This is a genomic window from Rhodococcus sp. NPDC078407 (assembly GCF_044542515.1).
Classification (GTDB): Bacteria; Actinomycetota; Actinomycetes; order Mycobacteriales; family Mycobacteriaceae; genus Rhodococcoides.
Genome location: NZ_JBITUQ010000003.1, coordinates 115,343 through 230,685 on the forward strand (window position 1 = coordinate 115,343; position 115,343 = coordinate 230,685).

At 65.1% G+C, this 115,343-nt stretch carries 98 protein-coding genes and 1 tRNA gene (2 of these 99 running past the window's edge); 56 read left to right on the forward strand and 43 right to left on the reverse strand.

Going from position 1 to position 115,343, the window contains the following annotated elements; translation table 11 throughout:
- On the forward strand, positions 1-222 hold the 3' portion of the coding sequence (sufU, locus tag ACIGGF_RS04855) for a Fe-S cluster assembly sulfur transfer protein SufU (RefSeq protein WP_397520248.1). It extends 276 nt beyond the left edge of the window; 222 of the gene's 498 nt are visible here — the last part of the coding sequence; the start codon falls outside the window, past its left edge; it ends in the stop codon at positions 220-222.
- Complete coding sequence (locus ACIGGF_RS04860; RefSeq protein WP_397520249.1) at positions 219-593, forward strand: metal-sulfur cluster assembly factor; 375 nt, start codon at positions 219-221, stop codon at positions 591-593. Before sufU ends, ACIGGF_RS04860 begins: the two co-directional genes overlap by 4 nt.
- A gap of 38 nt (positions 594-631) precedes the next feature.
- Here ACIGGF_RS04860 and ACIGGF_RS04865 read toward each other — a convergent pair whose 3' ends face one another.
- The 3 genes from ACIGGF_RS04865 to ACIGGF_RS04875 are packed head-to-tail and all read right to left on the reverse strand — an operon-like array spanning position 632 to position 3,579.
- Entirely contained in the window at positions 632-1,597 is a 966-nt protein-coding gene (locus ACIGGF_RS04865; protein ID WP_397520250.1) for a Ku protein, read from the reverse strand.
- Between the two features lie 51 nt (positions 1,598-1,648).
- Positions 1,649-2,794: a lycopene cyclase family protein gene (locus ACIGGF_RS04870; RefSeq protein WP_397520251.1), complete on the reverse strand. Its 1,146-nt coding sequence runs from the start codon at positions 2,792-2,794 to the stop codon at positions 1,649-1,651.
- Positions 2,791-3,579: an SDR family oxidoreductase gene (locus ACIGGF_RS04875; RefSeq protein WP_397520252.1), complete on the reverse strand. Its 789-nt coding sequence runs from the start codon at positions 3,577-3,579 to the stop codon at positions 2,791-2,793. The genes ACIGGF_RS04870 and ACIGGF_RS04875 overlap by 4 nt, the downstream gene beginning before the upstream one ends.
- 150 nt (positions 3,580-3,729) lie before the next feature.
- Between ACIGGF_RS04875 and ACIGGF_RS04880 the strand changes: the two genes are divergently transcribed.
- Entirely contained in the window at positions 3,730-5,361 is a 1,632-nt protein-coding gene (locus tag ACIGGF_RS04880; RefSeq protein WP_397520253.1) for an ABC-F family ATP-binding cassette domain-containing protein, read from the forward strand.
- Here ACIGGF_RS04880 and ACIGGF_RS04885 read toward each other — a convergent pair.
- Both ACIGGF_RS04885 and acnA read right to left on the reverse strand, forming a co-directional pair.
- Positions 5,349-5,930, reverse strand: coding sequence for a TetR/AcrR family transcriptional regulator (locus ACIGGF_RS04885; RefSeq protein ID WP_397520254.1), 582 nt, complete (start codon positions 5,928-5,930; stop codon positions 5,349-5,351). The two genes, ACIGGF_RS04880 and ACIGGF_RS04885, sit on opposite strands and share 13 nt — an antisense overlap.
- A 115-nt stretch (positions 5,931-6,045) precedes the next feature.
- The gene (gene acnA / locus ACIGGF_RS04890; protein ID WP_397520255.1) at positions 6,046-8,850 is read right to left on the reverse strand and encodes an aconitate hydratase AcnA; all 2,805 of its coding nucleotides are present in this window, start codon (positions 8,848-8,850) and stop codon (positions 6,046-6,048) included.
- Positions 8,851-9,197: 347 nt separating this feature from the next.
- Here acnA and ACIGGF_RS04895 point away from each other — a divergent pair, with 347 nt between their 5' ends.
- The 8 genes from ACIGGF_RS04895 (at position 9,198) to ACIGGF_RS04930 (ending at position 18,036) form a co-directional block, all read left to right on the forward strand.
- Positions 9,198-9,740 carry a DUF6676 family protein gene (locus ACIGGF_RS04895; protein ID WP_397520256.1) on the forward strand — a complete coding sequence of 181 codons (543 nt, stop codon included), beginning with the start codon at positions 9,198-9,200 and terminating at the stop codon, positions 9,738-9,740.
- A gap of 441 nt (positions 9,741-10,181) precedes the next feature.
- Positions 10,182-11,720, forward strand: coding sequence for an NlpC/P60 family protein (locus ACIGGF_RS04900; protein WP_397520257.1), 1,539 nt, complete (start codon positions 10,182-10,184; stop codon positions 11,718-11,720).
- 225 nt (positions 11,721-11,945) lie between these two features.
- On the forward strand, positions 11,946-13,193 hold the full coding sequence (locus tag ACIGGF_RS04905) for an AAA family ATPase (RefSeq protein WP_397520258.1): 1,248 nt from the start codon (positions 11,946-11,948) through the stop codon (positions 13,191-13,193).
- Entirely contained in the window at positions 13,190-14,188 is a 999-nt protein-coding gene (locus ACIGGF_RS04910) for a DUF58 domain-containing protein (RefSeq protein ID WP_397520259.1), read from the forward strand. The genes ACIGGF_RS04905 and ACIGGF_RS04910 overlap by 4 nt, the downstream gene beginning before the upstream one ends.
- The gene (locus ACIGGF_RS04915) at positions 14,185-15,177 is read left to right on the forward strand and encodes a VWA domain-containing protein (protein ID WP_397520260.1); all 993 of its coding nucleotides are present in this window, start codon (positions 14,185-14,187) and stop codon (positions 15,175-15,177) included. The genes ACIGGF_RS04910 and ACIGGF_RS04915 overlap by 4 nt, the downstream gene beginning before the upstream one ends.
- A gap of 66 nt (positions 15,178-15,243) precedes the next feature.
- A complete protein-coding gene (gene fabG1, locus ACIGGF_RS04920; protein WP_283313291.1) occupies positions 15,244-15,966 on the forward strand; it encodes a 3-oxoacyl-ACP reductase FabG1 in 723 nt (240 codons plus the stop codon).
- Between the two features lie 57 nt (positions 15,967-16,023).
- The gene (gene inhA, locus ACIGGF_RS04925; protein WP_057478707.1) at positions 16,024-16,848 is read left to right on the forward strand and encodes an NADH-dependent enoyl-ACP reductase InhA; all 825 of its coding nucleotides are present in this window, start codon (positions 16,024-16,026) and stop codon (positions 16,846-16,848) included.
- A 102-nt stretch (positions 16,849-16,950) separates the two neighbouring features.
- A complete protein-coding gene (locus ACIGGF_RS04930; protein ID WP_397520261.1) occupies positions 16,951-18,036 on the forward strand; it encodes a ferrochelatase in 1,086 nt (361 codons plus the stop codon).
- Between the two features lie 25 nt (positions 18,037-18,061).
- On the opposite strand, the gene ACIGGF_RS04935 is transcribed toward ACIGGF_RS04930, so the two are convergent.
- A complete protein-coding gene (locus ACIGGF_RS04935) occupies positions 18,062-18,892 on the reverse strand; it encodes a hypothetical protein (protein WP_397520262.1) in 831 nt (276 codons plus the stop codon).
- Positions 18,893-18,968: 76 nt separating this feature from the next.
- On the opposite strand from ACIGGF_RS04935, the gene ACIGGF_RS04940 reads away from it, so the two are divergent.
- The 3 genes from ACIGGF_RS04940 (at position 18,969) to ACIGGF_RS04950 (ending at position 21,487) form a co-directional block, all read left to right on the forward strand.
- Positions 18,969-19,778, forward strand: coding sequence for a DUF3097 domain-containing protein (locus ACIGGF_RS04940; RefSeq protein WP_397520444.1), 810 nt, complete (start codon positions 18,969-18,971; stop codon positions 19,776-19,778).
- 88 nt (positions 19,779-19,866) lie between these two features.
- Positions 19,867-20,298, forward strand: a complete 432-nt coding sequence (locus ACIGGF_RS04945; protein ID WP_397520263.1) for an NfeD family protein — start codon at positions 19,867-19,869, stop codon at positions 20,296-20,298.
- A gap of 4 nt (positions 20,299-20,302) precedes the next feature.
- Complete coding sequence (locus ACIGGF_RS04950; RefSeq protein ID WP_397520264.1) at positions 20,303-21,487, forward strand: SPFH domain-containing protein; 1,185 nt, start codon at positions 20,303-20,305, stop codon at positions 21,485-21,487.
- Positions 21,488-21,500: 13 nt separating this feature from the next.
- Here the strand turns inward: ACIGGF_RS04950 and ACIGGF_RS04955 are convergent, their stop codons facing one another.
- Genes ACIGGF_RS04955 through ACIGGF_RS04965 form a run of 3 tightly spaced genes read right to left on the reverse strand, consistent with a single transcriptional unit; the run spans position 21,501 to position 23,354 of the window.
- On the reverse strand, positions 21,501-22,010 hold the full coding sequence (locus tag ACIGGF_RS04955; protein ID WP_397520265.1) for a hypothetical protein: 510 nt from the start codon (positions 22,008-22,010) through the stop codon (positions 21,501-21,503).
- Positions 22,007-22,606, reverse strand: coding sequence for a hypothetical protein (locus ACIGGF_RS04960; RefSeq protein WP_397520266.1), 600 nt, complete (start codon positions 22,604-22,606; stop codon positions 22,007-22,009). Before ACIGGF_RS04960 ends, ACIGGF_RS04955 begins: the two co-directional genes overlap by 4 nt.
- A gap of 31 nt (positions 22,607-22,637) precedes the next feature.
- The gene (locus ACIGGF_RS04965; RefSeq protein WP_397520267.1) at positions 22,638-23,354 is read right to left on the reverse strand and encodes a TVP38/TMEM64 family protein; all 717 of its coding nucleotides are present in this window, start codon (positions 23,352-23,354) and stop codon (positions 22,638-22,640) included.
- Positions 23,355-23,518: 164 nt separating this feature from the next.
- Here ACIGGF_RS04965 and mutA point away from each other — a divergent pair, with 164 nt between their 5' ends.
- From mutA to meaB, 3 genes are read left to right on the forward strand one after another with little or no spacing between them, the layout of a single operon-like run.
- Positions 23,519-25,414 (forward strand): methylmalonyl-CoA mutase small subunit, encoded by a 1,896-nt coding sequence (gene mutA / locus ACIGGF_RS04970; RefSeq protein ID WP_397520268.1) that lies wholly within the window; start codon positions 23,519-23,521, stop codon positions 25,412-25,414.
- Entirely contained in the window at positions 25,411-27,681 is a 2,271-nt protein-coding gene (gene scpA, locus ACIGGF_RS04975; RefSeq protein ID WP_397520269.1) for a methylmalonyl-CoA mutase, read from the forward strand. The genes mutA and scpA overlap by 4 nt, the downstream gene beginning before the upstream one ends.
- Positions 27,682-27,683: 2 nt before the next feature.
- Entirely contained in the window at positions 27,684-28,724 is a 1,041-nt protein-coding gene (meaB, locus tag ACIGGF_RS04980) for a methylmalonyl Co-A mutase-associated GTPase MeaB (RefSeq protein WP_397520270.1), read from the forward strand.
- Here meaB and ACIGGF_RS04985 read toward each other — a convergent pair.
- From ACIGGF_RS04985 to ACIGGF_RS05015, 7 genes are all read right to left on the reverse strand, one after another.
- Complete coding sequence (locus tag ACIGGF_RS04985) at positions 28,701-29,768, reverse strand: nucleoside hydrolase (protein WP_397520271.1); 1,068 nt, start codon at positions 29,766-29,768, stop codon at positions 28,701-28,703. The genes meaB and ACIGGF_RS04985 overlap by 24 nt on opposite strands.
- Positions 29,765-30,235: an OsmC family protein gene (locus tag ACIGGF_RS04990; protein WP_397520272.1), complete on the reverse strand. Its 471-nt coding sequence runs from the start codon at positions 30,233-30,235 to the stop codon at positions 29,765-29,767. Before ACIGGF_RS04990 ends, ACIGGF_RS04985 begins: the two co-directional genes overlap by 4 nt.
- A gap of 37 nt (positions 30,236-30,272) precedes the next feature.
- Positions 30,273-31,481, reverse strand: a complete 1,209-nt coding sequence (locus ACIGGF_RS04995) for a CoA transferase (protein ID WP_397520273.1) — start codon at positions 31,479-31,481, stop codon at positions 30,273-30,275.
- A gap of 127 nt (positions 31,482-31,608) precedes the next feature.
- Positions 31,609-32,874 carry a saccharopine dehydrogenase family protein gene (locus tag ACIGGF_RS05000; RefSeq protein ID WP_397520274.1) on the reverse strand — a complete coding sequence of 422 codons (1,266 nt, stop codon included), beginning with the start codon at positions 32,872-32,874 and terminating at the stop codon, positions 31,609-31,611.
- Positions 32,875-32,917: 43 nt separating this feature from the next.
- A complete protein-coding gene (locus ACIGGF_RS05005; RefSeq protein ID WP_397520275.1) occupies positions 32,918-34,414 on the reverse strand; it encodes a glutamate-cysteine ligase family protein in 1,497 nt (498 codons plus the stop codon).
- A 104-nt stretch (positions 34,415-34,518) separates the two neighbouring features.
- Entirely contained in the window at positions 34,519-35,979 is a 1,461-nt protein-coding gene (locus tag ACIGGF_RS05010) for an SDR family NAD(P)-dependent oxidoreductase (protein WP_397520445.1), read from the reverse strand.
- A 142-nt stretch (positions 35,980-36,121) separates the two neighbouring features.
- Positions 36,122-36,207: transfer RNA gene (locus tag ACIGGF_RS05015), tRNA-Leu, on the reverse strand.
- 167 nt (positions 36,208-36,374) lie between these two features.
- Between ACIGGF_RS05015 and ACIGGF_RS05020 the strand changes: the two genes are divergently transcribed.
- Together ACIGGF_RS05020 and ACIGGF_RS05025 are read left to right on the forward strand one after the other, a co-directional pair.
- On the forward strand, positions 36,375-37,745 hold the full coding sequence (locus ACIGGF_RS05020) for a M20/M25/M40 family metallo-hydrolase (RefSeq protein WP_397520276.1): 1,371 nt from the start codon (positions 36,375-36,377) through the stop codon (positions 37,743-37,745).
- Positions 37,746-37,761: 16 nt separating this feature from the next.
- Entirely contained in the window at positions 37,762-38,289 is a 528-nt protein-coding gene (locus tag ACIGGF_RS05025) for a YbhB/YbcL family Raf kinase inhibitor-like protein (RefSeq protein ID WP_397520277.1), read from the forward strand.
- A 58-nt stretch (positions 38,290-38,347) separates the two neighbouring features.
- Here ACIGGF_RS05025 and ACIGGF_RS05030 read toward each other — a convergent pair whose 3' ends face one another.
- From ACIGGF_RS05030 to ACIGGF_RS05040, 3 genes are all read right to left on the reverse strand, one after another.
- The gene (locus ACIGGF_RS05030; RefSeq protein ID WP_397520446.1) at positions 38,348-39,418 is read right to left on the reverse strand and encodes a quinone-dependent dihydroorotate dehydrogenase; all 1,071 of its coding nucleotides are present in this window, start codon (positions 39,416-39,418) and stop codon (positions 38,348-38,350) included.
- Between the two features lie 82 nt (positions 39,419-39,500).
- On the reverse strand, positions 39,501-39,722 hold the full coding sequence (locus ACIGGF_RS05035; RefSeq protein WP_397520447.1) for a DUF5703 family protein: 222 nt from the start codon (positions 39,720-39,722) through the stop codon (positions 39,501-39,503).
- Between the two features lie 83 nt (positions 39,723-39,805).
- Positions 39,806-40,831 (reverse strand): YncE family protein, encoded by a 1,026-nt coding sequence (locus ACIGGF_RS05040; protein WP_397520278.1) that lies wholly within the window; start codon positions 40,829-40,831, stop codon positions 39,806-39,808.
- Positions 40,832-40,989: 158 nt separating this feature from the next.
- Between ACIGGF_RS05040 and ACIGGF_RS05045 the strand changes: the two genes are divergently transcribed.
- A complete protein-coding gene (locus tag ACIGGF_RS05045) occupies positions 40,990-41,355 on the forward strand; it encodes a hypothetical protein (RefSeq protein WP_397520279.1) in 366 nt (121 codons plus the stop codon).
- Here ACIGGF_RS05045 and ACIGGF_RS05050 read toward each other — a convergent pair.
- The 4 genes from ACIGGF_RS05050 to ACIGGF_RS05065 all read right to left on the reverse strand — a co-directional run bounded on the left by ACIGGF_RS05050 (position 41,330) and on the right by ACIGGF_RS05065 (position 45,256).
- Positions 41,330-42,196, reverse strand: coding sequence for a heme ABC transporter ATP-binding protein (locus tag ACIGGF_RS05050; protein WP_397520448.1), 867 nt, complete (start codon positions 42,194-42,196; stop codon positions 41,330-41,332). The two genes, ACIGGF_RS05045 and ACIGGF_RS05050, sit on opposite strands and share 26 nt — an antisense overlap.
- Entirely contained in the window at positions 42,187-43,254 is a 1,068-nt protein-coding gene (locus tag ACIGGF_RS05055) for a FecCD family ABC transporter permease (protein WP_397520280.1), read from the reverse strand. Before ACIGGF_RS05055 ends, ACIGGF_RS05050 begins: the two co-directional genes overlap by 10 nt.
- Positions 43,251-44,234 carry a hemin ABC transporter substrate-binding protein gene (locus ACIGGF_RS05060; protein WP_397520449.1) on the reverse strand — a complete coding sequence of 328 codons (984 nt, stop codon included), beginning with the start codon at positions 44,232-44,234 and terminating at the stop codon, positions 43,251-43,253. The genes ACIGGF_RS05055 and ACIGGF_RS05060 overlap by 4 nt, the downstream gene beginning before the upstream one ends.
- Before the next feature lie 89 nt (positions 44,235-44,323).
- Entirely contained in the window at positions 44,324-45,256 is a 933-nt protein-coding gene (locus tag ACIGGF_RS05065) for an aldo/keto reductase (protein ID WP_397520281.1), read from the reverse strand.
- 376 nt (positions 45,257-45,632) lie between these two features.
- Here ACIGGF_RS05065 and ACIGGF_RS05070 point away from each other — a divergent pair, with 376 nt between their 5' ends.
- From ACIGGF_RS05070 to mshC, 5 genes are all read left to right on the forward strand, one after another.
- Positions 45,633-46,463, forward strand: a complete 831-nt coding sequence (locus tag ACIGGF_RS05070) for an undecaprenyl-diphosphate phosphatase (RefSeq protein WP_397520450.1) — start codon at positions 45,633-45,635, stop codon at positions 46,461-46,463.
- Positions 46,464-46,488: 25 nt separating this feature from the next.
- Entirely contained in the window at positions 46,489-47,196 is a 708-nt protein-coding gene (locus ACIGGF_RS05075; protein ID WP_397520282.1) for a histidine phosphatase family protein, read from the forward strand.
- Positions 47,197-47,332: 136 nt separating this feature from the next.
- Positions 47,333-47,923 (forward strand): DUF3090 domain-containing protein, encoded by a 591-nt coding sequence (locus tag ACIGGF_RS05080; RefSeq protein ID WP_397520283.1) that lies wholly within the window; start codon positions 47,333-47,335, stop codon positions 47,921-47,923.
- A 35-nt stretch (positions 47,924-47,958) separates the two neighbouring features.
- Complete coding sequence (locus ACIGGF_RS05085; RefSeq protein ID WP_397520451.1) at positions 47,959-48,732, forward strand: SCO1664 family protein; 774 nt, start codon at positions 47,959-47,961, stop codon at positions 48,730-48,732.
- A 24-nt stretch (positions 48,733-48,756) separates the two neighbouring features.
- Complete coding sequence (gene mshC, locus ACIGGF_RS05090) at positions 48,757-49,998, forward strand: cysteine--1-D-myo-inosityl 2-amino-2-deoxy-alpha-D-glucopyranoside ligase (protein ID WP_397520284.1); 1,242 nt, start codon at positions 48,757-48,759, stop codon at positions 49,996-49,998.
- A gap of 19 nt (positions 49,999-50,017) precedes the next feature.
- On the opposite strand, the gene ACIGGF_RS05095 is transcribed toward mshC, so the two are convergent.
- The 8 genes from ACIGGF_RS05095 to ACIGGF_RS05130 form a co-directional block, all read right to left on the reverse strand.
- The gene (locus ACIGGF_RS05095; protein WP_397520285.1) at positions 50,018-51,256 is read right to left on the reverse strand and encodes a DUF2399 domain-containing protein; all 1,239 of its coding nucleotides are present in this window, start codon (positions 51,254-51,256) and stop codon (positions 50,018-50,020) included.
- The gene (locus ACIGGF_RS05100; RefSeq protein ID WP_397520286.1) at positions 51,246-55,427 is read right to left on the reverse strand and encodes a TIGR02680 family protein; all 4,182 of its coding nucleotides are present in this window, start codon (positions 55,425-55,427) and stop codon (positions 51,246-51,248) included. Before ACIGGF_RS05100 ends, ACIGGF_RS05095 begins: the two co-directional genes overlap by 11 nt.
- A 4-nt stretch (positions 55,428-55,431) precedes the next feature.
- Positions 55,432-56,868 carry a DUF2398 family protein gene (locus ACIGGF_RS05105; protein ID WP_397520287.1) on the reverse strand — a complete coding sequence of 479 codons (1,437 nt, stop codon included), beginning with the start codon at positions 56,866-56,868 and terminating at the stop codon, positions 55,432-55,434.
- The gene (locus tag ACIGGF_RS05110; protein WP_397520452.1) at positions 56,865-58,352 is read right to left on the reverse strand and encodes a TIGR02677 family protein; all 1,488 of its coding nucleotides are present in this window, start codon (positions 58,350-58,352) and stop codon (positions 56,865-56,867) included. The genes ACIGGF_RS05105 and ACIGGF_RS05110 overlap by 4 nt, the downstream gene beginning before the upstream one ends.
- 82 nt (positions 58,353-58,434) lie before the next feature.
- Positions 58,435-58,734, reverse strand: a complete 300-nt coding sequence (locus ACIGGF_RS05115; protein WP_397520288.1) for a Rieske (2Fe-2S) protein — start codon at positions 58,732-58,734, stop codon at positions 58,435-58,437.
- Positions 58,731-61,220 (reverse strand): nitrite reductase large subunit NirB, encoded by a 2,490-nt coding sequence (nirB, locus tag ACIGGF_RS05120; protein WP_397520289.1) that lies wholly within the window; start codon positions 61,218-61,220, stop codon positions 58,731-58,733. The genes ACIGGF_RS05115 and nirB overlap by 4 nt, the downstream gene beginning before the upstream one ends.
- The gene (locus tag ACIGGF_RS05125; protein ID WP_397520290.1) at positions 61,220-61,567 is read right to left on the reverse strand and encodes a molybdopterin oxidoreductase; all 348 of its coding nucleotides are present in this window, start codon (positions 61,565-61,567) and stop codon (positions 61,220-61,222) included. The genes nirB and ACIGGF_RS05125 overlap by 1 nt, the downstream gene beginning before the upstream one ends.
- A 101-nt stretch (positions 61,568-61,668) precedes the next feature.
- Positions 61,669-62,655 (reverse strand): PAC2 family protein, encoded by a 987-nt coding sequence (locus ACIGGF_RS05130; RefSeq protein WP_397520453.1) that lies wholly within the window; start codon positions 62,653-62,655, stop codon positions 61,669-61,671.
- Between the two features lie 95 nt (positions 62,656-62,750).
- Between ACIGGF_RS05130 and metH the strand changes: the two genes are divergently transcribed.
- From metH to hisG, 4 genes are all read left to right on the forward strand, one after another.
- Positions 62,751-66,320: a methionine synthase gene (gene metH, locus ACIGGF_RS05135; RefSeq protein ID WP_397520291.1), complete on the forward strand. Its 3,570-nt coding sequence runs from the start codon at positions 62,751-62,753 to the stop codon at positions 66,318-66,320.
- Positions 66,313-66,984 carry an HAD family hydrolase gene (locus ACIGGF_RS05140; RefSeq protein ID WP_397520292.1) on the forward strand — a complete coding sequence of 224 codons (672 nt, stop codon included), beginning with the start codon at positions 66,313-66,315 and terminating at the stop codon, positions 66,982-66,984. The genes metH and ACIGGF_RS05140 overlap by 8 nt, the downstream gene beginning before the upstream one ends.
- 61 nt (positions 66,985-67,045) lie before the next feature.
- Positions 67,046-67,309, forward strand: a complete 264-nt coding sequence (locus ACIGGF_RS05145) for a phosphoribosyl-ATP diphosphatase (protein ID WP_397520293.1) — start codon at positions 67,046-67,048, stop codon at positions 67,307-67,309.
- Positions 67,310-67,357: 48 nt separating this feature from the next.
- Positions 67,358-68,209 carry an ATP phosphoribosyltransferase gene (gene hisG / locus ACIGGF_RS05150; RefSeq protein ID WP_397520294.1) on the forward strand — a complete coding sequence of 284 codons (852 nt, stop codon included), beginning with the start codon at positions 67,358-67,360 and terminating at the stop codon, positions 68,207-68,209.
- A gap of 51 nt (positions 68,210-68,260) precedes the next feature.
- Here hisG and ACIGGF_RS05155 read toward each other — a convergent pair whose 3' ends face one another.
- Both ACIGGF_RS05155 and ACIGGF_RS05160 read right to left on the reverse strand, forming a co-directional pair.
- Entirely contained in the window at positions 68,261-69,073 is an 813-nt protein-coding gene (locus tag ACIGGF_RS05155) for a thioesterase family protein (protein ID WP_397520295.1), read from the reverse strand.
- A complete protein-coding gene (locus ACIGGF_RS05160) occupies positions 69,070-69,909 on the reverse strand; it encodes a RecB family exonuclease (protein ID WP_397520454.1) in 840 nt (279 codons plus the stop codon). The genes ACIGGF_RS05155 and ACIGGF_RS05160 overlap by 4 nt, the downstream gene beginning before the upstream one ends.
- 305 nt (positions 69,910-70,214) lie before the next feature.
- On the opposite strand from ACIGGF_RS05160, the gene ACIGGF_RS05165 reads away from it, so the two are divergent.
- Complete coding sequence (locus tag ACIGGF_RS05165) at positions 70,215-71,114, forward strand: tRNA (adenine-N1)-methyltransferase (protein ID WP_397520455.1); 900 nt, start codon at positions 70,215-70,217, stop codon at positions 71,112-71,114.
- A gap of 34 nt (positions 71,115-71,148) precedes the next feature.
- Here the strand turns inward: ACIGGF_RS05165 and ACIGGF_RS05170 are convergent, their stop codons facing one another.
- The gene (locus ACIGGF_RS05170; RefSeq protein WP_397520456.1) at positions 71,149-71,634 is read right to left on the reverse strand and encodes a hypothetical protein; all 486 of its coding nucleotides are present in this window, start codon (positions 71,632-71,634) and stop codon (positions 71,149-71,151) included.
- A 173-nt stretch (positions 71,635-71,807) separates the two neighbouring features.
- On the opposite strand from ACIGGF_RS05170, the gene arc reads away from it, so the two are divergent.
- The 5 genes from arc to prcA all read left to right on the forward strand — a co-directional run bounded on the left by arc (position 71,808) and on the right by prcA (position 77,241).
- Positions 71,808-73,571 (forward strand): proteasome ATPase, encoded by a 1,764-nt coding sequence (gene arc / locus ACIGGF_RS05175; protein ID WP_397520296.1) that lies wholly within the window; start codon positions 71,808-71,810, stop codon positions 73,569-73,571.
- A 95-nt stretch (positions 73,572-73,666) separates the two neighbouring features.
- Positions 73,667-75,166 carry a depupylase/deamidase Dop gene (gene dop / locus ACIGGF_RS05180; protein WP_397520297.1) on the forward strand — a complete coding sequence of 500 codons (1,500 nt, stop codon included), beginning with the start codon at positions 73,667-73,669 and terminating at the stop codon, positions 75,164-75,166.
- A 193-nt stretch (positions 75,167-75,359) separates the two neighbouring features.
- Positions 75,360-75,554, forward strand: coding sequence for a ubiquitin-like protein Pup (locus tag ACIGGF_RS05185; RefSeq protein ID WP_008716348.1), 195 nt, complete (start codon positions 75,360-75,362; stop codon positions 75,552-75,554).
- The gene (gene prcB, locus ACIGGF_RS05190) at positions 75,551-76,489 is read left to right on the forward strand and encodes a proteasome subunit beta (protein ID WP_397520298.1); all 939 of its coding nucleotides are present in this window, start codon (positions 75,551-75,553) and stop codon (positions 76,487-76,489) included. Before ACIGGF_RS05185 ends, prcB begins: the two co-directional genes overlap by 4 nt.
- On the forward strand, positions 76,486-77,241 hold the full coding sequence (prcA, locus tag ACIGGF_RS05195) for a proteasome subunit alpha (RefSeq protein WP_397520299.1): 756 nt from the start codon (positions 76,486-76,488) through the stop codon (positions 77,239-77,241). The genes prcB and prcA overlap by 4 nt, the downstream gene beginning before the upstream one ends.
- Positions 77,242-77,273: 32 nt before the next feature.
- On the opposite strand, the gene ACIGGF_RS05200 is transcribed toward prcA, so the two are convergent.
- Positions 77,274-78,743 carry a phosphatase PAP2 family protein gene (locus ACIGGF_RS05200; protein ID WP_397520300.1) on the reverse strand — a complete coding sequence of 490 codons (1,470 nt, stop codon included), beginning with the start codon at positions 78,741-78,743 and terminating at the stop codon, positions 77,274-77,276.
- A gap of 98 nt (positions 78,744-78,841) precedes the next feature.
- Here ACIGGF_RS05200 and pafA point away from each other — a divergent pair, with 98 nt between their 5' ends.
- The 7 genes from pafA to ACIGGF_RS05235 all read left to right on the forward strand — a co-directional run bounded on the left by pafA (position 78,842) and on the right by ACIGGF_RS05235 (position 87,569).
- The gene (pafA, locus tag ACIGGF_RS05205) at positions 78,842-80,200 is read left to right on the forward strand and encodes a Pup--protein ligase (RefSeq protein ID WP_170944814.1); all 1,359 of its coding nucleotides are present in this window, start codon (positions 78,842-78,844) and stop codon (positions 80,198-80,200) included.
- 94 nt (positions 80,201-80,294) lie between these two features.
- A complete protein-coding gene (locus ACIGGF_RS05210) occupies positions 80,295-81,287 on the forward strand; it encodes a helix-turn-helix transcriptional regulator (RefSeq protein ID WP_397520301.1) in 993 nt (330 codons plus the stop codon).
- Positions 81,284-82,279 (forward strand): helix-turn-helix transcriptional regulator, encoded by a 996-nt coding sequence (locus ACIGGF_RS05215; RefSeq protein WP_397520302.1) that lies wholly within the window; start codon positions 81,284-81,286, stop codon positions 82,277-82,279. Before ACIGGF_RS05210 ends, ACIGGF_RS05215 begins: the two co-directional genes overlap by 4 nt.
- 85 nt (positions 82,280-82,364) lie before the next feature.
- Positions 82,365-82,631, forward strand: a complete 267-nt coding sequence (tatA, locus tag ACIGGF_RS05220) for a Sec-independent protein translocase subunit TatA (protein ID WP_397520303.1) — start codon at positions 82,365-82,367, stop codon at positions 82,629-82,631.
- A gap of 107 nt (positions 82,632-82,738) precedes the next feature.
- On the forward strand, positions 82,739-83,710 hold the full coding sequence (tatC, locus tag ACIGGF_RS05225) for a twin-arginine translocase subunit TatC (RefSeq protein WP_397520304.1): 972 nt from the start codon (positions 82,739-82,741) through the stop codon (positions 83,708-83,710).
- Positions 83,711-83,737: 27 nt separating this feature from the next.
- A complete protein-coding gene (locus ACIGGF_RS05230) occupies positions 83,738-86,539 on the forward strand; it encodes a DEAD/DEAH box helicase (RefSeq protein WP_397520305.1) in 2,802 nt (933 codons plus the stop codon).
- A gap of 94 nt (positions 86,540-86,633) precedes the next feature.
- On the forward strand, positions 86,634-87,569 hold the full coding sequence (locus tag ACIGGF_RS05235) for a DUF4333 domain-containing protein (RefSeq protein ID WP_397520306.1): 936 nt from the start codon (positions 86,634-86,636) through the stop codon (positions 87,567-87,569).
- A gap of 17 nt (positions 87,570-87,586) precedes the next feature.
- Here the strand turns inward: ACIGGF_RS05235 and ACIGGF_RS05240 are convergent, their stop codons facing one another.
- On the reverse strand, positions 87,587-88,564 hold the full coding sequence (locus ACIGGF_RS05240; RefSeq protein WP_397520307.1) for a 5'-3' exonuclease H3TH domain-containing protein: 978 nt from the start codon (positions 88,562-88,564) through the stop codon (positions 87,587-87,589).
- Between the two features lie 27 nt (positions 88,565-88,591).
- On the opposite strand from ACIGGF_RS05240, the gene ACIGGF_RS05245 reads away from it, so the two are divergent.
- Together ACIGGF_RS05245 and ACIGGF_RS05250 are read left to right on the forward strand one after the other, a co-directional pair.
- Entirely contained in the window at positions 88,592-89,734 is a 1,143-nt protein-coding gene (locus tag ACIGGF_RS05245; RefSeq protein WP_397520308.1) for a M24 family metallopeptidase, read from the forward strand.
- Positions 89,731-90,339, forward strand: a complete 609-nt coding sequence (locus ACIGGF_RS05250) for a nucleotidyltransferase family protein (RefSeq protein WP_397520309.1) — start codon at positions 89,731-89,733, stop codon at positions 90,337-90,339. Before ACIGGF_RS05245 ends, ACIGGF_RS05250 begins: the two co-directional genes overlap by 4 nt.
- Here the strand turns inward: ACIGGF_RS05250 and ACIGGF_RS05255 are convergent.
- Positions 90,329-90,742, reverse strand: a complete 414-nt coding sequence (locus ACIGGF_RS05255) for a TIGR03618 family F420-dependent PPOX class oxidoreductase (RefSeq protein WP_397520310.1) — start codon at positions 90,740-90,742, stop codon at positions 90,329-90,331. The two genes, ACIGGF_RS05250 and ACIGGF_RS05255, sit on opposite strands and share 11 nt — an antisense overlap.
- Positions 90,743-90,806: 64 nt before the next feature.
- Here ACIGGF_RS05255 and ACIGGF_RS05260 point away from each other — a divergent pair, with 64 nt between their 5' ends.
- From ACIGGF_RS05260 to ACIGGF_RS05270, 3 genes are read left to right on the forward strand one after another with little or no spacing between them, the layout of a single operon-like run.
- Positions 90,807-91,565: an SDR family NAD(P)-dependent oxidoreductase gene (locus tag ACIGGF_RS05260; RefSeq protein WP_397520311.1), complete on the forward strand. Its 759-nt coding sequence runs from the start codon at positions 90,807-90,809 to the stop codon at positions 91,563-91,565.
- A complete protein-coding gene (cbiE, locus tag ACIGGF_RS05265) occupies positions 91,538-92,800 on the forward strand; it encodes a precorrin-6y C5,15-methyltransferase (decarboxylating) subunit CbiE (RefSeq protein WP_397520312.1) in 1,263 nt (420 codons plus the stop codon). Before ACIGGF_RS05260 ends, cbiE begins: the two co-directional genes overlap by 28 nt.
- A complete protein-coding gene (locus tag ACIGGF_RS05270) occupies positions 92,797-93,543 on the forward strand; it encodes a cobalt-precorrin-6A reductase (RefSeq protein WP_397520313.1) in 747 nt (248 codons plus the stop codon). Before cbiE ends, ACIGGF_RS05270 begins: the two co-directional genes overlap by 4 nt.
- Here the strand turns inward: ACIGGF_RS05270 and ACIGGF_RS05275 are convergent.
- Genes ACIGGF_RS05275 through cobG form a run of 3 tightly spaced genes read right to left on the reverse strand, consistent with a single transcriptional unit; the run spans position 93,526 to position 96,857 of the window.
- Positions 93,526-95,049, reverse strand: a complete 1,524-nt coding sequence (locus tag ACIGGF_RS05275) for a precorrin-2 C(20)-methyltransferase (protein ID WP_397520314.1) — start codon at positions 95,047-95,049, stop codon at positions 93,526-93,528. The genes ACIGGF_RS05270 and ACIGGF_RS05275 overlap by 18 nt on opposite strands.
- Positions 95,046-95,672 carry a precorrin-8X methylmutase gene (locus ACIGGF_RS05280; protein WP_397520315.1) on the reverse strand — a complete coding sequence of 209 codons (627 nt, stop codon included), beginning with the start codon at positions 95,670-95,672 and terminating at the stop codon, positions 95,046-95,048. The genes ACIGGF_RS05275 and ACIGGF_RS05280 overlap by 4 nt, the downstream gene beginning before the upstream one ends.
- A gap of 54 nt (positions 95,673-95,726) precedes the next feature.
- Positions 95,727-96,857, reverse strand: a complete 1,131-nt coding sequence (cobG, locus tag ACIGGF_RS05285) for a precorrin-3B synthase (RefSeq protein ID WP_397520316.1) — start codon at positions 96,855-96,857, stop codon at positions 95,727-95,729.
- Between the two features lie 232 nt (positions 96,858-97,089).
- On the opposite strand from cobG, the gene cobN reads away from it, so the two are divergent.
- The 3 genes from cobN to ACIGGF_RS05300 all read left to right on the forward strand — a co-directional run bounded on the left by cobN (position 97,090) and on the right by ACIGGF_RS05300 (position 101,603).
- The gene (cobN, locus tag ACIGGF_RS05290) at positions 97,090-100,695 is read left to right on the forward strand and encodes a cobaltochelatase subunit CobN (RefSeq protein ID WP_397520317.1); all 3,606 of its coding nucleotides are present in this window, start codon (positions 97,090-97,092) and stop codon (positions 100,693-100,695) included.
- 18 nt (positions 100,696-100,713) lie between these two features.
- A complete protein-coding gene (locus tag ACIGGF_RS05295; RefSeq protein ID WP_397520318.1) occupies positions 100,714-101,094 on the forward strand; it encodes a PPOX class F420-dependent oxidoreductase in 381 nt (126 codons plus the stop codon).
- 83 nt (positions 101,095-101,177) lie between these two features.
- A complete protein-coding gene (locus ACIGGF_RS05300) occupies positions 101,178-101,603 on the forward strand; it encodes a VOC family protein (RefSeq protein ID WP_397520319.1) in 426 nt (141 codons plus the stop codon).
- Positions 101,604-101,615: 12 nt separating this feature from the next.
- Here ACIGGF_RS05300 and ACIGGF_RS05305 read toward each other — a convergent pair whose 3' ends face one another.
- The 3 genes from ACIGGF_RS05305 to ACIGGF_RS05315 form a co-directional block, all read right to left on the reverse strand.
- On the reverse strand, positions 101,616-103,049 hold the full coding sequence (locus ACIGGF_RS05305; protein ID WP_397520320.1) for a metallopeptidase TldD-related protein: 1,434 nt from the start codon (positions 103,047-103,049) through the stop codon (positions 101,616-101,618).
- Entirely contained in the window at positions 103,046-104,572 is a 1,527-nt protein-coding gene (locus ACIGGF_RS05310; RefSeq protein ID WP_397520321.1) for a TldD/PmbA family protein, read from the reverse strand. Before ACIGGF_RS05310 ends, ACIGGF_RS05305 begins: the two co-directional genes overlap by 4 nt.
- 65 nt (positions 104,573-104,637) lie before the next feature.
- On the reverse strand, positions 104,638-105,405 hold the full coding sequence (locus ACIGGF_RS05315; RefSeq protein ID WP_397520322.1) for a TSUP family transporter: 768 nt from the start codon (positions 105,403-105,405) through the stop codon (positions 104,638-104,640).
- 17 nt (positions 105,406-105,422) lie between these two features.
- Between ACIGGF_RS05315 and ACIGGF_RS05320 the strand changes: the two genes are divergently transcribed.
- The 6 genes from ACIGGF_RS05320 to ACIGGF_RS05345 form a co-directional block, all read left to right on the forward strand.
- On the forward strand, positions 105,423-106,586 hold the full coding sequence (locus ACIGGF_RS05320; RefSeq protein ID WP_397520323.1) for a sensor histidine kinase: 1,164 nt from the start codon (positions 105,423-105,425) through the stop codon (positions 106,584-106,586).
- A gap of 33 nt (positions 106,587-106,619) precedes the next feature.
- The gene (locus ACIGGF_RS05325; RefSeq protein ID WP_397520324.1) at positions 106,620-107,276 is read left to right on the forward strand and encodes a response regulator; all 657 of its coding nucleotides are present in this window, start codon (positions 106,620-106,622) and stop codon (positions 107,274-107,276) included.
- 81 nt (positions 107,277-107,357) lie between these two features.
- Entirely contained in the window at positions 107,358-107,894 is a 537-nt protein-coding gene (locus ACIGGF_RS05330) for an FxsA family protein (protein ID WP_397520325.1), read from the forward strand.
- Between the two features lie 17 nt (positions 107,895-107,911).
- The gene (locus ACIGGF_RS05335; RefSeq protein WP_397520326.1) at positions 107,912-109,510 is read left to right on the forward strand and encodes an amidohydrolase; all 1,599 of its coding nucleotides are present in this window, start codon (positions 107,912-107,914) and stop codon (positions 109,508-109,510) included.
- Between the two features lie 34 nt (positions 109,511-109,544).
- Complete coding sequence (gene lnt / locus ACIGGF_RS05340) at positions 109,545-111,095, forward strand: apolipoprotein N-acyltransferase (protein ID WP_397520457.1); 1,551 nt, start codon at positions 109,545-109,547, stop codon at positions 111,093-111,095.
- Between the two features lie 674 nt (positions 111,096-111,769).
- Positions 111,770-115,343, forward strand: partial view of a non-ribosomal peptide synthase/polyketide synthase gene (locus ACIGGF_RS05345; protein WP_397520327.1) — the beginning only. It continues 23,192 nt past the right edge of the window; the window shows 3,574 of its 26,766 coding nt (coding positions 1-3,574); the start codon lies at positions 111,770-111,772; its stop codon lies beyond the right edge, outside the window.

Genomic DNA, 115,343 nt, shown 5'->3' on the forward strand with positions numbered 1-115,343 from the left:
AGCGAGATGGTCGGTAGCAGAGGTACCGTCGAAGGTGACGAGGATGTCATCGGCGACGGAATAGCGTTCGCCGGTGTTGCCAAGTACCCGGCTCGCGTGAAGTGCGCCTTGCTGGGATGGATGGCTTTCAAGGACGCGGTTGTTCAAGTAGTGGACGCAGAATCGACAGCCACGACGGGCGAGACCGCCCAGTCGGCACTCTCTGGAGGACAGCAATCATGACGGACACAACGGATACACAGGACGCCACGCCATCGGTGGCTCTGTCGGCCGAGGAGATCAAGGTACTCGAAGATCTCGAGGAGGCGATGCGCGATGTCGTCGACCCCGAGCTCGGCATCAACGTCGTCGACCTGGGACTGGTGTACGACATCAAGATGGGCGAAGACGACGTCGTCACGGTCGACATGACGCTCACCTCGGCGGCGTGCCCCTTGACCGATGTCATCGAGGATCAGGCCCGCGGCGCACTCGTGCGCAGCGGACTGGCGGCCGACTTGAAGATCAACTGGGTGTGGATGCCGCCGTGGGGTCCGGACAAGATCACCGACGACGGCCGCGAGCAGCTCAGGGCCCTTGGCTTCACCGTCTGACCGGATTCACCGTCTGACGTAGCGGCGGGTGCGTGCGCTCACGCACCCTTCGCTTCCGCGTCCTTGGAGCCGTCGGTTCGGGTAGAGGACGTCTTCTTTGCTGCCGTCTTCTTGGCGGCAGCTTTTTTTGCCGGTGCTTTCTTCGCTGTGGTCTTCTTGGCTGCAGCTTTTTTCGGCGGAGCCGAATCCTTGCTGTTCGAGGCGGCCGGCTTGGCGTTCTTGCCTGCCGCCTCGACGCTGCGCTGGAGCGCAGCCACCAGATCGACGACCTCGGCGTCCTCGCCCTCGTCGTCCTTCGTCGACTCGGTGTGGACTACCTTCTCGCCGCCGTTGGCAAGGGTCTCGTCGATCAGCTTGCGTAGTTCGATCTGATAGTCGTCGGTGTACTCCGTGGGATCGAATTCCGAGGACATGCTCTCCACCAGCGACGTAGCCATCTTCACTTCCTGCGGACGAGAGGACGGCGCATCGTCGAGGGACGGGAATTCCGCTGCCCTCACCTCGTCCGGCCACAGGAGTGTCTGGATGACCAGCACGTCGTCGCGCACCCGTAGTGCGGCCAGTCGGGTCTTCTGTCGCAACGTGAAGTGCACCAACGCGGTGCGCTCGGTTTCCTCCAGGGTTTCCCGCAGCAGGACATAGGCTTTCGGCGAGGAGGAGTCCGGCTCGAGGAAGTAACTCTTGTCGTACAGAATCGGATCGATCTGCTCGGTGGGTACGAATTCGAGAACCGGAATCTCGTGCTTCTCGGCCGCCGGAAGTTTGTCGAAGTCTTCGTCGGTGAGAATCACGCGTTCGCCGTCGGGGGAGTCGTACGCCTTGTCGATGTCGGCGAATTGCACCGACTTTCCGCATTCCTGACAGATCCGGTCGTACTTGATGCGGCCGCCGTCCTTTGCGTGCACCTGATGGAACCGGATGTCGTGTTGTTCGGTGGCCGAATAGACCTTTACTGGGACGTTGACCAGTCCGAAGGCAATCGAGCCCTTCCAAATGCTGCGCATGTGTCCATGATCGCCGACCGGGCGCCCGTGTGTCGACCGTTGGTGGGAAAGTCAGCCGCGGACCGGAGTGCGCACGATCGTGCGCGCGATCGCGAGCCTGGCCGAGGCAGGCAGCGTCGGAAACATCTTGAGCATCGCGGTCATCGTCCCGACGGCATCGTCGTGCCCGGACAGATAGGAACGCTGCAGTTCGACTGGAAGCGAGAAGAAGCTGGAGAAGAACTGGGGCACCATGTCCGGTTCCAGACTCAACGCTGTCCGTAGGCCCAGATTGCGAAGCTTCTGGACCGTCCAGATGTGCACCGGTCGGCTTCTCGACGACCTACTGCCTCCGCGAAACCCCTCGACCACGTGATCCGCCGCGGCCAACGACGCAGCCACGCTGTATCCGGTCGCGGGGTGCATCAAGTTGGAGCGAGAACCGAACAGCAGCGGGCCGCGCCGTCCCGTGTCCGCACGTGCGCGCGGCGGCGGTTCGACCGAGAAGCGCACGCGTTCGACATCTTCGTGTCCGGTCGTTTCGAGGTTGCGGCGCGCGAGCCGATTGTGCAGTCGCGTGCGCAGAATCGCGAGTTCGAGGGCGGGCCGGCCCACCAGACACGTCTCCTCGAGCAGTATCCGGTCGTCGTCGAGCGCGACGGCGTAGAGAAAGCTGGGAGCTTCACCGGGCAGTGCTCCGTTGTCGGTTCGCCAATCCATGAACCACGCGTCGGAGCCCTCGAGTATCGGTTCGGCGCGCTGACGTTCGACGACGATTCCGTACGCGGTCTGCTGCGCGAGATCGCGTGAGTCCCGAGTGCCGCGAGCATCGACGACGTGACGGGCATCGACGACCGTGCCGTCGGCTGTCGTCACGCGAGATCCGGTCACATCGACCGCGGTTCCCGCCAGTACACGAACGCTGTCGAGAATCAGGGCGCTCTGCAGGGCAGGTGTATCGAGCACGCAGTATGTGCGATCGATGACTCGATGGCGATCTGTCCACACCGCAGGTTTGCGCGCAATCGAGGCGACGGCCTTCTCTGGCAACCAGGACGGTAACTCGTCGGCCCAGGCCGAGTACGTCGGTGTCCACCGACGCGCCGGGTGCGGGTCGACGGCCACCACGTCGAGGCCGGCCACGGCACATCGATGAGCGACCGCCCTGCCTGCGGGGCCGAGACCGACCACCGCGACGTCGGCCGAGAGATCGTTCACATTCCGCCGGTGGCGAGCAAACCACCGTCCACTCGCACTGTCTCGCCGGTGATCCAGGACGACGCGTCCGACACCAGAAAGGCAACCAGAGACGCGACGTCCTCCGGATTTCCGAGACGCTTCATCGGGTAACCGGCCGCGGCCGCGTCTTCGCCGTTGGCCACCAGAGCTTCGGCGAACTTGGTCTTCACCACGCCCGGTGCCACCGCGTTGACGCGGATGCTCGGACCGAGCTGCCAGGCGAGCTCCTCGGTGAGACGGATCAGAGCGGCTTTGGAGGCACCGTAGGCGGCGATCACGCCGGTGGAGCGGATGCCCGCCACGCTGGCTATGTTGACGATTGCGCCGCCGTGCTCGCCCATCCACGCATGAAAGGCCTGCTGGACGAAGCCGAGGGTCCCCACGACGTTCGTATCGAAAATTTTGCTCACGCCCGCCAGATCGGCATCCATAAGTGCGCCGTAGACCGGGTTGATGCCCGTGTTGTTCACCAGAATGTCCAGTGAGCCGAACGTCTCGACGGTTCTCGCCACCGCGTCGCGTCGGTGCTCCGGATCGCTTGCGTTGCCGTCGAGGGCGAGTACCGAGTCTCCGAGTTCCGACGCTGCAGCGAGCAGAGGCTCACGCTTACGCGCAGTGATGGCGACGTTCGCGCCGCGAGCGAGCAACTCTGCGGCGATGGCCTTACCGATTCCTCGGCTGCCGCCGGTGACGAGTGCGGTACGCCCGGTGAGGTCGGAATCGGATCCGCTGCGTTGGGTGACTGTTTCAGAGGCGTCCGTCATCGATCAGACGTTACCGGTGTCACCGTCGTTCCTGGGTGAGGGCACGTGAATTCTGAGCTAAAATGACGGTTTGTTGTGCCGTTCGGCGGCATAGTTCGCCCGTCGGTCGACGGGCGACGATCTTGTTCGGCAATCGCTAGGAGCTCACGCGTGATCACCGCCACCGACCTGGAAGTTCGTGCCGGTGTGCGGACCCTTCTGTCCACCGAGGGGCCCGCGCTCCGTGTGCAGGCAGGCGATCGCATCGGGTTGGTCGGCCGTAACGGTGCGGGCAAGACGACCACGCTGAGAATCCTGGCCGGTGAGGGCGAGCCGTATGCCGGTGAGGTCGTGCGCACGGGAGACCTCGGCTACCTCCCGCAGGACCCCAAAGAGGGCGATCTCGACGTGCTGGCGAAGGATCGGGTGCTGTCGGCCCGTGGCCTGGACACTTTGTTGCACCGGATGGAGAAGCAACAGGCACTGATGGCCGAAGTGGCCGACGAGGCACTTCTCGACAAGGCCGTCCGTAAGTACGGCGAATTGGAAGAGCGATTCGCCTCGCTCGGCGGCTACGAGGCCGAAAGCGAAGCGGCCAGAATCTGCAACAGCCTGGGATTGCCCGACCGCATTCTCGGTCAGGCGCTCATGACGCTGTCCGGTGGACAGCGCCGACGGGTGGAGCTGGCTCGAATACTGTTCGCTGCGTCCGACGGTAGTGGCGGACGCTCGAACACCACGCTGTTGCTCGACGAGCCGACGAACCACCTCGACGCGGACTCCATCACGTGGCTTCGAGGTTTTCTGCAGAACCACGAGGGTGGACTCATCGTCATCAGTCACGATGTCGAATTGCTCGGGGATGTCGTCAACCGGGTGTGGTTCCTCGATGCCGTGCGCGGCGAGGCCGACATCTACAACATGAACTGGAAGAAGTACCTCGACGCTCGCGCCACGGACGAGCAACGTCGCCGTCGCGAGCGGGCGAACGCCGAGAAGAAGGCCGGCGCGCTGCGAGTCCAGGCTGCCAAGATGGGGGCCAAGGCGACCAAAGCCGTTGCGGCACAGAACATGGCGAAACGTGCGGACAAGCTGATGGCGAATCTGGACGCGGAGCGCGTGTCCGACAAGGTTGCGCACATTCGGTTCCCTGAGCCGGCTCCGTGCGGCAAGACACCGTTGATGGCCAAAAATCTGACCAAGATGTACGGCTCTCTGGAAATCTTCGCCGGCGTCGATCTGGCGATCGACCGAGGGAGTCGCGTGGTGGTGCTCGGGCTCAACGGCGCGGGCAAGACGACGCTGCTCCGGATCCTCGCGGGCACCGAGAAGGCCGACACCGGAGAGATCGAACCCGGCCACGGCATGCGGGTGGGTTACTTCGCGCAGGAGCACGACACCCTCGACGATCTGGCGTCGGTGTGGGAGAACATCAGGCACGCGGCACCCGATACGGGCGAGCAAGAGCTCCGGTCGCTGCTCGGCGCGTTCATGTTCACCGGGCCGCAGCTCGATCAACCGGCAGGAACTCTGTCCGGTGGTGAGAAGACGCGACTTGCGCTGGCCGGACTGGTGTCCTCGGCTGCGAACGTCTTGCTGCTCGACGAACCGACCAACAACCTGGATCCGATCTCCCGCGAGCAGGTCCTCGACGCGCTGCGCAGCTACAAGGGTGCCGTCGTTCTGGTGACGCACGATCCGGGTGCCGCCGAGGCGCTGTCACCCGAACGAGTGATCCTGCTTCCCGACGGCACCGAGGACCACTGGTCGCAGGACTACCTCGAACTGATTCAGCTGGCCTGACCCGGGTCGCGCCTACGCACCGACTCCTCGACCAGATCCAGAATCGCCGACAGGTTGGATCCGCCCTGGCCCGACGCGATGCGCGCCACCAGGCCGTCCAGGACGAGGTCCAGGTAGTCGGCCAGTACGTCGTTCGGCACGTCGTCTCGTAGTTTGCCTGCCGTCTTCTGGCGCTCGAGTCGCCCGAGCGTCGCGTCGGTCAGCTCCGCCGACCGTTCGGCCCAGCTGGTTCTGAAATCGGCGTCGGTTCGGAGGCGGCGAGTGATTTCCAGTCGCGTCCCCAGCCACTCGAACTGTTCGGGTTGGGCGAGCATGTCGCGCATCACCTGGACCAGCCCCTGGGTCGATGCGACTTCGGCCATGCGGCGTGCGTCTTCCTGCGCCAGCGCCAGGAACAGCCCGTCCTTGTCCTTGAAGTGGTGGAAGATCGCGCCACGTGAAAGCCCGGTTGCCTCCTCGAGGCGCCGCACCGTCGCGCCCTCGTAACCGAACTCCCCGAAACACCGGCGGGCACCGTCGAGGATCTCGCTGCGGCGGGCCGCCAGGTGGTCTTCGCTGACCTTGGGCACGTATGTACTCCTACTGTCGATGAAGGGGCCCGTACCGATACGGCGATGGGCCCGAAACACGTATCGAGTTCCGGGCCCATCGCTGTGCGTGGCGTCTGTCTACAGTGCCGTGCGGCTAGCCTCTGATCATGTTGCGCAGCACGTACTGAAGGATGCCGCCGTTGCGGTAGTAGTCCGCCTCACCGGGGGTATCGATGCGGACGACCGCGTCGAACTCGACCTTGGTTCCGTCTTCCTTGGTCGCGGTCACTGCCATCGTCTTGGGCGTGACTCCCTCGTTCAGCTTCGCGACTCCGACGATGTCGAACGTCTCGGTGCCGTCGAGCTTCAGCGACGCAGCGCTCTCGCCGGCCGGGAACTGCAGCGGGACGACGCCCATACCGATGAGGTTGGAGCGGTGGATGCGCTCGAACGACTCGGTGATGACGGCCTTGACGCCGAGGAGCGACGTGCCCTTGGCGGCCCAGTCACGGGAGCTTCCGGATCCGTACTCCTTGCCGCCCAGCACGACCAGCGGGATGCCGGCCTCCTGGTAGTTCTGCGACGCGTCGTAGATGAACGACTGCGGTCCACCGTCCTGCGTGAAGTCGCGGGTGTAGCCACCCGAGACGTCGTCGAGCAGCTGGTTCTTCAGACGGATGTTCGCGAACGTTCCGCGGATCATGACCTCGTGGTTGCCACGGCGCGATCCCAGCGAGTTGTAATCCTTGCGCTCGACGCCGTGCGAATCGAGGTACTGCGCGGCAGGCGTACCGGCCTTGATGGGACCTGCCGGGCTGATGTGGTCGGTGGTGACCGAATCGCCGAGCAGTGCCAGTACGCGGGCACCCGTGATGTCCTCGACCGGAGCCGGGTCCATCGTCATACCGTCGAAGTACGGAGGCTTGCGCACGTAGGTCGACTTGGGATCCCACTCGAACGTGTCGCCCTCGGGGGTCGACAGGTTCTGCCAGCGGCTGTCGCCGGCGAAGATGGTCTCGTAGGACTTGCTGAACATGTCCCGGCTGATCGAGGACTTGATCGTGTCCTCGATCTCCTGCGAGGACGGCCAGATGTCCTTCAGGTAGACGGGGTTTCCTTCGTGATCGTTACCGAGTGCGTCGGTCTCGAAGTCGAAGTCCATCGTGCCCGCGAGGCCGTAGGCGATGACCAACGGCGGCGACGCCAGGTAGTTCATCTTGACGTCGGGGGAGATGCGGCCCTCGAAGTTGCGGTTGCCCGAGAGCACGGCGGTCACCGACAGATCGTTGTCGTTGATCGCCTTCGAGATCGGCTCGAGCAACGGCCCGGTGTTACCGATGCACGTGGTGCAGCCGTAGCCGCCGAGGTAGTAGCCGAGCTTCTCGAGGTACGGCCACAGGCCGGCCTTCTCGTAGTAGTCGGTGACGACCTGCGAACCGGGTGCCATGTTGGTCTTGACCCACGGCTTGGTCGACAGGCCCTTCTCGACGGCGTTCCGAGCGAGCAGAGCCGCGCCCAACATCACCGACGGGTTCGATGTGTTGGTGCACGAGGTGATGCCCGCAACCACGACGGCACCATGGTCGAGTACGAACTCGCCGCTCTCGTCGGTCATGACGCGGACCGGCTTGCTCGGACGTCCCTCGGAACCATAGGCAGCGGACTGAACGTCGACCGCACCGTCGTCGGCAAAGGACAGCGTTGCCGGGTCGGATGCCGGGAACGACTCCTCGACGGCCTCGTCGAGCTGCGTGTGCTCGGTCGGGTAGTTCTCCTCCACGTAGTTGTGAATGTCCTTGCGGAACGCAACCTTGGAGTCGGACAACAGAATTCGGTCCTGCGGGCGCTTCGGGCCGGCGATGGACGGGACCACGGTGTTGAGGTCGAGCTCGATGTACTCGGAGTACACGGCCTCGTTCTTCGGGTCGTGCCACATGCCCTGCTCTTTGGCGTACGCCTCGACGAGAGCGAGCTGCTCGTCGCTGCGGCCGGTGAGGCGCAGGTAGTTGATCGTCTCTTCGTCGATCGGGAAAATGGCTGCGGTGGAACCGAACTCGGGGCTCATGTTGCCCAGGGTCGCGCGGTTCGCGAGCGGAACCTCGGCCACGCCTTCACCGTAGAACTCGACGAACTTGCCCACCACGCCGTGCTTGCGCAGCATCTCGGTCGCGGTCAGAACGACGTCGGTTGCCGTGACGCCGGGCTGAATCTCGCCCGAGAGCTTGAAGCCGACGACGCGCGGGATCAGCATCGAGACGGGCTGGCCGAGCATGGCTGCCTCGGCTTCGATTCCGCCGACGCCCCAGCCGAGCACGCCGAGGCCGTTGACCATCGTCGTGTGCGAGTCGGTGCCGACGCAGGTGTCCGGGTACGCCTGGCCCTTGCGGGTCATGACGGTCGGAGCCAGGTACTCGATGTTGACCTGGTGGACGATGCCCATGCCGGGAGGGACGACCTTGAAGTCGTCGAATGCGCCCTGGCCCCAACGAAGGAACTGGTAACGCTCGCCGTTGCGCTCGTACTCGAGGTCGACGTTGCGCTCGAGTGCATCGGCGCGGCCGAAGACGTCGAGGATGACCGAGTGATCGATGACCATGTCGGCGGGGGAGAGGGGGTTGACCTTGTTCGGGTCGCCGCCCAGCGTGGTCACGGCCTCACGCATGGTGGCGAGGTCGACGACGCACGGGACGCCGGTGAAGTCCTGCATGATGACGCGGGCAGGGGTGAATTGGATCTCGATGCTCGGATCGGCCGAGGGATCCCACGACGCGATCGAGCGGATGTGGTCGGCGGTGATGTTGGCACCGTCCTCGGTGCGAAGGAGGTTCTCCGCGAGGACTTTCAGTGCGTAGGGCAGTTTCTCGGCACCGGGCAAGGCCGACAGACGGAAGATCTCGTACGAGTTCTCTCCGACTTCGAGGGTGCCCTTTGCACCGAATGAATCGTTACTTGCGGTCACTTCAGCTCCACTCGTCTATGAGGCACACCGCCGACGGGGCTGTGTCGACGGTTGAAGCGAGGCGCTGTCCGTGTGCCTCGGCGTGACATCCGGAGTGCGGATTGCCTGCGGACGCTCGGGCAGTGTCTCGATGAAAGTCTAACAGTACGCTTGTCCTGTGAAAACCCGTGGGTCCGTTTCGCAGCGGAGTACCGAGCGAACGTCCCACGTCACAATCCTCACGCAGTGCCTCGTGCGACGCAATGAAGGGCGGCCTCAGTTACGTCGCCGACTGCGTGCCTGCCGTGAGCCCGGTGCGCTGTGACGTAGGGTTTCACGCGACTGGTTCCTACCGACTGGACGAAGAGATGCCTGAACCGATGCACGCCGTTTCCCCACTTGCCACCGATATCCCGGCAGGTCTGGACGTCGACAGCATCGTCGCCACGGTCCGAGAATCCGGCGTGAGTGCGCCCGCCGAAGAAGAAGCCGGTTTGTCCGCTGCGGTGGACCGCGCCGAGGAACACGGCATCGATCTGAGCATCGTGATCGTTTCGACCGACCCCCGCCACGACTCACAATTGCGTGATCTCGCCACTGCCGTCGGAGCTCGGGAGGGTGGGACGGTGCTCGTCCTCAGCCCCGGGCAGGTGGGCACGTTCAGTGACTCCATCAGTCGGGTGACCCTGGAGGCCGGCCAGGACCGCACCTATACCGGTAACCACATCGTCGCGGCCGACAATTTCGTCGACACACTCGTCGAGGACGAGACGCCGTGGGGTCTGCTCACAGGCGGTCTCGTGGTAGTTGTCGCCGCCGTCGCCGCCTTGACTGCGGTTGTGAAGGCCCGCAGATACCGGACTCGGGCGACAACACCGGAGAACGCTGATCACGGTTCCGTAGAGCACTGAATCGACGCGCTGTCGCGTCGTTCGACTGACCGACACTGACCCCTGCGCACCCCGACGCGGTCGACCGATGGTGACCCCTGCGAAAAAGTCGGAAAAATTGTTTCCGGCAAACCCCGAGTTCACGGCGTTGTGCCTGGTGGAATCACAAATGTGTCATTTGTGACTGCAGTTTCTTTAGGGTGCAAAGTGTCGTACGGTGCCCTTGGCACTGCTGGGGAAGGAGTGTCGCAGAAGGCGGTTGTCGTCCGTGGGGAACTCGGGAGGCCACTGCTTCGGGTGTGACTGACGTGGTTCGCACCTGTCGTATTGCTGCGTGTTTCTTTCCCGCCCGGCGACGACGCTCACCGTCCACCTGCGATCGGGGTGGAGGACGGTGAACACCTCGACGGCACGACGGTTCGACGCGGACCCGAGTGAATGCCGGACCCGAGGGAGACATTTGTGAGCCGACGTCACATCCGCGGAACTCACCGCAGTGCGCTCGTCCGTACCCGATTCGTGCTGGTAGGCGCAGGCCTGGTTCTCGCGTTGATGGCGACCCTGCCCGGGGTCGCCGCCGCCGTACCACCGCCGCCGCCCAACCCCACGGACTCCGACCTTGCTGCCGCGGGCAGTGCCGTCGACTCGAGCCTGGGGCAGGTGGGCCGATTGATCGATGCCATCGCCTCGGCCAACCAGCAGTTGGCGCAACTCGACGACGAGGTCGCTTCGAAGCGAGAAGGCGTCAACAAGGCCCTGGTCGATCTTCAGAATGCGCGTGACGCGGCCGACGTCGCCGCCGCACTCGTCGGTGCCGCGCAGCAGGCACTTACCGATGCCGGCACCCAGATCCAGGCAGCTCAGCGCAAGTTCGACGAGTTCGCCAAGTCCAGCTACACCCAGGGCTCCGGCGTCGCCTCGATGGCGTCGTTCCTCGGGTCGAGCGGACCGGATGACGTCCTGGATCGCGCCCAGGTTCTGAAAGTTCTCTCCAACAGTCAGAATGCTGTTCTCGACGGCTTGCAGCGGGCCCGCACCGAGCAGGCGAACCGCGATTCGGCGGCGCGCGCGTCCAAGCAACAGGCCGATGCTGCAGCCTCGGAGGCCGAGTCCAAGAAGGCAGAGGCCGAGCAAGCGATCGCCGAGGCGCAGGCAGCGCTGCAGGCAGAGGCCGACCGGAAAGCCGCGATCGAATCACAGCGCGACGCGGCACAGGGCGAACTCGATGCCGCCCGCAGCAACGTGGCCGGCCTGCAGGACCAGCGCTCGGCGTACGGAACCTGGGAGGCCCAGAAGGCGGCAGAGGATGCTGCGATCGCCGCCGCGACGGCAGCAGCCAAAGAAGCCGCCGTGCAGGCGGCTGCTCGGGTGTCGGCCAACCTGGCGGCGCAACAACGCGCGGCGGCCATCGCCGAGGGTCAGCGTTCACATGTGGACGTGGAGGAGGACTCGAGCGCAACCGCCGATTCGGACAGTTCGACCGCCACCACACCGACCACACCATCTACACCGTCTACACCCACCAAGCCGACTTCACCCACCAAGCCGAAGACGCCCACGAAGCCGTCTATCTCCGGAAGCGCAGCCGTGGAGTTGGCGATCGATCGCGGAATGAGTCAACTCGGAGTGCCGTATTCCTGGGGCGGCGGGGACGAGAACGGCCCGACCAAAGGCATCCGGGACGGCGGGGTCGCGGACAGCTACGGCGACTACAACAAGGTCGGCTTCGACTGCTCGGGGCTGATGATCTACGCGTTCGCCGGTCTCGGCATCTCGCTGCCGCACTACACGGGTTACCAGTACACGGCCGGCAAGCAGGTGCCGTCGTCGGACATGAAGCGTGGCGACATGATCTTCTACGGCCCCAACGCCAGCCAGCACGTCGCGCTCTATCTCGGCGACGGCAAGATGCTCGAAGCGCCGCAGTCGGGGTCGGTGGTCAAGGTGTCCGACGTTCGATACAGCGGCATGACTCCGTACGCAGTGCGCATGGTGTCCTGAGCGAGATCCTGCGCGTTGCCGGCGAGCGTGCCGGGGGTGCCTTTCGGCGCGCTCGGCGATCACCTGGAATAGTTGATCGTGGCGGTATCGAAACGCGCTCGACGATGATCGACTGAAAGCGGTGAATTCTTGGTGACATCACGTGACGGCCGGATTTCGAACGACGAGGGGTCGGCGCACGTCGAGACCTCGACTCGTGATCCACAGGGTGGGGAGCCGACGCGGGTGAACAGTCCAGGCCTGGCCGAGGACGTGCAGCTCCTCGAGAAGGCCGTGTACGAGGTCAAGCGCGTCATCGTCGGTCAAGATCGCCTGGTCGAACGCATCCTGGTCGGACTGCTCGCTCGTGGGCACGTACTGCTGGAAGGTGTCCCCGGTGTGGCGAAGACACTGGCCGTCGAGACGTTCGCGCGGGTCGTGGGTGGCTCGTTCTCACGTGTCCAGTTCACCCCCGACCTGGTGCCGACCGACCTTGTGGGAACCCGCATCTACCGCCAGGGCCGGGAAGAGTTCGACACCGAACTCGGACCCGTCGTGGCGAACTTCGTCCTTGCCGACGAGATCAACCGGGCACCGGCCAAGGTGCAGTCCGCGTTGCTCGAGGTCATGGCCGAGCGGCACGTCACCATCGGCGGCAAGACTTTTCCGATGCCGGATCCGTTCCTGGTGATGGCGACGCAGAACCCGATCGAGAACGAGGGTGTGTACCCCCTTCCCGAGGCTCAACGCGACAGATTCCTGTTCAAGATCGTCGTCGACTATCCGACGATCGAGGAAGAGCGCGAGATCGTCTACCGCATGGGCATCAAAGCACCCGAACCCAAGCAGATCCTCGATCCCGTCGAGCTGGTTCGGCTGCAGAATCTGGCCGGCTCGGTGTTCGTGCACCACGCCCTCGTCGACTACGTCGTTCGGGTCATCGCCGCGACGCGAACCCCCGAGCAATTCGGTCTCGACGACGTGGCCAGCTGGATCGCGTACGGCGCGTCGCCGCGTGCGACTCTCGGTATCATCGCGGCGTCGAGAGCGCTTGCTCTGCTCCGGGGTCGCGACTACGTGGTACCCCAGGACGTTCTCGAAGTCATTCCCGACGTCCTTCGGCATCGCCTGGTGTTGTCGTACGACGCACTTGCCGACGAGGTGACGCCCGAGACGGTCATCTCCCGGGTACTGCAGACCGTCGGGTTGCCCCAGGTGTCGCCGCAGGCGGTGCCGGTGCCGCAGAACAACGGTGCAGGCGCCGACGGGCCGCATTTCGACGGTCGTCAGGTCGGCCCGCAAGGACCGTTTCCCGGTCCGGGTCAGTTCCCTGGTGGGGGTCAGTTCCCCGGACAGGCGCAGCAGCCTCAGCAGCCGGGACCTCAGCAGGCCGGACCTCAACAGCCTCCGCAGGGTGGCCACTACGCCCAGCAGGCAGCGTCCTTGCAGAAGCCCTCGGGTGACGGATCGTCGACGGGTACGCCGGGGCAGTGAGCGGATCCGACACCGCTCCCGTGACCGCCGGTCGTACCGTCGTTTCGCGGCCGCCGTCGTTCCGTTCGGGTGAGCTGCGCGATCCCAAATTGGCTGCGGCTCTGCGGACTCTGGAACTGACGGTGCGTCGACGGCTCGACGGAGTGCTGCACGGCGATCATCTCGGTCTGATTCCCGGTCCCGGTTCCGAACCCGGCGACGCCAGGGAGTATCAGCCCGGGGACGACGTTCGCCAGATGGACTGGTCGGTCACGGCGCGCACGACGCATCCGCACGTACGTCAGTCCGTGGCCGATCGCGAGCTCGAGACCTGGCTCGTGGTCGATCTCTCGGCCAGCCTGGATTTCGGTACCACGGGATGCGAGAAGCGCGATCTGGCCGTCGCCGCATCGGCTGCCATCACACATCTGTCCGGCGGCGGTGGAAATCGTATCGGCGCGGTGGTGGCCACCGGGGCCAGCACCACTCGCATTCCGGCGAGAGGCGGCCGTCCGCACATCCAGTCGATGCTTCGCGCGATCGCAACGACTCCCGCCGCGGCGGACGGTGTGCGCGGCGATCTGCGAAGTGCGATCGAGGCGCTGCGCCGGCCGGAACGTCGTCGCGGTATGGCCGTGGTGATCAGCGACTTTCTGGGGCCCATCGACTGGGAGCGCTCGTTGCGCGCGATCTCGGCACGACACGACGTGCTCGCCGTGGAGGTACTCGACCCCCGCGACCTCGAGCTGCCCGACGTCGGTGACGTGGTGTTGCACGATCCGGAATCGGGTCGAACACGCGAATTCAGCACGACGCCTCGGCTGCGAGCAGACTATGCGCGCGCAGCGGCAGCGCACCGTGACGACGTGGAGAAGGCACTGCGCAGGTGTGGAGCGCCTCGACTGACTCTCCGCACCGACGGTGACTGGATCGCCGACGTCGTCCGGTTCGTCACCGCGCGCAGGCACACCATCGGATCCGGTTTCACCAATACTGCGCGGTCGGGTACGCGATGAGCCTGACCGATTTCGCGGCGCCGTGGTGGCTCGGGTTCCTGATCGTCGTGATCGCTCTGACTGTCGGCTACGTCTGGGTCCAGCGACGCAAGCAGAAGCACGTTCTGCGCTTCTCCAACATGGAGTTGCTCGAGTCGGTAGCTCCCGAGCGACCGAACCGGCTGCGCCATGTGCCGACCGCCCTGGTGTTGGTGGGTTTGCTGTTCCTCACGGTCGCGCTGGCCGGGCCCACGGCCGACGAGCGCGTTCCGCGCAACCGGGCAACCGTCATGCTCGTCATCGACGTCTCGCTGTCCATGGAGGCCACGGACGTCGAGCCGACTCGCTTGGCAGCCGCGCAGGAAGCCGCGAAATCCTTTGCCGACGGGCTGACCCCAGGAATCAACCTCGGGCTGGTCGCATTCGCGGGCACCGCGTCGGTTCTGGTCTCTCCTACTGCCAATCGTGAAGCCACCAAGTCCGCCATCGACAAGTTGCAGCTCAGCGAACGAACGGCCACCGGTGAGGCGATCTTTACCTCACTGCAGTCGATCGACACTCTCGGAGCGATACTCGGCGGCGGTGACGCGGCCCCACCTGCACGCATCGTGCTGCTCTCCGACGGCAAGCAGACCGTGCCGCAGAATCTCGACGACCCTCGCGGCGGCTACACCGCGGCCCGCGCCGCCGAAGACAAGGGCGTACCGATCTCCACGATTTCCTTCGGCACGAGCTACGGCTCGGTCGAGATCGAGGACGAGGGTGGGGTCGAACGGGTTCCGGTTCCTGTCGACGACCCGTCGCTGCGAGAAATCGCGACACTTTCCGGCGGTAGCTTCTTCACCGCGTCATCGCTCGAAGGTCTCCGAGATGTGTACGACACCCTCGAGGAGCAGATCGGTTTCGAGATCACTCGCGGGGACGCGTCGCGTCCATGGTTGATCCTGGGGGTGCTGTGCATCTCGGCCGGTCTCGGTTCGGCATTGGTCATGCGACAGAGATTGCCGTGATCGCTGTTATTACTCACCAGTAAGTTTCGCTTTGTCATTCCAGCACGAACAGATAGGTTGCTAGGCATGTCCACACCTGACTTCATCGCGCGATCGGTACTCGTCACCGGAGGTAACCGGGGTATCGGTCTGGCCATCGCCCAACGGCTCAGTGCCGACGGACACAAGGTGGCCGTCACCCACCGCGGATCCGGAGCCCCCGACGGACTACTCGGAGTCGTCTGTGACGTCACCGATTCCGATTCGGTCGATGCGGCATTCAAGGAGGTCGAGGAGAAGCACGGGCCCGTCGAAGTTCTCGTGGCCAACGCGGGCATCACCGATGACACGTTGCTGATGCGGATGACCGAGGATCAGTTCCAGCGCGTCATCGACGCCAACCTCACCGGAGCTTTCCGGGTCGCCAAGCGCGCCAACCGAGCCATGCTGCGCGCGCGTTGGGGCCGCATGATCTTCCTGAGTTCTGTCGTGGCGATGGCCGGCGGACCCGGGCAGATCAACTACGCGGCGTCCAAGGCAGGCGTCATCGGAATGGCCAGATCGATCACGAGGGAACTGGGTTCGCGTTCCATCACGGCGAACGTCGTGTCCCCGGGGTTCATCGAGACCGACATGACCGCCGAGCTCTCGGACGACCTGCGTGGCAAAGCGAAGGAATACATTCCCCTCCAGCGGCTCGGTCAGCCCGAGGACGTCGCGGCAGTGGTGAGCTTTCTTGCGGGACCGGACTCGTCGTACGTCTCGGGCGCGGTCATCCCCGTCGACGGCGGCATGGGCATGGGGCACTGAAAGCTCCTCTAGCACAACGATTCCGACTTCTACCTCCGAATTAAGGAACACAGCACCATGGGCGGATTGCTCGAAGGCAAGACCATTCTGATCACCGGCATCATCACCGATGCCTCCATCGCGTTCCACGCTGCGGCCATGGCGCAGGAGCAGGGCGCCAAGGTGATCATCACCGGGTTCGATCGGCTCCGGCTCATCGACCGAATCGCGCAGCGTCTTCCCAAGGAGGTGCCTCCGGCGATCGAGCTCGACGCCACCAACGAGGAACACCTCGCCGCGCTGGCAGATCGTGTGCGCGAAGTCGCCCCCGAGGGCATCGACGGAGTTCTGCACTCCATCGCATTCGCGCCACGCACCCTGATGGGACCGGATGCGAAGCCGTTCCTGGAGGGACCGGGACCCGATGCCGCGCGGGCGTTCGAGATCTCGGCATGGAGTTACGCGTCGCTGGCGCGCGCTGTTCTTCCGGTCATGAACGAGGGCGGCTCGATCGTCGGTATGGATTTCGATCCGCGGACGTCCATGCCGTACTACAACTGGATGGGTGTGGCCAAGGCGGCCCTCGAGTCGGTCAACCGTTACGTGGCACGGGAAGTCGGCGCAGCAAAGCGCATTCGCTCCAATCTCGTTGCAGCAGGACCGATCCGGACTCTGGCCGCCAAGGCCATCGCGGGTACTGCGACCGGTGATGCGGCCAAGATGGACCAACTCAACGTGTACTGGGACGGTGCCGCTCCCATCGGCTGGGACGTCAACGATCCGACCGTCGTCGCCAAGTCCATCGTCGCGCTGCTGTCGGACTGGTTGCCCGGCACCACCGGATCCATCGTGTACGTCGACGGTGGAGCAAGCCACAACACGTACCTGCCCGAAAACATGTGACCCTTCGGTGAGCGCGACCCGACGTGGGCTCGCTCACCGAAGGTTTCGATAGTCGATCGTGCCCCTGCCGGTGTCCCACTGCGGCAGGGGCACAATGGGTTCATGACCACCCCTGGAGATTTCGACGCATTGTTGGTGCTCTCGTTCGGCGGACCGGAAAAGCCCGACGACGTTCGTCCGTTTCTAGAGAACGTGACTCGCGGACGCGGTGTGCCGCCCGAGCGTCTGGATTCCGTCGTCGAGCACTACATGCACTTCGGGGGCGTCTCGCCGATCAACCGGCTCAACAGAGACATCATCGATGCGCTTCGCGGCGAATTCGACTCCGCCGGAATCGATCTACCGATCTACTTCGGAAACCGCAACTGGCATCCGATGATCGAGGACACCGTTGCGACGATGACAGCGGACGGGATCCGCAACGCCCTGGTGTTCCCGACGTCCGCATGGGGTGGCTATTCCGGGTGCAGGCAATACCACGAGGACATCGCCCGAGCGCGGGCGTCCGTGGGCGATGGTGCACCGCACCTGACCAAGATCAGGCAGTACTACGACCACCCCCTGATGGTCGACGCCTTCTCCGATGCCGTTGCAGCTGCCCGAGCTTCACTGCCCGAGCAGCACCGCGCCGACGCGCGTCTGGTGTTCACGGCGCACTCCATTCCCTCCGCCGCCGACGCCAATGCCGGACCGCCCGAGGACGGCGGGCATCTCTACAGCCGTCAGGTAGCCGAGGCCTCGAGGCTCGTCGCAGCCGCGTCCGGTGTCGAGGACTACGACCTGGTGTGGCAGTCGCGATCGGGACCGCCCCAGGTTCCGTGGCTGGATCCCGACATCTGTGACCATCTCGAGGCGCTGTCGGCTCGGTCCGTCGACGCGGTGATCGTGTGTCCCATCGGATTCGTGTCCGACCATCTCGAGGTCGTGTGGGATCTGGACACCGAGGCCGAAGAGAAAGCTCGAGAACTCGGGATGGCTTTCGCCCGCGCCGGAACGCCCGGCTCCGACGAGCGTTTCCCCGCAATGATTCGTGAATTGGTCGACGAGTATCGGCTCGGTACCGACTGCCGTCGTGAGCTGGGACGAGTGCCGGGCTACGGTTCGACGCTGGACGGAAATCGTTGCGCCGTCGGATGCTGCGAGCAACCGACGAGGCCCGCTCGGCCGTCCGGGGCCGCGGCCCGATAGTCCCCGGTCGAACGACCGACGGGCATCAAGCGGAATGCATCGCCGCTTCGATGCTCGTTGCGACGGCGATCGTGCGCGCAGTGCGCACCGCGGCCCACAGAGGTCTGAGCAGGTCCTCACGCGCCGCAGCTGCCGATGCAGTAGGGGCTTCAGACGGAGCGAATTCGGCTGCCACGGTCAGAATTGCTGCCACCCTGTCGGCGGATTCGAGCACCCGGAACGCTCGCTCGGACATGTCGGCGGGATAGCGATGCCGCGCGGCGTCGGCGATCAACGACGCGATTCGGGTGCGTGGATCGGATTCGAGGGTTCGGGTGGGGAGCGCCTGCATCTGTGCCAGCGCGTCCGCCGCGCCTCGGACCGCCTCCCGCATCTCGTATTCGGCCTCTCCCAGGCCCTGATCGCGGTACGCGTGCTCGGGGACGGTGCTGGAATACACGGTCCAGCGCAACACATCCGGTCCCTCGATGACGGGGACCACACCGATCCCGGGGCTGCCCGCTGAGCCGACGATCACCGCATGTCCGGTGTTCAGTGCGGCACGCGAGAAGTCGGTGTTCGCGGGTAGTCCGCCGACTGCGCCGGGAGCGGGCAGAACGAGACGTATTCGGTCGTCCCCGATCGATGACCGTGGTTCCGTCCCCGCTGCCACTCTGATCGCCTGAAGCATGCCCGCAATACCCTCTACGTAGCCGGGATGCTGCAGTCCGAAGCTGTCGGCCGCGCCCGCATCGCCCGCGCCCACGAGATGCATCGGTGCCCACTCGGACATGGCGTCGATGACGTCGTCCGGTGAGCTGGCACCGGCCAGCCAGGAGCTGGCCCACAGGGCGAGGCTTGCACTCGAAGAACACACGACTCACGAGCATAGGTCGGCGTGGCGAACCGTGCTCGCGGCGCCGGTGTCGCTAGCGTTGACCGCCGTGAACGACATGTACGGCGGAGACATTCTCAAAGGGCACAGTCGCATGCGGAAGGTCCCGGCACCTGAAGTATCGGCCGAGCGGGGGCTGGTCGTCGAGGACGCCGGAACCGGATACTGCGGTGCGGTGGTCGGATTCGAGCGCACGTACGATGGCGACTTCGTGCGACTCGAGGACAGTGCACGCACGACGCGTCTGTTCGCCCTTCGGGAAGCTGCGTTCCTGCTGGACGGCCGTCGAGTCACTCTGGTCCGCCCGAAGCCCGCCGCCGCGGCACCGCAGCAGACGCGCTCTGCCTCCGGGTCCACCAAAGTCGAGGGACTGCGGGCGCGGACGGCGCGAGCGAGCCGAATCTGGGTCGAGGGTGTGCACGACGCGGCCCTCGTGGAAAGCGTGTGGGGACACGATCTTCGAGTGGAAGGCGTGGTCGTCGAGCATCTCGAGGGCCTGGACAATCTGGGGGAGCGGTTGGCCGATTTCGGTCCTGGGCCCGGGCGTCGTGTCGGCGTTCTGGTCGACCATTTGGTGACCGGCTCCAAGGAGTCGAAGTTGACGACGTCGCTCGGCGAGCACGTGTTGGTCACCGGCCATCCGTTCATCGATGTGTGGGAGGCGGTCAAGCCGGCCGCGGTGGGAATCGCTGCGTGGCCGAAGATCCCGCGAGGTGAGGACTGGAAGACGGGCATCTGTCGAGAGCTCGGATGGGGGAGCCCTCGGGAGGGGTGGCGTCGCGTGTATTCGTCGGTATCGAGCTTCCGGGATCTCGAGGCACCGTTGATCGGAGCTGTCGAACAACTGGTGGACTTCGTCACCGAGTAGGGCTGTGTCCAGCAACGTTTCTTCACTGGGTCATTCCGCAGGCTCCACTCCCACCGGCAATTGTCCGATTCGTGCTTGGATGGAGGCTGTGGCAGCGATCATCTGGCTCATAGCGGCAGTGGTACTCGCCGGTGCCGAGGCACTGACGGGCGACTTCTTTCTTCTGATGATCGCCGGCGGTGCTCTGGGCACGGCCGGCGTGTCGGCTCTCACCGATTTTCCGGTGTGGGCCGATGCAATCGTGTTCGGCGTCCTGTCTCTGGCCCTGGTTCTCGGATTGCGACCGAGTCTGTTGCGGCGCTTCGCAAATCCGCCCGATGTTCCGATGGGCATGGCAGCACTCACCGGCAAGAGTGCGGTAGTCCTCGAACAGGTCACTGCCCACGAAGGCCAGATCAAGCTCGGTGGTGAAGTGTGGACGGCCCGTCCACTCGACGAGACCGAGGTCTATGCCCCAGGCACCACCGTGACCGTGATGGAAATTGACGGCGCTACCGCCGTCGTATGGAAGGGACCGTAGCCACGTGGAAGCACTCATCGCACTGGCTGTCATCGTCGCGTTCGTCGCGGTGTTGATGGCCAAGTCCATTTCGATCGTTCCGCAAGCCGAGGCCGCAGTGATCGAACGGCTGGGCCGATACACGCGGACCGTGTCCGGTCAACTCACGTTCCTCGTACCGTTCGTCGATCGCATCCGTGCCAAGGTCGACCTGCGTGAGCGAGTCGTGTCGTTTCCCCCGCAACCGGTGATCACCAAGGACAATCTGACCGTGTCGATCGACACCGTCGTCTACTTCCAGGTGACCAATCCGCAGTCGGCCGTGTACGAGATCAACAACTACATCGTCGGTGTCGAGCAGTTGACCACCACCACTCTGCGCAACGTCGTCGGCGGAATGACGCTGGAGGAGACTCTGACCTCGCGTGATTCGATCAACGGTCAACTGCGCGTCGTGCTGGACGAAGCCACCGGTCGCTGGGGCCTGCGGGTCGCCAGAGTGGAGCTCAAGAGCATCGATCCACCACCGTCGATCCAGGAGTCGATGGAGAAGCAGATGAAGGCCGATCGTGAGAAGCGAGCGACCATCCTGACGGCCGAAGGGCATCGTGAGTCGGCGATCAAGACTGCCGAAGGCGACAAGCAGAGCCGGATTCTCGCAGCCGAGGGCGGCAAGCAGGCAGCCATCCTCACGGCCGAGGGTGAGCGGCAGTCTCGCATCCTCCGGGCGCAGGGTGACCGTGCTGCGAAGTACCTGGAAGCTCAGGGTCAGGCCAAGGCCATCGAGAAGGTGTTCGGTGCCATCAAGGCAGGCAAGCCCACCCCGGAACTGCTGGCCTACCAGTACATGCAGACGCTGCCGCAGATGGCGCAGGGTGACGCCAACAAGGTGTGGATGATCCCGAGTGATTTCGGCGATGCGCTCAAGGGGTTCGCGAAGACACTCGGTGCTCCAGGCGAGGACGGCGTCTTCCGCTACGAGCCCAACGAGGCAGCGGGTAACGAGCCCAAGCCCGAGGACGACTCGGACGAGGTTGCCGAATGGTTCGAGACCAAGACCGATCCGGCGGTCGCCGAGGCGGTCAAGGCAGCGGAGGCAGTGGCGCGTAAGCCGGTCGACACGTCGCTTGCCGCAGCACCCGAACTGTCCAAGGGGATGGACATCGGCGCTTTGTCTGCATCACCGGAAGCTGAGCCGGAGCAACGCTGACGTCCGTGATCGATCAGCTACCCAGGGCAGTTCCGACTCCGGCAGCGGCCAGTGCCCACAGGACACTGGCGAAGGTGCCGATGATGAACTGTTCGGACGCGTGGGACTCGCGGAGTTCGGGGTAGCGCGCGAGTCCCTTGACCGCCAGAACGATGGCAATGCCTTCGGGCCAACCCGCGAGAATCGACACAGCCACGGCTACGCGTTCGAGGACGCCGATGGTCAACCCCCCACGCAGCGGCTCGACCGGATCTTCTCCGGTCGAGTCGCTGCGTCGTCGGGCGACCCTGAACACGGTCGGCACCGTTGCTGTTCCGCCCAGGGCTGCAGCGCCGACGCTGACGACGATTCCGACGGCATGTCCGAAACCGATGGCCGGACCGGCTGCGGTCGCCAGGACTGCTGCTGCGGCCAGCAAACCGGACGCGGTGGCGGTAGGCAGCCACCGACGGACGCCCGGGCCGGTAGGCACGACAGCGGCGAGTGCAGTCAGTGCCAGTAGTACAACGGTGACGACGATCATGTCCGGTGACCTTCCGGGGTGTTCGCGGCGTCCAGCAACCGTGAGGCCAGAATCCGGCCGGCGTTCTCGACATGCCACCCGGCTACCGAGAGTCGTTGCGACATGGCTTGTTTGCTGATGTTCAGGCGTTCCGCGGCGTCGGTCTGCGACAAGCCGTCGGCCATCAGTGCGACCGCTTCACGCCCGTGGTCCGAGCGCCTGCCGATCAGGAGCGCAACCAGGGTGGAGGCCGTCTCCGCGTCTTCGGCGGCAGTGGGATCGGGACCGCTGACAGCAAGCGCTGCAGGGGCGCTCTTGGCTCTGGTCACCGCGTCTCGAGCTGCCTCGAATGCCGGGCCGCGTCCGGCTCGTGTGGTCTCCGGCAGCGGAAGCTCGACGGAACCGATGCCTATTCCGACGCTCCACTGGGGTGTGGACACCAACTCGAGCGCGATGGAGACGACGGTGGTGGGGTCCTCGCACACGGCTTGGACTTCGTCTCCTGCGGTGCGATCGAACGGACGGAGGAGCCCGTGGTCACGATAGCGATCGAGAAGGTCGGGCACCCGATCGATATCGCGCCTGCTTCGACGTTGATCCACGGTCAGAACGAACATGAGACAAGGTTAGATCGTTGATTTGGCAGAGTCAAGCTTCTAGGCTTGATTCAGTGGAGTCAAGGTTCTTACCATGTCGATCGCGAGTCGCCCCGGACTCTGCTTTCGAGCCACGCGACAGCCGCCAATCCACGACCAGCCCACTCAGTCCGATCGCGATACAGACCGCGGACAGCACCAGCAGCACCGGGTGTGTGTCACCGCCGATGGCACCGCCGATCACGACGATCCCGAGGGTGCCCGGCAACATGCCGACAGCAGTTGCCGCCGCGAAAGGCACGGGACGCACCGCCGACACACCGCAGGCATAGTTCACCAACGAGAACGGCACCGGAGCGATCAAGCGAAGCGAGCCGACGGCCAGCCAGCCTCTCCGGCGGAGGCTGTCGTCGATCGAGTCGAGCACCGAATGCGACATCCGCGCTGCCACGGCCTCACGGCCGATCGCGCGGACGAGCAGCAGGGCAAGCAGGGCACTGACCGTCGACGCGCCGATGGTGACGGCCAGACCGGTCAGTGGACCGAACAGCACTCCGGCACTGAGCGTGAACAGCGTTCTCGGGACCGGCGCGATGGTCACGATCGCGTGCACGGCGAAAAAAGCGAGCGGGAATGCCGGCCCGACGGTCGATCCCCACTGTCGGATCTGTTCGACACTCGGGTGCGGCGCGAACACCGCCACGAGGGCGAGGACGACGATCACCGCCAGCAGCGCGATCAGTCGAAGGTCGCGCAGGTGCCGGGTCACGAGAGGCCAGCGTACCGGCGGGAGGTGACACGTCGACTTCTCGTGACCGCCGGCATACGCGAACCGAACGTGAGGTGATCCTCACGATAACCTGCAAGGAGGTGGGGTTAACATCACTTCAAGTCGGGTGTAGGACCACCCGCCGAACCGAGGGAGCAGCACACGTGTCCATCGCGTCGCACGAAGATGCCGCACACAGTGCTCATGCGGCCTGGCAGCAGGCGGTGGCCGGCGTCTTGGCCAAGTCTCGCCGAGTCGAGGTGGCCGATCTGCCCACCGATCCTGAGCATCTTCTCGATTTCACGACCTACGACGGGATCACGGTCTCCCCGTTGTACACCGCCTTCGACGAACGCCCCGAAGGTCCGTTGCCGGGGCATTTTCCGTACCTACGCGGCCGCGACCCCCATCGCGACGTCAACGCAGGCTGGAAGGTGTGCACTCGACACGGTTCGAGCAACGGCGACGCCGGGGCCGGCGATGTGACCGCCCTGAACACTGCGATTCTCGACTCGCTGTCCAACGGCACCAGCGCCCTCTGGCTGACGGTCGGCAGCCGCGGAGTCGACGCGTCCGCGCTGGCAGACGTTCTGAGTGGGGTGTTCCTCGAACTCGCTCCGCTGACGATCGATGCCGGCGGGGACGCTGCTGCTGCGGCAACCGCCGTGTTCTCGGTACTCGACTCGGCCGACATCGACGATCGCGCCGCAGTGGACGTCCGACTGGGAGTGGCTCCGCTCACCGCTCGGTTGAGCGGCACGGAGTCCATCGAGATGGCCGAGGCACTCGACCTGGCTCGCCGGTCGATCGACCGCGCCGAGACCGTTCGGGCAATCACCGTCGACGGCACGGTCTTTCACAACCTCGGGGCCGGCGACGCGCAGGAGCTCGGTGCGTCGATCGCCGCGGGACTCGAATACGTCCGGTCCATGACGAACGCAGGCGTCGGCGTCTCCGATGCTCTGCGTCAGGTCGAATTCCGGTTCTCCGCCACCGACGACCAGTTCCAGACCATTGCAAAGTTTCGGGCCGCGCGCACACTGTGGGCGCGCGTCGCACAGGTATGCGGAGCCCCCGACGCCGGTGATGCTCCACAGCATGCGGTGACCTCGGAGGCGATGATGTCGCAACGTGATCCGTGGGTGAACATGCTGCGGACCACACTCGCGTCGTTCGGTGCCGGAGTGGGAGGCGCGGACTCGGTGACCGTGCTGCCGTTCGACGCCGCGCTGAGCGGTGGCGCCGCCGGGGTGTCCAAGACGTTCGCTGCGCGCATCGCGAGAAACACTCAGCTGCTCCTACTGGAGGAAGCTCATCTGGGACGGGTTCTGGATCCGGGTGCCGGGTCCTGGTACATCGAAGAACTGACGGCAGCAGTCGCCGCGAAGGCTTGGGAGTTCTTCCAGACCATCGAAGCATCCGGCGGCTTCCAGGCCGCCGTCGACGACGGTTCGCTCGTAGCGGCGATGGAGAAGACCCGTGCGGAGCGCGATTCGGACATCGCCCACCGGCTCACTCCGTTGACCGGCGTCAACGAGTTTCCCAATCTGGCAGAGGCTCCCTTGACTCCGGAACAGACCGCGTCGCAGCAGGGCTCGGCCGCGGTGTACCGGTACGGCCGGGCGTTCGAGGCTCTCCGCGATCGATCGGACGCCTTTCTCGCCGAACACGATTCGCGACCCACTGTGCTGCTGATACCGCTGGGAAGCGTCGCCGAACACAACGTCCGGACGACATTCGCGTCGAACTTGTTGGCCTCGGGCGGAATCGAGGCGGTCAACCCCGGTCCGCTGACCGTGGACGGAATCGCCGCAGCGGTCGAGGCGTCCGGTGCTGCCATATCGGTGGTGTGCGGAACCGACAAGAGATACGCCGACGAGGCCTCGACTGCGGTGGATGCACTGCGCGCAGCAGGCGTTTCACAGATTCTGCTCGCCGGACCCGAAAAAACCTTCACCGGCATCGAGGGCCCGTCTCGTCCCGATGGATTCCTGACCGCCAAGGTCGACGCGGTCGCTGTACTGACCGAACTTCTCGACACCCTGGGAGCCTCGAAGTGAGTACCGACGCGAACCGTATTTCGCACACCATCGGCAGTTTTGCCGACGTACCGCTGGTCGATCCCGATGAGCCGACGCCGTCGCCGCCATCGGCCGAGGACGTGGCCGCACATGTGGAGGAGGGGGCGAAAGCCAACTTCTACACTCCCGAGCAGGTGGTGTGGTCGACGCCCGAGGGTATCGACGTCAAGCCGGTGTTCACCGAGGCAGATCGTGACGCAGCGGAGGCCGAGGGGTATCCACTGCACAGCTACCCGGGTGCACCCCCGTTCCTGCGCGGGCCGTATCCCACGATGTACGTCAACCAGCCCTGGACCATCCGCCAATACGCCGGCTTCTCCACCGCGGCAGAGTCGAACGCCTTCTACCGACGCAACCTCGCTGCCGGCCAGAAGGGCCTGTCGGTGGCGTTCGACCTCGCCACTCACCGCGGCTACGACTCCGATCACCCGCGTGTGCAGGGTGACGTCGGAATGGCAGGTGTGGCAATCGATTCCATCTACGACATGCGGCAGTTGTTCGACGGCATCGATCTGGGCAGCGTCTCGGTGTCGATGACCATGAACGGAGCAGTACTGCCGATCCTGGCGCTGTATGTCGCGGCCGCCGAGGAGCAGGGTGTCGGGCCCGAGAAGCTCGCCGGCACCATCCAGAACGACATTCTCAAAGAGTTCATGGTGCGCAACACCTACATCTATCCGCCGAAGCCGTCGATGCGCATCATCTCGGACATCTTCGCGTACACCAGCGAGAAGATGCCGAAGTACAACTCGATCTCCATCTCCGGCTACCACATCCAAGAGGCCGGTGCGACAGCAGATCTCGAGCTCGCCTACACGCTCGCGGACGGTGTCGAATACATCCGGGCCGGTCTGGATGCGGGCATGGACATCGACACGTTCGCGCCTCGGCTGTCGTTCTTCTGGGCCATCGGAATGAACTTCTTCATGGAGGTCGCCAAGCTCCGCGCCGGCCGACTGCTGTGGGCCGAGCTCGTCCAACAATTCGAGCCCAAGAGTGCCAAATCTCGTTCTCTGCGCACTCATTCACAGACATCGGGTTGGTCGTTGACGGCACAGGATGTGTTCAACAACGTCGCCCGTACCTGTGTGGAGGCAATGGCCGCCACCCAGGGCCACACGCAGTCGCTGCACACCAACGCTCTCGACGAAGCACTGGCGCTGCCGACCGACTTCTCCGCCCGAATCGCCCGCAACACCCAACTTCTCATCGCACAGGAATCCAACACCGTTCGACCGATCGACCCGTGGGGCGGTTCGCACTACGTCGAATGGCTCACCCACCAGCTCGCGGATCGGGCTCGGGCACACATCGCCGAGGTCGAGGAAGCGGGCGGTATGGCTCAGGCCATCGGCGAGGGAATTCCCAAGCTGCGCATCGAGGAGGCAGCCGCTCGCACCCAGGCGCGCATCGACTCCGGCCGCCAGCCGCTGGTGGGCGTCAACAAATACGTCCCCGACGAGCCCGACACCATCGAAGTGCTCAAGGTCGAGAACTCGAAGGTTCGACGCGAGCAGATCGAGAAGCTCGAGCGACTGCGGGCCGAACGGGACACCGCCGAGGTCGAGGCCGCACTGGCGAATCTGACTCGGGCTGCGGCGTCGGATCAGCCGGGAATGGAGAACAATCTTCTCGCCCTCGCTATCGATGCGGCACGAAAGATGGCCACCGTCGGAGAAATTTCCGATGCGCTCGAGAAAGTCTACGGGCGCCATCAGGCGGAAATCCGGACAATCAGTGGTGTGTACCGCGACGAGGCAGGCAAATCCGAGAACATCACCCGCGCCACCGTGCTGGTCGAGCGGTTCGCCGAGGACGAGGGGCGCAGGCCTCGTGTTCTGGTGTGCAAGATGGGCCAGGACGGACACGACCGGGGCCAGAAGGTGATTGCGACCGCGTTTGCCGACATCGGCTTCGACGTCGACGTCGGCCCGCTGTTCCAGACGCCCGAGGAGGTGGCCCGTCAGGCTGCCGACAACGACGTCCATGTCGTCGGCGTGTCGTCACTGGCGGCGGGCCATCTGACGCTCGTGCCCGCGTTGCGCCAGGCCTTGGCCGACGTGGGGCGCGAGGACATCATGATCGTCGTCGGGGGAGTCATCCCGCCCGGTGATTTCGACGAACTCTACGCAGCGGGTGCCGCAGCAATCTTCCCGCCGGGCACCGTCATAGCCGACGCAGCGATCGGCCTGGTGGAGAAGCTGTCCGTCGCGCTCGGACATGCACCCCGCGAGGCCAACGCCTGAATATGGGTTCTCCGAACGACAACACGAGTTCTCCGAACAACAACACGAGTTCTCCGAACAAGGGCCGAGTCATCGACATCGACGCGGTTGCCGAATCGGTCCGGGCGAACGAACGGTCCGGTCTCGCTCGTGCCATCACGCTGGTCGAATCGACTCGATCCGACCATCGCGATCTGGCGCAACAATTGCTCCTTCGGGTGTTGCCCGATGCAGGTGGTTCGCACCGGGTCGGCATCACCGGAGTGCCCGGGGTCGGCAAGTCGACGTTCATCGATGCGCTGGGGATGCGGCTGATCGAGAAGGGGCATCGGGTAGCGGTGCTCGCCGTCGATCCGTCGTCGACGCGTACCGGTGGTTCCATCCTGGGCGACAAGACCAGGATGTCGCGGCTCGCGGTACAGGAGAACGCCTACATCAGGCCGTCTCCGACGTCGGGAACTCTGGGCGGTGTGGCCCGTGCGACGCGCGAGACGATCGTGCTCCTCGAAGCGGCCGGCTTCGATGTCATTCTGGTGGAGACGGTGGGCGTCGGGCAGTCCGAGGTGACGGTCGCGAACATGGTCGACTGCTTCACGTTCCTTACGCTCGCCCGCACCGGAGATCAGTTACAGGGCATCAAGAAGGGCGTTCTCGAACTTGCCGACCTGGTGGCCGTCAACAAGGCGGACGGCAACCACGCGACCGACGCGAAGAACGCAGCCCGGGAGTTGGCGGGCGCATTACGGCTGATCTACCCGCACGACGCAATCTGGAAGCCGCCGGTGTTGACGATGAGCGCCATCGAGGGCACCGGACTCGACGAGTACTGGGACACCGTGCTGCGTCATCAGCAAGTACTCAGTGACGCAGGCGAATTCGCGGAGAAGCGTCGTAAACAGCAGGTCGATTGGACCTGGACGATGGTCAACGACCAATTGCTGCGGCGGCTGGCGCAGAATCCTTCCGTGAAAGCGATTCGCGGCGATGTCGAAGCCCGGGTGCGCGACGGTTCCCTGACCGCCGCGCTGGCAGCCCAGGAACTACTCGACGCGTTCGATTCCTGATCCACGTTCCACTGCAGGGTAGAGCCGGGCGGCAAGAGCCCCGACGCGGTCGATCAAGCGATCGAAGAACGCCTCCGGATCGGTGTGGGTGGCGATCGCGGCGTTCGCGTCCCGGCCCCACATTCCGCGCCAGTCCGCAACTGTCGTTCCGCGAGTAAGGGTTCCGACGAGTTCGACGTCGACGGTTGCGTGTCGGTAGGTAGCGATATCCGCGTCGAGCGCGATGGCGGCCGCGAAAGGATCGTGCATGTGCGCCAGGAACCCTTGATCGTGATCGCGATGAAATTCCATGTAGAACCGCACCGCGTCGGAGAAGTGCCGCACGATCGGATTCGACGCGGTCGATCGAACACCGTGCGCATCGCTCGACGAGATCGCCTCGGTCGGGGAACTTTCGGCCCGTTCGGCAAGCCGCCGCACGTGTTCCGGCGTCATCTCGATGGTTTCGGTGATGTCGAGCGCACAGACGATGGGGCGACGTTCCGCCGGTAGTCCGGAGAAAGCTGCAAACACCTCGGCGGCGGCTTCGGGGTCGACGGCGACGTTCCATTCGCTGGTCGGCGTGGTGTTGCCCTGGTGTTGAAAAGCGCCGCCCATCAACACCAGTCGCTTCAACAGTCGAGGTAGCTCGGGATCCCGGCGAATCGCGAGGGCAAGATTGGTCAGCGGACCGGTGACGAGTCCGGTGATCTCACCCGGACGCGAACGGACCAGCTCGATCCACATCGTGGTGGCATCGCGATGCGACAGCGCCCGAGTCGAGACCGGCAGTTCGGCGTAGCCGATGCCCTGAGGGCCGTGGGTGTCCTCGGTGGTCATCAGGGGCGCCACGAGGGGCACCTGCGCGCCGAGCGCTACCTCGACATGACCGGCACCGCACAGATCGAGCCAAGCCAGGTTGTTCGCGGCAACCTGGTTCACCGGCACGTTCCCGGCGGTGGACGCTATGCCCAGTATCTCGGCCTTCTCGCTGGCCAACAGGTAGAGCAGTGCCAGCGAGTCGTCGATCCCGGTGTCGACGTCGACGATCATCGGTACCGTCATGCGTCCACCCGAGTGGTCGGACGGTGGCGAACCGGGAAGTTGACCGAACGGGCGATGAAGCACTTGGCGGCCGCAGCTGCGTGCAGTTCTTCGGCGCGGGTCACCATCGAGGACTCCGCGACGGTCACGACGGGGACCAGGGTGACCTCGACGAACTGCCCGGAGCCGTCGGATTGCTCGGTCATGATGCCGGTGGGGGAGTCGACGTAGTCGGTGACGGTCACCCCCGATGCAGCGGCCAGTCCGAGATACCAGAGCATGTGGCAACTCGACAGCGAGGCCACCAGGAGCTCCTCGGGATTCCACAGTTCCGGGTTGCCGCGAAAATGCGGATCGGAGCTGGCCCCGATCTCGGCCTTACCCGGGGCCGAGACCACGTGATCGCGGTCGTACCCTGCGGCATCCGCTGTCCCGTCTCCGCGGTTGCCTGTCCAGCTCACCGTCAGGGCGTAGTTGTGCGATGGCATGTGTTCATCGTGCCAGGCCTCGCTGCTCCGGCTGGTATCAGCGCGGTAGCCAACCGGCGTCGTCGCTACCCCAGACATGGGCGGGGTACGCGAAGTCGGAGTAATCGTCGAACACCGGTCTCGCGGCCCTCACCGAGCCGTGTGTGACCACGCACTCGGGCGGCGGTGGTGCGGCGGGGCCATGTTCGGGGTCTCGCCCGGGAAGATCGGTCAACCACGCCGCCGTTCTGGCAAGCGCTACTTCGACCGGTGCCGCAGTGCCCGACCCCGCTGCTCGGTCCGCCAGCTCCGAGACGATCCCGGCAGCCAACAGATATCCGCTCGCATGGTCGAGGGCCTGAGCCGGAAGTCGACCCGGCACACCGTCTCGGCCTTCCAGCATCGAGATCCCGGAGGCGGCTTGAACGAGGCTGTCGAACCCGCGCCGCTGCGACCACGGCCCATCGATACCCCACGCGCTGATGCGTCCGTGAACCAGGTCCGTCCGGTGTTCGATGCCGTAGCGTTCGAGGCCGAAGCGGTCCAGTGCCCCCGGCCGGTACCCGGTGACGAGCACGTCGGCCGAATCGAGCAGCCTCAGCAGCCGATCGAGACCCTCCGCCGTATCCAGGTCCGCCAGAGCCGACCGCTTTCCCTGACCGTTCTCGAGATGCTGCCACGGCAGTTCCGGATACCGGGGCGAATCGACGCGGAGCACATCGGCACCGAGAAGCGCGAGAGCGCGCGTCGCGACGGGACCTGCAATCACGCGCGTGAGATCGAGGACCCGGACACCTGCCAGCGGAAATCTGGGTACTCGTGGGCGGAACGACGGAATCGGTACTCGGACAACCGCATCGAGCGTTCCTCGCGCGATGACCGGGGCCGAGCGTGCCGCAGTGCCCGCGGGATGGGCGGACCATCGATCCTCCGCGCGGACCTGCACGGCAAGCGCACCCGACGCCGCGCACAGTTCCTCGAGCTCCAGCCCGGACATGGCACGGAGTCGGTCGCCGAACACATCGACGTCGATCGACTCCGCAGAGCCGGCACCGCCGAGGCCCACCACGTGGAGCAATGCTCTTCGGTGATGCGGGTAGTTGGCGTGGGTTCGCACCCATCCATCGGACACGGGAAAAAATCCGGACAGCTCGGCGAAGGCCTGTATCGGCTTGCCGTCGATCCGCAGCACCGTATCGCCCATGAACGACGCGGCGATCTGGGCCATGGATGCTGTCGGCGTTGCGGTGTCGGCTTCCGTCGACACCAGTCCCAGCGCGCCCTGAATCGGGTCACGGCCGCAGCAAGCGCACCCACCGACTCGGCAGCGAGCGTGGCGACGGGAAGCGTCGACGCAAGAAAACCGGCCGTGCCCGGCGATTGCGGCACCGGACTCAGTTCGGCTTGGCCCAGATCTCCATACCGGCCGCGTTCAGACGGTCCACGAGAACGTCCCCCATCGCCGTCGCGGGAGTGAGGACACCACTGGCCTTCGGAAGTGCGTCTCCGCCGAGGACCAGCGCAAGCGCAGACTCGGCGAGCATGACTGCCGTGGCCTTGTAGCCGGGGTCGCCCGAGGCCTTGACTCGGGCGCGGTAGCGAGCACCGGAGGTAGTAAGGGTGTACAGGTCGACGGTGAAATGGCCTTTCTCGCGAGCCTTCTCGCTGGGACCGGTGCCGGGCTTGGGCAAGATGCGGTCGAGGACCTTGCCCGGCAACACCGTCATAGCGGACACTCCGACCAACAGCCCTGCCGAGACCGCTCCGGCGAGGACCGGGCTGACGAACGACGAGCCGACGCTCATCACTTCGCTGTACCGGAACTGCTTGCCGTAGGCCCAGTCACGAAGCGCATTGCTACGTCGGACGACTCGCGTGTTGTACGACGCCATCACGAACGGTGCTTTCCACCCCCGCAGGCTCGGGTCGATCTTCTTACCGTCGATCAGGACGGCGTCGAGTTGACGTCCGAGCTGCGGTTCGAGGCTCCTGTCGGGGCTCAAAGAGTAGGGTCGAGCGGCGACGCGCCGGGCCCGCTTGTCCTTCTTCATGGCCTCGATCTGCCCACGCAGCGAGTCGACGGTGCCGCCGCTGACTCCACCGGACATCGAGGTGACCACCAGCGTCGTATCGGTGAGTTCGCCCGCGTTGTCGGCTGTAACGGCCTCGTAGAGAGCGTGCACGCCGATGTCCGACGGGACCGAATCGAATCCACACGAGTGCACGATGCGTGCTCCGGTGCGCTGGGCGATCTCGTGATTGGTGTCGATGCTCTCGCGGGCGAACAGGACCTCGCCGGTGAGGTCGACGTAGTCCGTGCCTGCCTCGGCGCACGCTGTTGCCAACTTCAGGCCGTACTTGGCGTACGGACCGACCGTGGTGATGACGACTCGGGTCGACCGAGCCATGGCCTCGAGTGCGGCGACGTCGGTGGCGTCTGCCTCGAGAACGGCCCAGTGCTGAGCCCTCGAGCCCAGTTCCTTCCGTGCAGCCTCCACCCGCCCCGTCGAGCGCCCCGCCAGGGCGATTCGGGTGTCGGCAGGCGCGTGTTCGGCGAGGTACTTCGCCGTCAATTTCCCGACGAAGCCGGTGACTCCGTAGACGACGATGTCGTAAGTGCGATCGGGGCCGATGGTCGAGTCCGAAGCAGGCGAATTCATATCAGCGACCCTAACGCGGTTGTGGCACCGAGTCGAAGCGCCGTCAGTCGGTCCAGGTGTGAACCGGTTCTCCCGAGTTCATCAGCGCAAGGTAGTCGCTCAGCATTCCGGCGAGAGCACGGTCGCGCTTGTCGCCCGCGCGTTCCCGCGCGACAACCGAGTTTCGCTGCCAGACCGATCCGGACTGTTTCGCCAGGCAACGGGCCTCGATGACGCCGAGGTACCGGTCGCGCACGGCCGCGTCGACGCCGTAGGCGGCCAATCCGGCATCGGCCATCGGCAGCAGTCGACGCAACACCAGTTCTTGGGGACTCACCCACCCGACCTCGGGCCAGTACAACATCGAGTCGAAGCCACCGCGGGCGGCGGAGTGCACGTTCTCCTCCGCGGCGTCGAACGACATCTGTGACCAGAGCGGCCGGCCTGCGTCCGCCAGCGCCCGTACCGTGCCGTAGTAGAACGCGGCATCGGCGAGAGTATCGACCACCGACGGCCCGGCCGGCAGTACGCGGTTCTCGAGCCGAATGTGGTGACCGTCGCCCGACCGGTCGTAGATGGGCCGGTTCCACCGGTAGACGGTTCCGTTGTGCATTCGCAGCTCGGCCAGCGAGGGGGTCTTACCCTCGGCCAGAGCAGCCTTGGGGTTCTCGTCGCTGCACACGGGCAGTAGAGCCGGGAAGTAGCGGGAATTCTCCTCGAACAGATCGAAGATCGACGTGATCCATCGTTCGCCGAACCACACCCGCGGACGAACGCCTTGATTCTTGAGTTCCTGTGGACGGGTATCGGTGGCCTGCTCGAACAGCGGGATGCGAGTTTCGTGCCACAGGGCACGCCCGGCGAAGAACGGCGAGTTGGCGGCGAGTGCTACCTGCACTCCTGAGAGTGCTTGCGCCGCATTCCAATACGACGCGAACTCATCCGGCGCGACCTGAAGGTGCAACTGCACCGAGGTGCACGCAGCCTCGGGGAGAATGGTGTCGGTGACGATGTCCAGGTCCTCGGTGCCAGCGGCACCGGGCAGACGTACCCCGCCGATCGTCAGTTCGATGTCCTCGCCTCGAGCGGCGAATATCTGCTGATTGAGCAGGTCGTAGCGAGGATTGGCCGACAGCCACCGGTGCTCGAAGTGTCCTTCGTCCAGAGTGGGCAGCATGCCGATCATGGCAAGACGGCTGCCCGAGGTACGCGCTCGTTCGTCCGCTGCGTTCAGCGAGCGCCGCAGGTCGGTTTCCAATTCGGCGATGGAGGCACCACGCAAGGGCCGAGGATCGACATTGATCTCGATGTTGAACTGACCGAGTTCGGTTTGGTAGTCGGGATCTGCGATCGCGTCGAGCACGGCAGCGTTGGCCATCGACGGTGCCATGTCGTCGTCGACGAGATTGAGTTCGATCTCCATGCCGATCTGCGGTTCGCCGACGTGGAAGGTCTCGTCGGCCAGCATGATCGCCAACGCGTCGAGGCAATCCTGCACTTTCTGTCGAAACTCGTGCCGATCCTGCCTGGTGAACTTGCGACGCTCGACGTCCTCGCCCATGGTGACCGCCTATCGGTACGTCGGAAGGGCTGCCCGCTACGGCGAAACAGCTTCGGCTTTCGAGTATCGCAGCCTGCGATCGCCGAGGGGGACGCACACGAGAATCACCAGGGGGAGGGCTGGTAGTCCTTGAGGAAGAAGCCGTACAGGTCGGTTCCGAGCTCGCCCTGCACGATCGGGTCGTACACCCGGGCCGCACCGTCCACCAGGTCGAGCGGAGCGTGGAACCCCTCGTCGGCGAGCCGCATCTTGGTGGGGTGCGGCCTTTCGTCGGTGATCCAGCCGGTGTCGACAGCGGTCATCAGAATTCCGCTTTCGAGCATCTCCTTCGCACTGGTTCGCGTCAGCATGTTCAGGGCGGCCTTGGCCATGTTGGTGTGGGGATGGCCCGGTCCCTTGTATGCGCGGCCGAACTGGCCCTCCATCGCCGAGACGTTGACGACGTACTTGCGGCGCGCGTCCGAGGCCTCCATCGCCGTGCGCAAACGCGAGACCAGAATGAAGGGGGCCACGGAGTTGCAGAGCTGTACCTCGAGCAGCTCGACCGGATCGACTTGCTCGACGGTATGGATCCAGCTGTTGGTCTCGGCAAGATCAGGAACCAGACCACCGGCGTCGATGGCCAGACCGGCCCCGATTCGGTCGGCTGTCACCGAGCCCGCAACCATTGCGAGGGAGGCCACATCGTCTGCGCTCAGGCTTGCTGCCGGCTGCCCGCCCGGGGCTGTGGCGGGTAGGGAACTCGCCAATGACGCGGGGTGCGCGTCGCTGGTCCTGCCGAACGTGATGCGTTCCGGTCCTGTCCCGTCTGCCAGTGCCGCGGGTAGCGGTTCGGCTTCGGCGTCGGCCAGCGCGCTGTACGAGCCGGGAGAGCGCTTCACCGTCTGCGCAGCGTTGTTGATCAGGATGTCGAGGGGTCCCTCGGCCGCGACCGAATCGGCAAGGGCAACAACCTGTGCCGGGTCTCTCAGGTCGATGCCGACGACACGAAGGCGATGCAACCACTGGTCACTGTCGTCCATGGCGGCGAATCGCCGCACCGCGTCGTTGGGGAAGCGGGTGGTGATCGTCGTGTGAGCACCGTCCCGCAGCAATCGAAGAGCGATGTACATCCCGATCTTCGCCCGCCCACCGGTCAGCAGTGCGCGTCGACCCGACAGGTCGGTTCGAGCATTGCGCTTTCCGCGGTTCAGTGCCGCGCATTCCGGGCAGAGCTGATGATAGAACGAGTCCACCTCGGTGTAGCGCTGCTTGCAGATGTAACAGGGGCGAGCTCTGATCAGCGTGCCTGCACGCTCGCCTTCGGCCCGAGAGCTCAGAGAGAGGCCTGCAGTCTCGTCGTCGATTCGATCCGGCGACCCGGTTGCGGTCGCGGCGACGACAGCGCGGTCGGCAGCGTTGACGGCTTTGCGCGCGGCGACGCGTCGAGCACGCTTGAGGTCTTTGAACATAGCACCGGATGCACGTTGGACTGCGATCGAATCAGGATGATTCTTGTCCAGTTCGGCGGCCTGCTGCAGTACCCGCAGGCACGTGTCGAGGTCGGTGGGGTCGATCGAGTCCATCATCAGTCTCCTAGCATCGGCCCGGTCGAGCCGTCGATATGAGAACAACGAAAAAGACCCCGATTCCGAAGAATCAGGGTCAGTTTCGTCTGTCTCAACTCAGATCTTTGAAAACCTTTGTCTGCCTGCACTGTTCAGACGGTGTCCGAGGGGGGACTTGAACCCCCACGTCCGTTAATAGGACACTAGCACCTCAAGCTAGCGCGTCTGCCATTCCGCCACTCGGACCTGCGCGACTACCGTCGCATGTTTTCACCTTGCATTCACAGCCGGCCGCTGCGCGCTGCGTAAGATTATCCGACGGGTTCCCGATAACCCAAATCCCCACGTCAGTTCATGCCTGAAGGCATTGAAGTGTGATGCCCGCGGCCGACTCTGGTGGTAGGAACAACGGTGTGCCCAACGAAGTGAGCAACCCCGGACGTAGCACCCCTGACAACCCCACCGTCGCCCTCGACGAAGTCGTGGATCTGGTCAGTTCCCTCATTCGATTCGACACGTCGAACACAGGAGAACTCGAAACCACGGTCGGCGAGAAGGAATGCGCGGAGTGGGTGGCGAGCAAACTCGAGGAGGTGGGGTACGAGACCGAGTACGTCGAATCCGGTGCTCCCGGCCGTGGCAACGTGTTCGCGTGGTTGCGTGGAGCGGACTCAGCGCGTGGCACCCTGCTGGTCCACGGCCACCTCGACGTCGTGCCGGCCGAGCCTGCCGACTGGAGTGTGCATCCGTTCTCCGGTGCCGTCGAGGACGGGTACGTGTGGGGTCGTGGTGCGGTCGACATGAAGGACATGGTCGGAATGGCCCTTGCGCTGGCCAGACAGTTCAAGTCCAACGGAACCGTCCCACCCCGCGACATCCTGTTCGCATTCCTCGCCGACGAGGAGGCAGGCGGAAAATACGGATCGCACTGGCTGGTCGACAATCGGCCGGATCTGTTCGAAGGCGTCACCGAGGCTGTCGGCGAGGTCGGCGGATTCTCGCTGACCGTCGCACGCCCGGACGGCACCGAGAAGCGGCTCTACATGGTCGAGACGGCGGAGAAGAGCCTTGCCTGGATGCGGCTCACCGCGAAGGCTCGCGCCGGGCACGGATCGTTTCTGCACGAAGACAACGCGGTGACGTACCTTGCCGAGGCCGTCGCCAAACTCGGCAATCACACGTTTCCGTTGGTTCTCACCGAATCGGTATCGCAATTTCTGCACGCGGTCTCCGAAGAGTCGGGTCTCGACTTCGACCCCACCTCGCCGGATATCGACGGCACCCTGCTCAAACTCGGCAGCATCGCTCGGATAGTCGGAGCGACCCTGCGTGACACCGCGAACCCCACGATGCTCTCGGCGGGATACAAGGCCAACGTGATTCCGCAGACCGCGACGGCAGTGGTGGACTGCCGGGTGTTGCCCGGTCGGCAGGCGGCCTTCGAGAAGGAGGTCGACGAACTGATTGGCCCGAACGTCGAGCGGGAATGGATCACGAAGCTGGAGCCCTACGAGACCACGTTCGACGGCGATCTCGTCGATGCGATGAACGAGGCCGTCCTCGCGCACGATCCGAACGGTCGAACGGTTCCCTACATGTTGTCCGGCGGCACCGATGCGAAAGCGTTCGCGCGCATCGGGATTCGCTGTTTCGGCTTCGCTCCGTTGAAGTTGCCGCCGGAACTCGATTTCGCGGCGTTGTTTCACGGGATCGACGAACGAGTACCCGTGGAGTCGTTGGAGTTCGGTACACAGGTACTCGAACACTTCTTGATGCACAGCTGACACGAAAGGAATCATCGTGGCGTACAATCCATACGACTCGCTTCCGGATCTACCGTCCTTCGAGTTGACGTCCGAGGACGTCGAGGATGGCCAGACGTTGGCCGCTCAGCAGGTCAGCGGAATCATGGGAGCCGGTGGGCACGACAACTCCCCGCAGCTGTCCTGGTCCGGCTTCCCCGAGGGCACGAAAAGCTTCGCCGTCACCGTCTACGACCCCGACGCGCCGACGGCATCCGGCTTCTGGCACTGGGCAGTGGCCAACATCCCCGCCGAAACCACGTCACTCGTATCGGGTGCCGGCGACGACGGCGGAACCGGAGTTCCCAGCAAGGCGGTGACGCTGAAGAACGACGCCGGTCTGTTTCGCTACATCGGCGCTGCCCCGCCCGCAGGTCACGGGCCGCACCGGTACTTCATGGCTGTGCACGCGGTGGATGTCGAGCGACTCGAAGTGGACGAGACGGCCACCCCGGCCTACCTCGGCTTCAATCTGTTCTCGCACGCCATCGGTCGCGCGATGATCACCGGGATCTACGAAGCCTGAGCCATCCCCCTTGTGCGCGTTTTGCGTACCTGGAGCTACGCAAAACGCGCACAAGGGGTCAGGGCCGGTTTGCAGTGCCCACGGCGTCCGAGATCGTGGCGAACCCGTTTTCTCGGAGTCGCCTCGACAGTCCTCGATGAATGCTTTTTATCCACAGCGGACCGCCGTAGACGAAGCCCGTGTAGCCCTGCACCAGCGACGCGCCCGCAGTGATGCGCTCCCAGGCCTGTGCTTCGGTCTCTATTCCGCCGACGGAGATCAACGTCAGGCGAGTGCCCACTCGGCGGTACAGACGCCGCAGCACCTCCAGTGAGCGGTCTGCCAGCGGCGCGCCGGACAGGCCTCCGGCTCCCATTCCGGCAACCAGACCCGCCTCGGTGCGCAGACCCGCGCGCGAGATGGTCGTGTTGGTCGCCACGATGCCGTCGAGGCCGAGTTCGACGGCCAGGTCTGCCACGGCATCGATGTCCTCGTCGGAGAGGTCCGGGGCAATTTTGACCAGCACCGGCACCGTCACCACCGACTGCACCGCCACCAAAATTGGCCGTAGCGATGCCACGGCCTGTAGATCGCGGAGCCCCGGCGTGTTGGGGGAGCTGACGTTGACGACGACGAAATCTGCCAGTGGGCCGAGGAGTTCGGCGCTGGCGGTGTAATCCGCGACGGCACCGGCAGGCTCGACGATCTTGGTCTTGCCGATGTTGGCACCGATGGGAATACGGGTGCGCCGGGTTCGCACCCGCTCAGCGGCATGGGCGGCACCCTGATTGTTGAAGCCCATGCGATTGACGATCGCGCGATCGAGGGGCAACCGGAACAGTCGAGGCGTGGGGTTACCGGGTTGGCCCTGCGCCGTCACGGTGCCGATCTCGGCGAATCCGAAGCCGATCGGCTCCCATGCGTCGACGCCATCCGCGTTCTTGTCGAACCCGGCAGCAAGTCCCAAGGGTCCGGGGAAGTCGACCCCGAACACCGTCGAACGAAGGCGTGGGTCTCGAACCACGAACAGCGTTCGGGCAACGGAGCGAAGTGGCGGAATCGCCGCCACGGCACGCAGAACGCCGAAGGCGAGATGGTGTATCCGCTCCGGTGGCACGAGGAACATCACGCGCAACAGGGCGCGGTACAGACGGTCTGCCACAGTCTTCTTTCCGATCGATGCGTGCTGGATTCAACTCTTCTACTGCGATCGAACAGTACTGTCGCAGCGATCAGATACCGGGTTCCGGGACGTGGTGAGCCGTCTTCTTACGTTTGAGCAGAACGCGCCTGCTGCCGTCGGTGTAAAGACGAACCCGAGACAGCTCCCAGCCGCCGAACTCCGCTTGTATCGCCAACCGCATCGATGCCGTGACCCGGGTGACATCCGGAGGCAGCCGCAACGGAACGTACTCCCAATCGTCGGAGGGGGACACTTCCCACCCGACGGGCATCTTGGCTCGGCCCGGGGTAGAACTCTCGTGTGCGTTCACGTGCCTCCTGCACTCCTGCTGTGTTCCTGCGGACGACTGTCAGGTCAACGACTTGCGGCAGGGATGCGCTGTAGCCCGTCTCCGGTGGCCGAACCCACGTACAGGTCACCGGTGTCGGCGTCGACGGCGATCGAATCCGGCTGCCGCACCGTGGTCAACCGCTCGGCCTCCACCGGAATTCCGGTGTCGAGTGTGTACCCGACCACCTCGTTGAGTGCCGGCAATGTCACCCACACGATCCCGGACCGTTCATCGTATGCGATTGCCCAAGGCTTCGACCCGACCGGAAAACGCTGTCGCATCAACAGGTCGTGCGAGGTGAAGACGAGTAGTTCCGTGCCGGTCGAATCGGTGACCAGCAGGCGTCCGAATTCGTCGCTCGTCATCTGTGCAGCGCCTTCGCCCGCCCGCAGAGCCACGCCGAGGGTGCCGTCGTCGAGATCCAGATCGGTCACCGACGTCTGCCTGCGATCGAGAACCGAAACGCCCTTCTCCGTACTGGCCAACGCATCGGCCGAGGTCACACTGCCTCCGGAGACAGTACTGGTCACCTGACCGCTCGCGTCGAGAACGCGGACCGTGCCGGTGTCGTCGCCGACGGCGGTGGTGCCGTCCGGCAGGTCGACCGCCGACAGGGCATCGGCGTCGAGGGCCAGGTCTGTTCGCTGCCCGTCTGCTGTGTCGATTCGCGCGATTCCGCCGTCCATGGGAACGAGCACGGTGGAATCCCGGCCGGCAATCACATCTGCACCGGTGGAGCCCAGGTCGATCGCACGCGTCTGCGCCGGTGCATCTTCGCGGATCAGACTCACCGAGGTCGATTCGTCGGTGAGCGCCACGAGGGTGCGGGTGGCAGGCTCGAAAGTGAGTGCGTTCACGGGTGCAAAATCGGTGACGATTCCAGCGGGAGTCACGGCCGCCGGGGGAGACTGGGCCGGTGGCTGCGGTTCGACCGACACCTCTTCGGTGTTCTCGTCGTCGCTCGAGCACCCGCTCACCGACATCATTGTGACCACGGCGAGGGCGGATGCAACTGCCGCTCGAACCGTAGGAGCCGACGGTGTTCGCATGGGACCGAACCTACTTCCTTGGTGGCGCTGCCCTGTTGCGGCGGTGCCACATCTGTACCAGCGCGCGACGATCTCGGCGAAATCGACCGGGCGGATCGGGTGTCGAACGGCGGTGCAGGGACAAGCGGTAGCGTCATTGTCCGAGTCGAGTGCACGACATGGGAGTGGACGTGGAATCCGAGGAAGCACACTTCGTCGTCGAGGAAGTGAACGCCGGAACACATGCGAACGGGTTCGGGCGAACCGACGACGGCCGAGCGTTCGCGTTTCGAGTCGACCGCAGCACCCTGTACGTGGAGATCTACCGGGCCGACGTGCGATCCCCGGTACCCGATCGGTCGGAGGTCGAGGCGGTTGCCGAGCATTCGGTCACGGAAGTCGACCTGACGGACGAGCGCAGCATCATCGGTGTGGTGCGTGACGCCGTCGCCCACGCGCAGCACTTGTCCGATGCCTCGCAGCGAGATACAACCGCTGTTCGGTCGTTCTTCAACCGGGTCAGTTCGGTGCTGGAGGGTTTCTGACCGGGTAGGGAACACGGCGGGGAACCACCAGCTGTTCGCCGGTGTCGGGGTGATCGAAGACGTCCACGGGGTGCCCGTAGACGCGAGCGAGCCGAGCGGCGGTCAACACATCTCGCGGTGGGCCTACGGCGACCAGAAGCCCCGAGTCGAGGATCGCGACGCGATCGGCGTACGCGGCCGCAAGACCGAGATCGTGCAGCACGACGACCACGGCACGGCCTGCGGCAGCGAGTGATCGCGCCACGGCCATCACCGACTCCTGATGTCCCAGGTCGAGTGCCGCCGTTGGCTCGTCCAGCATGATGGTCGCGGTGTCCTGGGTGATGACGCGCGCCAGCGCGACCCGGGCCTGCTCGCCGCCGGAGAGCGATGCGAACGGTCGGTGCGCGAACGTCGCCACGTCGCACGCGGACATGGCTGCGGCGACGCGGGCGTCGTCGTCGTGTGCAGCCGACGTGCCGACCCACGGCGCTCGACCCATTCGAACGATCTGGTCGGCCGTGAAGGAAAACCCGACGCTGTGTTGCTGTGGCAGTACAGCCCGTCGTCTGGCCACGTCCACTGTGCGGATGCGGGGCAGCGGTTCGTCGCCCAGCAGAACCGATCCGGCGCTGGGCGCAGTGTCACCGGCCAGGACCGACAGCAACGTCGACTTGCCGGCACCGTTGGGGCCCACCAACGCCAGGATTTCGCCTGCCACCACGTCGAGGTGGACGTCGGACAACACCGTCGCGTTCCCGCGCCGTGCGAAAACTCCGCGGGCGACGAGGGTGCTCGAACCCGGTTCAGGGGTGTCCGGGATGTCGTAGCGGGTCGCGCCGATTCGCCTCCTCACGCCCAGCCGCCCTGGCGAGCACGGGTACGGCGGAGGAGCCAGAAGAAGAACGGAGCCCCAGCCAGGGAGGTCACCATGCCGAGCGGCAGGTCGACGTTCGCGACGAGGGTCCTCGTGACGAGGTCGGCGGCGAGCAGCACGACGGCCCCGGTGAGCGCGCTGGCAGGGATGAGGACGCGATGCGCGGGCCCGAGCACCATCCGCATGGCGTGAGGAACCACCAGACCCACGAACAAGATGATTCCGGTGAATGCGACCCCGGACGCCACCAGTAGGGCGACGATCACGATGGCGAACTGTCTGAGGCGCTCGACGTTCACTCCGAGATGGCGTGCTGCGTTCTCCCCGAGGGCCAACAGATCTAGTCGGCGAGCGATCGTCATCGAGGCCGTGATGCCGAGCAGCGCCAGCGGGGCGACCACAGCGACCGACTGCCAGGTTGCGCCCGCCAGGGATCCCAGTTGCCAGAACACGATCTGATCCCGGGCAGCGGGGCTGGCGACGAAGGTGAAGAACGCGATCACTCCGCCGGCGAAGGCATTGACGGCGACGCCGGTCAGGATGAGCGTCACCACTTCGGTGCGGCCGGCGTTGCGAGCGAGAATATATACGGCGACTGTGGTGACGAGACCGCCGACGAATGCTGCGAACGCCACACTCCACACGCCGGCGAAGCTGCCACCGAGGACGATGACCGACCCGGCACCGACGGCAGCGCCCGAGGACACTCCGACCACGCCGGGTTCGGCCAGGGGATTGGCGAACACACCTTGCAGCAGCGCACCCGCGCACCCGAGACACGCGCCGACGAATACTGCGAGGGTCAGTCGCGGGAACCGAACCTGCCACAGGGTCACCTCCCCGCTGGGATGCGCGGGCATCGGTCCGAGGTCGAGTCCTACCCGATGGGCGAGGCTGCCCAGAACTTCCCACGGTGTGGTCGGTACTTGCCCGACTACCGCCGAGACGAGAGCCAGGGCAATCAGCGCGACGCCCAGCGCGCCGAACGTCGCGAGAATTCTGCCGCGGTCACTGCGAGATTCGACGAGGGTGCGTCCGGTCATGGCGCCGGGTCGTACACGGCCGATGCCAGTGCGCGCAGCACCTTTCCGGTGTTCGGTCCGAAACTGAGGATGGTGCCGTCGTCCATGTCCACCACCCGGCGGTCTCGACCGGCCGGAGTCTGTGCGATTCCCGGGATCTGTTCGAGTCCCTCGATACCACCGATCGACTCCAGGCCTTTCGACATCATGAGGATCACGTCGGGTGCCGCGGAGATGAGCGCCTCGCTCGTCACCGGGACGAACTGCTCGGTCAGACCGGATTCGACACCGGCGTCCGTCGCCCCGAGGGCCTCGATCAACGCGTCTGCACCCGAGCCGGGTCCGGCGAGCATCTTGATCGCCGGACCACGCATGTAGAGGAACGCGATCTTCGGAGGTTCGTCGGATGTCGGTGTGTCGTCTGTGGCCGCGGCGATCTCGCTGGTCGCGCGTTCGGCGAGGGCGCGTCCGGTGCCGGGGACCCCGAGGGCGGCGGCCACGGCTTCGATATGGTCGGCGACCCCGGCAAGAGTGCGAGTGGGATCGAAGTAGACGAGGGGAATTCCCGCGGCGCGGATCTGGTCCTGCACTGCACGCGGACCGATGCTGGTGTCCGTGAGCACGACAGTGGGCGAGAGCTCGAGAATCCCCTCGGCACTCAACGAGTGTCCGGTCGGAGTGACGTCGGGTACATCCTGTGCTGCGGGGAAGGCCGCCGAGGTGTCGCGTCCGACCAGGTTGTCCCCGAGGCCCAGTGCGAAGACCGTCTCTGCCAGAGTGCCGTACTGGTCGGCAGCAACGATTCGACTGTTGTCCGTCACGGTGACGGCGACGCCGTCGAATCCGGTCACGGTGACGGGAAGTACCGCGGCCGGGTCGTCGGCAACGGGCTGCGGATCAGGGTCCTCGACGACCGCTGTGCGCGGGCCGACGGCCCCCGGGGATCCGGCATCGGGAGTGGTCACCGAGCAGCCGACCGACAGCGCGGCGACGACGAGCATGGCAGCGAGACGTTTGTCGATCACTACCGAAGGTTAGCCTGTCCGATGTTTGCAGTCGCCCCTGAGTTTCGGTAGGACGACCCTGTCCATCACGCGCTGACGTCGTCCAAAGCAGACGCGATGGCTGCCGGCAATTCGAGTTCTTCGGCCATCAACGCGCCCATCAGCTGGGCAAGATCGCGAGCACCCACGACCGCGCTGCTCACACCAGGCCGATCCCGAGCCCACGCCAGAGCGACGACGAGGGGAGAGGTGGCGAGCCCGTCGGCGGCGGTGACGGCGGCATCGACGATGCTGACGGCAGAATCGGTCAGGTACGCGAGGACGGACTCGGCGTGCAACTCGTCCGCGCCGCGAGAATCGGCGGGAATTCCGTTGCGATATTTGCCGGTCAGGACTCCGCCTGCCAGGGGAACAGCGGCCAGGACACCGATTCCGTGATGATGTGCGGCAGGCACCAACTCGTCCTCGATCCCGCGCGCCAGCAACGAGTACTCCGCTTGCGTGGCCACGAGCCGCCCGGCATCGGCTGCACTCGCCGCCGTCGCCAACTGCCAGCCGAGGTAGCCGCGGGCACCGGTGTAGCGCACCCGCCCGCTGGTGACGGCGTAGTCGAGGGTTGCGGCAACCTCTTCGACCGGGGTCATCGGATCCCAGGCGGCCACCTGCCACAGGTCGAGATAGTCGGTTCCGAGTTCACGAAGCGTGGCATCCAATTGGCCGAGGAGACCACGTCGGGAGCAGTCGACGTCGTATCGGCCGTGCCGCGGGCTCAGTCCGGCCGCGCTGCTGATCACGAGTTCGTGTCTCGGAACCACATCGTCGAGCAACTCGGCGAGTACTCGCTGCGCGCGGCCGTCTCCGTAGGCCGGTGAGGTGTCGACCAAAGTCCCGCCGGCATCGGCGAACGCGGACAATTGCGCTGCGGCATCGTCACCGTCGGTTCCGCTGCCCCATCCAAGGGTGCCCAACCCGAGCCTGGAGACGCGAAGTCCGCTGGTGCCGACAGATCTCTGCTTCATAGGTGCCGAATATCCTTCTGCGATTGCTCGTCGATTTCGAACTGCGGTGCCGTCCGAACTGCACTGCTGTCCGAACTGCACTGCTGTTCCAAGTGCACTGCGCTCCAACTGCACTGCTGTCCGCCAGTGCACAGTAGTGCGCCGAGCTGCGGTCCGCGACAATGCCGCGCCGCGCCGATCCACTCGGCATGAATGCGCTGCGTCGCTCGGTGTGACTGCGTCGCGTCGCTCGGTGTCGACGTCTCTCGCCGGGTACGGTCGTGCCCGTGAAAAGCGAATTCCGGGGGCGAGCCGTCGTCCACGCATCGGCAATGACCAGTCCATCCGCTTGTATGTCGGATATGTCGGTGTCGGAGTCGGGTTCCGCATGATCGACATGACGTGGCTGCAGGCGATCATCCTCGGTGCGGTGCAGGGCCTGACAGAATTTCTGCCGATCTCCTCGTCGGGGCATCTGCGCATCGTGTCCAGTGTGTTCTGGAACGAGGATGCCGGTGCCTCCTTCACCGCGGTGACCCAGCTCGGCACCGAAGCTGCTGTGCTGCTCTTCTTCTGGCGAGACATCGTCAGAATCGTCAAGGCCTGGTTCGTCGGCCTCACTGCGAAGAACGAACGCGGTCTCGACTACCGGATGGGGTGGTATGTGATCATCGCCACCATTCCCATCGGTGTTCTCGGTCTTCTCTTCAAGGATCAGATCCGAACGGGTGCGCGGAACCTGTACCTGATCGCCTTCATGCTGATCGCGTTCGCCGTGGTCATCGCGATCGCCGAGAGGTTCGGTCGTAAAGAACGACCGATCGAGAAGCTCACCACTCGCGACGGCATCGTCATGGGTCTGGCGCAGTGCCTCGCCCTGATTCCCGGAGTGTCCCGCTCCGGTGCGACGACCAGCGCCGGCCTGTTCCTCGGCCTCGAACGCGAAGCAGCAGTGCGCTTCTCGTTCCTGCTCGCGATTCCCGCCGTCACCGCCTCCGGCCTGTTCTCGTTGCCCGACGCCTTCGAGCCGGTCGGCACGGGACTGGCCGCGTCGGGTCCGCAGTTGCTGGTGGCCACGATCGTCGCCTTCGGCCTCGGGTACGCCTCGATCGCCTGGCTGTTGAAGTTCGTCGCGAATCATTCGCTGTACTGGTTCGTCGGGTACCGCATCGTGCTGGGTGTGGTGGTACTCGGGCTTCTGGCGGGCGGGGTCGTATCCGCTACGTGAGGCCCGCCTCGTTAGGCTCGTAGAAATGACAGTCATCTTGCTCAGGCACGGTCGCTCGACGTCCAATACCGCGGGCACTCTGGCGGGCCGCAGCGCCGGCGTCGAACTCGACGATCGTGGACGCGAGCAGGCGCAGGCAGTGGCGGTTCGTCTCGGCGAGCTTCCGATCGCGGAGATCATCCGTTCGCCGCTGCAGCGGTGCGAGCAGACCGTCGAGCCGTTGGCTGCCCAACTCGGGCTCTCGCCGGTGGTCGAGGAACGCCTGGTGGAAGTGGACTACGGGCAGTGGACCGGCCGGGCGATCAAGGACTTGCTCGCCGAGCCGCTGTGGAAGGTGGTTCAGCAACATCCCTCGGCAGCTGTCTTTCCCGAGGGCGAGGGTCTGGCCACGGTGCAGCAACGCGCGGTGCAAGCCGTGCGGGAACACGATGCCCGGCTGGCCGCACAGCACGGCCGGGATGTGTTGTGGGTCGCGTGCTCGCACGGCGATGTCATCAAATCGGTGCTCTCGGACGCAATGGGTGCCCACTTGGATTCTTTTCAGCGCATCGTGGCCGACCCGGCATCGATCAGTGTCGTTCGATATACCTCGACGCGGCCCTTCGTGCTCCGTACCAACGACACCGGGTCCGACCTGAGCGCGTTCATTCCCAAGGCCGAGGAGCCCAGCTCGTCGGAATCGGACGTTTCGAGTTCCTCCGACGCGGTAGTCGGTGGTGGGGCGGGCAGCTAGGGCGGTCCGTCGGGCACCGAATCCACGATCGGTGGCAGGCTGGAGAGCACGCAATACCGTCCGCGGTCGATGTGTGACCGATAATGGAGGTTCCGCGATTTGCTTCGCGTAGCTGTCCGAGTCGTTAGGAGGTGCAATGCCGCGCGCAATACACGTTTTTCGCACCCCTGATCGTTTCGTTGCCGGGACCGTTGGTGAACCGGGCGACCGAACGTTCTTTCTGCAAGCGGTGCACGACGCACGAGTGGTGTCGGTCGCGCTGGAGAAGCAGCAGGTTCAGGTCCTGGCCGATCGGGTGGGTCTGCTGCTGGAAGAAGTGCACCGCAGATTCGGTGCCGACATACCGGCCGAGGAGACGGAGTCGGTCGACTCCAGCCCGCTGCTGACCCCGATCGACACCGAGTTCCGAGTCGGCACCATGGGGCTGGGCTGGGACGCCGATGCCAATGCCGTCGTCGTGGAACTGTTGGCAGTCAGTGAGGTGGAGATCGACGAATCCGTCGTACTCGACGACACCGACGAAGGTCCCGATGCCGTACGCGTGTTCCTGACCCCGGTGCAGGCTCGTGAATTCGCAGTGCGGTCCGAGCGTGTCATCGCGGCGGGCCGCGCGCCGTGCCCCCTGTGTGGACAGCCACTGGCCCCCGAGGGACACGTCTGCATCAGAACGAACGGGTACCGCCGCGGTGCGACGTTCGGACCGGTGACCGAGGTCGACGAGTCTTGACCGTCGAACTGCCGCCGTTCGAGGGCCGCGAAACCATGGAGACCGGCGACCTCACCGTCGTCGGTCGGGTGGTGTCGGCCAGCAACGCCACGCTGGTGTGCGAGGCGGGCGAGGGCGACTCGACGGTGCGGTGCGTGTACAAACCCGTTCGCGGCGAAGTACCCCTCTGGGACTTTCCGGACGGCACTCTCGCAGGCCGCGAAGTGGCGTCGTACGAGATCTCCGAGGCCCTCGGCTGGGGCGTCATTCCGCCGACGGTTCTGCGTGACGGGCCGTTCGGACCCGGCATGGTGCAGAAGTGGATCGACACGCCCGACGATCACGCCGAGGGACGCGTCGACCTCGTCGATATCTGCCGTCCCGATCTGGTGCCGGCGGGATGGATTCCGGTACTGCAGGCGTACGACGGCGACGGCGAGGAGATCGCGCTGATCCACGCGGACGATCCGCGGTTGCAGCGGATGGCGGTACTCGACGTGATCCTCAACAATGCCGACCGCAAGGGCGGACACGCGCTGGAAGGGCTCGACGGCTACGTGTACGGGGTCGATCACGGCATCTGCTTGCACTCGGAGAACAAACTGCGGACGGTGCTGTGGGGATGGGCCGGCCAGGCGGTGGACGACGCGCTGATGCACGACGTCGTTCGTTTCGTCGAGACCTTCGATGCGGTCATCGCACCGAAACTGGCCGACAAGATCACCCTTGCCGAGACCATCGCAGTCCTCGATCGGGCGCAGGAACTGATCGCACGCCCGGTCATGCCCGAGCCTCGTTCGAGCAGACCCATACCCTGGCCCGCCTTCTGACCGGGCTCGGATAGGCTCGGCTGCATGCATTCTTGGTCGAGCCCGGAGATCCCGACTATTCCAGGACAGGGTCCAGCGCTTCGATTGTTCGACACCGCCGACCGTCAGGTCCGTCCTGTGGTTCCGGGTTCGACGGCGCGGATGTACGTCTGCGGAATCACCCCGTACGACGCCACCCACCTCGGGCATGCCGCGACGTACCTGACGTTCGATCTGATCAATCGGCTGTGGCGGGATGCCGGCATGGACGTGCATTACGTGCAGAACGTCACCGATGTCGACGATCCGCTGTTCGAGCGCGCCGATCGTGACGGCGAGGATTGGCGCGACCTGGGCGCCCGCGAGATCGAACTGTTCCGCGCCGACATGGAGGCGCTGCGCGTGATCGCACCGCGCGATTACATCGGTGCCGTCGAGTCCGTCGACGAGGTCGTCGAACTGGTGGAGAAGCTGGTGGCGTCCGGTGCGGCGTACGTGGTCGACGACGCCGAATATCCGGACGTCTACTTTCGCGCCGACGCCACCGAGCAGTTCGGCTACGAGTCCGGTTACGACCGCCCCACAATGGACAAGTTCTTCGCCGAGCGCGGTGGCGATCCGGATCGCGCGGGCAAGCGCGATCCCCTCGATGCGCTGCTCTGGCGCGCAGTACGACCGGGGGAGCCGTCGTGGCCGTCACCATGGGGTCCCGGTCGGCCCGGCTGGCACGTCGAATGCGCTGCCATCGCGCTCGACCGGATCGGAGCCGGATTCGACATCCAGGGCGGCGGAAGCGATCTCATCTTCCCGCACCACGAGTTCTCGGCCGCCCACGCCGAGGCCGCTACCGGTAACCCTCGCTTCGCGCGCCACTACGTGCACACCGGAATGATCGGGCTCGACGGCGAGAAGATGTCCAAGAGCCGTGGCAACCTGGTGTTCGTCTCGAAGCTGCGCGCCGACGAGGTCGATCCGGCCGCCGTACGCCTCGGACTGCTGGCAGGCCACTACCGACAGGATCGTCCGTGGTCCGACGAGGTCCTCGAACGGGCCCACACTCGTCTGGCGCTGTGGCGTCGGGCCGCTGCGCTCGAGAGCGCGGCATCGGCCGACGACGTGATCAACCGACTCCGTCAGCATCTGGCTGACGACCTCGATACTCCCAAGGCGCTGGATGCACTGGACGCGTGGGCGAGCTTCGCAGTCGAGCGCGGTGGATCGGATGCGAGTGCGCCCGGCGCTTTCGCCGAGGCCGTCGACGCGCTGCTCGGAGTGCCACTGCGCTGATCGTGTTCCGCGCTGGGACCTACGAGCCAGGTCCCCGTCGCAGATCGGTCAGCAGATCCGGGATCAGACGTTCTTCCATGACTGCTCGGCCCGAGTCGCGAAGGGCTGCAGCCAGTTCCGGGTCCCATGGGCTGTCCGTCGGATGGCCCTTGAGCGGTTCGGAATTTCGGGCGTCGAGTGCGTGTCGGTAGGCATCGATGTCCATTCGCCACGGCACAGCGTCGTACCGGGAGATTGCTCGGGCCACCATGTGCAGTCCGGCCCAGTCGAAATCGGCGCGCCAACGGATCGCGGTCCCTGCAGCGGCGGATGCCAGGAGTCGATGCACGGCGGCGGAGGGGTGACCGTCGGTGCAGATCAGACTCGCGCAGTTCGCGCCGAGGGTTCGAGCCGCAGCGGTGAGCACCGCAACGTTCTCGCAGACGAACACGGTGGACGAGGTGTTGGTGAGTGTGCCGCGCGAGAGCATGTCCACCGTGACGGGAAAGGGGATGCCCTCGTCCGCGGCCTCGTTCAGCCACCGTGCCACGGTGTGGGTTTCCTGCACGCGGTACCCGAGTACCAGAACGCGGCTGGACACCGCGTCGACCGACACACCCGCCGTTTCCCACAGCGTTCTGATGCCCACCGGGTCGACCGGGCGAGGTACGTTCTCGCGCAACGACAATGCGTCGAGAACCAGTTTCGGGGCACCGCCTCCCGCGAGCGCCTTGGTGTCTCCGCAGGCCAGCTCCGCGAGCTCGGTCAGCGACATCCCGTCGACCGGGAGCAACGCCAGGACCTGCGTGGCCACGTCGAGCGCGTCGACCGCGACGCGACCGCCGAGCGTGCCGTCCTGATTGAGCAGCGACGCGATCCAGTACTCGATCCACTCCCGATCGGTACCGCCGCCGAGGACCTCCCTCGTCCGGTCGAGGGCATCGGCACGTACCTGAGCCTTGTCCGCAGCGATGCGCTTCTTGTCGTTCAGGGGAGCCTTCTCGGACAGGGTATCGATCAGACCGAGCCCGCCGTTGAGCGGATGACTCAGCCACGCGTCGAACCGCTCGAGGTCGAGTTTGGTGCTCCGCGCCCGTGAATGCAGACTCGAGTTGGACCTGGAGATCGCGCTGCACAGTCGCCACAGTTCCGGCGCGTCGCTCAGGTCGACGGTGATGTTCCCGCCGACGCGAAGCCAGTTCGACTCCAACTTCTTTCGGGCAGCGTCCAGGAGCGCCGCCAATTCGACGCTGCCTCGCCACTCGCTGTTACCGGTCAAACTCCAACCCACCTTCGGTTCGGGTGGGCACGCGGCGGGTCAGCGGTGATCCGAGTGCGGCAGCGAGGTCGGTGCCGTCGTGCTCGGCGAAGAGTTCGCCGTTCTCCCACACCAGAAGAGCTGCGCTGACGGTGTTCTCGGCTGTCGAGTGCGCCAGATCGTAGTGTGCGCAGCCGGGGACGTCCCCGTAGGTGATCCACAGGTCGTATCCGGTCATGAACAGGTCGAGATCGAACTGCACACTCAGGCCGAGCAATTCGCTGCGGCCGTTGTCGTCGACACCGGCGAACGCCTCGTCCAGCGCCAGCAGGCGGGGGGAGTGCGGATCCGCGGACGAGAGCATCACGTGTGCGGCGGCGAACAGGGGCAGGTGCAGCGACACCGATTGTTCTCCGCCCGAGAGTGCACTGTGGCGGGCGACAGTCAGGCGATCCTCGTTGCCGTCGCCGCTGATGAGCGTGAAGGCGAACACGCGCCACCGGCGATAGTCCAGTGTCGTGGAGAGGATCTCGGGGTAGGACCGTTCCGGATGTGCCGCGCGAGCAACTCTGATCTCCGACGCGAAGTGGGCCCGCATCGCGGCCAGATCGTCCTGGTTCAACGCCGAGGCGTCCCTGTCCAACAGTTTGGACACCGCCCGGGCCCCGTCATCGAGATTGTCCGCCAGCACCCAGTGCACACCGATCGTGTTGCCCGAGGACATGCGGCGTTGCTTCATCTCGGCGGACATCTGCGCGATCAATTCGCGGGCGTCGACGGTTCTCTCGTGAATCTGCTGCGCCAGGCCGGTCAGCAGCGCATCTTCGAGAATGCGACGCTCCTGCTCGGTCAGCAGCAACTCCTGATCGGCCCGGGCCGCGCCGATTCGGTCGGCGAAATCTCCGACCGACGAGTAGCCCTGCTCGTCCTGAACGCGGACCACGGTCAACCCGTCCGGTGCATCCCACTGCAGGCGGTAGTCCTGGCCCGATGCGGCGAGTTGCGAGTCGAACTCCTGCAGCGCACTCGTCAGCGCCGTCCGGGTCGACTTCCGGCTCGAATCGCTGACTTTCACCGACGCGGTTGCCGCATCGAGTGCCGAATGCAGTGCGCGCACCACTTCTGGAAGCACCGGAACCTCGTCATCGGGTCCGTCGGCCTGCTGCACTCGATACAAAATCTGTTCGACGGTCAGCCACGCCGAGTCGCTGGCCGGCCAAGCGTACGTCTGCTCGACACCGAGGATGCCGAGCAGATCCTTGCGGGCGTAAGGTGCGAGTCGCACGGCGTCGCCCAGGGTTTCGGTGACGGCACCGCGTAAGCTCTCCAGCGCAGTGTTGCAGGCTCCCTCGGCCTTGCCGATCGCTTCGCCGGCCTCCTTGTCCGCTTTACGTGCGGCGCGCTGCTCGGCTCGGCATTTCTCGATGCGTTCGCGCGCGTTCTCGAGATCGGTGTCGATCTGTTCGGCGGTGGCACCGAGCTTCTCGCTCAGAAGCTCGAGGCGTTGCACCTGCTGTCGGTAGTTCTCGTCGGCTATCGCAGCTTCCTCGGCGAGCTCCTCGGCCAGACCGCTCGCTTCGTCGAGCCGGTTGGCCGCTTCGCGAGCGCGTTCTGCTTCGCGGGTGTGATCCCCACGCTTGCGGATCACCACCGAGCCTTGATGCTCGAAATGCCGGATCGCTGCGGCGAGGGCATCGATGTCTCGACCGATGTGTGGGGTGCGGTGAGCCACAGCGACGGTGCGCAGCTGCTTCTCCTTCGCCGACAGGTCTGCGATGGCCTGGTCGAACTCGCGGTCGGCCGCTGCAGACCCCTCCTTGGAGGTGCGCAGCGCTCCTGCGGCCGCAATGACGGCGCGTTGTGCTTTCACTATGGCCGAGACACGAGGCAGTTGTTTGGCGGCCGCAGCCAGTGCCTGAACCAACTCACGCGTAGCTCGCTCCTCGGCAGTAGCTGCTTCGAGTGCGGCTGTCGCGGTATCGATCGCTGTGCCGAGTTCGGCAATACGTTGCTCGCGCCGACGCGCCCGCGCCGTCGCACCGATGTACTCGGCGTCGGGCTTGGTGTGGCACCCCTGCTGTACACCCTGCCAATACCGACCGTCGATGCCGACCGAGACGGCGCTTCTCGATGATTCTTGATCCTGTTGTACCACAACCGAATTCAGAAACTCGAGAATTCGGGCTTCCGATACGGCTGTTCCGGGCTCCGGTTCGAGGACGGATGCCAACGTGGTCCCGGTCGGCCTGACGGCCTCCGGTAACGGTGCAAGGTACTGCTCCGAGCTCGAATCGACGGGGAAGTCCGCGGTCGGGTGGAGCCAACCGTCGAGCAGATTCGCCGCCTGCAGAGCGGATTCGATCCCTGCTGCGTCGGCGGGGGAGACCGAGTCCGTGAACCGAACCAGCTGCCACAGAGGAGCACCCGAGAGTTCGACGCGAGAGTCCGTTCGGGCCGCGAACGGCGGCGGCGCGTCGTCGCGTTCGGCCCGGACCAGGGACAGTTCGTCACGTAGCGCGTTCAGCTCGGCCGTGCGGGTCGACACGTCGACGCGTGCCTGTGCCTGACGGGCTCGCAGTGCATCGACCCCGTCTGCCGTCCGGTCGGCCAGCACCGACTCCAAACTCGGAGCATCGTCGTCGCCGATGCCCGCCAACGCCGCGTCGAGGGCCTCGAACGCTGCGGAGGTGATACCGGCCGAGGAGTAGAGAGCCGAATTGGCCGACCACCAGGCCCGCAGTCCCGAAGCGAACTGCGCCTTCTCCAGATCGACGGTCGCCTCGGCCTCGGTGACAGCAGCCGACGCTGCCTCGAGCATCTCGCGAGCCTTCGATGCGGCCTTCTCCGCGCGAGAGCGTTCCGTCGACGCCTTCTCGACGGTTCCCAGTGCCTCGCGTACCGCCCGAACGTCTCCGTCGCGCTCCTCGGCATGGCCGCGCAGAGCGGTACTGATCTGATCACTACGGGCTGTTCCGGGCAATGGAGTCCAGACGATCCCGGCATCCTCGGCTGCAGTCTGCAGTTCCTCCTCGGCGCGGGTCACCCCGGCTACGGACTCACGGAGGGCGGAATCGGCCCGCGCTGCCTCGGTGGTGCGCTGTTCCAGTTCGGCCTGCGCCTTGCGGGCGCGGTCGGCTTGCTGGGCGGTCGAGATCTCCAGCTTCGCGGCGGATTCGGCCAGGTCGTCCAGCTGCTGCTTGCCCTCGTAGGCGCTCGAGCGCTGCAGGGTCTCGCGGTCTGCGACGGCCTGATCGAGTGCGCGTTCGGCCTCGTCGAATCGAGTTTCCGCAGCCGCCCGTTCCAGCAGACGCCGCTCCTTCAGAGCGGCAGCGGCGAAGTGTGCGGTGGTCGCATGGGTGACCGTCTCGAGCCGGCGCGAGAAATGCTCGACATCCGAACGAGTTTGCACCCGAAGGTATTTGGAGTACACCGAGACGAAGTTCTTGGCGGCGTGGTCGGCTTGCCCCAGCCCTTCGAGCGCCCGGCCCACCTCCTCCATGTCGCTGAAGGAGCGCGCTGCCTCGAGCACCAGCTGCTCGTCCAACGGACGCAGGCCGTCGGTCAACGCCTGCGAAAGTCCCTTGGGGTCGAGGTTCTTGGCCAACTGCGGGCGGCGAAGGGTAAGAATGAGATTGATCAGCTGGTCGTATCGTTGCGCGCCCAGCCCGAACATGCGGGCATCGATAGCAGCGCGATAGTCCACCGGGCGATCGGTCAACGCGTCGGTGCCCAGCTGCTCACCGAGTTGCTTCTTCGTCAACGGCCGGTCGTCGGAACCCAACAACGAGAAGTCGACGCCCACTCGGCCGTCGGCCACGAAGTACCAGCGCGTCACCTTGTCGTTGTGACGGCTCGCGCGCATCCCGATTCCGACCGTCACCGATTCGGGGTCCTCGCGCGAACCGCGGCCGAACTCCATCCACACGTAGGAGTGCGCGCTCTCCTGCCCTCGGTAGAGCAGGTTGGACTTCATCGTCCGCTCTTCTCCGGCAAAAGGATTGAGCCGCCGTGGTTCGATTCGGCCGTCGAGGACGAACGGGAACAGCACCTCGAGCGCCTTGGTCTTGCCGGATCCGTTGGGACCACGCAGTACCAGGCGACCGTCGGCGAAGGAGAATTCCTGATCGCGGTAGTCCCACAGGTTGACGATTCCTGCTCGCGTCGGCCGAAAGCGTGTCGAGTGTGCGGTCATCTACTCAAGCCTCTACTTCGGACGGTTCGTTGATGTCGGACTGTGGGGTGCCGGGTCGTTGTTCGGTACCGAACAACGAGTCCTGCGGCGTTCGATCGCGCACGCTGACCACCACGTCTCGGTAGCGTGCGATTACCGGCAGCACCAGGACGCCGCCGGACACACTGTGCACCAATCGAAGACGATGCAGCAGTGCGACCGCCCGTAACCGCAGGCCGTCCCGATCGGTCTGCCACTGCGCCGCGAAGGTGCGGCCGAAGCGTTCGACGAGATCGTCGACGATCGTTGTCAGCCAACTGGCCTCGATCAACGGGTACAGATTCTTCTCTTCCGCATCGTCGAATGCCGTTGCATCGGAGCCGAACCCGAACTCGGCGAGATCGCCGAAAATTCCGCCGTCGGGAATTGCGCTGTCCAACTGCTCGATCAGGGCGTCACCGCCCGGAAGGGGGTAGGTCGCCAGCGCTGGTGCATCGGGATCGATCACCCGGTCCGAGATCTCGCCCGCAATCAATAACGCGACCTGGGCGATGGTTCCGGTGCTGGGGAATCGGTGATCCGAGAGCCGTCCCGAGGTGTCGATAAGGGCTAACCCCTCGGCGCGCCGCTCGGCGACGAGGCCGGTCAGCAACTCGACGTCGGCGACGGTGCGCGGCGCTGCCAGGGCGGTGCGGCCATCCCGGTCGAGATCGTCGAGGTAGACGACAGGTTGCTCGACCAACGCTCGGCGGACCGCACGCACAGTTTCCTTCGGGTCCACCTCGCGCCCCGATTCGACGTTGACCCCGAGCTCGGAATTCTCCGAATCCATCGGGACATCCGAGCCGGCGAGCAAGCCGCGAATCGATCGCAGATGCTGCACGGCGCGTGGCGGCCGAAACAGGGCGACCACGACGGGACGGTCGATGTCGTAGAGCGCCTCGCCTGCAGACGGGTTGTTGGCCCAGCCGGTCGCGTCGCCGTCGGCCAACGCGATGGCGCCGCGGGTCGCGAGCCAGCCGATCGCGTCGACGAATGCATCTCGATCGCTTGCTCGGTCGGTCGTCAGCTCGACTCCGTCGACCTGACTCGCTTCGGCCGCAACGTGATCGGCGAGTTCGGACAGAGTGATCTGGTTGCCCGCCCGACCGAGCGCCGCGAGCGCCAAGGCCAGATACGCGTATCTACGGCGGTCGAAGATTCGATCGGTGGACGTGCGCGCGGGTTGACTGCCGTCGAGTGCGTCGATCACCGGGAACAGTCGGGCGGTGGTCTCGGTGACCTCGAGGCGATACCCGAACAGCTCGAGCAGGTCTTCGCGCAACTCGGTGGCCCATCTGCGCAGCAGCGGCAGCGCGATCCGATCGGGGTACGTCGTGGTCACCAGGTGATTCGACAGCGCCACTCGGGCAGCTCGTTGGTAGGAATCGAGTGCGAGGGTGGAGATTTCGCGTGCCCTCATCGGCGTGCGACCTCACTGACATCGAGCGCGAGGCGGTCCAGGTGCAGTCGGCCGCGAGTGGTTCGCACGATCGTCGAACGATCACTGTCGCTCAACCTCAGGCGCACGCCGCTGTCCGATCCGGACGAGTCGGAGGTGCGTCCGCTCACGCGGACCCGCGCGGTCAACGCAGCGTTCAACAGACCGAGCAGCACCTCGGTCTCCTGCTCGTCGAGAATTCGGTCGTGGATTCCGGCCGAGGCGAGCGACTGCGCTGCGGCGCTGCGTGATCGCTGCGACTCGAGTTGCTGCTCTCTGAGCCGCCGGATGCCACCGTCGTTGCGCTGCACTCGTCCAGGAACACCGGGGGTGGGGGTACGTCCGGTCTCGGCCAGGGTGCGCGAGATCTCGACCGGCGGTGCCTCCCACCACGATCGGGACGTGGAGATGGTGTCGGCGTCGGGATGGACCATCGACAGGTGTCGGGGTCGGCCGAGGCCGAACACGGCGTGGAACAGGGCGTGAGCGCTGTCCTCGGTAGGTGCGGCAGCGAACCACCCGGCCAGGTGGCGCAACTGGCTCTCGCGACTGACTCCGCCCTTGCGGGTCTCGGTGACGCGCCGCAGCAGCGACAACACGGCAGCGATCGCGCTCATCGTGCCCTCGCGGAGGCGCTCGGACTCGCTGAGTTCCGACTCGGCCGAGACGAACCAGTGCGAGAGACCGGCCCAGCGATCGGTCCAGTCGGCGCGGCGTTCGGCGACGGTGAGAAAGACGCGTTCGTCGCTGATCGCGGCTCGCTCGACGAGGTCCTCGATCCCGGTGCTCTCGACGAGCGCGATAGCCTCGGCGAGCTTGGGGGCGTAGCGGGTCAGATCGGAGCTGAACTCACGCATGTGCGTGAGCAGGGCGTCCTTGTGCACCAGAAACGACTCCGGCGTGATCTCGGTGGTGCGTACGAGGTCGCCCAGGACCAGGTAGAAGTGCGCGGCGCGGGTCGCCATCTCCGACAGTGTCGAATCGAGTCGGCTGAGCTTGCGGTAGATGCGGTCGCCGTCGGCCTGACGGTTCGCCTCGGCCAGCTCGTGCATGTCGGCCAGTAACTCGGGCAGCACCAGCCGCGACAGTGACGCGTCGTCCAGTCGGGCACCGAGCACGTCCTCGACCGCGCGGTACGCCTTGTAGCCTGCCTGACCGAACTGGTAGACGAAGTGCCGATTGCGGTACTCGGCGAGGGTTGCGGCCCTGGTGCCGTCGTAGCTGCGTTCGAGCAGGCCCCAGGCGTGGAGCTGATCGAGTAGTGGTGCGATGTCGAGGGCGGTGAGAGCGTCGAGCCGGCCGGGGTTGCGCGCGATGAGGTCGGCAACATCAGCCGAGTGCAGCAGCACCACGTAGTTCGCTCGTGCGGTGTCGAATGCGCGAAGAACGGCCAGGTACTCGGAGCGCTTTTCGGCCACGGCGAACGAGAAGAGACCGAGGCGATCCTCCTGCACGAACGCGTTCACGACTCCCAGCCGTGCGTCCTCGCCTGATTCGCTCACTGGAACAGGGTAGGGGGTCAGGCTCTCGGTTGTTCAACCATGCCGGTTAAAGCTGTATGGTCACTTTTCCGTCCACCACTGCGGCGGGGTAAGTGCGCACCGAGTCGATGCCGCTGGGGCAGGTGCCGTCGTCGAGCGAGAACGCGTACTGGTGCAGCGGGCACACGACGATGGACCCGTCGATCTGACCATCGGCCAAGGGGCCGCCTCGGTGCGGGCAGACCGCATCCATGGCCCGTACCGAGCCGTCGCCGAGCAGGAACACCGCAACCTGTCTACCGTCGACCACATAGGCGCGCCCCTCGCCGGGTGTCAGGTCTTCCACGGCCCCGACCGGCACGCTCATCGGACCGGCACCTGCGGCAGCGGAAGCAGGGGCAGTGACGGGGTGAACTGGGCGGGCGATTTGGGTGCCGCGCGATCCTGCCAAGGGTCGATGTACCCGTCCACCGATGTCTGCACTCGCTCGTCGAGTCCGGCGACGATGCCGTCACGGTCCTCGATGAGCGCGCTCTGTAGTTCTTCCAGGCCGATCCGCGGAACCCAGGCGTAGGTTCGCTCGAGCCACTGGGCGTTCTCACGGTAGTGCTGGATGAACCTGCCTGCCACGGTCACAACCTCCTCGGCTCCTGTCACGGTGGCCAACAGATCTCCCTTGCGGATGTGAGCCCCGGCCGCGCCGCCGACGTAGATCTCCCACCTGTCCTCACCGACCGAGACGACGCCGAAGTCCTTGCACAGCGCCTCCGAGCAGTTCCGCGGGCAGCCGGCGACCGCGAGTTTGAGTTTCGCGGGAGTCTCCAAGCCCTGGAATCGCTCTTCGAGCGCGATGCCCAGTGCCGTCGAATCGCCGAGACCGAAGCGGCAGAAGTCGCTGCCCACGCAGGTCTTCACCGTGCGCATGCTCTTGCCGTAAGCGAAGCCCGAGGGCATGTCCAGATCGCCCCACACCTTCGGCAGGTCCTCCTTCTTGATCCCGAGCAGGTCGATTCGCTGTCCGCCGGTGACCTTGACCAACGGAACGTGATATTTGTCTGCGACGTCGGCGATCTTGCGCAACTGATCCGGGGTCGTGACGCCACCCTTCATCTGCGGCACGACCGAGAAGGTGCCGTCCCGCTGAATGTTGGCGTGTACTCGGTCGTTGATGAACAGTGCGCCGCGTTCGTCCACCCAATCCGGGCCCCACACCGTCCGCAACAGGGAGGCCAGCGGCATCTTGGCGGCGGCGTCCTCGAGACCGTCCGTTGCCAGTGCCGTGAACACGTGCGACACCGCTCGAAGGTTCTGCGCTCGAACGGCGTCGATCAGTTCCGGTTTGGTCATCGGGATACACGGCACGTACCAGTCCGCGGTCGGGTCTGCTTCGACGGCACCGCCCGCTGCGCACGCGATGATGTCCTTCACCAATCCCTTGCAGGACCCGCACCCCTTGCCCGCACGGGTCTTCGCAGTCACATCGATCAGGTTCTTGGCCCCGGCATGCACGCACGCCACGATGGCACCCTTGGTGACGCCGTTGCAGTTGCACACCTGAACGTCGTCGGCCAGTTCGGCGGCTCCTGTTGCCGCAGAGGGCGTTCCCATATCGAAGAGCATGCTGATGCGCTCGTCGGGCAGCGGCACCTTCTCGTCGAACGCCTGGGTGAGAAAGTTGGCCTTGGAGATGTCGCCCAGCAGAGTGGCACCGACGAGCTTGTTGTTCCGCACGATGACCGATTTGTAGGTGCCACTACGGGGTTCGTAGAACTGCACGAACTCGTCGTCGTCACGCTCGGGCGAGGTGATGCCCATCGACGCGACGTCGACTCCGGCCACCTTGAGCTTGGTCGTCAGACGCGAACCATGATATGCCGCAGCAGGATTCGCTCCGGTGAGTACATCGGCCAAGACGGCGGCCTGCTCCCACAGCGGCGCAACGAGACCGTAGACCTCGCCGCGATGCTGGCAGCACTCGCCGACGGCATAGATCGAACCCTCGTCCTCGCAACGCAATTGGTCGTCGACGACGATCCCTCGCTCGATCACCAACCCGCCGGCGCGGGCGAAATCGACGCTGGGGCGAATGCCTGCGGTGACGACGACCATGTCTGCATCGAGCGAGGTGCCGTCATTAAAACCGACGCCGATGACGGTGCCGTCGTCCGACCGCACCACCGAGGTGGTCCGCTTGGAGGTGTGCACGCCGACGCCGAGCGACTCGATCTTGTTCCGTAGGACCCGCCCACCACGCTCGTCGAGTTGCTGGTTCATCAGGTGACCGGGGGAGTGCACCACGTTCACGTCCAGCCCCTGCGTCCGTAGTCCGTACGCCGCCTCGAGACCGAGCAGACCACCACCGATGACCACGGCCGAGACGTCGTCGCGCGACTGCGCCATCTGCAGCATGCCGTTGGTGTCGGCGATCGTGCGGAATCCGAACACCCCACGTGCCAGTCTGCCGTCGGACTCGCGCAGACCGTCCATGTTCGGGAAGAACGTAGTGCTACCGGTGGCGATGATCAGTACGTCGTAGTCGACGGACCGACCGCTTTCGCAGACAACCGTTTTGGAGAACCGGTCGAGCGACACGGCTCGATCGCCCACGTGCAACGTCACGCCGTTCTCGCTGTACCAACTCATGGGGTTGAGAACGAGATTCTCGTCGTCGACGGTGACATCACCGGACAACACGTGGGAGAGCATGATGCGGTTGTAGTTGCCGTACGGTTCGTCGCCGATCATCGTGATGTCGAACAGCGAGCTGCCGTCTCGCTCGAGGATCTGCTCGACCGTCCGGGCGCCGGCCATTCCGTTGCCGATCACCAGCAATCGCTGTTTTCCCGCAGTCATCAGACCAGCACCAGACCGAAGTCGACGACGACCTCTCCGCCGGTTCCGGCAGGGGCCGCGATCACCAGCTCGAGCACGGTATCGGGATCGACGTCCTCGACGACCCGCAACGGAATGTTGACGCCACTCTTGGCTCCCATCGGGAACATACGCATCGGGCTGCCGTCGCGCAGCAAGGTCACGACCACCAGTTCATCGCTCGAATTACCGCCCCGAAAGTACAGCGGCTGGGCCGTCACCCCCTCGGGGACGACGAAACTCAGGCTGGGATCGATCAACTCGGGCTTGTCCAGACCGTTGCCGGAAAAGGAGAAGACGCCTTGCAGAAATCGCGGTGTGCTGGCCATACCCACGAGGTTGCGGTGTCGGGGTGACGCCACCGCTGCGGTGACGTTACGTCGGCATCAGAAAGACCTCACCGGGCCCCGATCCATGGTGTGCGCTCGGGTCACAACCCGAAATTGCCCGGACCGCGACGCCTCAGGTACTTCTCGAACTCGGCCGCAATGGCGTCGCCGTCGACCTTGGCGATCGCGTCGGACATGTCCACCTCGGCATCACCGCGCTCTTCGAGGCTACGCACGTATTCGCTGATCTCGTCGTCTTCCTTCGTCATCTCGGTGACGGCCTCTTCCCACTCCTCCGCCTGGGCGGGAAGTTCGCCGAGGGGTACCTCTATGTCGAGAACGTCCTCAACCCGCTGCAGCAACGCAACGGTCGCTTTGGGATTCGGCGGCTGTGAGACGTAGTGGGGCACCGCAGCCCAGAACGACACTGCGGGGACGCCGGCCTTGACGCACTCGTCCTGCAGCACGCCGGTGATGCCGGTCGGGCCCTCGTATCGGGTCTGTTCGAGGTTGAACTGTTCGGCCGATTCGGTGCTGTACGCAGTGCCGGTGACCGGGACCGGCCTGGTGTGCGGGGTGTCGGCAAGCAGTGCTCCCAGGATCACGACGGTCTCGACTCCCAGCTGTTCGACGAATTCGAGCAGGTCGTCGCAGAAACTGCGCCAGCGCATGTTGGGTTCGATACCGCGCAACAGGACCACGTCGCGCTCGCTGCCGGGGGGCGAACACACAGACAATCGAGTGGACGGCCACTCGATCTCGCGGGTGACACCGTCGATCTGACGGACGGTGGGCCTGTTGACCTGGTAGTCGTAGTAGTCCTCGGAGTCCAGCTCGGCGAGAGGACTGGCGTCCCAGATCAGTTCCAGGTGCTCGACCGCGCCGCTCGCCGCGTCGCCCGCGTCGTTCCAGCCCTCGAAAGCAGCCACCAGAATCGGCGAACGCAATTCCGGGATGTCGCCGTCCTCGTCGTCCAGCTCGTGGATCGGAGAATCTGTGGCGTTCGCCACAGCGTCGTGAACGGCCTCGATCAACGCGGCGTCGAATGGCGCATCCGCGCCGATACCCGAATTGTCCGTATTTTCCATACCGTCGTCGTTCGGGGACTGGCCATCGAGGTTTCGGGGACTCACCACGACAGCCTACGACCCGAGGTAACTTCGGTGCCCACTACTCTGTAGTGATGCCCGATCAACACAAGCCCAGTCTGCTCGATGCGATTTCTCGTCGCGTTGTCATCGGCGACGGCGCGATGGGCACCATGCTCCAGGATGCCGACCTGACACTCGACGACTTCCTCGGCCTGGAGGGATGCAACGAGATCCTCAATGCCACCAGGCCGGACGTGCTGCGCGAGATCCACCGTGAGTACTTCGCGGCCGGGGCCGACGCCGTGGAAACGAACACCTTCGGGTGCAACCTACCCAACCTGGCCGACTACGACATCGAGGATCGAATCCGCGAGTTGGCCGAGAAGGGCACCCGGCTCGCACGGGAGACCGCCGATGAGATGGGCCCCGGCCGCGACGGGGTGGGCCGGTTCGTCCTGGGGTCGATGGGGCCCGGAACCAAGCTGCCCACACTCGGGCACGCTCCGTTCGCACGGCTGCGCGACGCCTACACCGAGGCCGCCCTGGGAATGATCGACGGTGGAGCCGATGCCATCCTGGTGGAGACGTGCCAGGATCTGCTGCAGGTCAAGGCCGCGATCATTGGCAGTCAGCATGCGATGGACAAGCTCGGTGTTCGCATCCCGATCATCACGCACGTGACGGTCGAGACGACGGGCGCGATGCTCGTCGGCAGCGAAATCGGTGCCGCACTGACGGCCCTCGAGCCCCTCGGTATCGACATGATCGGGCTCAATTGCGCGACCGGCCCGGCCGAGATGAGCGAGCACCTCCGCCACCTCTCCAAGCATTCGCGTCTGCCGGTGTCGGTGATGCCCAACGCCGGACTGCCCACGCTGGGTGCCAAGGGTGCCGAGTACCCCCTGACCGCCCCCGAATTGGCCGAGGCCCTGAGCGGTTTCGTCAGCGAGTACGGGCTGGCTCTCGTCGGCGGCTGCTGCGGCACCACACCCGAGCACATCCGTCAGGTCGCAGACATGGTCCACGGAGCCGCGAAGCTCGAACGCACACCCGCGCCGGAGCCGGGCGTCTCCTCGCTCTACAGCGCCGTTCCGTTCGAGCAGGATGCCAGCATTCTGATGATCGGCGAGCGCACCAACTCCAACGGATCCAAGGCATTTCGCGACGCGATGCTTGCCGAGGATTACGAGAAGTGCCTCGACATCGCCAAGGATCAGACACGCGACGGCGCGCACATGCTCGATCTCAACGTCGACTACGTCGGCCGCGACGGTGCTGCCGACATGGCCGCGTTGGCCAGCAGATTGGCGACCGCGTCGACGCTGCCGATCATGCTCGACTCCACCGAACCCGCCGTTCTCGAAGCAGGTTTGGAGCACCTCGGTGGCCGCAGCGCGGTCAACTCGGTCAACTACGAGGACGGCGACGGGCCCGATTCGCGGTTCCAGAAGATCATGCGACTGGTCAAGGAGCACGGTGCCGCTGTCGTCGCACTGACCATCGACGAGGAAGGCCAGGCGCGTACGGCCGAGTGGAAGGTGCGTGTCGCAGACCGTCTGATCACCGACATCACCGAGAACTGGGGCCTGCGCCACGAGGACATCATCGTCGACACCCTGACCTTTCCCATCTCGACGGGTCAGGAAGAGGTGCGACGGGACGGCATCGAGACCATCGAGGCGATCCGGCAGCTCAAGGAGAAGTACCCGAAGGTGCACACCACCCTCGGACTGTCGAACATCTCGTTCGGCCTCAACCCTGCTGCACGACAGGTGCTGAACTCGGTCTTCCTGCACGAGTGCACCCAGGCCGGGCTCGACACCGCCATCGTGCACGCGTCGAAGATCCTGCCGATGAACAAGATTCCCGACGAGCAGCGCGAGACTGCACTGGATCTGGTGTACGACCGGCGATCCGAGGGCTACGACCCGCTGCAGAAGCTCATGCAGCTCTTCGAGGGAGTCTCCGCGGCGTCGGCCCGAGAGTCGCGTGCCGAGGAACTGGGCCGCTTGCCCCTGTTCGAGCGACTCGAACGGCGCATCGTCGACGGCGAACGCAACGGACTCGACGCGGACCTCGACTCCGCGATGGCCGAGAAGCCGCCGCTGGAGATCATCAACGAGACGCTGCTCTCCGGCATGAAGACCGTCGGTGAGTTGTTCGGATCCGGTCAGATGCAGCTTCCGTTCGTGCTCGCGTCCGCCGAGGTGATGAAGGCCGCGGTGGCGTATCTCGAGCCGCACATGGAGGCGACCGACGACGACGGCAAGGGCCGTATCGTGCTCGGTACCGTCAAGGGCGATGTACACGACATCGGCAAGAATCTCGTCGACATCATCTTGAGCAACAACGGCTACGAGGTCGTCAATCTGGGTATCAAGCAACCCATTTCGACCATTCTGGAAGCCGCGATCGACAAGCGTGCCGACGTCATCGGCATGTCCGGGCTACTGGTGAAATCGACCGTGGTCATGAAGGACAACCTCATCGAACTGAACTCGAAGGGCGTCGCGGAGCAGTTCCCGGTTCTCCTCGGCGGCGCGGCACTGACGCGCTCGTACGTCGAGAACGATCTGCAAGACGTCTACGAGGGTGACGTCCACTATGCGCGAGACGCATTCGAGGGCCTCCGGTTGATGGACACCATCATGACCACCAAGCGTGGCGGCGGCCCGGCCCCCGACAGTCCCGAGGCGCTCGCCGCGAAAGCCAAGGCCGCCGAGCGCAAGGAACGCCACGAACGGTCCAAGCGGATCGCCGAGAAGCGCAAAGCCGCTGAGGCACCGGTCGTCGTGCCCGAAAGATCCGATGTCGCGGCCGATATCGACATTCCGGTTCCGCCCTTCTGGGGAACGCGCATCGTCCGAGGCGTGTCCTTGGCGGATTACTCGGGACTGCTCGACGAGCGCGCGCTGTTCCTCGGGCAATGGGGACTGCGCGGCGCTCGGAAGGGTGAAGGTGCCACCTACGAAGACCTGGTGGAATCGGAAGGTAAACCGCGCCTGCGCTATTGGCTGGACCGTCTGAGTACCGACGGCATCCTCGCGCACGCCGCACTGGTGTACGGATACTTCCCGGCGGTGTCCGAGGGAGACGACGTCGTCGTGCTCACCGAGCCGCAGCCCGATGCACCCGAACGCTTCCGGTTCACGTTCCCGCGTCAGCACCGGGATCGATTCCTGTGCATCTCGGATTTCGTGCGATCGCGTTCCGCTGCCAAGGAATCGGGTCGAGTCGACGTTCTGCCGATGAATCTGGTGACGATGGGCCAGCCCATCGCGGACTTCGCGAACGAGCTGTTCGCTGCCGACGCCTACCGCGACTACCTCGAAGTGCACGGAATCGGTGTTCAGCTCACCGAAGCGTTGGCCGAGTACTGGCATCGCCGGGTGCGAGAGGAACTGAAACTCTCCGACGGCAAATCGGTGGCCGCGGAGGATCCCACCGAAGCTGAGGGGTACTTCAAACTCGAATACCGTGGTGCCCGTTACTCGTTCGGTTACGGAGCCTGCCCCGATCTCGAAGACCGCATCAAGCTCGCCGCACTCCTCGAGCCCGAGCGAATCGGCGTCAAGCTGTCCGAGGAACTGCAGCTCCATCCTGAGCAGTCGACCGATGCATTCGTGCTGCATCACCCGGAGGCCAAGTACTTCAATGTCTAGTACAACTGCGCTGCGAGGTGTCCTGTGGGACATGGACGGCACGCTGCTCGACTCGGAGAAGATCTGGGACGTCGCCATCGGTGAGTACTCCCGCAGTCTCGGTACAGAACTGAGCGCGGAGGTGCGTGAGACCACCCTCGGCAATTCGATGCGCGACGCGTTGAGCAAGGTGCTGGCCAACGCCTCGGTCGAGGTCACCGACGAGCATCTGGCTCAGGGGCGCGAATGGCTGACGGCCCGGGTCGGAGATCTGTTCGCCGAGGGAATTCCGTTGCGACCCGGTGCCAAGGATGCGCTTGCGCTCGTGCGTGAGATGGGCCTGTCCACCGGATTGGTCACCAATACCGAGCGAGGTCTGGTCGAGCGAGCTCTGGACACCCTGGGGCGCGACTACTTCGACATCACCGTCAGCGGCGACGAGGTCGAGTTCGGCAAACCCCACCCCGCACCGTATCTGCGTGGTGCGGCTCTACTCGGGGTCGACGTGGGTGCCTGCCTGGCGGTGGAGGACTCGCCGACAGGCTCGCTGTCCGCCCACACCGCCGGGTGCCCGGTGCTGGTGGTCCCATCGGAGATCGCCGTTTCTGCAGCCCCGGGATACACCATTCGCGACGGCTTGGTCGGCTTGACCGCCGACGAGGTCCGGCGGGCCTGGGCTGCCTGATTCCATCCCGATTTCGACCGAATTCGTGCACCCGAGCGACGACGTGAAAGAATGTGCAGCCGTGAAGACTTTCGATTCCCTGTTCGCCGAGCTCACCGACCGAGCGAAGAACCGCCCGGAAGGCTCCGGCACCGTGGCGGCGTTGGACGCGGGAGTTCACTTCCAGGGCAAGAAGGTGCTCGAAGAAGCGGGCGAAGTGTGGATCGCGGCCGAGCACGAGAGCGACGACGCGCTCGCCGAGGAAATTTCGCAGCTGCTGTACTGGGTGCAGGTGATGATGGTGGGCAAAGGCATCGAGCTCGAGGACGTCTACCGACATCTGTGAGTTCAGGTCCGCACGTCTCCCACGAACTCGTCGAAGAAGGAAAACTCCATGCTGCGCGTAGCCGTACCCAACAAGGGCGCTCTCTCCGAGTCCGCCGCAGAGATCCTCAGTGAGGCCGGCTATCGACGCCGGAGCGACTCCAAGGACCTGACGGTTCTCGACCCCGCGAACGGCGTCGAATTCTTCTTTCTCCGCCCCAAGGACATCGCCATCTACGTCGGATCGGGCCAGCTCGATCTGGGTATCACCGGACGAGACCTGGCTCTCGACTCCGGTGCTGCGGTCGAAGAGCGGCTCGCGCTCGGTTTCGGCCGGTCGACGTTCCGCTACGCGGCACCCGCGGGCAAGGAATGGACGCCCGAGGACTTGGGCGGACTGCGTATCGCCACCTCGTACCCCAACCTCGTGCGAAAGGATCTGGCCGAGCGGGGCATGGAGGCCACGGTCATCCGCCTGGACGGTGCGGTCGAGATCTCCATCCAACTCGGAGTTGCAGACGCCATTGCCGACGTCGTCGAGTCGGGCCGATCACTGCGACAGAACAACCTCGTGGCTTTCGGTGAATCGCTCTGCGACTCGGAGGGCGTACTGATCGAACGCGCAGGCACTCCGGGTACCGACTCCGCACGCAAGCAACTCATCGCGCGCGTGCAAGGCGTCGTCTTCGCGCAGCAGTATCTGATGCTCGACTACGACTGCCCCAAGTCGATCCTCGACGAGGCCGTCAAGATCACCCCGGGAATCGAGTCGCCAACACTGGCACCGATGGTCGACGACAACTGGGTTGCCGTACGTGCCATGGTCTCTCGCAAGGTGCACAACAATGTCATGGATCAGCTCGCCGAGTTGGGTGCCAAGGCGATCCTCGCCTCCGACATCAGGTCGTGCCGAGCCTTCTAGAGATGCCGCGCCTTCTGGACGCGTGACAGATCGTCGGCGGTGCCGCTTCGGTCACGCGCGAGGGCGGACCAGGACAGTTTGAGCGATGCGGCCGACCGGCCCGAGCTCATCGCTGAGAGTCCCAGCGCACATGGCAATTCCGTCGGGCCCGGTGGAAGTCTCCGCCGAGACGCCGATCCATTCGCCTCGAGGCACTCGAAACACGTGCACCGTCAGGTCTGTGTTCAGGAAAGTCCATCGGTCGATCGGTAGTTTCGCACCGACTCCGTTCGCGATGTCGGCTATCGAGAACAAACGCTCGAGTGGTGTCATCGATTCGCCCAGTACCAGAACGGGTTTCGGCTTCGCCCACACTTCACCGGGGCCGGCTGCACCGAGCTCGGTGAGAAACTTGAACTCGACCGCGTCGAGATAGCCGGAGGCCCAGAGTCCGCCGAACGTGTTGTCCACCCCGCTGCTCACCGGCGGCATCACCGGATCACCGGTGTGTGCCACGCTTTCGGTCGGCGTGGTCCGCATACGCCACGCGCTGCCGCGTGCCACCGCTCGAGCACTACCGGATGAACTTTCCGCCCACAATTCCGCCACGACCAGTTCGACGTTGCCTCCAGGGCGTTCCGTCCACGCTCGAATCTCGATGTCCGCGACTGGAATCGGACCGAGTATGTCGACGGCTACCCTGCTGATACGGGTGTCGCCCCGAGCGTCGACGCGCGCGAGCGCACGGACCAGCAGAGCGGATGGCGGTGCCCCGTGCTGCATCGTCGGTGCCCAGAGACTGATGGTGTTCTCGGTGGCGGTGACCCGCTCGTGGCCGTCCCCGCTGACACCCGCGGGAACGAAGAATGCGTTCGGAGTCGTCATTGCTCGGTTGTCTCCGTGCCCTGGGCCGCCTGCGGCCAACCCGGGTACGGCGGGGGAGTGCCACCGAATTCCGGACACAGCGACCGATGGTCGCACCACTTGCACAGTGCGCCCTTCTTGGCGCGGAAGTCGCCGGTCTCACCCGCGGCCAGAATGGCCTTCCAGATGGCGGACAGCATGCGCTCGAACCTGCGGAGCTCGTCCTCGTCGGGCGCGTAGGTCAGTTCCTGCTTGTCGGCCAGATACATCAACTTCAATTGCGCCGGTACGACTCCGCGCATACGCATGATCATCAGCGCGTAGAACTTCATCTGGAACAGCGCCTTGGATTCGGTGAATTCGCGCGGCGCTCGGCCGGTCTTGTAGTCGACGACGCGGATCATGCCGTTGGGTGCGACATCGATCCGATCGATGAAGCCGCGCAGCGGAGTGCCGTCGTCCAACTGTGTTTCCACCCGTTGCTCGCAGGACTCGGGATCGAAGTGAGTCGGGTCCTCCAGCTCGTAGTACGAGGCGACCAGGGCTCGAGCACGGTCGAGGAACACCGCTCGCTCGTCTATCGGAATCAAAGATTCGATGTCGGGCGACTGCGCCACCACTCGCTCCCACGCCGGGTCCACCAGGTCGCGCGCAGTAGTCGGCACCCGATCTCGCGCAGGCAGCGCGTAGAGGGCCTCGAGTGCGGCATGCACCACAGTTCCTTTGACCTGCGCTTCGGTGGACACCTCCGGAACGCGGTCGACGGCGCGCAAGCGATAGAGCAGGGGGCACTGCTTGAAATCGCTTGCGCGGGAGGGTGACAACGCCGGCGTACTGCGGGGGCTCGGCGACGACAATGGTGGCCGAGCACTGTCGCCGAGGTCGAGTAGAGGCAAGTCGATGGGGGTCGACACGGAAATACTCACGACTGCGAGACTATGCCGCTGGTCCGACAACTTCGGTCAAGGCCGTAGTCTGGCACGTCGAGTCGTCCCCGACGCCTGCCCGTTCCGGTCGGTCGTCGAACCGAACAACGAAAGCAGGTTCCGCTGTGAACACCGGTGATTCCGCGTCCGCGTCGACCGACCGGTCCGAGGTCGACGCGCTCGTCGATGCCCCGGTTCCCAGCGCGGATGACGTCGTCACCGCCGTAGTCGACGAGATCGAGCTCGACCGAGCCCCGTCCGCGGACGAGCTCTTCGCCGCACCCCTTCCAGCCGGGCCCGCCCGCAGTGGGCCGTTCCGTGTCGGAGATCGAGTGCAGCTCACCGACGGCAAGGGTCGTCACTACACCGTCGTTCTCGAGGCAGGTAAGGAGTTCCACACCCACCGGGGCGGGATCACTCACGACAAGCTGCTCGGTGCCGACGAGGGCAGCGTCGTCACCTCCGTCAACGGCACCCCCTACCTCGCGCTGCGGCCGCTGTTGACCGACTACGTGCTGTCGATGCCTCGCGGCGCACAGGTCATCTACCCCAAGGATGCGGCGCAGATCGTCCACGAGGGGGATATGTTTCCCGGTGCCCGCGTTCTCGAGGCCGGGGCCGGTTCGGGCGCTTTGACGTGTTCGCTGCTGCGTGCTGTCGGCACGGCGGGAACGGTCATCTCGTACGAGATCCGGCAGGATCACGCCGACTACGCCGTGAAGAATGTCGAGACGTTCTTCGGCGAGCGCCCGTCGAATTGGCACCTGACGGTGGCCGACGTCGATCAGTTCGGCGTCGATCGCCCGGGTGAGCAGGTCGATCGGGTGGTTCTCGACATGCTGGCTCCCTGGGACGCACTGCCGGCAGTATCGAAGGCCCTCGTGCCCGGCGGAGTGCTGCTGGTCTATGTCGCCACCGTGACGCAGCTCTCCAAGGTCGTCGAAGCCCTACGCGCGCAGGAATGCTGGACCGAACCCCGCTCGTGGGAATCGATGGTCCGGGGTTGGCATGTCGTAGGCCTGGCAGTTCGGCCCGAGCATCGCATGCAGGGGCACACGGCATTTCTCGTCAGTGTCCGACGCCTCGCCGAAGGCACCGTCACGCCCAAGCCGCAGCGCCGATCCGGCAAGGGCTGACGGGTAGAGCCGACGGAGTTTTCGACCTCTCGGTCTAGGCGCACGGTGCCTGACCCATGGCAAGGATCTGGCACATACTGGCATCGGAGAGCTTCCACGTGCCGTCGATCAGAACCCAGGTCTGCGGCGATGGTGCTGCCGTACCCCGTGGGGTGGCGATCGCGACATCGGCGGTGGAGGTTTCGCCTTCGACCGTCGGCTCGGCCACCTCGAACGTGATCGCTCCGTAGTTCGCCAGCGCCGCGGTCATGGCGTCGAGGTTCGTCAGACGCGCCTGACCGTTCTCGACTGCGGCCGCTTTGGTGGCCGCGTCGATGTCCGGTGCCACCAATTGCAGCAGCGATGCTTCGAGTTCAGCGGCCGTCGGTGCCGCGACAGGCGGCACCTCGGTCGTCGCGTCGGCCGATTCTGCGGCCGAGGTCGAAGTGTGATCGGTGGAACCGGTTTCGTCTGCGGTGCTGCACCCGGCCACCGACATCGCCGCCGCGGCGAGTGCGACGCTTGCCGACACTATGCGCATTTTCACTGGTGAAGCCCCTGATTCCGTCGTCGGTCCTGCAGTTGGTCAGGTGAGGCTAACATGACCCCGACTGGGATTCGGGTGTGGTCCGAACGTGCCCGATCGTGGTGTCGGTCCGCACATTCGGGTCGGTGCCGGTAGCGTTGATAGATCGTCACTGGGAGGAGTCGCTCATGAGCTCAACAGACAATCCGGATGTGGCCGCGGCCAGAGCCGAACTGGACGCCGTGCGAGCCGAAGCCGCTTCACTGCGTCGCCAACTGGGGGAGTCCCCCGAGCAGGTACGCGAACTCGAAGGCCGGGTCGATTCGCTCTCGCTGCGCAACACCAAGCTGATGGACACCCTCAAAGAGGCCAGGCAACAGCTCATCGCACTCCGCGAGGAGGTCGATCGACTCGGTCAGCCGCCGAGCGGCTACGGCGTTCTGCTGAGTGTGTTCGACGACGGAACGGTCGATGTGTTCACGTCCGGTCGCAAGATGCGGCTCACGTGCTCGCCAAACATCGAGGCCGATTCGCTGGCACCGGGACAGACCGTGCGGCTCAACGAGGCCTTGACCATCGTCGAGGCCTGCACCTTCGACCAGGTCGGTGAGATCAGCACCCTCCGTGAGCTTCTGGGCGACGGGTCGCGGGCCCTCGTCGTCGGTCACGCCGACGAGGAGCGCGTCGTATGGCTGGCCAAGCCGTTGATCGACATGGTCAACGACGAAGGTCCCGTCGATCCGGACGAACCCTCACGCAGACTGCGTCCCGGCGACTCGCTTCTGGTCGACACCAAGGCCGGCTATGCCTTCGAGCGCGTCCCGAAGGCCGAGGTGGAAGACCTCGTCCTCGAGGAAGTTCCGGACGTCGGATACGAGGACATCGGTGGTCTCGGTCGTCAGATCGAGCAGATCCGCGACGCCGTCGAGCTGCCGTTCCTGCACAAGGATCTGTTCCGCGAGTACTCGCTTCGGCCACCGAAGGGCGTACTCCTGTACGGCCCTCCCGGCTGCGGAAAGACGTTGATCGCCAAGGCTGTTGCCAACTCGTTGGCCAAGAAGATCGCGGAGGCTCGCGGGCAGGATGCGAAGGAGGCCAAATCCTTCTTCCTCAACATCAAGGGTCCCGAACTGCTCAACAAGTTCGTCGGTGAAACCGAACGCCACATTCGCATGATCTTCCAGCGTGCCCGTGAAAAGGCGTCCGAGGGCACTCCGGTCATCGTCTTCTTCGACGAGATGGATTCGATCTTCCGTACGCGTGGTTCGGGCGTCTCGTCGGACGTCGAGACGACCGTCGTACCTCAGCTGCTCGCCGAGATCGACGGCGTCGAGGGTCTCGAGAACGTCATCGTGATCGGTGCCTCCAACCGCGAGGACATGATCGACCCCGCGATCCTGCGGCCCGGTCGCCTCGACGTCAAGATCAAGATCGAGCGTCCCGACGCGGAGTCGGCACAGGACATCTTCTCCAAGTACCTGACCGACTCGCTTCCGGTCAACGCCGACGATGTCGCCGAGTTCGGTGGAGACCGCGCGGCGTGCATCGCAGGCATGATCGATCGGGTCGTCGAGCGCATGTACGCCGAGAGCGACGACAACCGCTTCCTCGAGGTGACGTATGCCAACGGAGACAAGGAAGTTCTGTACTTCAAGGACTTCAACTCCGGTGCCATGATTCAGAACATCGTGGACCGCGCGAAGAAGTACGCCATCAAATCGGTCCTCGAAACCGGCAATGCCGGTCTTCGGATTCAGCACCTCTTCGACTCCATCGTCGACGAGTTCGCCGAGAACGAAGATCTGCCGAACACCACGAACCCGGACGACTGGGCGCGCATCTCCGGTAAGAAGGGCGAGCGAATCGTGTACATCCGGACGCTGGTCACCGGTAAGAATGCCAGCGCGAGCCGGGCGATCGACACCGAGTCCAACACCGGCCAGTACCTGTAGATCCTGCACGTACAGATCTGTCGCAGAGGAGTATCGGGGCGCGTCCGCACAGGGCGCGCCCCGATCTGCGTCCGCATGCCGTCTAGGCTCGACTCATGCAGCGCATCATCGGTATCGAGGTCGAGTACGGCATTTCGTCGCCCACCGAACCCACCGCCAATCCGATCCTGACGTCGACCCAGGCCGTGTTGGCCTATGCGGCAGCAGCCGGGGTACCGCGGGCGAAGCGCACACGCTGGGACTACGAAGTCGAGTCGCCCCTTCGCGACGCCCGCGGTTTCGACCTCGGACGCTTCAGCGGCCCGGCACCGGTCATCGATGCCGACGAGATCGGCGCGGCCAACATGATTCTCACCAACGGTGCCCGTCTGTACGTCGATCATGCTCACCCCGAGTACTCGGCTCCGGAAGTACGGGATCCACTCGATGCCGTCATCTGGGACAAGGCCGGCGAGCGTGTCATGGAGGCGGCCGCGCGGCACGCGTCGAGCGTCCCTGGGGCTCCGCGTCTGCAGCTGTACAAGAACAACGTCGACGGCAAGGGCGCGTCCTACGGCACGCACGAGAACTATCTGATGTCGCGTGAGACGCCCTTCTCGGCCGTGATCGCCGGGCTCTCACCGTTCTTCGCGTCGCGGCAGGTGATCACGGGGTCAGGACGCGTCGGAATAGGCCAGTCCGGCGACGAGGCCGGATTCCAACTGTCGCAACGAGCGGACTACATCGAGGTGGAGGTCGGTCTCGAGACCACCCTCAAGCGCGGAATCATCAACACCCGAGACGAGCCGCATGCGGACGCCGACAAGTACCGAAGACTGCACTGCATCATCGGCGATGCCAACCTCGCCGAGATGTCGACCTACCTCAAGGTCGGCACCACAGCGCTGGTACTCGACCTGATCGAGGCCGGGGTGGATCTCTCCGACCTTCAGCTCGCTCGACCGGTGACCGCTGTCCATCAGATCAGCCACGACCCCACCCTCCGCAAGGCAGTGGCTCTTGCGGATGGACGCGAGCTGACCGGGCTTGCGCTCCAACGTATCTACCACCAGCGGGCCGCGAAGTTCGTGGCCGCCGAGGGCAGCGAGGACGCGCGCGCTCTGGACGTGCTCGACAAGTGGGCCATGGTGCTCGACCTCCTCGAGCGCGATCCGATGGACTGCGCCCACTTGCTGGATTGGCCCGCGAAGCTTCGTCTGCTGGAAGGTTTCCGCCAGCGCGAAGGCCTGGGTTGGTCGGCGCCGCGGCTCCACCTGGTGGACCTGCAGTATTCCGATGTTCGCCTCGACAAGGGGCTCTACAACAGGTTGGTCGCCCGTGGGTCGATGGACCGCCTGGTCACCGAACAACAGGTTCTCGACGCCGTGGGCACACCGCCGGAGGACACCAGGGCGTACTTCCGCGGCGAGTGCCTCCGCAAATTCGGGGCCGACATCGCCGCAGCGAGCTGGGACTCGGTGATCTTCGACCTCGGCGGCGACTCACTGGTGCGCATCCCGACGCTCGAACCGCTGCGCGGTACCAAATCGCACGTCGGGGCGCTGCTCGAGTCCGTGGACAGCGCTGCCGAGCTCGTCGACCAACTCACCAACTGAGCACCCGGCAGCGCAATCCGACCGATCGATGGTGTCTCGACGCCCGCACGGCCGGTCTGTCGGTAGGGTAAAGGTCCGTGCACTTTCGGCGGAACGTTCGGTTGCACTTGCACATCCACAACGGTGCTTCTCGAATGAATCGATGAACGTGCAGTAGATGTGTTCTCTCGATACACGGAGGAGGTCGGCGACTATGGCACAGGAGCAGACACGGCGCTCTGGCGGCGGCGACGACGATGAGGTCCCAGGCGACACCGGAGCCGGTGGGCAGGAACGGCGCGAGAAGCTGGCCGAGGAGACCGACGACCTTTTGGACGAGATCGACGACGTCCTCGAGGAGAATGCCGAGGACTTCGTGCGGGCCTACGTGCAGAAAGGCGGCCAGTGACGGTGGATCGTTCGGACCCTCGGTCGGCCGGTGACGGAATGACGATCCCGTTGGGGTCGAGCAGTTCGTCGTTCTCCGACTACCTCCGTCAACATGCCCCTCATCTGTTGCCCGAGAGCGGTGTCGCCGCAGACCTTGCCTCACACGCTGCCGACCGCAGCGACAAGTCCGGCATCGCTCCACACGGGACGACGATCGTCGCGCTCACCTATGCGGGTGGAGTCCTGATCGCCGGTGATCGACGCGCTACTCAGGGCAATCTGATCGCCAACCGTGATATGCAGAAGGTCTATGTCACCGACGAGTACTCCGCGGCCGGCATCGCCGGAACCGCAGGAATAGCGATCGAGCTCGTCCGGCTCTTCGCGGTCGAACTCGAGCACTACGAGAAGATCGAAGGCGTTCCGCTCACCTTCAACGGCAAGGCCAACAAGCTGTCGTCGATGGTGCGGAGCAACCTCGGTGCCGCCATGCAGGGTCTGGCCGCCGTCCCGTTGCTTGTCGGGTTCGACGTCGACATCTCGGACCCGGATCGTGCCGGACGCATCGTGTCCTACGACGTCGTCGGCGGGCGCTACGAGGAGCGCTCGGGCTACCACGCGGTCGGGTCCGGGTCGCTGTTCGCCAAGTCCGCCCTCAAGAAGCTCTATCACCCGGGAATGACCGAGGAAGACGCACTTCGCGCAGCGGTCGAGTCGCTGTACGACGCCGCCGACGACGACTCCGCCACCGGTGGCCCGGACGTCACCCGCGGGATATACCCGACGGCGGTAGCCATCACCAGCGTCGGGGCGGACGACGTTGCTCACGAGAGGATTTCGGCTGCAGCTCGGTCCGTCCTCGCGGAGCGGACCGAGAGCGCTGCGCATTCCGGTGGTGCCGAACAGCACACCCGGGCGGGCCAGCGTGTGAGCGAAGGGGACAGCGCACCATGACGATGCCGTACTACGCATCTGCCGAACAGATCATGCGCGATCGTTCGGAGTTGGCGCGCAAGGGAATCGGCCGCGGCCGGAGCGTCATCGTACTGACCTACGCGGACGGCGTGCTGTTCGTGGCAGAGAATCGCTCGACCGCGTTGCACAAGGTCAGCGAACTCTACGACCGGATCGGCTTCGCCGCGGTGGGCAAGTACAACGAGTTCGAGAACCTCCGGAAGGCCGGCATCCAGCACGCCGACATCAAGGGGTACACCTACGACCGGCGTGACGTGACCGGAAGGTCGCTCGCCAAGACCTACGCGCAAGCGCTCGGCACGATCTTCACCGAACAGCTCAAGCCGTACGAGGTGGAGATCTGCGTCGCGGAGGTGTCGCATCAGGACGAGGCGATCGCCACGCAGCTCTACCGCATCACGTACGACGGTTCCATCGTCGACGAACAGGATTTCGTCGTCATGGGTGGAACGACCGAGCCGATCGTGGCAGCACTGAAGGACACCTATCGTGCCGGCCTCGATCTCGCCGATGCGGTACGCGTGGCAGTGGAGGCACTCACCGCGGGCCCCGCGGTTCCGCCCGCTGCGGGCGGTGAGCCCGAGAAGAAGGTACTCGAGGTATCGGCACTCGAAGTGGCCGTGTTGGACCAAGGTCGGCCCCGGCGAGCGTTCCGACGCATCGCCGGAGCTGCTCTCGAGGACATGTTGCCGGCGTCGCCACCAGCTGCCGAGGCGGGCCCCACGTCGTAGTGGACCCGCCGAACACCGGACGGCCTCGCGCGCTACCTCTTTCGGTAGAGCACGAGGCCGTTCTTGTCACTGTCGAACTCGAACGAACGGCCCTCGCCCACCACTTCTCCGTCGGCCGCGAGTGCGACCGGCGCACCCTCGACCTCCACGGTCAGGGTGTGCACAGCTCGCCGCACATAGGCCGGCGACGAGCCGAGGGTGCCCGTCACCGTCGCCCACAGCAGACGGGTCCTCGACGCCTTCGGTTCCGCGGGAAGAAATCGCACATCCAGCGTTCCGGTGTGAATGCTGCTGCGCGACATGGGAACTTGATCGCTCGGTACGTATTCACCGTTGCCGACGAACAGCATCCATACCGAGTGCCCCGTGCCGTCGAGGCGGATGTTCAGGGGCTCGGCAGCCGCCAGCACCCGTGTCATCGCCACTGCTGCGGCGGGCCACTTGCCGATACGGCCCTGGAGCTTCTGACGCAACCGCACCGAATCGGGGTAACCGCCGAACGTCGCGGTGTTGACGAACGACACGCTGCGACCGTCGATGGACACCTCCGCGATGTCGGCCAGCTCTGCGGTGCCCTCCTCGATGGCTGCGGCAGTGTCCTCGACGGCGGTCAGACCGGTGTCACGGGCGAAATGATTGAGGGTGCCACCGGGAAACGCCGCGAGCGCCAACCCGTTCCGCACGGCCGACGCAGCAACACTGACCACGGTTCCGTCTCCGCCGCAGACGCCGAGTGCGCGCGCTGACGTTTTCCGAATTCGCTGTTCGAGTTGTTCGTTGAAGTCCAGGTCCGGGTCGGGGACGAACAGATCGGCCTCGGGAAGTGCTCGACGAATCGCGTCGGGCACCGACTCGGAACCATCACCCGATCCGGGATTGACGAGCACGAGCAGCCCTCGTCCGCCCCGAAGCGGCTCGACGTCGACCTGTGAGCCCAGGTCAGCGGGTGCTTCCGACCGTACGGCCCACCATCGACGGGTGGACAGGGCGATAGCCGCACCGAGTGCGGCCCCCGCGATGACGTCGGTGGGCCAGTGCACTCCGACGTGAACGCGGGAGTAGCAGACAGCGGCCGCAACGGGTGCCAGAGCGACTCCTGCCAAGGGAGATTCGACGGCAACGGCGGTCACGAAGGCCGCCGCAGAAGCCGAGTGTCCGGATGGAAAAGAGGACGACACCGGCGGAGCCAGTACCTGGCGCAGGACCGGGACCAGCTCTGCTTCGGGACGAGAGCGCGGGAACAACGGCTTGAGCAACCCGTTGGCAGTGGCGCTCGCGCCGGCGAGCGCGACGAGTCCGCGAACCCCTCCGCGGCGCGCCGGACCACCCGCCGCCACGAGTGCCGCGGCAACGACGAGCCAAAGACGGCCGTGATCGGCCGCGGTGCTGAGCGCACGCAGGCCCGCGTCGGCCCGGCTGGACCGTAGCGCTCCACTTCGTGTCACCAGCGAAAGGTCCCACGCATGAACGGCAGCCCGAGCAGAGGTTCGCGAAGGTGTCATGACACCCAGCCTAGGCACGCGTGACGGCATCCTGATGGAGGGACGACATCGGGGCGCTCCGACGCATCGAATCGGAGGTTGCGTTGTAGTGTCGAAGTGTGCAGCGACGAATTATGGGCATCGAGACAGAGTTCGGTGTGACATGTACTTTTCACGGTCACCGACGCCTCAGTCCGGACGAAGTGGCTCGCTACCTGTTCCGTCGGGTGGTCTCGTGGGGTCGTAGCTCGAATGTGTTCCTCCGCAACGGTGCCCGCCTGTACCTCGATGTCGGCTCGCACCCCGAGTACGCGACGGCCGAGTGCGACAGCCTGTTGCAACTGGTCACCCACGACCGGGCCGGCGAGCGAGTGCTCGAGGACCTGCTCATCGACGCGGAGCAGCGCCTGGCCGAGGAGGGTATCGGCGGCGACATCTACCTGTTCAAGAACAACACCGACTCGGCCGGCAACTCGTACGGTTGCCACGAGAACTTCCTGGTTCAGCGAGCGGGGGAGTTCTCCCGCATCTCGGACGTGCTCCTCCCTTTCCTGGTCACGCGTCAATTGATCTGCGGCGCAGGCAAGGTGCTGCAAACACCGAAAGCCGCTACCTTCTGCCTGTCGCAGCGCGCCGAACACATCTGGGAAGGGGTTTCCTCGGCCACCACGCGGTCGCGGCCGATCATCAACACGCGCGACGAACCCCACGCCGACGCCGAGAAGTACCGTCGCCTGCACGTCATCGTGGGCGACTCGAACATGGCCGAGACCTCCACGATGCTCAAGGTCGGAACGGCAGCCCTCGTCCTCGAGATGATCGAGGCGGGAGTCTCTTTCCGAGACTTCGCGTTGGACAATCCGATTCGCGCCATTCGCGAGGTCAGTCACGACCTCACCGGACGACGCCCCGTCAGGCTCGCCGGGGGACGCCAGGCGAGCGCGCTCGACATTCAGCGCGAGTACTACGCCCGGGCCGTCGAGCATCTGAAAACGCGCGAGCCGAACACTCAGGTGGAGCAGGTGGTCGACCTGTGGGGTCGCACCCTCGATGCCATCGAGACACAGGACTTCGCGAAGGTCGACACCGAGATCGACTGGGTCATCAAGCGCAAACTGTTCCAGCGCTACCAGGATCGGTACTCGATGGAGCTGTCCGACCCGAAGATCGCCCAACTGGATCTCGCCTATCACGACATCAAGCGCGGTCGCGGCGTGTTCGACCTGCTGCAACGCAAGGGATTGGCCAAGCGCGTCACCGAGGACGAGCAGATCGACGAAGCAGTCGATCTTCCGCCGCAGACCACCCGCGCCAAACTGCGAGGGGAGTTCATCACCGCAGCTCAGGAAGCGGGCCGAGACTTCACCGTGGACTGGGTACACCTCAAACTGAACGACCAAGCGCAACGCACCGTGTTGTGCAAGGACCCGTTCCGCTCGGTCGACGAACGGGTGGAACGCCTGATCGCGTCGATGTAATACCACTACCGCTCCGGCAACTCGGGTCGCTACCGCTCCGGCAACTCGGGTCGCTACCGCTCCGGTGCCCGGGGAGCAACTAGGCTCGACAGTCGTGGCCACCACCAAAGTCGAACGCCTGATGAATCTGGTCATCTGTCTGCTGTCGACACGTCAGTTCCTCACCGCGGAATGGATCCGTGAGAGCGTTGCCGGATACGACGACTCGGCGAGCCACGAGGCCTTCAGCAGAATGTTCGAGCGCGACAAGAACGAACTGCGCGATCTCGGCGTTCCTCTCGAAACCGGAGTTGCCACCAGATTCGGCGGTGTCGAGGGCTACCGCATCAATCGAGACGCGTACGAGCTCCCCGATATCGACCTCACCAGTGAGGAATCAGCGGCCGTTGCCGTCGCCGTCAAGCTCTGGGAGTCGCCCGAGCTCACGTCCGCCGCGCAGAGTGCGCTGCTCAAGCTCCGGGCAGCGGGAATCCAGGTCGATCAGAACGAGTCCGCGGCCGCGGTGACCGCAGTTCCCGCGCGCACCCGGGGCTCCGAGCCGGCACTGGGCGCGTTGTTGGCAGCCATCGACGACGGCAAGTCGGTGCGGTTCGAGCATCGACCGTCGTTGACGGAACCGTTCACCACCAGAACCGTCCAACCGTGGGGCGTCGTGACGTTCCGTGGCCGGTGGTATCTGGTGGGACACGACGTGGATCGCGACGACACTCGAACGTTTCGACTTTCCCGGATCGGCGACGAGGTCAAGGCCTTCGGCGCACCGCAGAGTGTCCGCAAACCCGAGGGTGTCGATCTTCAGGACATCGTCCGACGAGTAGCGGGGACGTCCTCGGTATCGGGCACCGCACGAGTGTGGCTGCACGACGGCAGGGCACTGGAACTACGCCGAATGGGAACGATTGTGGCCGTGCAGAATCTGGGCACCCGAAGCGGGACCGTGGTCGAGGTCCCCGTGCGGTCCTGGGACTGGATCTCGCGGTTGATCGCGGGCCACGGAGCCGATGCGGTCGTGCTCGAACCCGCAGAACTGCGAGCAGATGTGATCTCGACGTTGCAGACGGCCGCGGGCGCGGAGGCCGAGCGATGAGCGCGCGCCTGTCGGTCCGGTTGGCCAGGCTCTTGAACATGGTGCCGTTCTTCATGGCCAATCCTGGACTGAGCGCCGAGGAAGCTGCCCGCGAGCTGGGTGTGTCGACAGCAACGCTGATGGCAGATCTGAATCAACTGTGGATGTGCGGTCTACCCGGGTACGGCCCGGGCGACCTCATCGACCTTTCCTTCTCCGAGGAGAGCATCGACGTGACGTTCTCCGCCGGGATAGACCGTCCACTGCGACTGACGTCGACCGAGGCGACGGCGCTTCTGGTGGCGCTCCGATCACTGACGTCGATGCCCGGCATGGTGGATCCCTCTGCTGCACAGCGAGCTATCGCGAAGATCGAAACCGCAGCCGGGTCGGCGGCCGCCAACGTGCCGCTGTCCTCGGACCACGACAGCGCAGGCACCGAGGAGGGCCCGGTCTCGAGCGCCGTTCGATCTGCTCTGCGCAACCGGCACGCACTGGACCTGACGTACTACTCTGCGTCACGAGACGTCGTCACCGAACGCACAGTCGACCCCATCAGGACCGTGGTCGTCGACGACAACAGCTACCTACAGGCGTGGTGCAGAGGAGCCGAGGGCGTGCGGCTTTTCCGGTTCGACCGCATCGATTCGGCCAACGAGCGAGACGAGCCCGCCGCGCCGCCGGAATCTGTTCAGGACGAGGATGCGTTCGAGATCTTCAACGACGATCCTTCTCTGTCGCAGGCGCGACTGAAGGTGTCACCTGCTTACGCCTGGATTCTCGATTACTACCCGATGACTCAGGTGGCAGCGGATTCCGACGGGTCGATCGAGGTGACGATGCGATTTGCGACCCTCCAGTGGATGACGCGTCTGACACTCGGTTTCGGCGGCGGCGTCAGGGTACTTTCACCTGAATCCTTGGTGAACTCCGTCCGTGAACGCGCACGTTCTGCGCTGGACGTGTACTCCGAGCTGGACTCGACCAGCGCTGACTCCGCCGTCACAACATGAACGTGAGGCAAACCGAACCTCGTCGCTGCTGAAGCAGTCATCCGCAGTCGGGTACGCTCGAATCATCTGATCTCAGGAGGTTCACATGGGATTCACCAGTCCCTGGCACTGGGCGATCGTTGCAGTGGTCGTCATCATCTTGTTCGGTTCCAAGAAGCTGCCCGACGCTGCTCGTGGACTCGGCCGCTCGTTGCGCATCTTCAAGAGCGAGGTGAAGGAAATGCAGAACGACGGCAAATCCGACACCGACACCACCACGGCGCAGCAGCCGAGCGCGCCGGCTCAGCTGCCTTCGCCCGCTCCGGTGGCACCGTCGAACGTCGACGCACAGCACGACGCGAAGTCTGCCTGAGCGAAAACCACTCAGCACACCTTCGGTGCCGCTTCGGCACCGAAGGTTCACTGCTGTCGGAAGCGGCTCAGTGCCGGCCGACCGAAGAAGGCTGACCGTAGAACACCATGCGCATTCCGTTCGATCCGCGGCGGAGCAAACGCCGAGTCAATCCCGACGGCACGATGTCGTTGGTCGATCATTTGTACGAGTTGCGAACGCGGCTCCTGCTGTCGATCCTCGCTGTCGCGATTACCACGGCATTCGGGTTCTTCTGGTACTCGCATACCATTCTGGGCGTCGAGAGCCTCGGTGATCTCTTGCGAGGCCCGTACTGCACGCTCGATCCGAGTCTGCGCGCAGACCTGAGCAACGACGACCAATGCCGCCTGCTGGCAACCGGGCCGTTCGATCAATTTCTGCTCCGATTCAAGGTTGCCTTCACGGCCGGGGTCGTACTCGCCTGCCCGATCTGGCTCTATCAGATCTGGGCTTTCATCACCCCGGGCCTGTACGCCAACGAACGGCGATACGCAGTCTCGTTCGTCACCGGCGCAGCGGCTCTGTTCGTCACCGGAGCCGTCCTGGCCTACTACGTCGTCGCCAAAGGCCTGCACTTTCTGCTCTCCATCGGCGACAACGTGCAGATCACTGCACTGAGTGGCGATCAGTACTTCGGCTTCCTGATCAACCTCCTCATCATCTTCGGCGTCAGCTTCGAGATTCCGTTGCTGGTCGTCGCCCTGAACTTCGTCGGCGTACTCACCTATGAGCGACTCAAGGCGTGGCGTCGAGGTCTCATCTTCGGACTGTTCGTCTTCGCCGCCATCGCGACACCGGGACAGGACCCGTTCTCGATGTTGGCGCTGGCACTGGCACTGACGGTCCTCTTCGAGATGGCGGTGCAGATTGCGCGAATTCACGACAAGCGTAAGTTGCGCAAGAGAAGAGATGAATGGGGTGATGTGTCAGATGACGAAGCAACGCGTATCGAAGGCGCAAGTAAACTCGAGTCCCCACACGCTGTCGCTCCCACACCGCCGCCCAGCGGAATCGGCGATGCGACCCGAACGCAGGCAGAGTACGACGACATCATCTGACCTCGGTCACCACGTCGGGACAGGCGCATGACGGAGTCGACGGTAGGACTCGAGCCGAGTCCACAACCCGATCAACAACCCAGTGCGCTGCAACAATTCTCGGCCGAACTCGGTTTCCCGCTCGACAGATTTCAGGTCGATGCCTGTACCGCACTCCAGAACGGCCACGGTGTTCTGGTCTGTGCCCCCACCGGAGCAGGAAAGACGGTGATCGGTGAATTCGCCGTCCACCTCGCCTTGGCAGCCGGGCGTAAATGCTTCTACACCACCCCCATCAAGGCACTGAGCAATCAGAAGTTCGCCGAGCTGACCGCACGGTACGGCCGCGACGCGGTCGGCCTGCTCACCGGAGATTCGTCCATCAATCCCGACGCACCCGTCGTCATCATGACGACGGAGGTTCTCCGCAACATGCTCTACGCGTCGTCCGACGCCCTGCGCGGGTTGTCCCACGTTGTCATGGACGAGGTGCACTACCTGGCCGATCGCTTCCGAGGTGCCGTGTGGGAAGAGGTCATCCTGCATCTGTCCGACGATGTTCGCCTGGTGAGTCTGTCGGCCACGGTCAGCAACGCCGAGGAGTTCGGCGCGTGGATGAGCACCGTTCGTGGCGACACGACCGTCGTCGTGGACGAGAACCGGCCCGTACCTCTCTCGCAGCACATCATGGTCGGACGTCGGTTGTTCGACCTGTTCGACACCCGAGCGCAGTCACCCGACGGCAAGCAGAAGGTCGTGGTGGACCGCGAGCTGGTCCGGCACGTCAAACAGCGTCAATCTCTCGACTCGATGGACCGCTGGCACGCGCCGCACAGCCGCGGCCGCGGCGGTCGTGCGGGTGGAGGTGGTCGCGGCGGCGGTCAGGGCGGCGGCGGTCAGGGCGGCGGAGCGAACAACCGTCCGCTGGCTCGGCCCGATGTGATCGCCAAACTCGACGAAGAGGGCCTGCTTCCCGCGATCACCTTCATCTTCAGCCGAGCCGGTTGTGACGGTGCCCTGACCCAATGCATGCGATCACGGTTGGTGCTCACGACGCCCGAGCAGGCCGAGGAAATTCGCTACATCGTCGAGAAACACACGTCGGAGCTCCCACGCGAGGACCTGGAGGTTCTGGGCTTCTGGGAATGGCGTGACGCACTCGAACGTGGTTTCGCCGCCCACCACGCGGGAATGCTGCCGGTCTTCCGGCACACAGTCGAGGAGCTGTTCGTCAAGGGTTTGGTCAGAGCGGTGTTCGCAACCGAGACCTTGGCGCTCGGGATCAACATGCCGGCCCGCACCGTGGTGCTCGAAAAGCTCGTCAAGTTCAACGGTGAGACCCACGCGGAGTTGACGCCGGGGGAGTACACCCAGTTGACCGGCCGGGCCGGGCGCCGTGGCATCGACGTCGAAGGCCATGCCGTCGTGCTGTGGCAGCCGGGCACGGAGCCGACCGAAGTCGCAGGGCTCGCGTCCACCCGCACGTTTCCGTTGCGCAGTTCGTTCGCGCCGGCCTACAACATGTCGATCAACCTGATCGAACAGTTCGGTGCAGCCGATTCACGTCTACTGCTCGAACGCTCCTTCGCGCAGTTCCAGGCCGATCGATCCGTTGTCGGAATGGTGCGCGGGATCGAGAAGAACATGCAGACGCTCGAGACACTCGCTGCGCGCCTCGGCGGACCCGACGGCGAGTACTTCGAGTACGCACGGCTGCGCGAGCGCTTGAAAGATCGCGAGAAGACCCTCGAACGCCAGAACCGTTCCGACAGACGTGACAAAGCAGTCGATTCGCTGCGCGCCCTACGCCGCGGCGATGTGATCTCGGTCCCGACGGGTCGCCGCAGCGGCCTCGCCGTAGTCCTCGAGCCGGACGACGACCGAGCCGATCCGCGTCCACTCGTGCTGACCGAGGACAAGTGGGCCGGACGCCTCTCGGCAGCGGACTTCCCCTCAGCTGCAACGCCGTTGGGCACCATGCGACTGCCTCGGTTCGTCGACCATCGCACCGCGAAGACCCGGCGAGACCTGGCGGCTGCGCTGGTGACGCGCGGCATCTCGCAGCCGTCGGACCGCATCCGGCGCAAGTCGACAGCAGCGGACGACAAAGAGCTGGCCACGCTGCGTCGAGCCATCCGATCGCACCCCGTGCATGCCCGGCCCGATCGTGACGAACTCGGCCGTACCGGCGAGCGTTACAACCGATTGGCTCGCGAGACCGAAACGATGCGTCAGAAAGTGTCGGCGACGACGAACTCTCTGGCTCGCACCTTCGACCGCATCCTGGCCCTACTCGCCGACCGCGGCTACGTGACCGCAGGTAAAGATCCCAAGGTGACCGACGACGGTGCCAGGTTGAGCAGGATCTACTCCGAGTCGGATCTGCTCGTGGCGGAGTGCCTCCGAAGTGGCCTGTGGCAGGGCCTGTCACCTGCCGAGCTGGCGGCGGTGGTCTCGGCCGTCGTCTACGAGTCCAGGTCGGAGGGAGACATCACACCCCACGGTCCGACGGGGCCGATTCGCCATGCGCTCACCGAAACGGTTCGGGTGTGGCACGACCTCCGTGCGGACGAGGTTCGGCACAAGCTACCGCCGACGAGAGAACCCGACATGGGCTTCGTGAAGGCCATCTACAAGTGGGCGTCCGATCACTCGTTGGTCGACGCCCTCGTCACGGCCGGGGACAACGGCAAGGCGCTCTCGGGGGGAGACTTCGTGCGATGGTGCCGCCAGGTGATCGACTTGCTGGATCAGGTTCGCCTCGCTGCCCCGGAACCGGAACTGTCGCGAACTGCGGCGCGGGCGATCGCGGCACTGCGCCGCGGCGTGGTCGCCGTCGATGCCGCATGACGGCAGCGAATCGGACTGCTGGGTCGGTAGCGCACGGAGTCGGACGGTCGGGATACGGTACGTCCGACGAAACCGACTTTTCAGTGGAGGCGAGATGAGCGGCCCGACCGATCCCGACAACAGTTGGTCGCGCAACCCCGGTCAGCAGGACGGCACCGAGAAAGACTCGCCGGAGACGCAGACCGCTGGTCCGTCGGCCGAGTCACAGACACCGACGCCATCGGACCAGGGCCAGTACGGACATCCTCCGGCCGCACCGTACGGGCAGAACCCACCGCAGCCCGGGGGTCAGTACCCACCTGCCGGTTATCCCCAGGGCCACTACCCACAGGGGCAGTACCCGCAAGGCCAATACCCCCAAGGCCAATACCCACAGGGCCAGTACCCGCCCGCCGGTTACCCGCAGGGACAATACCCGCAGGGTCAGTACCATCCTGACGGCTACTCGCAGGGGCAGTACTCACAGGGCCAGTACCCACCCGCCGGCTATCCGCAAGGACAGAATCCCACCGCGCAATACCCGGCCGGCCAGCAGTACGGCGCGCCCTTTCCCGGTGCAGGCGCGCCTCCATCGGGCGATGCCGCTTACCAGAATCCTTACGCACCACAGCAATTCGGCGGCGGACAATATGATCCGGGCCACTACGGCCAGCAACCCCAGCAGCCCTGGGGGCCGAACCAGCAGTATCCGAACCAGCAGGGGCCCGGGCAGGCCGGGTCACAGACCAAGAAGCCACTGATCATTGCAGGTGCCGTGGTCGCGGTGCTCGCCGTGATCGCGGTGGTGTCGTTCTTGGCCTTCGGTCGCACAACCACCCTCGATACTGCGGCGGCGGAGGAGGGCATTCGCACGGTCGTCACCGAGTCGTACGGCGCGTCCGACGTCTCCGGCGTGTCCTGCCCTCAGGACATCGAGGTCGAGACCGGTGCGAGTGTCGAGTGCACCTTGACTGTCGATGGGGCCTTCCAGACGGTCACGTTGACCTTCCTGGACGACGAAGCGAACTACGAGGTATCGCTGCCGAAGTAGTTCTCTGCGTTGCTCGCTCAGTTCCGGGACGCCGTAGCGGCCATTGCAGCAACCAGACGGGCCACGGCGTTCTCCACCCCGAGGGTCTCGGCAAGCCGGTTCAATGCATCGGCGTTCGCGGGTTCGGCCGGGATCTCGTCCGACTTCGACAGCACCACGTCGGCGTCCGTCACAACCCGCACGACGGGAAGGGCCGCGTCGAGGTAGTCGCTCGCTGCGGCCAGCTTCGCTCGGATTCCCTTGGCCATGTCCGACGACGGATCGAGCGCCGCATCACGCAATGCCGCAACCGATTCGTACCGGAGCATCAGCGTCGAGGCCGTCTTCTCGCCGATACCCTTCACGCCGGGTAGGCCGTCCGAGGCGTCGCCCCTGAGCAAGGCGAGCTCGGCGTAAGCGGCACCGGCGCGGTGCAGCGGAACCCCGTAGCGTTCGGACACCATTGCCGGATCGAACAATTCGGCCTTGGCCAGTCCCCGCCCCACATACAGCACGCGAACCTCGTTCGGCTCGTCTGCCGCGACCTGCAACAGATCTCTGTCCCCACTGACCACGACTACGGGGTCCTGTCGCTCGCGCGCAGCCAGGGTTCCCAGCACGTCGTCCGCCTCGAGCCCCTCCGCACCGGCCGTCGCAATACCCAGCGCGGCCAGAACATCCATGATCATGTCCACCTGCGGGGTGAGTGTCTCCGGAACTTCTTCGCTCTCGGCAACCTCCGGGACCGCCTCGGCAACACGGTGCGCCTTGTAGGACGGGACCAGGTCCACTCGGAACTGCGGTCGCCAGTTCAGATCGAGACACACTGCCAACCGACTCGGTTCGGTGCGCGCGATCAGCGCCGAGATCATGTCGAGGAAACCGCGAACGGCATTGACGGGTCGCCCGTCGGGTGCCGTAATCGACTCGGGCAGTGCGTAGTAAGCCCTGAACCACAGGCTTGCACCGTCGAGAAGCAGCAGCGGCGACTTTCCGGGAGCGGTCATGGGGCTCATCTTGCCGTACGGCGTTAGCCTGAAGGCATGAGTGTCGATTCTTCGGTCAGTTCCTCACGTTTCTCCAGCGATGTCTACGCGTCGCGGCTTGCACGGGCCGCACGATTGGCCTCGGATGCGGGATTGGATGCTTTGCTGATCACGCCGGGCCCGGATCTGCAGTACCTGATCGGATCGAAGGCCAGCTCGTTCGAGCGGCTCATCGCTCTGGTGGTTCCGGCAGACGGCAGCACCCCCACGGTCGTGGTTCCGCGGCTCGAGCTCGCCGCACTGGGCGATTCCGCGGCGCAGGAGCTGTCTCTGACGCTCGTCGACTGGGTGGACGGCGTCGATCCGTACGCCCTGGTTGCCGCCGCAGTGACGACCGGAACGAAGACAGCCGTCGCCGACGCGATGCCTGCACTCCACTTCGTGCCGCTGGCAGAGGTGTTCGGCACCGTGCCGGTGTTGGCCACGGACGTGCTCCGTGAGCTTCGGATGGTCAAGGACGACGCGGAGATCGACGCATTGCGCCGGGCCGGCTCTGCCATCGATCGCGTGCATGCCCGCATGGGTGAATGGCTGCGCGTGGGCCGCTCCGAAGCGCAGATCGCTGCCGACATCGCTGCCGCAATTGTCGAAGAGGGTCACACGGCACCGGACTTCATCATCGTCGGGTCCGGTCCTCACGGTGCCGATCCGCACCACGAGGTTTCCGATCGAGTCGTCGAGGCAGGTGACATCGTGGTGATCGACATCGGTGGACCTGTCGCTCCGGGATACAACTCCGACTCGACCCGCACCTACAGTCTCGGCGAGCCGCCGGCCGAAATCGCCGAGCAGTACGCAGTACTCGAGCGGTCCCAGCAGGCAGCTGTCGACGCGGTGAAGCCGGGCGTCACTGCGCAGTCCATCGATGCCGCCGCCCGCGACGTCTTGGTCGACGCCGGTCTGGGCGAAGCATTCCTGCACCGCACCGGTCATGGGATCGGCCTGTCGGTGCACGAGGAGCCGTACATCGTTGCCGGCAACGACATCATGCTGACCGAAGGGATGGCGTTCAGCATCGAACCGGGAATCTACTTCCACGGACAGTGGGGTGCGCGTATCGAAGACATCGTCGTGGTCACTGCCGACGGGTGTGAATCGGTCAATCTCCGGCCGCACGGTCTGGCTGTACTCCCGGTGTGACGACTGTGCGCGAGGCCGAGTTCGTATCGGTCGTCCGGTCCAATCCTGCTGTGGCCGAAATACTTCGACGTGCACCACAGCTCGAACTTCCGGGGTGGTATCTGACGGCAGGGGGTCTGTTCCAGACTGTCTGGAACCACCTGGCCGATCGCGATCCACAGGCGGGCATCCGCGACTACGACTTCTTCTACTTCGACGATTCCGATCTCTCCTACGACGCCGAGAACGAGGTCATCGAAGCCGCGGCCTCAGCGTTCGCGGACCTGGGGGTGGACGTCGAGGTACGCAACGAGGCGCGTGTGCACCTGTGGTACGAACAGCACTTCGGTAGCCGGATCGAACCGTTCCGCAGCACCGAGGATGCGATCGACCACTTCGTCTCGACCACGTGCTGTTTCGGAGTTACTTCGGATGACGACGGGAAAGATGTCGTCTACGCGCCGCACGGCTTCGAGGATCTGTTCGCCGGAATCGTCCGGCCCAATCCGCAGGTGCCGATGCAGCACGTGTACGAGGCCAAAGCCGCCCGGTGGACGACGGAATGGCCGAACCTGACCGTCCTTCCCTGGCCGTCGGAGTCGAGCCAGCGGCTCGCTAGCGGTTGAGCAGCGAACGGCTACCCAGGACCCGCTGCACCTCGATCACGATCACCACTCGGGTGGGGTTCTCCCTCGGGACGCGGTAGCGCAGGGCGTATCGGTTCTCGGCGTCGACCACAGAATCTCGATCGTTGCGGACAGATGCCGGCCCCTCCAATGTCAGCCACCGCGCGCCGTCGATCTGAGTCACCGCGGCATAGGCTCCACGACCGGCGTTGATGGCCTTCTGCGACGCGTCATTGGTGATGACCCGCGCAATCTGCGCGTCGGCGTCGTAGGTGAAACCGACAGCAACGACGTGCGGAGTGCCATCCGGGCGAAGCGTCGTCAACGTCGCGAGGTGCCGCTCGGCGAGGAATTCCATTGCGTCGTCGGTCAGGGCAGTTGCGTCTGCGGGGGTGGCGGCCATGCCCCGACTGTAGTGAACGGACCCGACTGCAGTGAACGCGATTTCATCGGTAAGACTGGTCGACGTGAGCAAAGGAGCAGAACCCGCGGCCGGAACACTGCTGCTGTTGGGTGGACGCAGCGAAATCGGACTCGAGGTCGCAACCCGGCTTGCATCGGGGCGAACCGTCGTACTGGCAGCTCGGCGCAGCAACGACCTCGATGCCCAACGACGACGAGTGCAGCAGGCAGGGGCCGACGACGTCCACACCGTCGAGTTCGACGCGAACGCGATGGACTCACACGCCGAGCTTCTGAGCCGGGTTGCCGAGCGCTACGGCCCGATCGGAATCGTGGTGCTGGCCTTCGGGATCCTCGGCGACCAAGCGCGTGCGGAAGACGACGCGCAGCACGCTCTCGACGTCATCACCACCGACTTCCTGGCTCAGGTTTCGGTGCTGACGCACGCGTCCAAGCTTCTGCGAGCACAGGGGAGCGGCGACCTGGTCGTGTTCTCCTCGGTCGCGGGTGTTCGGGTGCGACGCGCCAACTACGTGTACGGATCCGCGAAGGCCGGTCTCGACGGGTTCGCCAGCGGACTGAGCGACTCGCTGCACGGCAGTGGAGTCCATCTCCTACTCGTTCGTCCCGGATTCGTCATCGGTTCCATGACCGAGGGGATGACACCCGCGCCGATGTCGAGTACGCCGGATCAGGTCGCCGACGGCGTTGTCGCGGCGCTGCGCGGGCGTCGGGCACGCGTGTGGATCCCGGGCGCGCTGCGACCGGTGTTCTTCGCCATGCGTTTACTGCCGCAATGGCTCTGGCGCAGGATGCCGCGGTGATGGTGGAGCCTGGTTCGATCATGGTTGTGGGAATCGGTGCGGACGGCTGGGACGGACTGTCTCGTACTTCCCGCACTGCCGTCGAACAAGCAGATGTGGTGTTCGGTTCCGCCCGCCAGGTCGCCGAGGTGCGGGAGCACTGCACCGAGACCAGGACGTGGCCCAGTCCGTTGGTGCCGAATCTGCGGCCGATGATCGACGCCTACGCAGGTTCTCGCGTGTGCGTGCTGGCCAGCGGAGATCCGATGTTTCATGGCATCGGGGTGACGCTGGCGCGCGAGTTCGGTGCTCACCGCTTGCTGGTCCACCCGGCCCCGTCCTCGGTGTCACTGGCGTGCGCGCGATTGGGTTGGGCGCTTCAGGACACGGCGACGGTGTCGCTGGTGAACAGCCCGGTCGAGACGCTGTTGCCCGAGTTGGCCGACGGTCGTCGGATACTGGTGTTGAGCCGGGGGAGCAGCACACCGACAGAGATCGCGGCGGTGTTGTCCGCCAACGGTTTCGGAGCCAGCGACATCACGGTTCTCGAGCAGCTGGGCGGACCGGCCGAGCGGGTAGCCGGCGGACTTGCCCGAGAGTCCACGTTCGAGGGCGTCGACCCCCTCAACGTCGTTGCGCTGCTGTGTGTCCGAGATCCCGACTCACCCCGCCACACCCGTGTTCCCGGCCTGGCCGATTCTGCGTACACCGGAGACGGTCAGATGACCAAGCGGGAGGTTCGAGCACTGACGCTCAGCGCGTTGGCCCCGGCACCAGGAGAGCTACTGTGGGACATCGGAGGCGGATCGGGGACCATTGCCATCGAATGGATGCGGACCGACCGAACCTGTCGCGCAGCAACATTCGAGAGTTCGCCGGCACGCCGTGCGCAGATCGAGACCAACGCGCTGCATCTGGGAGTTCCGGGACTCGTGGTGCACGGCGGTGCCCCGGAGAGTTTCGCTGCGGTCTCGGACGCCGCACCCGACGCGGTGTTCATCGGGGGTGGGTTGACCGGCACCGACATGCTCGAGGCGTGCTGGGGCGCGGTGCGCACCGGCGGGCGGGTGGTCGCGAATTCGGTGACCGCCGAGTCGGATTCGCTGTTGCTGACCGCCGCGGCGAAGTACGGCGGCGAGCTCCGCAAGTTTCAGATCTATCGAGGTGAACCGCTGGGCGCATTCACGACGTGGAGACCGCAGCTGCCGGTCACCCAGTGGTGTGCGACAAAACAGCTGGGTGCGATCACACGGTGAAGGTCCTGATCCTCGGTGGTACGACGGAGTCGCGGGCACTTGCGGCGGCTCTGGCCACGGTGCAGGGCATCGAGACGATCACCTCGCTGGCCGGACGAGTCGCCGAGCCGACACTGCCCGTCGGGCAGACACGAATCGGCGGCTTCGGGGGGCCGGACGCCCTGGCGGAGTGGCTGCGAACCAACGCAATCGACGTGGTGGTCGACGCAACCCACCCGTTCGCCTCCAACATCGGGGCACACGCCGAGCAGGCCACTGGGGCAACTTCGATCCCGCTCCTGGTGCTGACGAGGCCACCGTGGACCGCGGGCAAGGGTGATCGGTGGACTTCCGTTGCTTCGTTGCCCGACGCGGCGTCGGCCATCATTTCCGGCAGCAGGGTGTTCCTCACGACCGGCAGGCAGGGAGTTCACCATTTCGCACGTGTCGATCACTCGTGGTTTCTGGTCAGAGCGATCGACCCTCCGACCGGTCCCGTGCCGCCGCACACGACTCTCCTACTCGACCGGGGGCCGTTCGATATCGACCACGAGTCGACGATGTTCGCAGACCACCGAATCGACCTCTTGATCACCAAGAACAGCGGCGGGGAAATGACACGGGCAAAACTCGATGCCGCCCGCACGGCATCTGTTCCGGTGCTCATGGTCGACCGCCCTCCGCGGACCGGCTCGGCACCGATGGTGTTCGATGTCGCATCCGCCCTGGACTGGCTGATGAATCGGCTACGCCGGGCTCTCTGACGTCGAGCCCTCTGAGAGCGCGTCCTCTGACGGGTACCGCCGAGAGGTGAAGACCTTCGGGCCACTTCCCGTCTCCACCACCGTCGTCATCGAGGACCCGATGATGAGCAGGCATCGCATGTCGATCGACTCGGGATCGAGTTCGCCGAGCGTCACGGTGTGCACCGACTCCTGTGTGCTCCCCACGGCGCGCCCGACCACGACCGGAGTCTCCGGTGAACGATGTTCGAGCAGAACATCTTTCATGGCCGCAACTTGCCAGGTACGAGACTTCGACGCCGGGTTGTAGATCGCGATAGCCATATCGGCTTCGGCCACTGCCGAAAGCCGTCGGGCCACCACGTCCCAGGGCTTGAGGCGATCGGAGAGGGAGATGACGGCGTAATCGTGTCCGAGGGGTGCACCGACCCGACTCGCGACGGCATTCGCGGCGGTCATACCCGGCACCACTCGCACCGGCACCGAATTCCATTGCTGTTCCGCCGCAACCTCGATGACGGCCGTGGCCATGGCGAACACCCCCGGATCACCCGAGGACACCACAGCGACGCGGCGTCCCTGCTTGGCGAGGTCGAGTGCGAAGGCGGCACGTTCGGATTCGACCTTGTTGTCGCTGGCATGCCGAATCTGCCCTGGCCTCGCAGGAACCCGATCGATGTAGGTGACGTAGCCGACCAGATCGGTGGCGGCCGCCAGCTCGGCACGAACCTCGTCGGTCGTCCAGGCGTCGTCACCCGGTCCGAGGCCGACAACGACCACTTCTCCGGTGCCGGTGGGGGTTTCGGCCCTGTTGGATGGACTCGGCACGACGACCATCGAGAAGTACGGAACGTCGTCCGCGTCGACGGCGTCGAGGACACGTTGCGCGGGGAAGCTTGCCCGCTCGACGTATCGGGCTTCGTCGAGCCTGCCGGAGCGCTCGAGGGCGTCGAGCACGCTGGGGTAGGTCCGGCCCAGTTTCATGATGACGGCCGCGTCGGTACTGCGCAGCCGGCGCGTGAGTTCGTCGGTGGGCAGCGTACCGGGCAGGATGGTCAGCACCTCGTCTCGCTCCACCAACGGAGTTGCCAGAGCCGCCGAAGCAGCACTGACCGAGGTCACGCCGGGAATCACCTCGACTTCGAAGCGGTGAGCCAGGCGCTTGTGCATGTGCATGTACGAGCTGTAGAACAGCGGATCACCCTCGGCCAGAAGCGCAACCGAACGACCGGCGTCGAGATGCGCGGCGAGCCGTGCGGCAGCAGACTCGTAGAACTCGTCGATTGCACCCTGGTACCCACCGGGGTGCGCCGTGGTCTCGGTGGTCACCGGATACACCAGATGTTCCTCGAGCTGGCCGTCGCGCATGTAGCCGGCAGCAAGACCGCGCGAGATGCTGCGACCGTGCTGTGCACTGTGAAAAGCGATCACGTCGGCCTCGGCGATCACCCGAGCAGCTTTGACTGTGAGCAACTCCGGGTCACCCGGGCCGACGCCGACTCCCCACAATTTGCCGGTAGTGCTCATTCCTGTTCACTCGCAATGGCATTGACTGCAGCGACGGTGATGGGACTGCCACCCCGCCGACCTCGCACGACCAGATATTCCACGCCCAGGTCGGCTGCGATCAGATCTTCCTTCGACTCCGCGGCACCGATGAATCCGACCGGGCCGCCGACGATGGCTGCCGGTTTCGGGGCGCCGGCCGCGAGCATCTCCATCAGGTGGAACAGCGCAGTGGGTGCGTTTCCGATCGCTATGACGGCACCGCCGAGCTTGTCGCCCCACAATTCCAGCGCGGCAGCGGTTCTCGTGGTCCCCATGTCTCGAGCCAGATCCGGTACCCGCGGATCCGACAGGGTGCACAGCACCTCGTTGTCGGCGGGAAGACGGCGCCGAGTGATGCCCGCGGCAACCATGTTGGCGTCGCAGAGCACGGGCGCGCCTGCACGCAGCGCGGAACGCGCCGAACCCACCACGTCGGGGGTGAATCCGATGGTCTCGGTCAGGTCGATCTCGCCGACAGCGTGAATCATGCGCACGACGACCTGCGCGACATCCGGCGTGAACCGAGACAGATCTGCTTCGGCTCGTATGGTTGCGAAGGACTGGCGGTAGATCTCCGCGCCGTCGCGGATGTAGTCGTGCATGCGTGTCACGATAGGGGAGAGGGACCCCTCGGCTGGAAACCGGTGTCCGCGTGCTCAGGACACCTGGTAACCGATTCCGGTGGCGATCACGTCGGTCACCTCACCTTTCGGTCGACCGCAGCGCCGCTCACACCCGGACCAGTGTTGCCGCTCGTCCCGCGGCGTCATCCGGGCGTCGACCGCCGCGGCCAGGTCGGACCGGACGTCGGCGAGGGACTTCGCACAGCCCGGCGATCCGGTGCAGGCACTGACCCGAATCCACGGCGATTCGGCGTCGAAGATCAGGCCCATCGGTGCCAGTACCCGGACGACTTGTTCGGCGGGCCCCTCGTCCAGATCGCACACGATCACCGACCGCCACGGAGTCACGATCACCGGTCGGTCGATGGCGGCGAGGAACTCGGCCAATCGTGCTTCGAGAACGCCGTTGGCAAGTCCTGCGCCCAGCGCCACCAGCCCGTCGGTCTGGTCGAGCCAGCCGATCGGTGGTACCTCGACAGGTGCGGGCAGCGGCAGCGCAGGGCCTGCGGAGAGGCGGAGCAAGTCCACGATTCGGACAACGCCGTTGTCGACTTCGGCCAACCGCCAGTGCGCTCCACGCAGTTCCACGAAGGCGGCTGCGCAGTTCAGCAGCGTCGGCACCACACTGTCCCGATCCACACGAACGCCACTGTCCCGGCCGGCGAGCAGCAGCGCGTACGACCCGTCGGGCTGGGCGTACGCACCGAAATCCGGTTCCAGCCCACACATGTCTCCCCGCCCGTCGTCGAGGGCGAACAGTGTTCGTCCGGGCAGTTCGGCAAGGTCGCGGCGCGCACAGAGTTCCTCGTCCAGCTCCCCGACGAGCGCTCGTACATCGATGAGACCACCGACCCGTCCCGAGAGTGGTGAGGCGAGAATGTTCCGCACACGTTCGTGCGTTGCGGACGGAAGCAGACCGGCATCGGCCAACCTGCTCGCCAGGTCGACGGGGTCCGAGACCGCCCGGAGCTGCACGTTGCCCCGCGAGGTCAGCTCGACCGTGCCGTCGCCCAGTTCCTCGGCAGCCCGAGCCAGGACGTGCATCTGCTGCGGCAGCACCAGTCCGCCCGGAAGCCGGACGCGCGCGAGCGGACCGTCCGCAGCGAGGTGCGTCGTCAGCGCTCCGGGGCAGCCGTCGGGCACCGATCGGTCAGGCGAACTCATGCTCATCAGGCTACAAGCGCGACGGATGGACCTATGCGGCCCTCACACCGGTAGCATTCCTTGTCACGGCTCAGGCCGAGAGGAAACCGGCGAGAATCCGGTACGGTCGCGCCACTGTGACGGCCCCTGCAGTTCGCATGCACGGGCCTGAAGTCAGACCCTCTCGCCGACGATCCGAACAGAAGAGTCACCTATGTCAGGGGCGCGAAAACCCCCGAGGAGGGCGTTACCCGTGTTCTTGTTGCTGTCCACGTCGGACACCGATCTGCTCAGTGCCCGTGCCAGTGGAGCCGATTTCGCCTGGGGCAACCCCTCTCGTCTGCTCGCTCAGGACATCCCGGCGATGGCCGCGTCCGCCGAGCTGATCATCGTGCGCATTCTCGGATCCCGTCGTTCGTGGGAGGCGGGCATCGATGCGGTTCTCGCGACCGGACTGCCCGTCGTCGTCCTCGGCGGTGAGCAGGCACCGGACGCTGACTTGATGGAGATCTCGACGGTGCCGGCCAATGTCGCGGCGCAGGCGCACAACTATCTGGCCGAGGGCGGATCGGACAACCTGCGTCAGCTGTACAACTTCCTGTCCGACACCGTGTTGCTGACCGGGCACGGCTTCGACGCTCCTCGGCACCTGCCGACGTGGGGGCACCTCGAACGGAAGTCGACTTCGCACCCGGACGGCCCCACGGTGGCGATCCTCTACTACCGCGCCCAGCACCTGGCGGGAAACACCACGTACATCGACGCACTTGCCGCCGCAGTGGAAAACGCCGGTGCCACCGCCCTCCCCATCTACTGCGCCTCGCTGCGGAACGCGGAGTCCGATCTGCTCGCGACCCTGAAGTCGGCGGATGCCCTGATCGTGACGGTGCTCGCCGCAGGCGGAACGAAGCCTGCCGGAGCGTCGGCAGGCGGGGACGACGAGGCCTGGAACGTCGCCGAGCTCGCCGCACTCGACGTTCCGATCCTGCAGGGTCTGTGCTTGACGAGTTCACGCGCGACGTGGTCCGAGAACGACGACGGCCTGTCGCCCCTGGACGTCGCCACCCAGGTTGCCGTCCCGGAATTCGACGGCCGGCTGATCACGGTCCCGTTCTCGTTCAAGGAAATCGACGACGACGGCCTGACCACGTACGTTCCGGACCACGAGCGTGCGGCACGGGTCGCCGGCATCGCCGTGCGTCATGCGCGGCTACGACACATCCCGGCCGCCGATCGCCGCATCGCGCTGATGTTCTCGGCCTATCCCACCAAGCACGCGCGAATTGGCAACGCCGTCGGCCTCGACACTCCGGCCAGCGCCATTGCGTTGATGTCGGACATGCGCACTGCCGGTTACGATCTCGGCCCGCTCGACGGCCCCGACGCGATACCCGGTCTGGCTGCTCGCGACGGTGATGCTCTCATCCACGCCCTGATCGCCCGCGGTGGCCAGGATCCGAACTGGCTCACCGATGCTCAGCTCGAGGGCAACCCTATTCGCATCTCGGCGGCGCAGTACGGTCGGTGGTTCGAGCAACTCCCCGCGGATCTGCGCGAGGGTGTGATCGAGCACTGGGGCCCGGCACCGGGCGATCTCTACGTCGATCGCTCGGCCAATCCGGACGGTGAGATCGTCATCGCTGCAATGCAGTTCGGCAACGTGGTGATCATGGTGCAACCACCGCGCGGATTCGGGGAGAAGCCGGTTGCGATCTACCACGATCCGGACCTGCCGCCGAGCCACCACTATCTTGCGGCCTACAGGTGGATCTCGGCCACGAAGGCCGACGGCGGCTTCGGCGCTGACGCCATGGTGCACCTGGGCAAGCACGGGAACCTCGAGTGGTTACCGGGTAAGACACTGGGCATGTCCGCTTCCTGCGGAACCGATGCCGCTCTGGGAGATCTGCCCCTGATCTATCCGTTCCTCGTCAACGATCCGGGGGAGGGCACGCAAGCCAAGCGTCGAGCGCACGCCACCCTCGTCGATCACCTCATTCCCCCGATGGCGCGCGCGGAGAGCTACGGAGACATCTCGAGGCTCGAGCAATTGCTCGACGAGCATGCGAACATCTCGACACTCGACCCGGCCAAGCTGCCCGCTATTCGGCAGCAGATCTGGACGTTGATGACGGCCGCGCAGATGCACAAGGATCTGGGGCTCGAGGAGCGTCCCGACGAGGAAGTGTTCGACGACATGCTGCTCAATGTCGACGGGTGGCTGTGCGAGATCAAGGACGTACAGATCCGCGACGGGCTGCACATCCTGGGCCAGGAACCCGTCGGTGATGCCGAGGTCGAGCTGGTGCTCGCGATGCTGCGAGCCCGGCAGATGTGGGGCGGGGAGCAGACGGTTCCCGGACTTCGTGAAGCACTCGGCCTCAGCGAGGACGGCGACGAGGACCGTGCGCGCGTCGACAGCATCGAGGCCGTGGCACACGGGCTGGTTGCGGCCATGCAGGCCACACAGTGGAATCCCGACGAGGCCGAGCGCGTCGCGGGCGAACACGGCGACGTGGTCGCAGAAATCCTGAGATTCGCTGCCGCCGAGGTGGTGCCGCGTCTACGTGGGACCTCACGGGAGATCGAGCAGGTGTTGCACGCTCTCGACGGCGGGTTCATCGCGGCCGGCCCGAGCGGTTCACCACTGCGCGGATTGATCAACGTGCTGCCCACCGGGCGCAATTTCTATTCGGTCGACCCGAAGGCCGTCCCGTCGAAACTGGCCTGGGAGACCGGCCAGGCGATGGCCGAATCGCTGCTCGCGCGATACCGCCAGGATCACGGTGAGTGGCCGAAGTCGGTGGGACTGTCGGTCTGGGGCACGTCGGCCATGCGCACCTCCGGCGACGACATCGCCGAGGTCTTCGCGCTGCTGGGCGTATCGCCGGTATGGGACGAAGCATCACGCCGGGTCACTCGGCTCGAGGTGATCGATCTCGGCGAGCTCGGCCGTCCCCGCATCGACGTGACGGTCCGGATCAGCGGCTTCTTCCGCGACGCTTTCCCACACGTACTCGCCCTCCTCGACGACGCGGTACGGATGGTCGCGGCTCTGGACGAGGATGCCGAGCACAATTACGTTCGTGCACACGCGCAGGCAGACCTCGCCGATCACGGCGACGAACGTCGTTCCACGACAAGAATATTCGGGTCCAAGCCGGGCACGTACGGTGCCGGATTGCTGCAGCTGATCGACAGCAAGACGTGGCGCAGTGACGACGACCTGGCGCAGGTCTACACCACGTGGGGCGGATTCGCGTACGGGCGTGGCCTCGATGGCGTTCCTGCGCCGGACGACATGCGCACCGCCTACAAGCGCATCGCCGTGGCCGCCAAGAACACCGACACACGCGAGCACGACATCGCCGATTCCGACGATTACTTCCAGTACCACGGTGGCATGGTGGCGACCGTGCGCGCGCTCACCGGTAAGTCGCCCGAGGCGTACATCGGCGACAGCACGCGTCCGGAGTCGGTGCGCACGCGCACGCTGTCGGAGGAGACGGCGAGGGTGTTCCGCGCCCGCGTGGTGAACCCGCGGTGGCTCGAGGCCATGCGCAGGCACGGTTACAAGGGTGCGTTCGAGATGGCGGCGACCGTGGACTACCTGTTCGGTTACGACGCGACGACCGACGTGGTGCAGGACTGGATGTACGAGAAGCTGGCCGAGACGTACGTACTGGACGCGCAGAACAAGAAGTTCATGCAGCAATCCAACCCGTGGGCCCTGCACGGTATCGCGGAGCGGCTGCTCGAAGCTGCCGAGCGAAAGATGTGGGCCGAACCCGACAAACAGGTTCTCGACGGTCTGCGGCAGGTGTATCTGGAAACCGAGGGCGAGCTCGAAGGGGAGTAGCGACGTACTCTGAGCGGTATGGCTGCCACGTTCGACGACATTGCCAAGGGCAAATACGTACTGCTGACGACGTTCAAGAAGGACGGCACCGGCGTGCCCACCCCACTGTGGGGTGCTCTCGACGGGGACCGGCTACTGATGTGGACGGTGACCGATTCGTGGAAGGTCAAACGCATTCGCCGCAACCCGAGAGTGACCATTGCGCCGTGCGACATGCGCGGCAACCCTCAGGGCGAGGCCGTCGACGCGCGAGCCGAGATTCTCGACGGGCATGGAACCGAGAAGGCCCGCGCTGCTGTCGCCTCGAAGTACGGAATTCTGGGTTGGCTCACGGTGAAGGGCAGTGTGCTGCGCCGGGGCAAGGACGGCTCGGTCGGATTGGCGATCACCGCCGGCTGAGATACCACCGGAGCCATCGCTGGCATGCGCGGTTCCGAATGCTTCACTAGGTAGCTTCTCTGCTGCCGGAATGGAGTATTCACGTGCCAATCGCAGTGACCGATTACAACCATGTTCGACTCACCGTCACCGACATCGAGCGGTCGCGAGCTTTCTACGACTCGGTGTTCGGCTTCGACGTCGCCTACGCGTGGGATCCCGACGCCGACGAGGAGACCAAGAAGGCGCTGTGGTTCCTTTTCGGTGGCGTGATCTACAAGTTCGGCGGGGGACTGCTCGGCCTGCGTCCGGTCGCAGCGAGCGACGACACTTTCGGCGAAGACCGTTGCGGCCTCGATCACCTGAGCTTCACCGTGGACACCAGGGCCGCACTCGAAGACGCCGTCAAGACGCTCGACGATCTCGGGATTGCCCACGAGGGCATCAAGGACGCAGGACCCGGCCTGTCCATCGTGGAATTCCGCGACCCGGACAACATTGCGCTCGAGCTCTCCGGACCCGACAAGTAATCCGGGCCGACGTCATTGGGCGGCGCTGACCGACGACATGTGAAAGTCGGGTACGCGTAGCGGCGGCATGGCCGTGCGAGTGAACCAGTCCTTCCACTCGCGCGGCAGTGTCGCCTCCGTCCGTCCGGCTTCGGTAACGCGGCGCAACAGATCCAGCGGGCTCTCGTTGAAGCGAAAGTTGTTGACCGATCCGGTAATTCGACCGTTCTCGATGGCGTACACGCCATCTCTGGTCAGTCCGGTGAGAAGCAGTGAAGTCGGATCGACCTCGCGGATGTACCAGAGCGTCGTCAACAACAGTCCGCGCTCGGTACTTGCCACCATCTCGTCCAGACCTACGCCCGTGCCGCCCGCCATGACGAGATTCTCGCCCGGCACGGCGACGGGTGTTCGGTATGTCTCGGCAGACGCGCGGGGGTAAGCCAGAGCAGAGACCGCTCCGTCGCGCACCCAATCGACACGCTCGATGTTCATGCCGTTGTCGAACACCGATACCGAGTCGCTGGACGAACCCGCAACCACGAACGGCGCGTACTCGAGACCGCGTTCTGTCGGATCCGAGTACAACGTGAGCGGCAGGGCCGTGAGCTTCTCGCCTACTCGAGTTCCGCCGGGACCCGACAGCGCAGTCCGACCTTCCTGTGCGCCGCGGCCTTCCATGGTCCACATCAGGTAGATCATGAGATCGGCCACGGCCGACGGAGGAAGAAGCGTCTCGTACCGGCCGGCCGGCATCTCGACGGTGTTCTGCGCCCAGCCGAGTCGGGTGGACAGCTCGTCCAACATGCTTTCGGCGGTCACATCCCGGAAGTCCGTGGTGCTCGTACCGACCCAGGCACTGGCCCCGGATCGTTTGCCGTTGATCTCGACCGAGCCGGTGGGCTGCGTGAACGTGCGACGCAGGCCGGTCGAGGTGCCGAGCCAGATGTTGTCGACCCGGTGCTGGGCAAACCCGTACAGCGAGTCCCGGCCGTCGAACCCGACATTCAATTCCGTTGCGAGCGAGCCGAACACGTCGATCGACGTGTGTTGTGCGCGGCGGTCCCAGTCCTGCGAATCCGCGGCCGACCCTGCCGGCAGCAGTGCCATCGCGTCGTCGGCGGGCTCTGCCGATCGCGCTGCCGCTTCGCTCGCCCGAACCACGGCTTCGATGCCCTCCGGATCCACGCTGGTCGACGACACGGTACCCACTCGAACGGTCGTTCCGCCGGCTCCACTCCTGGCCCGAACGGTCGTTCCGCCGGCTCCACTCCTGGCCCGCGCGGAAGTCGAGTCTCGCACGATGGAGACCACCTCCCAGCGGCGCGAGGTTGCGATTCCGTTGGTGGTCATGGAGTTTCCGGCCCACCGAAGCGTCGCGTCGCTCGAATCGGTGACGATGACGATCGTATCGTCGACGCTCGCGCACGCGAGGGCGCGCTCGATCACGTCCTGTGCGGCGATCATCGCCCTGCCTCCGATCGGGTGTTGAGGACGTTCACGCCGCGAAACAGCGCTGGTGGACAGCCGTGACTGACGGCGGCGACCTGCCCGGGCTGAGCCTTGCCGCAGTTGAAGGCACCGCCGAGCCGCCAGGTGGACGGTCCGCCGAGCATCTCCATCGAGCCCCAGAATTCGGTGGTCGTCGCCTGGTACGCGACATCGCGCACCTGTCCGTCGAGCTTGCCGTCGCGAATGCGGTAGAAGCGCTGACCGGTGAACTGGAAGTTGTACCGCTGCATGTCTATAGACCAGGATTTGTCGCCGACGACGTAGATGCCGTCTTCCACCGCACCGATGAGGTCGGCAGTCGTTCGATCGGTGTCCGGGTCCGGCTGCAACGACACATTGGCCATTCGCTGGATCGGAACGTGATGGGCAGAATCTGCGTACGCGCACCCGTTGGACCTCTCCAGGCCCAGCCGGGGTGCGAATACACGATCGAGTTGATATCCGACCAAGGTGCCGTCGCGAACCAGGTCCCATTTCTGCGACGCCACTCCGTCGTCGTCCCAGCCGATGCTGGCCAGCCCGTTGGTCTCGGTTCGGTCGGCGGTGACATGCATGATGGGCGAGCCGTAACGCAACGTGCCCAACTGGTCCGGCGTCGCGAAGGAGGTGCCGGCGTACGCCGCCTCGTAGCCGATGGCACGGTCGTATTCTGTTGCGTGGCCGATGGATTCGTGAATGGTCAACCACAGGTTGGTCGGGTCGATCACGAGGTCGGTCGGTCCCGCCACCACGGTCGGCGCCTTCACCTTCTCTGCCAGCCACTCGGGAATTCGAGCCAATTCGTCGGCCCAGTCCCACGTGCTGTGCTCGCCCAGGTATTCCCAACCTCGTCCTACGGGTGGCGCGAGGGTGCGCATGGTGTCGAATGCGCCGACGGATCGGTCGACGGTCGTTGCCTCGAACTGTGGATGTAGTCGTACCCGCTGTTGAGTGATGCTGCTGCCGGCGAGATCGGCGTAGAACGACTGTTCCTTGACCTGAAGGACCGAGGCAGTGACGTGGTCGACGCCGTCGGACGCGGCCAGCCGTGACGAGTACTCCGCCAGCAGTGCCACCTTCTCGGCGGTGGGTACCTGGAACGGGTCGATGTCGTACTCCGACACCCACGATGCGTCGAAATAGACCGGCTCGGAAGCGAGTTCGACGCGCTCGCGATTGAGCGAACGTAACGCCGTCGCCACCTCCACTGCTTTGCGGGCCGTCTCGGCGGCTGCGTCGGTGCCGAGTTCGGCGTGCGACGCAAACCCCCACGTGCCGTCGACCACCACCCGCACGGCGAGACCGATGTCGCCCGCGTCGACCACAGCGCGAACCGAACCGTCGCGCAGCGATATCGACTGCGTCGTCAGACGTTGGACCCGCACATCGGCGTGAGTGGCTCCGGCCGATCGCGCTGTGCTCAGGGCCGCATCCGCGAGGTCCCGCAGGGGCAGAGCGAGGAAGTCTGCGTCGACCGACCGATCCGATTGTCTCGTCACCGCACAGACGCTAGTCGAACCGACCGACGCTATCCGAACTTCTGCCGCTAGCCGAACTGCTGCCGCTAGCCGAACTGCTGCCAGCCCAGTCGGATGACCATTCCGACCACGACGACGAGCAGGACGATTCTGACGAACCCGGCTCCTCTGGCGACCGCCGTTCTGGATCCCAGGACCGCCCCGACAACATTGCAGACCGCCATGGCTGCTCCGAGTTGCCAGTACACACTTCCGGTGACGGCGAAGAACGTCAGAGCCCCGACGTTGGATCCGACGTTGATCACCTTGGCCATCGCGGCACTGCGAACGAACTCCGTTCCGAGCATCGTGGCGAACACGATGATGAGAAAGGTGCCCGTCCCGGGCCCGAGGATGCCGTCGTAGAAGCCGATGGCCGCGGCCGCGAGGCCGATGACGATCAGAACCTTGCGATGCGTCGGCGGGGACGACGCCACCGTCAGCCCGATGGTCGGGCGGCACGTCACGAGCACTGCCACGCCGACGAGAACGACCATGATGAGCGGGATGAACAACTCGCGGTCGATCAACGAGACTGCCGCAGCACCGGCTGCCGACGTCACCGCTGCGAGAACGCCGGCAGGAACCAGTACCGCCCAGTTCAGCGAGACCTTTCGAGCAAAGGTGACGACCGCGGCGACGGTACCGAACACTGCGGTCGCCTTGTTGGTCGCCAGCGCCGCCTGCTGCGTCAGTTGCGGTGCCACGAGCAGGATTGCGGGCAGCAAGATCAGGCCGCCTCCACCGACGACCGCGTCGACCCAACCCGCGGTTGTCGCAGCCACCATCAGCAGTGCCCAGTCCGCAGCAGTCATACGGCAAACTCAATCACATGCGTCGTTTCAGCCTGTGGCTCCGTGGGCAGCCGTTCGTGGCCGATGCATTGTTGGCCGCAGGATTGTTCGTCGTCGAAATGATGGTGTTCGTCAGTTCGGCCGACGGGCTGAACGGACTGTTGTTTCTGGTGTTCTCGGTCGTACTGTCGGTACCGGTTGCGTGGCGGCGACGCTACCCCCGGTCGATTGCCGCATTCGCTCTCGCGGCGACGGCCGTCTGCGACGTGGCGGGCAGCATGGCTGGGGACGCCGTCAACAATCACCCGGCGACGTTGGCCCTGCCGATCATGCTGTACACCCTCGTGGCATACGTGGGACGAGTTCAGGGTGCCGTCTATGCCATCGCGCTCGCCGTGTATTCCGTCGCGTCGATGCTGCTGTTCGAGCAGCCGATCTTCACGACACTGCTGTTCGGTGCGCTGCTCTACGCGCTGTCCTGGCTCGCGGCCGAGTTTCTCGGTGCGCGGCGGGCATACGACGAGGCGACGCAGGCCCGGCTCGTGGTCGCGGAGTACGACCGAGACCGCCGGGCGGACGAGGCCGTGATCGCAGAACGCACGCGCATCGCGCGTGAACTGCACGACGTCATCGCCCATAGCGTCAGTGTGATGGTCGTTCAGGCGGACGGTGCCTCGTACGCCATTCGGCGCAATCCCGAGCGCGCGGAGCAGGCTGTCGCCAACATTTCCGCGACCGGTCGGCTCGCGTTGACCGAGTTGCGCCGTACCGTCGCGCTGCTGCGCACCTCCCCGGATTCGGACGACATGCCCCAGTACGGCACCGCCGGCCTCGCCCGGGTGGTCGAGATGATCGGCCGCGCTGGGCTGAACGTCGAGCTCGAGCAGACCGGGAACCTCGATGACATCAGTCCGGCGATCAGCCTGGGCGTACACCGGCTGGTACAAGAATCGCTGACCAACGTTCTACGGCACGCCGGCCACGCCCCCCGCGCCGTCGTCAAGGTGGTCCGAGAAGAACACGCGGTCACCATCGAGATTTCCGACAACGGAACGAGCACCGCCACGGTTCCGGCGGTCGACGGCGGCGGACACGGGTTGCTCGGGATGCGAGAGCGTGTCGCCGTGCTGCAGGGCACTCTGCACGCCGGTCGCACGGCGCACGGGAACTGGGTCGTGCGCGCGACGCTGCCGATCGACTGAGGGCTGGGTGCTTTTTACAGCTAGGTTGGGTCGGTGCCGATCACCGTTGTCGTCGTGGACGATCAGGAACTGATGCGCATGGGATTGCACATGGTGCTCGAGGCCCAAGAGGACATCGAGGTGGTCGGTGAGGCATCCGACGGTGCCGGTGCCATCGAGGCGGTGGGCAGACTGGCACCGGCTGTGGTGCTGATGGACGTCCGTATGCCCGGCATCGACGGCGTTGCCGCGACCCGCACCATCACCGAATCGGGTTCCGAGGCGAAGGTTCTGGTGATGACGACCTTCGACCTCGACGAGCACGTTCTGGGCGCACTCCGGGCGGGGGCGAGTGGATTTCTGCTCAAGGACACGCCTCCCGAGGCACTGGTGTCCGCGATACGCAGCGTGGCCGCAGGCGATGCCGTCGTGTCGCCGAAGGTCACCAAACGGTTGCTCGCGCGGTTCGTCGATCAGACCACCTCCACCACGGACGCCTCGATTCTCGACACTCTCACCGGACGTGAACGAGAGGTGCTCGTGCACCTTGCGACCGGCTTGTCCAACGCCGAAATTGCGGCCGCTCTGCACCTGTCCGAGGCGACGATCAAGACCCACATCGGCCGAATTCTGACCAAGCTGGGGGTCCGCGACCGCGTCCAGGCCGTCGTCGTTGCGTACGAGACCGGCCTCGTTCGGCCCGGTTCCTGAGCATTTCCCGGCAAATCGCGAGCATCGGGAGCGAATTCGATGCACCGCGCGTTGTACGGGTGAAGCGAAGAAAGGACCGTCATGCTCGCTCTGTTCGTTCTCTACGTAGTCGTCGAGGTTGCTGCGCTGGTCGCCGTGGGTAGTGCTCTCGGTGTGCTTTGGACCGTCGTGCTGCTGATCGGCGGATCGCTGATCGGCTCACTGCTGGTGCGGTCGCAGGGTAGGCGCGTGCTGGATGGTCTACGGAGAGCGTCGCGAGGTGAGCGCTCTGCCGGCGGCGCGGTCGCCGACGGTGCCTTGTTCGCGGCGGGGTCCGTCGCGATGTTCGTCCCGGGGCTGGTGACCACGGTGATCGGCTTGCTGCTGCTGATCCCGCCGACCCGGTGGCTGTTGCGGCCGGCGGTGGTGTGGGGGGCAGCGCGCTGGCTACCGCAGGTTGCCACGGCGACGCAGCGTATGCGCCCCACCGTCATAGACGGCGAGATCGTCGTCGACCGCGCCGCACCCGCCGACTCGGCGTCGTCGGCGGCGGGTTCGACCCCCGTCCTGGAAGGTCAGGTGATCGAGGTCGACCGCGCGGACCGGCCGGCCGGTGATTTCCGGAAGCCGCACCGGTAGGGGCACACTGGTCGTTCGTGACCACCGAATTGTTCTGCGGCGGACGGATCTACAGTCCGATGGCTCCCGACGCCACCGCCATGGCCGTGACCGATGGAATCGTCAGCTGGATCGGCGAGGATCGCACGGGCCGAGCGTTGCATCCTGGCGTTCCCGTCACCGACCTTGCCGGCTCGTTCGTAGCCCCGGCGTTCGTCGATACGCATGTGCACGTCACCGATCTGGGGTTGTCTCTGATCGGACTCGATCTGTCGCAGTGCCGATCCCTCGACGACTGCATGCGCGCACTCGCGTCGTACGCAGCCGAGACCTCGGACGTGCTCGTCTGGGGACACGGCTGGGACGAGTCCGAATGGACCGATCACCGTTCCCCGACGACGGCCGATCTCGATGCAGCTGCGCCGGGCCGTCCGGTGTATCTCACGCGTGTCGACTCGCACTCGGCAGCCGTGTCGACCTCGTTGCGCGCCGCTGCGCCGGGTATCGACGCCGCCGCGGGGTTCTCGCCGCAGTCCCCGCTGACGGCCGACGCACATCACCTCGCGCGGCTGGCAGCGCGGTCGATGATGACCACCGAGACCAGGAGCCGTGCCCGCACGGCGGCGCTCGACCACGCCGCACGTCAGGGCATCGTTGCCGTGCACGAGTGCGGGGGCCCGATCGTGTCGGGAATACACGACTTCCGTGACCTGATGGCAACCGAGCACGGGGTGGACGTGCGCGGCTACTGGGGCGAACTGGTCGACACACCCGAGCGAGCGCAGCAGGTACTCGTCGACACCGGGGCGCACGGCCTGGCCGGCGACATTTTCGTCGATGGATCGCTGGGATCGCGAACCGCCTGGCTGTCGTCACCCTATGCCGATGGCCCCGGTACGGGAATGTCCTACCTGGACGTGGATGCGATCACCGCCCACATCTCTTCGTGCACTTCGGCCGGAATCCAGGCCGGGTTCCACGTCATCGGAGACGCCGCGGTCACAGCCGTCGTGACTGCCCTGGCCCGGGTGGTGGGCGAGCTCGGGACAACCGCTGTCGCCGCGTGTGGCCACCGGCTCGAACATCTGTCGATGGTGACACCGGAACAGTCCGATCTGCTGGCCGCATGGGGTGTCATCGCCAGCATGCAGCCTGCGTTCGATGCACTGTGGGGCGGGCCGGACGGACTGTACGCAACACGGCTCGGTGCCGAACGCGGTACTGCTCTCCACCCGTTGGCTCGGCTGGCCTCGGCCGGCGTCGCGCTCGCTTTCGGATCCGATGCGCCGGTCACTCGTCTCGATCCGTGGGCGACGACGAGAGCGGCCGTCAACCACCGCACGCCGGGCAGTGCCATCTCACCCCGGGCCGCGTTCTCGGCCGCCACACGAGGAGCGTGGCGCGCCGGCGGAGTCCGGGACGGCTTGGCCGGCACGCTGGTGCCGGGTGCACCGGCGTCGTTCGCAGTGTGGGATGTCGACGAGCTCGTAGTTCGGGCACCCAAGGACAGCGTCCAACGGTGGTCGACCGACCCGCGTGCCGGGGTTGCACCGTTGCCCAGCCTGAACGAGTCGGACGCGAGCCCGACATGTTCGATGACCGTGCATCGCGGCAAGGTCATCCATGATCAGCGATAGCGCGCACACGACGACATCGTCGACGGGCGACCGTATGCGGGGCATCGTCGTGTCGACCCTGCTGTCGGTCGGTGCCGGTGTCCTGATCTTCGGCAGCTTCCCGCCGCGAACTCTGTGGTTCCTGGCACCGCTGGGTATTGCGGTCCTCGCCCTGGTACTGACCGGCTTCGGCGGCCGAAAATCGGTGTCCCTCAAAGCCGGGTTCGGTTATGGCTACCTCGCCGGAATCGGATTCTTCGTTCCGCTGCTCCCGTGGATCGGGGTGTACGTAGGGCCTATGCCGTGGCTGGCGTTGGCTGCGGCCGAGTCCGTCTTCGTGGGGCTGTTCGGGGTACTCGCCGTGGTCGCAGCGAGAAGCGCCTGGTGGCCACTGTCTATTCCGTTGGCGTGGAGTCTGACCGAATGGCTGCGGTCGAGTGTTCCGTTCGGCGGCTTCCCGTGGGGCCGGTTGGCGTTCGGGCAACCCGAGGGCTGGTTGCTGCCCTTGGCGAGCGTGGGAGGCGCGCCGCTGCTCACCTTCGGGGTGGCGCTGACCGGGACCGGCCTGGCCGCGCTGGTTCTTGTCGGCTTGCGACGGGACGGTGTGCGACGGGGCGGTGTGCGATCCTTCGTCGCTCCCGTGGCCGCCGCGACGGTCGCGTCCATCGTGGCGCTGGCCCTGATTCCGACTCTGCACACCAACGAGTCCGAGGACGGCGAACGCACGGTCACCGTCGCTGCTGTGCAAGGAAGCGTTCCGCGTCTGGGTCTGGATTTCAATGCACAGCGTCGAGCCGTTCTGGACAATCACGTCCGGGAAACCATGACGCTGGCCACCGATGTCGAGGCCGGCCGACAACCAGCGCCCGATCTCGTCGTGTGGCCGGAGAACGCGTCCGATATCGATCCGTTACGTAATCCGGACGCTGCGACTCTCATCACACAGGCATCGGTTGCGGTCGGTGCGCCGATTCTCGTGGGCACGGTGCTCGTCAACGCCGATCGCACGAATTTCAACTCCGTCATCGCGTGGAACGGTAGCGACGGTCCCGGCGAGCGGCACGACAAGAAGATAATTCAACCGTTCGGCGAATACTTGCCGTACCGAAGCTTTTTTCGGCTGTTCTCCGAATATGCCGACCGGGCGGGATATTTCGTACCGGGTAGCGGAGACGGGGTGGTGCACGCCGCAGGAATAGCCGCAGGAATAGCGACGTGCTACGAGGTTGCATTCGATCGCGCCCTCCAACAATCGGTTCGGTCCGGCGCGGAATTCATTGCCATTCCGACCAACAACGCGACTTTCGGTGACACCGAGATGACCTACCAGCAGCTGGCGATGTCGAGAGTGCGGGCAGTCGAGCACGGAAGGACTGTCGTAGTGGCGGCGACGAGTGGCGTCAGCGCAGTCGTCTCGCCCGACGGGGACGTGCTGCAGGACACTCCACTGTTCACCCCCGACGTGCTCGTCTCGAGTGTCGCACTGCGTCGAACGCAGACCGTCGCCACCCGGTTGGGATTCGGATCGGAACTGATCCTGTGCCTGTCTGCCGTCGGCCTGCTCGGTGCGACCCTGTTGAACGGGCGTCGCAGGTCCGCGACATAAACAAACGCGAAGTTGGTATACACCCTGATTTCCGGTGTTCTATCCGGATAAGAATTCGGCACAGGCCGTCCCTCATGCCGGAAAGTCATTCGATCGATCGAATAGCGCACGTCCGAGTGGCGGTCGAGGTCACTTCTGTAACAGGGTGAAGGGGGTGGTCGATGCTTCTTATGACTACTGCACAAAAGGGTGTTGCCAATGTTGTATCTTTGGAAGCCGTCGAAGGTGTTGGAGGCTGGTTTTCGGGTAGTGGCTCGAGTGGAGCCGAGCGAAGGCGCACCCGTCGTACGTCGGAGATGAATCGAGTGTGGACGCAGGTGCCAATTCTAGGTCTCGCACCTGGCCGGGGAGGGGAAGTTCGTGTCGCAGGCGACGTCGAGTTCGGTGCCCGATACCCGTCGGTACCGTGAAGTAGTGGTTCGGTCCATGCACTGAAACAGGACTCATCCCTGTTTCCATCCGCTGGGGGCCGCGCGACGAACCAATACGAGCCCCATTCAAGCCGTCGAACGTGCCTGAACCGACACGAACGCAGACCAGAACGGACATCAGAATTGCTCAATCGCGCGCACAAGCCGCCGCGGCTCGACACCCCGAACCGGACCGCAAGCTCCGAATCGATGATTCCGGCGTCGAACTTCGCCGCCGCGACCGTGCCGCCGAAAGGCAAGTGAATGCGCGCAACGACCACCGGTGGGTCACAGACGCCCCCCACCGGCTCCGGCTTCGAGAACGGCTTCCCACTCTCGTCCGCCCAGCGCGGAATGTGGTTTGCTCAGCAACTCGCCCCTGATGTCGCAGTCTGTATCGCCCAGTACGTGGACCTGCGGGGGAACCTCGACGTAGCGGTCCTCCAAGAGGCGTCGGCTCGGGCGGGTCACGAGTTCCAATCCGCCTACCTCCGTTTGGCCGAGGTCGACGGAGAGGCCGTTCAGCTGGTCGATCATTCGATCGACCAATCCGTGCATTATCTGGACCTTCGCGGCGAAGACGATCCGATGTCCTCGGCGCTGCAATGGATCGACCACAACTACGTACAGCCGGTCGACATGGAGAACGATCCGCTGGTCGAGAGTTGGATCCTTCAGGTCGAGGACGAACGCAACCTCTGGTACAGCAAGATCCACCACGTAGCCCTCGACGGTTACGGTGCCATGACCCTCGTCAATCGGACCGCAGCTCTGTACACGGCTGCGGTCGAGCGCTCGGAGCCCGAGCCCAACAAGGCTGCCGAACTTCGCCGCCTGTACGAGCTCGATCAGGAGTACCGGACTTCGACACGTTTCGAGTCCGACAAGGAGTACTGGGTTGCCCGCGCTGCCGGCATCCACGACGGGGCGTCTCTGTCGAACACGGACGGTCGCACGATTGCCGCCAGTAAGTTGCGCAGCATCGCGCTGCCCGAGGACGTCGTCGCGGCGCTCGAGGATTCCGATTCCACCAAGGGCGGTACCTCGGCCGCGGTATTCATCGCCGCATTCGGCTGCTACCTCTCGCGGATGACCGGTCGAGAAAACGTACTGGTGAACATTCCGGTGTCCGCCCGAACCACCGCGTTGCTTCGCCGCTCCGGCGGAATGCTGGTCAACGTCGCCCCGATTCCGATGCACGTGCGCGAGGACGCCACCGTCGGTGAACTGGTACAGCAGGTCCAGCTGGAACTGATGGGCGCCCTGCGTCATCAGCGCTTCAGCATCGAGGACATTCGGCGCGAGCTCGCGGCCTCGGGCAGCGAGAAGCAGCTCACCGGACCGATGGTCAACATGATGCTGTTCCACCAGCAGATCAACCTCGGTTCGATCGTCGGCGAATTCAATATCGTCACCTCCGGGCCGGTTGAGGACCTTCTCGTCAATGTCTACCAGAGTGGTTCTCCTGCAAAAACTTTCGTCGACTTCAGGGCCAACCCCAATCGCTACGATGACGACGACCTCACGGCCCATCACGCGAGTTTCGTCGACATGGCGCACGCGTTCATCGCGGCCGGGCCCGACGTCGTTGTTGCCGACATACATCCGGACAGTGCGCGCGAGGGCGCTCGACGCCGACGAGTAACCGCACAGCTCGCTTACTGGACGGATCGACTCGCCGATTCGCCCGACCTGATCAGCATTCCCAGCGATCACACCCGGCCGTCACGCATCGGCCACGTTCGCGAATCGCACCGGGTGACCCTGACTTCCGAGTCCTGGGCAGCGGTCGAACAACTGGCCGCCGACCGCGAGACCACACCGTTCGTCGTGTTCGAGTCTGTTCTGGCCGTTCTTCTCTCGCGGCTGGCCAGTACCGACGACGTCTCCATAGCCGTACCCGCCACCAGCGGCGAAACCGTCGTTCTGCGGACAAACCCCGACGGGCGGCAGTCTTTCGGCGATTTCGTTGCTGCGTCCGCAATCGACTTCGACGCAGCACTCGCACACGGTGATGTGTCGTTCGACGACGTCGTCGATGCCCTCGGTCTGTCCCGCTCCGGCTCGCACAGCCCGTTGGCTCAGGTAGCGCTTCGATTCGGTGCCGCGACTCTGCCGCACGACGGAACGGACATGGACCTCGTCGTCACGGTGAACGAGTCCGATTCGGTGGGGGTCGTTTTCGATTACGCCACAGAACTGTTCGACGCCGTGAGCATGTCGCAGTTCGGTCGTCGGGTGGTGCGCATTCTGGACTCGCTCACGAGTGCACCCGAGCAGCTGATCGGTGACGTGGACATATTGTCCACGGCCGAGCGCGCTCGATTGGCTCCGGTTCGTGGTCCGCGTTCTGTGGTGGGTGTGGTGTTGCCGGAGTTGTTGGCTGGTGCTGTGGGTGTTGCCGGTGTCGGTGGTGTTGCGGTGGTGTCGGGTTCGCGGGTGCTTTCGTATGGTGAGTTGGATGCGGCGTCGTCGCGGTTGGCGCGGATGTTGATGTCGTGTGGTGTGGGTCCGGGGTCGTTCGTGGCGTTGGCGTTGTCGCGGTCGGTGGAGTCTGTGGTGGCGGTGTGGGCGGTGGCGAAGGCCGGTGGTGCGTTCTTGCCGGTGGATCCGAATTATCCGGTGGATCGGATCGAGCACATGTTGGTCGATTCGGGTGCTGTGGTGGGTGTGACGTTGGGTGCTCATGTGGGTGCGGTGTCGGGTGTGGGTGGGGTGTCGTGGGTGGTTCTCGATGATCCGGATGTGGTGGCGGATCTGGCGTTTCGGTCGGCTGCTCCGGTGTTGGGGGTGGAGCGTTCGGGTGTGTTGCGGCTCGATGATGCGGCGTATCTGATTTATACGTCGGGGTCGACGGGTGTGCCCAAGGGTGTGGTGGTCACTCATCGTGGTGTGGGGAACTTGGCTGCGGAGGAGCGGGTTCGGTTCGGTGTGGGTCCGTCGTCTCGGGTGTTGGCGTTTGCGTCGCCGAGTTTCGATGCGTCGATTCTCGAGTTCGTGTTGGCGTTTTCGGGTGGGGCGACGATGGTGATCGCTCCGCCGTTGGTGTTCGGTGGGGTGGAGTTGGCGTCGTTGCTCGCCGAGGAGCGGGTCTCGCATGCGTTCGTGACGCCGGCGGCGTTGGCGTCGGTGGATCCGGTGGGGCTCGAGTGTGTGGAGGTCGTGGTCACCGGTGGTGATGTGTGTGCGCCGGAGTTGGTGGCGCGGTGGGCGCCGGGTCGGCGGATGTTCAATGCGTACGGTCCGACGGAGGCGACGATCTTTTCGTCGATTTCGTCTGCGTTGGTGGTGGGGGAGTCTGTTGATATCGGTTCTCCGACTATCGGTTTCGCGGAGGTGGTGTTGGATGCGCGGTTGAATCCGGTGCCTGTCGGTGTGGTGGGTGAGTTGTATCTGGCGGGTCCGGCGTTGGCTCGTGGGTATCACGCGCGGTTGGGTTTGACGGCGGATCGGTTCGTGGCGAATCCGTTCGGTGGTGCGGGTTCGCGGATGTATCGCACCGGTGATGTGGTGCGGTGGAATGCCTCGGGTGCGTTGGAGTATGTGGGGCGTAGCGATTTTCAGGTGAAGGTGCGTGGTTTCCGGATCGAGTTGGGTGAGATCGATTCGGTGTTGGCGGCGGTGCCGGGTGTCGATTTCGTGGTCACCATCGGGCGTGACAATCAGGCCGGGGCGACGGTGTTGGTGTCGTATGTGTTGCCGGTGGCGGGGACGGTCCTCGATGCTGCGGTGTTGCGGGAGCATGTGGGGTCGGTGTTGCCGGCGCACATGGTGCCCTCGGCGTTGGTGATGCTCGAGTCGATTCCGTTGACTCCGGCAGGCAAACTCGACCGCAACG

Coding starts and splice junctions, on each gene's coding strand:
- ACIGGF_RS04860 (WP_397520249.1), top strand. CDS start 219: ATGACGGACACAACGGATACACAGGACGCCACGCCATCGGTGGCTCTG.
- ACIGGF_RS04865 (WP_397520250.1), bottom strand. CDS start 1,597: ATGCGCAGCATTTGGAAGGGCTCGATTGCCTTCGGACTGGTCAACGTC.
- ACIGGF_RS04875 (WP_397520252.1), bottom strand. CDS start 3,579: ATGACGGACGCCTCTGAAACAGTCACCCAACGCAGCGGATCCGATTCC.
- ACIGGF_RS04895 (WP_397520256.1), top strand. CDS start 9,198: ATGCCTGAACCGATGCACGCCGTTTCCCCACTTGCCACCGATATCCCG.
- ACIGGF_RS04915 (WP_397520260.1), top strand. CDS start 14,185: ATGAGCCTGACCGATTTCGCGGCGCCGTGGTGGCTCGGGTTCCTGATC.
- fabG1 (WP_283313291.1), top strand. CDS start 15,244: ATGTCCACACCTGACTTCATCGCGCGATCGGTACTCGTCACCGGAGGT.
- inhA (WP_057478707.1), top strand. CDS start 16,024: ATGGGCGGATTGCTCGAAGGCAAGACCATTCTGATCACCGGCATCATC.
- ACIGGF_RS04930 (WP_397520261.1), top strand. CDS start 16,951: ATGACCACCCCTGGAGATTTCGACGCATTGTTGGTGCTCTCGTTCGGC.
- ACIGGF_RS04940 (WP_397520444.1), top strand. CDS start 18,969: ATGTACGGCGGAGACATTCTCAAAGGGCACAGTCGCATGCGGAAGGTC.
- ACIGGF_RS04955 (WP_397520265.1), bottom strand. CDS start 22,010: ATGATCGTCGTCACCGTTGTACTACTGGCACTGACTGCACTCGCCGCT.
- ACIGGF_RS04960 (WP_397520266.1), bottom strand. CDS start 22,606: ATGTTCGTTCTGACCGTGGATCAACGTCGAAGCAGGCGCGATATCGAT.
- meaB (WP_397520270.1), top strand. CDS start 27,684: ATGGGTTCTCCGAACGACAACACGAGTTCTCCGAACAACAACACGAGT.
- ACIGGF_RS04985 (WP_397520271.1), bottom strand. CDS start 29,768: ATGACGGTACCGATGATCGTCGACGTCGACACCGGGATCGACGACTCG.
- ACIGGF_RS04990 (WP_397520272.1), bottom strand. CDS start 30,235: ATGCCATCGCACAACTACGCCCTGACGGTGAGCTGGACAGGCAACCGC.
- ACIGGF_RS05000 (WP_397520274.1), bottom strand. CDS start 32,874: ATGAATTCGCCTGCTTCGGACTCGACCATCGGCCCCGATCGCACTTAC.
- ACIGGF_RS05005 (WP_397520275.1), bottom strand. CDS start 34,414: ATGGGCGAGGACGTCGAGCGTCGCAAGTTCACCAGGCAGGATCGGCAC.
- ACIGGF_RS05010 (WP_397520445.1), bottom strand. CDS start 35,979: ATGGACTCGATCGACCCCACCGACCTCGACACGTGCCTGCGGGTACTG.
- ACIGGF_RS05035 (WP_397520447.1), bottom strand. CDS start 39,722: ATGCCCGTCGGGTGGGAAGTGTCCCCCTCCGACGATTGGGAGTACGTT.
- ACIGGF_RS05040 (WP_397520278.1), bottom strand. CDS start 40,831: ATGCGAACACCGTCGGCTCCTACGGTTCGAGCGGCAGTTGCATCCGCC.
- ACIGGF_RS05045 (WP_397520279.1), top strand. CDS start 40,990: ATGGGAGTGGACGTGGAATCCGAGGAAGCACACTTCGTCGTCGAGGAA.
- ACIGGF_RS05055 (WP_397520280.1), bottom strand. CDS start 43,254: ATGACCGGACGCACCCTCGTCGAATCTCGCAGTGACCGCGGCAGAATT.
- ACIGGF_RS05060 (WP_397520449.1), bottom strand. CDS start 44,234: ATGCTCGTCGTCGCCGCGCTGTCGGTCGGCTGCTCGGTGACCACTCCC.
- ACIGGF_RS05065 (WP_397520281.1), bottom strand. CDS start 45,256: ATGAAGCAGAGATCTGTCGGCACCAGCGGACTTCGCGTCTCCAGGCTC.
- ACIGGF_RS05070 (WP_397520450.1), top strand. CDS start 45,633: ATGACGTGGCTGCAGGCGATCATCCTCGGTGCGGTGCAGGGCCTGACA.
- ACIGGF_RS05075 (WP_397520282.1), top strand. CDS start 46,489: ATGACAGTCATCTTGCTCAGGCACGGTCGCTCGACGTCCAATACCGCG.
- ACIGGF_RS05080 (WP_397520283.1), top strand. CDS start 47,333: ATGCCGCGCGCAATACACGTTTTTCGCACCCCTGATCGTTTCGTTGCC.
- ACIGGF_RS05085 (WP_397520451.1), top strand. CDS start 47,959: ATGGAGACCGGCGACCTCACCGTCGTCGGTCGGGTGGTGTCGGCCAGC.
- mshC (WP_397520284.1), top strand. CDS start 48,757: ATGCATTCTTGGTCGAGCCCGGAGATCCCGACTATTCCAGGACAGGGT.
- ACIGGF_RS05100 (WP_397520286.1), bottom strand. CDS start 55,427: ATGACCGCACACTCGACACGCTTTCGGCCGACGCGAGCAGGAATCGTC.
- ACIGGF_RS05105 (WP_397520287.1), bottom strand. CDS start 56,868: ATGAGGGCACGCGAAATCTCCACCCTCGCACTCGATTCCTACCAACGA.
- ACIGGF_RS05115 (WP_397520288.1), bottom strand. CDS start 58,734: ATGAGCGTGCCGGTCGGGGCCGTGGAAGACCTGACACCCGGCGAGGGG.
- nirB (WP_397520289.1), bottom strand. CDS start 61,220: ATGACTGCGGGAAAACAGCGATTGCTGGTGATCGGCAACGGAATGGCC.
- ACIGGF_RS05125 (WP_397520290.1), bottom strand. CDS start 61,567: ATGGCCAGCACACCGCGATTTCTGCAAGGCGTCTTCTCCTTTTCCGGC.
- ACIGGF_RS05130 (WP_397520453.1), bottom strand. CDS start 62,655: ATGGAAAATACGGACAATTCGGGTATCGGCGCGGATGCGCCATTCGAC.
- metH (WP_397520291.1), top strand. CDS start 62,751: ATGCCCGATCAACACAAGCCCAGTCTGCTCGATGCGATTTCTCGTCGC.
- ACIGGF_RS05140 (WP_397520292.1), top strand. CDS start 66,313: ATGTCTAGTACAACTGCGCTGCGAGGTGTCCTGTGGGACATGGACGGC.
- hisG (WP_397520294.1), top strand. CDS start 67,358: ATGCTGCGCGTAGCCGTACCCAACAAGGGCGCTCTCTCCGAGTCCGCC.
- ACIGGF_RS05155 (WP_397520295.1), bottom strand. CDS start 69,073: ATGACGACTCCGAACGCATTCTTCGTTCCCGCGGGTGTCAGCGGGGAC.
- ACIGGF_RS05170 (WP_397520456.1), bottom strand. CDS start 71,634: ATGCGCATAGTGTCGGCAAGCGTCGCACTCGCCGCGGCGGCGATGTCG.
- arc (WP_397520296.1), top strand. CDS start 71,808: ATGAGCTCAACAGACAATCCGGATGTGGCCGCGGCCAGAGCCGAACTG.
- dop (WP_397520297.1), top strand. CDS start 73,667: ATGCAGCGCATCATCGGTATCGAGGTCGAGTACGGCATTTCGTCGCCC.
- ACIGGF_RS05185 (WP_008716348.1), top strand. CDS start 75,360: ATGGCACAGGAGCAGACACGGCGCTCTGGCGGCGGCGACGACGATGAG.
- prcA (WP_397520299.1), top strand. CDS start 76,486: ATGACGATGCCGTACTACGCATCTGCCGAACAGATCATGCGCGATCGT.
- ACIGGF_RS05200 (WP_397520300.1), bottom strand. CDS start 78,743: ATGACACCTTCGCGAACCTCTGCTCGGGCTGCCGTTCATGCGTGGGAC.
- ACIGGF_RS05215 (WP_397520302.1), top strand. CDS start 81,284: ATGAGCGCGCGCCTGTCGGTCCGGTTGGCCAGGCTCTTGAACATGGTG.
- tatA (WP_397520303.1), top strand. CDS start 82,365: ATGGGATTCACCAGTCCCTGGCACTGGGCGATCGTTGCAGTGGTCGTC.
- tatC (WP_397520304.1), top strand. CDS start 82,739: ATGCGCATTCCGTTCGATCCGCGGCGGAGCAAACGCCGAGTCAATCCC.
- ACIGGF_RS05230 (WP_397520305.1), top strand. CDS start 83,738: ATGACGGAGTCGACGGTAGGACTCGAGCCGAGTCCACAACCCGATCAA.
- ACIGGF_RS05235 (WP_397520306.1), top strand. CDS start 86,634: ATGAGCGGCCCGACCGATCCCGACAACAGTTGGTCGCGCAACCCCGGT.
- ACIGGF_RS05240 (WP_397520307.1), bottom strand. CDS start 88,564: ATGAGCCCCATGACCGCTCCCGGAAAGTCGCCGCTGCTGCTTCTCGAC.
- ACIGGF_RS05245 (WP_397520308.1), top strand. CDS start 88,592: ATGAGTGTCGATTCTTCGGTCAGTTCCTCACGTTTCTCCAGCGATGTC.
- ACIGGF_RS05255 (WP_397520310.1), bottom strand. CDS start 90,742: ATGGCCGCCACCCCCGCAGACGCAACTGCCCTGACCGACGACGCAATG.
- cbiE (WP_397520312.1), top strand. CDS start 91,538: ATGGCTCTGGCGCAGGATGCCGCGGTGATGGTGGAGCCTGGTTCGATC.
- ACIGGF_RS05275 (WP_397520314.1), bottom strand. CDS start 95,049: ATGAGCACTACCGGCAAATTGTGGGGAGTCGGCGTCGGCCCGGGTGAC.
- ACIGGF_RS05280 (WP_397520315.1), bottom strand. CDS start 95,672: ATGCACGACTACATCCGCGACGGCGCGGAGATCTACCGCCAGTCCTTC.
- cobG (WP_397520316.1), bottom strand. CDS start 96,857: ATGAGTTCGCCTGACCGATCGGTGCCCGACGGCTGCCCCGGAGCGCTG.
- ACIGGF_RS05295 (WP_397520318.1), top strand. CDS start 100,714: ATGGCTGCCACGTTCGACGACATTGCCAAGGGCAAATACGTACTGCTG.
- ACIGGF_RS05305 (WP_397520320.1), bottom strand. CDS start 103,049: ATGATCGCCGCACAGGACGTGATCGAGCGCGCCCTCGCGTGCGCGAGC.
- ACIGGF_RS05315 (WP_397520322.1), bottom strand. CDS start 105,405: ATGACTGCTGCGGACTGGGCACTGCTGATGGTGGCTGCGACAACCGCG.
- ACIGGF_RS05320 (WP_397520323.1), top strand. CDS start 105,423: ATGCGTCGTTTCAGCCTGTGGCTCCGTGGGCAGCCGTTCGTGGCCGAT.
- ACIGGF_RS05330 (WP_397520325.1), top strand. CDS start 107,358: ATGCTCGCTCTGTTCGTTCTCTACGTAGTCGTCGAGGTTGCTGCGCTG.
- lnt (WP_397520457.1), top strand. CDS start 109,545: ATGCGGGGCATCGTCGTGTCGACCCTGCTGTCGGTCGGTGCCGGTGTC.